This is a genomic window from Pantoea sp. SO10, from assembly GCF_005281435.1.
In the GTDB taxonomy this organism is placed as follows: Bacteria; Pseudomonadota; Gammaproteobacteria; order Enterobacterales; family Enterobacteriaceae; genus Pantoea; species Pantoea leporis.
This window is the reverse complement of sequence record NZ_CP040095.1, coordinates 2,412,541-2,527,883: the sequence shown is the minus strand read 5'-3', so window position 1 is coordinate 2,527,883 and position 115,343 is coordinate 2,412,541. Positions and strand designations below refer to the sequence as shown.

Below are 115,343 nucleotides of genomic sequence, written 5' to 3'. Positions count from 1 at the left end.
ACCGCTGCGCCAGCTGACGCACTTCGGACGCCACCACGGCAAAGCCGCGTCCCTGTTCACCGGCGCGTGCTGCTTCAACCGCTGCGTTGAGCGCCAGCAGGTTGGTCTGGAAGGCGATCTCATCGATCACCCGGTTGATATCCGCGATGCGCTTGCTGGAAGATTCGATCTCCTCCATCGCGCTGACCGCATCACGCAGCACGCTGCTGCCGCGTTCGGCCTGATGACGCACGTCGGTGGCCAGTTCGTTGGCCTGTGCAGCGTTATCGGCATTATGTTTTACCGTGGCGGTCATCTGCTCCATGCTGGCGGCGGTTTGTTCCAGCGAGCTGGCCTGCGAATGGGTGCGCTCAGAGAGATCGTCATTGCCATCGGCCATCTGACGCGCCGCATCACTCAGCGCAGTGGCGCTTTCGCCCACGTCGCGCACGATCTCCGCCAGACGTACATCCATGCGCAGCAGCGACTGCATCAGTTCGCCCATCTCATCGCGTGAAACGCTGCCAATATCGTGGTTCAGTTCACCGGCCGCAATCGATTCGGCCAGCTCGCGCGCCTGAGCAATCGAGCGGTTGATCGAGCGGATCAGCAACCAGCCGAACACCAGCGCCACGCTCAGCCCGACCAGCAAAATGATAATCAGGCTGTTACGCGCCAGCTGGTAATCGCTATTGCTCTGCTGATAGGTGAGTTCCGCATGCTGGCGCATTAACGCATCAAGCTGATCGATGTCCTGTTGCAGCAGCTGACTGCCGCTGCGCAGGCGGGTTTCAATCACCACCAGCGCGCCGGACGGGTTGCCGCCCTTCAGCAGTTCACCGGCATCTTTCAGCGCGGTTTGCCAGCCATCGAGATGGGTGATGAATTGCTGGCTAAGCGGTTTGGTTTGCGCATCAAACGACAGCTGCTGCCAGGTTTGGCGGTCTTTAGCAATCTGCTCGCCGTACTGCGCGATGCGCGCCAGACGTTTCTCCACTTCGCTGCTGTCGGTCCAGTAGCGCAGGGCATCGAACAGGGTCGCGGACTGTTCCTGCACCATGCGGTACAGGCGGGATGAATATTGCAGCGGTAACAGCTCATTCTGGTAGGCGTTTTGCGCCCGTTGGTCGGCAGCGCGCAGGCCGATGATTCCCCAGATGGCGGCAACAATCAGTAAAATGCACAGCAGGCCAACAATCGATGTCAGACGCGCGCGAAGGGTCAATCGCATAACGGGATTCTCCGTAACGAAGGTGAGTGTGTAATCGGTCATTATTGTTTTTACAGGCACTTTTAACTCCAGAAGAGTTATCGGCGCAGAAGTGAGCAGCTTGAGGAAAATCATGTGGCGCGCAGCAGATACCTTGCGCAACCTGCGGGAAAAATTATAACGTAGCCGCCATTGATGCGAGTGTAGGGACCGAGAATGAAAAAGTGGATGATAGTGGCCGCGCTGGCGCTGAGTGGCTGTGCGCAGATCAGCAATTATGACCAGGCCGTGAAAACCCCGGCGCCGCTTGAGCTGCAGGGCAACTGGCAAACCGTGGGACCGCAAAGCAAGCTGATCAGTAAGCAAGCGATGGGCAGCCTGATTATTGGTGCCGAAGGCGACACGCTGGATTGCCGTCAGTGGCAGCGCGTGATTGCCAAACCGGGCAAATTAACGCGTCTGGGCGATGACTGGGTTAACGTGACGCGTCAGGTGCGCGTGATGCCGCTGGTGCTGGAGAACGGTGAGCTGCGTTACGATGGATTGAGACTGCGTAAAGTGGATCGCCCAACCGTCGAGTGCCAGCAGGCGCTGGAAGAAGTGGCGAAGCGTCCGAATGAGGCGGTGATTCAGAATATCGAGCCAGAGATTATGCGTCCGGTTTCGACGGCGACGCAGAAGTAGTTTTCCCTCACCCTAACCCTCTCCCAGTGGGAGAGGGAACCGATCGAGCCCATCAGGTATATTGCAGCATCTCCCTCTCCCTGTGGGAGAGGGCCGGGGTGAGGGCATCAGCGCGCAGAATCCGAATCAACCCTGCGGCAAATACACATTACCTTGCTTGCCATACGCGCTCATCACCGATTTCTGCATCGATGACTGGCCCACCAGCTGCGTCAATTCGTCCATACGCAACTGCAGCAGACGTTTCACTTCACTCTCATTATCGAGAATATGGCGTAACACCGGACGCAGCTGCTCTTGCAGCTGGCGCGACGGTGCGGCGGCTTCGGTTGTTTGCGCCAGTCTTTGCACCGCACTGACATAGTCCACTTCCTTGGTAATCAAATCATCCCATTCGCCGTCTGCTGCCAAACGCAGCATTCCGTGGCTGAGGTCGAGTAACTGTTGGTAAACGGTAATCAGTGGCGGTGCAATATTCATTAAACGGCGTCCTGAAGGTGTTGAGGTTGTACGACTTCTTTCCAGGCATCAGCGATATTGCGCAGAAGACCTTCAACTTCTTCGAGGGCTTCGACATCATTACGCAGATTAGCCTGAACCAGACGGCGAACCATGTAGGAGTAGAGTCCTAACAGGTTATCGGTCAGGTCATCGCCTGATTGCTCATCGAGGCCCTGCTTGAGTCCGCCCTCGATGATGTTAATGGCCTTGGAAATCGAGTTACCTTTTCCCTGGATATTGTTGTCCTGCATAAACAGGCGGGCGCGGACCAGTGCGCTGATCGCACCGTCAAACAGCAGCGTAACCAGCTGTTGTTGATTGGCGCTCATCACTGAGCTTTCCACCCCGATTTTTGCGTAGGCTTGTGTGCCTGTAGCGCTGTACATGGTCACTCCTTACTATTTAGAACTGCTGCTCGAAGTCATGCTATCGAACTGCTGTGTCAGGTAATCGCTGGTGCTGTTCAGCGAGCTCATGGTGACGTCGAGTTGCGTGAACTGCGTCTTATAACGCGCAATAAGGGCGTTGATACGCGTGTTCATGTTGTTGTACTGCTCAGTCAGGTTATTCAGCGTCTTGCTGACGCCATCTTTCGCTGACTGAATGCTGCCGGTAGATGACAGCCAGCTGGTCAGGTTAGTCGCCAGTTTGGTGGTGATACCGGTGGTTTTACCGTCACCCACAATCATCTCTTTCACGCCCGCCGGATCTTTGGTCAGCTCGGTTTTCAGCTTGTCGGAATCCAGCGACAACTCACCGGTGGTCGGGTCGGTGGTGATACCGATTTGCGCCAGCGTTTTGTAGGTTGAAGAGCTAGCCGTGTTGGTCAGCAAACTTTTAATCTGGGTTTGAATACCGCGCAGCGTGCTATCGCCAACTAGCGCACCGTTGCTGGAATCTTGTGTATCTGAGCCGACATCCACAGCGGTGTATTTAGTCAGGCTGGTGAACTGATCCAGCAGATTGTTGTAGGCATCCACAAAGTTGGAAATTGCGGTGGAGGCTTTAGAGGTATCTTGCGTGATGGTCAACGTCTGATTACCGCTGGTGACATCATTCAGATTCAGCGTAATCCCTTCCAGCGCATCGCTAATGGTGTTGGTGCTGCTGGTGATGGCGACGTTATTGACCGTTAACTCGGCATCTTGCGCGGCGACGCTGACGTCCAGCGGGTTGTCGGCATCGGTTTTAGTTGAATCAAAGCCGACAATGCCTTGCAGCGTGTCATCGCCAGTCACGGTAACGGAAGAAACCGCATTGGCCTCTCCGGTTTTCGACGCGGTCAGCGACAGACGATAAGCGCCATCACCGGTTTTGATAATACTGGCGCTGACACCGGCATTGGCACCGTTAATCGCGTCACGCATGCCGGTCAGCGAGGTTTGATCGCTGGTCAGCGTAATGTCTTTGCTGGTGCCGTCGGCCAGTTTAATCGACAGCGTGCGGCTGGCATCCGAGCTGCCCAGCGCAGTGGTGTTGCTGGTCTGTACGCCCGAAGTCAGCGTCTGTGCCTGCGCCAGCTGCGTCACGCTAATGCTGTATTTCCCGGCGATGGTGCTGCCAGATGTGGTGGCGCTGAATGCAGTGGTGCTGCTGGCTGCGCTGGTTGCGGTGAACAAATCCGCGCTGTTTAATGCCGTGTTGGCGGTTTGGAAGGTGGTTAACGCGCTGGACAAAGTGCCGTAAGCGCTCAGCTTCGCGGTATAGGCGCTCTGCTGATTAGAGATAGGTGTAAGAGAGGCTTTCTCAGCCGTACTCAAGTTATCCAGGATGGTACTTAAATCGAGGCCTGAACCGATACCGAGGGTAGAAATGGTGGTCATTTTGTTTCCTTTCTATGTCGACACGGAGAATCAATACCGCGGGTTATCGGCTCTTTATGGGCAAAGTTTAGAATTATTTACCGGCGGGTAATAAAGCGAATAGCGTATATAGAGAAGGGTATTTCGGACGCTAGAAAAATGATCAAGTTGGTCTAAAGAACTCTTCGGGTAGGGCGATAAAGATAAGCGTGACAGGTTGAAGGGAAAAATTTTCACCTGGTCCTAAAAAAAATCTAAAGGTTGTTTAAGGGCAGACGATAACAACATTGACGGCGCTGAAGCCGGCGGGTTGAAGCCCACACCTTAACCGAAAGACTTGATTAACAGGAATAATTATCATGGCCCAAGTCATTAATACCAACAGCCTCTCGCTGATCACTCAGAACAACATCAACAAGAACCAGTCTGCTCTGTCTACCTCTATCGAGCGTCTGTCTTCTGGTCTTCGTATTAACAGCGCTAAAGATGACGCAGCGGGCCAGGCAATTGCTAACCGCTTCCAGTCTAACATCACCGGCCTGACTCAGGCTGCGCGTAACGCCAACGACGGTATCTCTGCTGCGCAGACGACTGAAGGCGCGCTGTCAGAAATCAACAACAACTTACAACGTGTTCGTGAACTGACCGTACAGTCTCAGAACGGCACCAACAGCCAGTCTGACCTGGACTCAATTCAGGACGAAATCAAATCACGTCTGGACGAAATTGACCGCGTATCAGGTCAGACTCAGTTCAACGGCGTGAACGTACTGTCTAAAGACGGCTCCCTGAAAATTCAGGTTGGCGCGAACGATGGCCAGACCATCTCTATCGACCTGAAGAAGATTGACTCTTCTACTCTGGGTCTGAACGGCTTCAACGTAAATGGTTCAGGTACTATTGCTAACAAAGCGGCAACTATTAGCGACCTGTCTGCTGCTGGCGCAAACGTAACTGGTGCAGGCCCATATGCTGTAACCACCACCAACGCTGCTCTTACTGCTAGTGATGCACTTTCTCGCCTGAAAACTGGTGATACTGTTGTTACTACAGGTACAGATGCTGCAACTTATACCTACGATGCTACCAAAGGTAACTTCACCACAACTGCGACTGTGGATGATGCTGACGTTACTACCTTTGCAAATACTCTGAAACCAGCTGCTGGTTCAACAGCTTCAGGTGTTTATACTCGTAGCTCTGGTAGCGTTAACTTCGATGTTGATGCCAACGGTAAAGTAACTATCGGCGGCCAGGATGCATTCCTGACCACTGATGGTAACTTAACTACTAACAATGCTGGCGGTGCAGCTTCAGCTACATTGGCTAACATGTTCCAAAATGGTAGTGATGTTGCTGAGGCAGGTTCAATCAAGCTGAGCGGCACAACTTATAACTTCGCTGCTGGTGCTGACTCTGGCCTGACTTACACCAAAACTGTAAGCTCTGATGCAGTACTGAGTGCTGTTAACTCTGCTGCTACTGCAAATACCGCAGTGACTGGTGCAACCATTAACTACAACAGCGGTGTGCAGACTTTCGCATCAACCTTTGGTGGCGCAAACACCAACGGTGCCGGTAACGCGTTGAATACCTATGTTGATGGTGACAAAGAACTGACTACTACAGCTTCTTACACTATCAATTATAACGTTGATAAAGATACCGGTACCGTGACTGTCGCTTCAAATGGAGCTGGCGCTACAGGTAAATATGCTGCTGATGTAGGTTCACAAGCTTACGTTAACTCTGCTGGTAAACTGACTACTGAAACCACTAGCGCCGGCACTGCAACTACCGATCCACTGGCCGCTCTGGACTCAGCTATCAGCAGCATCGATAAGTTCCGTTCAAGCCTGGGTGCGATTCAGAACCGTCTGGATTCAGCGGTAACTAACCTGAACAACACCACCACTAACCTGTCTGAAGCACAGTCTCGTATTCAGGATGCTGACTACGCCACTGAAGTTTCAAACATGTCTAAAGCACAGATCATCCAGCAGGCGGGTAACTCAGTGTTGGCGAAAGCTAACCAGGTTCCACAGCAGGTTCTGTCTCTGCTGCAGGGCTAATCGCTCTAAGCTCCTTGCTTATCAAACCCCGCTTCGGCGGGGTTTTTTTTGGAGAGAATACAATGACTAAACTTCTGATCCCACATGTTGGTGAATTACTCACTTTTAAGGAGATTGATGATAAGTATCGTCAGGATATTAAGGACCAAACGGGCTTGCAGAATAGCGGGTTTCTCAGGCCCAACGGCAGACACAAATTACCTCGTGCCATTTTCGCGGAAGCTTCGCTGAACGGTGACATTGATGAACTGTTATTTGTTGGTGATGGTAAAGGTAACTATAGAACGAACTTTGTAAATCTTCTCACTAACAAAAAGAGTATTTGGGTTTTTCGCCGAACAAATTCACGGCAAAATAAATGGCGGGTTGCTGGCGAAGCCAGAGTGGAAGCATTATTAAAACCCGATGATGGTGAATTAAAGAAACTCTTAAAGAAAATAGGCCATAAGTTGATCGAACAAGATCAAGGCTGGCAGCTTATAAATGCGCAGGGCGAACCGCAGTTTAGTGCCGCCCGAGATTTCACTTATGCAGTGAAACTTATCTATAACCAACAGGTTGAAATGCCTGAAGAGGGGGATAGTGAGGATATTGGCAGACGGATTGAGCGTGAAGTTTTGGTAAGAATGGATCAGCAAAAGCTTCGGAACACATTACTCAACTATTATCCAGGCTGTGTGGTCACTGGGTTACCCCATAATAAACAAGCAGCCTCCTGGCTTGAAGCTGCGCACATCGTAGATGATAAAAATAACGACAAACATTTCCGTCACAATGGTCTGGACAATGGCTTGCTGCTGCGCAGTGATCTGCACCGCTTATTTGATGCAAAAATTCTCACCATTAATCCTGACAATGGTACGGTTGAACTGTTAACCCATGATGCCGCATTACTGAAAACATATAAAAAAATTAACGGTAGAATCTGTAAAAATTGGGATGAAATTAAATGTTTCGCCAAAATACCGTTTTTGAAGCGACACTATCTCGCTTGTCATGATAAATTTAAGAATTTGAGTTAAAGTTCATCCTTCTTTACTTGATAACTGTATATAAATAATATGCAGCTATAGTTGTTTTAAATAACTGTCACAGGACGTGATGTATGCGCATTCTTATTTTCGTAGTTCTGCTGTTGTCCGGTTGTGCCGCACCTAAACATCCACGTAATCATGTTAACGTTCCGCCGCCGCCAGTGGTGACCGATCTCCACAGCTATATCGTCGGAATCAACTATGCCATCACGACGCAGTTATTTGATGCCGATACCTACGCAGGCAAAACCTGTGATGTGCGACTTGATTTAGACGAGAAAGGACAACTGACGGGCTTGCATGTTCTAACCGGCGATCCCAGCTTATGCACGGCTGCCTCGGATGCCGTCAGAAATGCCAAATTACCGGCACCGCCGTCGCAAGAGATAAACAAGATGCTCATGCATCCGGTATTACATTTCGCGCCAGAGAAATAATCGGTCGTCATTTATGGTGATGCTGCCTACCGTGCGTCCGTTTGCACAAAGCCAAGTGCCGCGACAATTCCCAGCAGCATCCCAACGAGAAAGAGCTCACAGCACGCGGGTTGCTGAGCCCGTCGACCAAGCGGTTCTCTGCTTTTGGGCGCAACGCTCAAGTACGCAAAGAAGGGGGCAACGAATTGCGTGACCCAAACCCGCCACCGCCACCCATTCCCCTTGAAGCTTCCCCCGCTTATCGCTAAGGTAAGCGCGTTTTTTCACCGCCAGGAAACCTCATGACCACCATCGCGCTCATCGACGACCATGTGATCGTCCGTTCGGGTTTTGCCCAATTGTTGGGGCTGGAACCGGATTTCCAGGTTGTTGCCGAATGCGGTTCCGGGCGGTAAGCGCTCAACCAGTTACCAGGTCGTGGCGTGCAGGTGTGCATCTGCGATATCTCAATGCCGGATATTTCCGGGCTCGCGTTATTGAGCCAACTGCCGAAAGGTATGGCGACCATCATGTTGTCAGTGCACGACAGTCCGGCGCTGGTGGAGCAGGCGTTGAATGCGGGCGCGCGTGGATTCCTCTCTAAACGTTGCAGCCCCGATGAACTGATCGCCGCGGTGCATACCGTGGCCAAAGGCGGCTGCTATCTGACGCCCGATATTGCTATGAAGCTCGCCTCCGGACGTCAGGACCCGCTCACCAAACGCGAACGGCAGGTGGCGGAAAAACTGGCGCAAGGTTTAGCGGTAAAAGAGATCGCGGCCGAACTGGGCCTGTCGCCAAAAACCGTTCACGTTCATCGCGCCAATTTGCTGGAAAAGCTCAACGTCAGTAACGACGTTGAACTGGCGCGCCGCATGTTTGATGGCTGGTAATGCAGCCACTCTTTTCGCGGCTGATTGCCGTCATCGCCAGTTTTTGTATCTTCTCTGCCGCGTGGTTTTGCCTGTGGAGCATCAGCCTGCATCTGGCGGATCGTCCTGAGCTGGCGGTGTTGCTGTTTCCCTTTGGCCTGCGCCTTGGACTGATGTTGCAGTGCCCGCGCGCCTACTGGCCGGTGCTGCTCGGTGCCGAGTGGTTGCTGCTTTATTGGCTGTCGCGCGAAGTGGCGCTGGCGCATCTGCCGCTGCTGATGCTGGGCAGCGTGCTGACGCTGCTGCCGGTGGCGCTGATCTCCCGTTATCGTCATCAACGCGACTGGCACACCTTGCTATGGCAGGGCGGTGCGATGGTGTGCGCGGCGCTGCTGCAGGCGTTGCCGTGGATCGCAGAACCCGTCGCGCTGAATGCGGTGCTGCTCACACTCACCGGCGCGCTGACCGTGGCACCAACCTGTTTGGTGATCTGGCATTATCTCACCAGCACGCGCTGGCAGCCGCTCGGCCCGTCGCTGGTCGGTCAGCCGGTCAACTGGCGCGTACGCCATCTGTTTGGTTATGTGCTGCTGTTTATGGTCAGTTTGTGGTTGCAGCTGGGTCTGCCCGCAGAGCTGTCGCGCTTCACACCGTTTTGTCTGGCGTTGCCGATTATTGCGCTGGCGTGGCATTACGGCTGGCAGGGCGCGCTGATCGCCACACTGATGAACGCCATCGCGCTGATCGCCAGCCAGACCTGGCACGATCACGCGGTCGATCTGCTGCTCTCCCTGCTGGCGCAAAGCCTGACCGGGCTGCTGCTGGGCGCGGGTATTCAGCGTTTACGTGAACTCAATCAGTCGCTGCAAACCGAATTGGTGCGCAATCGCCGTCTGACGGAGCGCCTGCTGGAGACCGAAGAGAGCGTCAGACGCGAAGTGGCGCGCGAGCTGCACGATGATATCGGCCAGACCATCACCGCGATTCGCACCCAGGCCGGGATCATGCAGCGCATCAGCCCGGAAAGTGGCGTGAAGCAGAGCGGCATGTTGATTGAGCAGCTGTCGCTGGGCATTTACGATTCGGTGCGCCGTTTGCTGGGACGCTTGCGTCCGCGCCAGTTGGACGATCTTTCGCTCGAGCAGGCAATCCGTTCGCTGATGCGGGAAATGGAGCTGGAAGGGCACGGCATCATCAGCCACCTCGACTGGCAGATTGATGAAGCGCGACTGAGTGAAGCGCAGCGCGTCACGCTGTTTCGCGTTTGTCAGGAAGGACTCAACAACGTGGTGAAACACGCCAGCGCCCGTGCGGTGACGCTGCAAGGCACATTGCAGGACGAGCGGTTGCAGCTGGTGATTGAAGACGACGGCTGCGGCTTACCGCTGGGTTCCCCGCAGCACGGTTTTGGCCTTGCCGGCATGCGCGAACGCGTGACGGCACTCGGCGGCTCGCTGGGGATCTCCTGTACCCACGGCACGCGCGTTAACGTCACGTTACCGTTGCGCAAGGGGTAAGCAAAAGATGATGTTCAGATTTCTCAAAGCGCCCGCCAGCGCCCAGCCGATCAGCGATAAAGCAGCCATTGATGCGCGCTATCGCTACTGGCGGCGCCATATCATGATCACCATCTGGCTCGGCTATGCGCTGTTCTATTTCACCCGTAAAAGCTTCAACGCCGCGTCGCCGGAAATTCTGGCGGCGGGCGTGATGACGCGAACCGACATCGGCCTGCTGGCGACGCTGTTTTACATCACTTACGGCCTGTCGAAGTTTTTCTCTGGCATCGTCAGCGACCGCTCTAACGCGCGCTACTTCATGGGCATCGGGCTGATAGCGACAGGCGTGGTGAATATTCTGTTTGGCTTCTCCACATCGCTGTGGGCTTTCGCCGTGTTGTGGGTGTTAAATGCCTTTTTCCAGGGATGGGGATCGCCGGTCTGTGCGCGTCTGCTAACCAGCTGGTTTTCTCGCACCGAACGCGGCGGCTGGTGGGCGCTGTGGAACACAGCACAGAACGTTGGCGGTGCGCTGATCCCGATGATCGTCGGTGCCGCCGCGCTGCACTATGGCTGGCGCGCCGGCATGATGATCGCGGGCGGACTGGCGATTGTCGCCGGTATTTTTCTCTGCTGGCGCCTGCGCGATCGCCCGCAAACCGTGGGTTTACCGCCGGTCGGTGACTGGCGCCACGATGCGCTGGAGATCGCCCAGCAGCAAGAGGGCGCAGGGCTGAGTCACAAACAGATCCTTGCCAAATATGTGCTGCTCAACCCTTACATCTGGCTGCTGTCGTTGTGTTACGTGCTGGTTTACGTGGTGCGTGCCGCGATTAACGACTGGGGCAATCTCTATATGTCCGAGACGCTGGGCGTGAATCTGGTGACGGCCAACTCGGCGGTGACCATGTTTGAACTCGGTGGCTTCGGTGGCGCGTTAGTGGCGGGATGGGGATCGGATAAATTGTTCAACGGCAATCGTGGCCCGATGAACCTGATCTTTGCCGCCGGCATTTTACTGTCAGTGGGATCGCTGTGGCTGATGCCGTTTGCCAGCTACGTGATGCAGGCTGCGTGTTTCTTTACCATCGGCTTTTTTGTCTTCGGGCCGCAGATGTTGATTGGCATGGCGGCGGCGGAGTGTTCGCATAAAGACGCGGCGGGCGCGGCGACCGGCTTTGTTGGCCTGTTTGCCTATCTGGGCGCATCGCTCTCCGGCTGGCCGCTGGCGCGGGTGATCGATGTCTGGCACTGGAACGGTTTCTTTGCGGTCATCGCCTGCGCGGCGGGCATATCGGCCTTGCTGCTGCTGCCGTTCCTGCATGCTCAAACGCCGCGCCAGCGCGAGGAAGTGTGATGCATCCCCGCTTTATATCCTTACATCGACAAAACTAAGAAATTTTCCCGGTTGCGCCGGGCGGTTGTCTCAGGCCGAAACCGCTGCTGATTTTTACAATGCCTGCCATCACGCAGGTCATTAATCAGGAGCACTCCATGCTGGCTTTCTTAAATCAGGTGCGCAAGCCGACCCTGAATCTGTCGCTCGAAGAGCGGCGCAAGATGTGGTTCAAACCCTTTATGCAGTCCTATCTGGTGGTCTTTATCGGCTACCTGACCATGTACCTGATCCGCAAAAACTTCAACATTGCGCAGAACGACATGATCACCACCTACGGACTCAGCATGACCCAGTTGGGGATGATTGGCCTCGGCTTCTCCATCACCTACGGCGTCGGTAAAACGCTGGTCTCCTATTACGCCGATGGGAAAAATACCAAGCAGTTCCTGCCGTTTATGCTGATCCTCTCGGCCATCTGCATGCTGGGCTTCAGCGCCAGCATGGGCGCGGGCTCGGTGAGTTTGTTCCTGATGATCGCGTTTTATGCGCTGAGCGGCTTCTTCCAAAGTACCGGCGGATCCTGTAGCTACTCCACCATCACCAAATGGACGCCGCGCCGGAAACGCGGCAGCTATCTGGGGATGTGGAATATTTCGCACAACCTGGGCGGCGCAGGTGCAGCGGGTGTGGCGCTGTTTGGTGCCAATTATCTGTTCGATGGGCATGTGGTCGGCATGTTTGTGTTCCCGTCACTGATCGCGCTGGTGGTCGGTTTTATCGGTCTGCGCTACGGCAGCGATTCACCCGAATCTTACGGTCTGGGTAAAGCTGAGGAACTGTTTGGCGAAGAGATCAGCGAAGAGGATAAAGAGACCGAAGATCAGGCGATGACCAAATGGCAGATCTTTGTCGAGTACGTGCTGAAAAACAAAGTGATTTGGCTGCTGTGCTTCGCCAACATCTTCCTGTACGTGGTGCGCATTGGTATCGATCAGTGGTCGACGGTGTATGCCTTCCAGGAATTAAAACTGTCAAAAGAGGTGGCGATTCAGGGCTTCACGCTGTTTGAAGTCGGTGCGTTAGTCGGCACGCTGCTGTGGGGCTGGTTGTCGGATCTGGCGAATGGTCGTCGTGCGCTGGTGGCATGCGTGGCGCTGGCGTTGATTATCGCCACGCTTGGTATCTATCAACATGCCAGCAATCAGTATGTTTATCTGGCGTCGCTGTTTGCTCTGGGCTTCCTGGTGTTTGGTCCGCAACTGTTAATTGGCGTTGCCGCTGTCGGCTTTGTGCCGAAAAAAGCTATTGGCGCTGCCGATGGCATCAAAGGCACCTTTGCTTACCTGATTGGTGACAGCTTCGCCAAGTTAGGCTTGGGAATGATCGCCGATGGCACGCCCATCTTTGGCTTAACCGGTTGGGCCGGGACCTTTGCGGCGCTGGATGCCGCCGCGATTGGCTGTATAGCCTTAATGGCGATGGTGGCGGTATTTGAAGAGCGTAAGATTCGCCGTGAAAAGCGTCTGCAACGGTTGAAAGCAGCATGATGTCTAGCCCCGGTTTTCACCGGGGCTTATTCGGGCGATAAATCCTGCTGACCTAAAACAAATTCATACGCAGGGGAATGGACGATTTTAGCTGCTGCACTACTTCCTCAGAAAAGTAACCACCTTGTTACAGTCCTCGCGCAGATTGCCGATAACTCCCCTCAGAATCATTCCAATTTTTGAACCACATTTTCCGTTTCTGGGGTGTCTATGCGCTTCAATTATGACTTGTTACCGGGTGAGCTACTGACCTTTGAAGAGATTGCCCTGCGCTACACGCAGCAGCATCCCGACGAGAAAGAGCTTACCGCACGCGGGTTGCTGAGCCCGTCGACCAGCTTTCGCAATTTGGTGATCCGCGCGCTGTTCGCGCAGGAGGAGATCAACAGCCCGATCGAGGATCTGCTGTTTGTCTCGGACGACAACGAGCGCAAAAATTATCTGCGTCGCTTTGAGCATTACCTGAAAAACCAGCAGGCGTTTCTCTACTTCCGGCGCAACGACGAAGCGCGCAAAGAAGGGCGCTGGAAAGTGGTCGGCGAAACCCAGGTGTTTGCCATGCTCGATCCCAATTCGGCAGCGGCGCAGAATCTGCTCAACAGCCGGGGCTTTAAGCTGGTGCTGATGCGGCAGACCGAAGAGGATGAATATTGGCAGCTGTTCGATGCGCAGGCGCATCCGTGCTTCCCGCTGTCGCGCAAAATCCAGTTTCTGGTGGTGTTGAGCACGCCGCAATACAAAGTGCCGAGCGGCGTGATGCCCGGCACCGAAGTCGGACGCCGCGTGAAAGCCAAAGTGCTGCAGCGCTCCAGCCAGGCGGAGTTTACCTCGGCGGTAAAAGCGCGCTACGGCGCCTGCATTATCACCGGCACGCAGCTGACCGAACGTCACAGCTGGCCGTGGGTGGAAGCCTGTTACATCGACACGCAAGAGAACGAAGAGGGCTTTCTGGCGGATAACAGCGCCGATAACGGCTTATTCCTGCGTAGCGACCTGCAGCGGCTGTTTATCAACAAAATGATAAGCATCAACGCGGAAACCGGTCAGGTGCTGTTTAATCCTGCGCTGGAAACTGAAGCGTTGATTACCCCTTTTTATCAGGCACTTGAGGGCAAAGTTTGCGCATTATGGGACGCGGTGCCGCCTGGCACGCGGGAAAGACTGCGTAATTTACGCTAACGCCCGCGCGGATGGCGGTGCGATCCACCGCCATCCATAACAAATTTGAAATAACCTCGCTTTTGCCCGCCTATTCTGCCAATCAAAACCCCTACAGAATTGGATAATCATGCCGATAACTTTACTAACGCAGGGTAGTCAACGTGAACGATCTCTATACCGCCGATGGCGTGATGGATAAACATTCGCTCTGGCAGCGCTACGTTCCTCTGGTGCGGCATGAAGCGCTGCGCCTGCAGGTACGTTTGCCAGCCAGCGTTGAGCTTGACGATCTGCTGCAGGCCGGTGGCATTGGCTTATTAAATGCCGTGGAGCGCTACGATGCGCTACAGGGCACCGCCTTTACCACCTACGCCGTGCAGCGTATCCGGGGAGCAATGCTGGATGAGCTGCGCAGTCGCGACTGGGCACCACGCAGCGTACGCAGAAATGCGCGCGAAGTGGCAGGTGCCATGCATCAGGTAGAACAAGCGTTGGGGCGCTCGGCTACTGAGCAGGAAGTGGCTGAGCGACTGAATGTTTCGCTGGAGGAGTATCGGCAGATTCTGCTCGATACCAACAACAGCCAACTCTTCTCCTACGACGAGTATCGGGAAGAACACGGCGACAGTGCGGAGCTGGTGACGGAGGGGCATGAGGAAGCCAACCCGCTTCATCAGTTGTTGGAAGGAAACCTACGTGACCGCGTGATTGAAGCGATTGAGGCCTTGCCTGAACGTGAAAAACTCGTGCTCACACTGTACTACCAGGAAGAACTGAACCTGAAGGAGATTGGCGCGGTGCTGGAAGTGGGGGAATCCCGCGTCAGTCAACTGCACAGTCAGGCGATCAAACGCCTGCGTGCCCGATTATCGGGGGCGCGCTAACAGTCTCAGTTCCTGGCGATCGAAAAAAACAATAAAACCGGGGACTCAGCAATGGGAGCCAAAGTTAAAGCCAGACCGTTAAGTCGCTATCTTAAAGACTATAAGCACAGCCAAAGCAATTGTTCACACTGTGGCAAAGTTTTAGATCGTATGGCGTTAGTCTTTCGCGGCCAGATCATCAATAAAGAGGCCATCGCACGCATGGACCAAATGATTGACGATCAGGTGTGGATGAAACTCCAGCCAGAATTGACCGCCTTGTGTCGTTTCTGCAGCGATATATTTTGTAATACCCATCCGAATTACTTCGACATTATGGCGTTTAAGCAATACCTGTTTGAGCAGACCGAGATGAGCCACAGTACCATACGTGAGTATGTGGTTCGTTTGCGTCGGCTTGATGACATGCTGAAGGCGAAAAATTTCCCGGCCGATCGTTTACGGGGCAATAGCTGGCATGAATGTCTGGAGAACGATCTGCCTGATGCGGGCAATAACAATTACCGCATCGCACTGCGTAAATATGACCAGTTTTTAGGCTGGCAGCAGGGCTGAGGGAGATCCCACCCTTGTTGTTGTCGAGCATGACAGCAACAAGGGCAGCACGCGGTGAATTCCGGGTGCGACTTTTCTCATCTTCTGCAACACTGTATGGATAACTGCACATTGCCCGAATGGAGGCTGCATTGTCCTTACATCTTCTGCACCAGTTCCCCCGTCTTGAATTACTCGGTGCACCTACGCCGCTTGAGCATTTGCCCCGGCTTTCTGACTATCTTGGTCGCGATATCTTTATTAAGCGCGATGACTTCACGCCGGTGGCCCTCGGCGGTAACAAACTGCGTAAACTCGAATTCCTGGCTGCGGATGCGCTGCGCGAGGGCGCGGATGTGCTGCTGACGGCGGGCGCCATTCAATCTAACCATGTGCGTCAAACCGCCGCCGTGGCGGCGAAGCTCGGCCTGAAGTGCGTGGCGCTGCTGGAAAACCCGATTGGCACCACGTCAGAAAACTACCTCAGCAACGGCAATCGCCTCATGCTCGATTTGATGGATGTGGAAATCGTCATGGTTGATGCGCTGCACAATCCCACTGAACAGCTGGCCGCTCAGGCCGAACACCTCGAAGCGCAGGGATTCCGCCCGTATATTGTACCGGTCGGCGGTTCCAACGCGCTCGGTGCGCTCGGCTACGTTGAGTGTGCGCAGGAGATTGCGCATCAAAGCGAAGGCGTGGTGGATTTTGCCGCGGTGGTGGTCGCTTCCGGCAGCGCCGGCACGCACGCGGGCCTGGCGGTGGGTCTGGAACAGCTGTTGCCCGAAACCGAATTGGTCGGCGTGACCGTGTCGCGCAAAGTTGAGGCGCAGTTGCCGGTGGTGGAGCGCATTCGCAGCGCGCTGGCTGAGCAGCTCGAAGTGCAGGCCAAAGCGCCGATCACCTTGTGGGATGATTACTTCGCGCCGCGTTACGGCGAGCCAAACGATGAGGGCATGGCGGCGGTGAAACTGCTGGCGCGACTGGAAGGCATCATGCTCGATCCGGTCTACACCGGCAAAGCGATGGCGGGATTAATCGATGGCATTGCGCAAAATCGCTTCCGTCGTGAAGGTCCGCTGCTGTTCGTTCATACCGGGGGATCGCCGGCGTTATTTGCTTATCACCCTTCGGTCTGAGACAGAACGTAAAAACGGTTTATAATCCAGCGGTTATTCAAACGGTCGCCGTCGAGGGCGGCCTGACAAAACACACAACAACACATCACAATAAATGGGGTAAACATGACTTTCTCTCCAATTCGTCGCCAAATGGTGATGGGCATGATGGCGGTCGCGCTGGTCGCGGGCGTTAACGTTAAATCCTTCGCCGCAGAAGATTTGCTGGCAAAAGTAAAGAGTAAAGGCGAGCTGCGCGTCGGTCTGGAAGGCACTTATCCGCCGTTCAGCTTCCAGGACGAAAAAGGCCAGTTGACCGGCTTCGAAGTGGAGTTCGCGCAGGCGCTGGCTCAACACCTTGGCGTGAAAGCCGATCTGCGTCCGACCAAATGGGACGGCATGCTGGCGTCGCTGGATTCCAAACGCATCGATGTGGTGATCAATCAGGTCACCATCTCGCCAGAGCGTAAGAAAAAGTATGACTTCTCCACGCCGTACACCATTTCTGGCGTGCAGGCGCTGACGCTGAAGAAAAACGCAGCAACCGTCACCAAGCCAGACGATCTGGCCGGCAAGAAAGTCGGCGTCGGTCTCGGCTCTAACTACGAACAGTGGCTGAAGGATAATGTGCCGAAAGCCGATGTGCGTACCTATGATGATGACCCAACCAAGTATCAGGATCTGCGTTCAGGCCGTTTAGACGCCATTCTGGTTGACCGTTTAGCGGCGCTGGATCTGGTGAAGAAAACCGGCGACACCATGGCGGTAGCAGGCCCGGCCTTCTCCCGTCTGGAATCGGGCGTGGCGCTGCGTAAAGGCAACGACGATCTGCTGAAAGCGATCGACTCCGCCATCGCGGACATGCAGAAAGATGGCTCGCTGAGCAAACTGTCTGAAAAATGGTTCGGCGCGGACGTCACTAAATAATGCAGGAAAGCTTACAACTGGTGCTGGATTCAGCACCATTTTTACTGAAAGGCGCGCTGTTCACGCTGCAGCTGAGTATCGGCGGGATGTTCTTCGGCCTGATACTCGGCTTCGTGCTGGCGCTGATGCGCCTGTCACACTTCTGGCCGATCAACTGGCTGGCACGCATCTACGTGTCGATTTTCCGTGGCACGCCGCTCATCGCCCAACTGTTTATGATCTATTACGGTCTGCCGCAGTTTGGTATCGAGCTGGATCCGATTCCGTCGGCGATGATTGGTCTGTCGCTGAATACCGCCGCTTACGCCTCTGAATCGCTACGTGGTGCGATTGCCGCGATTGAGCGCGGGCAGTGGGAAGCCGCTGCCAGCATCGGCATGACGCCGTGGCAAACGCTGCGTCGCGTGATCCTGCCGCAGGCCGCGCGCACCGCGCTGCCGCCGCTGGGCAACAGCTTTATCAGCCTTGTGAAAGATACCTCGCTGGCCGCCACCATTCAGGTGCCGGAACTGTTCCGTCAGGCGCAGCTGATCACCTCACGGACGCTGGAAGTGTTCACCATGTATCTGGCGGCCTCGCTGATTTACTGGGTGATGGCGACCGTGCTGTCGGCGTTGCAAAATCGCCTCGAAGCGCATGTGAATCGACAGGATCGGGAGGGCAAATGAGTGCAATTGAAGTCCGTCAGCTGGTGAAGCAGTTTCACGGCCAGACGGTGCTGCACGGCATCGATCTCGACGTGGCACCAGGCGAAGTGGTGGCCATTATCGGGCCAAGCGGCTCTGGTAAAACCACGCTGCTGCGCAGTATCAATTTGCTGGAAGTGCCGGAAAGCGGACGTATCAAAGTTGGCGATATTGCCATTGATGCGGCGCTCGGCCTTAACAAGCAGAAGCAGCTGGTGCGCCAGTTGCGTCAGCAGGTTGGCTTTGTGTTCCAAAACTTCAATCTGTTCCCGCACCGCTCGGTGCTGGAGAACATCATTGAAGGGCCGGTGATCGTCAAGGGCGAGCCGAAGGCGGAAGCCATCGCGCGTGCGCGCAGTTTGCTGGAGAAAGTGGGATTGCACGGCAAGGAAGAGAGTTTTCCGCGTCGTCTCTCCGGCGGACAGCAACAGCGTGTGGCGATCGCCCGCGCGCTGGCGATGCGTCCGGAAGTGATTCTGTTTGATGAGCCGACCTCGGCGCTTGATCCTGAGCTGGTGGGCGAGGTGCTCAACACCATTCGCGCGCTGGCGCAGGAGAAACGCACCATGGTGATCGTCACCCATGAGATGAGCTTTGCGCGCGACGTCGCGGATCGCGCCATCTTTATGGATCAGGGACGCATCGTGGAGCAGGGCGCAGCAAAAGCGCTGTTCAGCAATCCGCAGCAGGCGCGTACCCGACAATTTCTCGACAAGTTTCTTAACCAATAATCTCCAGCGTCGCCTGATAAGGGCGACGCTTTTCTTATCTCTCCCGGTATTTTTCTTCTCAGTATTTTCCTAAAGTCAATTCGCCTGACTTTAATAACTTTCTGAATTTTAACGTTTAAATTTCACCAGTATCCTACGCGACTTAGGGTGATTTCTTATTAGGAAAGTCCCGATTGAGACATCTTTGTAAATATAAATAATTCTTTACAAATTCATGGCGCAATTAGGACATAGCAATGACAACTGCCAGGAAAGAGGTCCTGTGGATCAACACGCTCAAAGGGGGCTGCATTTTGATGGTGGTATTACACCATTCCATCATCACCACGTTCGCGCCTTCGCTGCATCATCTCACTGCTGGGCTACTGCCAGCGCACTGGTGGGTGGCGTTTAACACCTATCTGTCGCCGCTGCGCATGCCGGCCTTCTTTTTTGTCTCCGGTTTGCTGGCTGCCAGTTCAATCACCAAAAAGAGCTGGAAAGAGGTGTTCACCAAGAAGTTCAGCAACATCGTCTATCTCTACCTGCTGTGGGGCGTCATTCAGTGGCTGAGCATTCACTACATCTCCACGCACCTCGGGGAGCGGCTCTCCAGCACTAAAAACGCCGCCTATGCGGACACGCCGTTTGAGTTCGTTAAGCTGCTGATGACCTCGATGACGAGCCTGTGGTATCTCTACGCGCTGGCCGGATTCTTCCTGTTCACCAAGCTGTTCCACAAACAGAAGATGGCCTTGATGGCGCTGGCGATTGTCGCGACGTACGCCGCGCAGTTTAGCCTGATTCCCGGCTGGGGACCCGCCAGCGTGGCGCAGAACTATCTCTATTTCCTGCTCGGCGTGTTCTTCAGCCAGGCGTTGATCGAGTTGAGCGAACTGAAGCGTCAGCACTGGTTGATGTTGGGCGGCATTGCGCTGATTGGCCTGCTGCACCATGTCGGCGGCATCTATAAGAATCCGTTCTACAGCTTGCTGACCATTGTGTTTGGCATTGTGCTGTGCCGCTTGCTCAATGAACATTTCAATATGGCGTGGCTTAACTGGATTGGCCGTAACACGCTGCAAATCTACGTGCTGCACCGCATCTTTATTGAGCTGCTGGGGCTGAGTGCGATTGTGCTGGCGGTGCATTATGGCTGGTTTGACCATACCGTGTTTAGCTGGGCATGGGCGCTGCTGATGCCGATTACTGGCGTTGCGTTGTGTACCAGTATTTCGCTGCTGGTGTGGACGCTGCTCAATCGTGGTCCGGGCCGCATGCTGTTTCTCTATCCGCGCCTGCTGCGCAAACCTGCGCTCGAAAGCAAAAGCGCACCGCTGCAATAATTTTGTTGGTCAGGCGCCGCTACATTCCGTAGCGGCGCAATTCATTGCGCGATAAATCGCGCCGCTACGGAATGTGCGGTAATAAATCGCTTAGCACAACGCTAATATTCCTGCTTATCCATTTGGCACATTAAATAAATCCACATTTAGAATTTGAATTTAATCTGGCATAAGAAAGGGTGGATTGTTCTTAATTTCCCTGCGCGACAACGATCACACTTATTTTACTTAATCCTCTTTTAGTGACTCAAATTAAGACAAATTTCCTTAGCCTGCTCAGGGTTCTATTTTTGTCTGGATGTGTAAAGTATTGTTATATCAGGACCACAAAAAAACATTTAGGACTTTCGCTACATCATGCCCGCCCCGCCTGTTGAATAATCGTTTAATAATCATAAATGCTACAACGCTTATTTCCTCATCCTTCTTCTTTAAGACCTACACAGCATCAGCAGCGGGAGTCATCATATGAATAACGCCAGGAAAGAAGATATCGCATGGATAAATACCCTCAAGGGAGCCTGCATATTACTGGTGGTGTTGTATCACACCGTATTACCTGGATTCGAAGGCACGGTGAAATTATTGACGGCAGGTAGGATCCCGGCAGAAATATGGGTGCAGTTTAATACCGTATTATCGCCGCTGCGTATGCCGGCGTTTTTCTTTGTTTCGGGCTTATTAGCCACTAACGGTATTTTAAATCGGCCGTGGAAACAGGTGTTTACCAGTCGCATCACCAACCTGTTTTATCTCTATATTTTGTGGGGCTTTATTCAGTGGTGGTCGATTGTTGGCATCTCAACCGAGATCACCGGGCAGCGTATTTCACAGAACCTCAACGCGGCGTATGCCGGTTCGCTGCTGGAGTTCTTAAAGCTGACATTCCTCGCCATGAGCACTTCGTGGTATCTCTACGGCCTGGCGCTCTATTTCCTGTGCGCCAAGATCTTTAAACAGCAGAAAGTGGCGTTGCTGGTGGTGGCGATTGCGCTCAACTATCTGGCGGTGGAGAAAATTATTCCGTACTGGGGACCCCAAAGCGTGGCGCAGTATTTCCTGTTCTTCCTGCTGGGGGCATTCTGGAGCCCGATGATGCTGCGTCTCAGTGAATGGCGTCGTGACAACATTGTGCCGTGGGCGATATTGGCGGCGGTCTCGGGCCTGCATATCATCTTTGGTCTGGATAAGAGCCTGTTCCTGTGCATCCTTGCGGTGCTGGGTAGCGTGGCGGCGTGTCGCTGGCTGAACGCGCGTTTCAAGATGAGTTATTTGAATTGGGTTGGGCGCAACACGCTGCAAATTTACGTGATTCACCGCATCTTCATTGAGTTCTTCGGTATGTCTGCGATTCTGTTCGCCCAGCGCCATCACCTGTTTGAGCAAGCATGGTTCTCCATTCTGTGGGCCTGTTTCTATCCGCTGGCGATTGTTGGCATCTGTTCGCTGTGTTCGGTGGCGGTGTGGCAGGTGACGAATCGTGGATTGGGGCAGTCGCTGTTTGTGTTTCCAACGCTGATCGGGTTGAAGCGGAATAAGTCTGCGGCCTGAAAATTCACGCGATGAATCGCGCCGCTACCAAATCATGCACTGACTGTAGCGGCGCACTTTATTGCGCGTCTTAACCGATGGTCATCAAACTCGCATTACCGCCCGCAGCGGCGGTATTGACGCTGAGTGAACGCTCAATGAGCAAACGCTCCAGCAGCAGATTGGTTTCGCCGCGCGCGAAGCCCTGCACCGAGACAATCGCGCCATCGCGTGCCGCGACCTGCTCACACAGGCTGCGCAGCTGATCGGCATCACCGTGATAAATCACCGCATCAAACTCCGCCGCCAGCGCATCCTTCACCAGCTTGACGTGCGCTTGCACTGCAGCAGGCAAAGACGTACGCAGCGCACGATGCAGCTCATCATCCTGCCAGATGGCCTGACTGCCGACGCTGGTTACCGCCGCCAGTTGCGTCAGCGCGTCTTCTGCGTTATCGGCGATGCACAGCACATGTTCGCGCGGCAGCAGGGTGAAGGTATTGCGCTCGCCGGTTGGGCCCGGCAGCAGACGCACCGTACCGGCCTGCGCCAGCTCGTCGTAACGCTGACACAGCGCCAGCAGCTCTGGCTTATCCTGCGCCCACTGCTGCAATGCCTGATGCGCACGCATCAATTCGGCACGCACTGTGCTATCAACCGGGCGCTCGGCATCCTGACGATCAAAGGTGATACGCAGCGCGCCATCTGGACGGTTGGCCAGCAGGCGATAGAGATAGAGCGGACCGCCGGCTTTTGGACCGGTACCCGACAAGCCTTCGCCGCCGAACGGCTGCACGCCGACGACCGCGCCAACCATATTGCGGTTCACATACAGGTTGCCGACTTTAGCGCTCGCCGTAACCTGCGCGATGGTTTCATCGATGCGCGTATGCACGCCGAGCGTCAGGCCGTAACCCGACGCGTTAATCTGCTCCACCAGCTGCGGCAAGTTATTGCGCGAGAAACGCACCACGTGCAGCACCGGTCCAAACACCTCTTTATCCAGATCGCTTACCTGATCCAGCTCGATCAGCGTCGGCTTGATAAAGGTGCCGCTGTTCCACTCTTTGCTGTCCTGCGGATTCTCCTGCGCCGCCTGATAGACGGTGAAGCCCTTATTGCGCAGCGCCTGAATGTGACGTTCGATGTTGGCTTTCGCTTCGGCATCGATTACCGGACCAATGTCGGTCGAGAGACGTTCCGGGTTGCCCATGCGGCACTCGGCCATCGCACCGCGCAGCATTTTCAGCGTGTGATCGGCCACATCGTCCTGCACGCACAGCAGACGCAGCGCCGAGCAGCGTTGACCGGCGCTATCAAAGGCCGAAGCCACGATATCCACCACCACCTGTTCGGTTAGCGCTGAGGAATCCACGATCATCGCGTTCATGCCGCCGGTTTCGGCAATCAGCGGCGTCGGACGACCCTGAGGATCGAGACGACCGGCCAGATTACGCTGCAGCAATGTCGCCACCGCGGTTGAACCGGTGAACATCACACCGCGCACGCGCTCGTCGCCGGTCAGTTGCGCACCCACGGTTTCGCCCTGGCCCGGCAGCAGTTGCAGCACGCCAGCCGGTACGCCGGCATCCAGCAGGATGTGCACCGCCTGCGCGGCAATCAGCGGCGTTTGCTCCGCCGGTTTTGCCAGCACGCTGTTACCCGCCGCCAGCGCTGCGGCAACTTGTCCGGTAAAGATCGCCAGCGGGAAGTTCCACGGGCTAATGCACACCACCGGACCAAGCGGACGATGGGTTTCGTTATCGAAATCGTCGCGCACCATGCCCGCGTAGTAGTAGAGGAAATCAACCGCTTCACGCACTTCGGCGATGGCGTTGTTGTAGGTTTTACCGGCTTCACGCACCAGCAGGCCAATCAGCTGCTGCATCTGGCCTTCCATTGCTTCGGCGGCACGCTCCAGAATCGCGGCACGCTCCTGCGGTGGCGTCGCGAACCAGATTGGACCGGCATTGACTGCCGCATCCAGTGCAGCCGAGACTTCGGCTTCGGTAGCTTCACGCACGCTGCCCACCACATCTGTTGGTGCAGAAGGGTTAAGCACCGGGCGGCTGACGCCTTCGCCCAATTCACCTTCTACCAGCGGTTGGGCGATCCACGGCTGGCTGGCGCTGTTGAGCAGGGCACTGGAGAGCGACGCCAGACGATGTTCGTTGGCCATATCCAGACCGGCAGAGTTAGCGCGCCTGGCGCCATACAGATCGCGCGGCAGCGGGATTTTCGGATGCGGTAAACCAATCGCGCCTTCCGCGACGCCCATCTTCTCCACGGCGTCAACCGGATCGGCGACCAGCTCATCCAGCGGCAAGGTGTTATCAGCGATGCGGTTAACGAAGGAGGTATTGGCACCGTTCTCCAGCAGACGACGCACCAGATACGCCAGCAGCGTTTCATGGGTACCAACCGGCGCATAAATACGACACGGTCGGTTCAGTTTGCCATCGGCCACTTTACCGACAACCTGCTCATACAGCGGTTCACCCATGCCGTGCAGGCACTGGAATTCGTACTGGCCTGGATAATAGTTATTGCCCGCCAACTGGTAGATCGCCGCCAGCGTGTGCGCGTTGTGGGTAGCAAACTGCGGATAGATCAGGTTCGGCACCGCGAGCAGTTTGCGCGCGCATGCCAGATAAGAGATGTCGGTGTATACCTTGCGGGTATAGACCGGATAGCCTTCCAGACCTTCAATCTGCGCGCGTTTGATTTCGCTGTCCCAATACGCGCCTTTCACCAGGCGGATCATCAGACGGCGACGGCTGCGCTGCGCCAAATCAATCAGCGAATCAATCACGAACGGACAGCGCTTCTGATACGCCTGAATCACAAAGCCGATGCCGTTCCAGCCTTCCAGCTCCGGTTCAAAACAGAGTTTTTCCAGCAGATCGAGCGACAGCTCAAGGCGATCGGCTTCTTCCGCATCGATGTTAATACCGATGTCATACGAGCGCGCCAGCAGCGTCAGGGATTTGAGGATCGGGTAGAGTTCGTCCATCACGCGCTCATACTGCGCGCGGCTGTAGCGCGGATGCAGCGCTGACAGTTTGATGGAGATGCCCGGACCTTCATAAATACCGCGACCGTTCGACGCCTTGCCGATGGCGTGAATCGCCTGCTGATAAGAAACCAAATAGGCTTTGGCATCGCTGGCGGTCAGCGCCGCTTCGCCCAGCATGTCGTATGAGTAACGGAACCCTTTCTCTTCCAGTTTGCGCGCATTGGCCAGCGCTTCGGCGATGGTTTCACCCGTAACAAACTGCTCGCCCATCAGGCGCATCGCCATGTCCACGCCTTTACGAATCAGCGGTTCGCCGCTTTTACCGATGATGCGATTGAGCGAGCGCGACAGATTAGCCTCGTTATGGGTAGAGACCAGACGGCCGGTAAACAGCAAGCCCCAGGTGGCGGCGTTAACAAACATCGACGGGCTGCGGCCAAGATGCGATTGCCAGTTGCCATTGCTGATTTTGTCGCGGATTAACGCATCACGCGTCGGCTTATCCGGAATACGCAGCAGCGCTTCCGCCAAACACATCAGCGCCACGCCTTCCTGCGAGGAGAGCGAGAACTCCTGCAGCAAGCTTTGCACCATGCCGGCGCGGCCGGTTGCACCTTTCTGGTGCCGCAATTTATCGGCAAGGCTGTAAGCCAGCTGATGGGTTTTCTCGGCCAGCGGGGCAGGGAGACGCGCTTGTTCCAGCAGCATTGGCACCGCATCCGTTTCCGGACGACGCCATGCGGCGGTGATCGCTGAGCGGCTGACTGACTGCGGTAAAATATGTTCGGCGAAGTCGAGGAAAGGCTGCAGCGCCTCGTCGGGCACGCTTTCATCACCGGCGGCATCAATCAGCAACTGCGGGATTTCAGGCACGGATTCACCGGCTTCCAGCTGCTCCAGATAGTTAAAAATGGCCTGCTTGATCAGCCAGTGTGATGTGCGGTCAAGCTTCTGCGCCGCCAGTTTAATGCGATCGCGGGTGGCTTCATCCAGCTTCACCCCCATGGTAGTCGTTCCCATGATGTCCTCGTCCTCGAAAAGTAGTGATTCAACGCTTGCGTGGCAGCAATATCACCTATGTTGCAACTTTGTGCAACCAGGTTAAATGTGACCTCGGTTGCACGCTTTGAACCGCCGAAAGTGTTAAATCGATAAATGCGGCATGAAAATTGCTGCAAGAAACTCGCCAATGTTGCAACCGCCAGCAACAAGACGGTTCCTGAACCCGATAAGGTGCAACTCAAACTGTGAGCAGGCGCAACCTGCTGGCATGAAAAAAGCGAAGGAAGGTGAAACCTGTGTAACAGCTGTGTTAAATGCATTGTGCGCGCCGACCCTTTGCGGCAGGATACCGCGCCTTAAGAGAAATCGCTTTCTCTGGATGCGGTTAAACCAGGCTGCTGTCCCGTTCCGACAGCGCTGATCAAAAAGATTTCTCTTGATGGATCAAATAATAAGTGGAGAGACTCATGAGTGTAAGTACACCGATGTTGGTGACCTTTGTAGTGTATATCCTTGGGATGGTGCTAATTGGTTTCATCGCCTGGCGATCAACCAAAAGCTTCGACGACTATATTCTCGGCGGGCGCAGTTTAGGGAGCGTCGTGACCGCGCTCTCTGCGGGTGCTTCCGATATGAGCGGCTGGTTATTGATGGGCCTGCCGGGCGCCATTTTCCTGTCCGGGATCTCCGAAAGTTGGATCGCCATCGGCCTGATCATCGGTGCCTGGCTGAACTGGCGCATTGTGGCGGGCCGTCTGCGTGTGCAGACCGAGCATCACGATAATGCGTTAACCCTGCCAGACTTCTTCTCCAGCCGTTTCGAAGATAACAGCAAACTGCTGCGCGTTATCTCGGCGGTGGTGATTCTGATCTTCTTCACTATCTATTGTGCGTCTGGCGTGGTTGCCGGCGCGCGTCTGTTTGAAAGTACCTTTGGTATGGATTACCAGACCGCGCTGTGGGCAGGTGCCGCTGCCACCATTCTCTACACGCTGGTGGGCGGTTTCCTTGCGGTGAGCTGGACCGATACCGTACAGGCCAGCCTGATGATATTTGCGCTGATTCTCACGCCAGTTATCGTGATTGTTGCCGTCGGCGGCCTCGATGATTCACTGGCGGTGATCAGGACGAAGAGCCTTGAAAACCTCGATATGCTGAAAGGGCTGAACTTTGTCGCGGTGATTTCGCTGCTCGGTTGGGGACTTGGCTACTTTGGGCAGCCGCATATTCTGGCGCGCTTTATGGCGGCCGATTCGCATCACACCATCCGCAGCGCGCGTCGTATCGGTATGATTTGGATGATCCTGTGCCTGGGTGGCGCGGTGGCGGTGGGCTTCTTTGGTATCGCCTACTTCGAGAACCATCCCGATCAGGCGGCGGGCGTAAGCCAGAACGGCGAGCGTATCTTTATCGAACTGGCGCGTATTCTGTTCAATCCGTGGATTGCCGGTATCTTGCTCTCAGCGATTCTCGCCGCGGTGATGTCGACCTTAAGCTGCCAGCTGCTGGTGTGCTCCAGCGCCCTGACCGAGGATCTCTATAAAGGCTTCCTGCGTAAAAACGCCAGCCAGAAAGAGCTGGTGTGGGTAGGGCGCTTGATGGTGCTGGTGATTGCCTTGATTGCTATCGCGTTGGCTGCCAACCCGGAAAACCGCGTGTTAGGTCTGGTGAGCTATGCGTGGGCTGGCTTCGGTGCCGCCTTTGGTCCGGTGGTGCTGTTCGGCGTGTGCTGGAAACGCATGACGCGTAACGGCGCGTTGGCCGGTATGGTGATTGGCGCGCTGACCGTATTGCTGTGGAAAGATTATGGCTACGCCGAGCTGTATGAAATCATCCCAGGCTTCGCGTTCGCCAGTATCGCGATTGTGGTATTTAGCTTGCTGGGTCGCGGCCCATCAGAAGCGGCACAGCAGCGCTTTGCTGCCGCCGAAGCCCAATACCACAGCAAGTAACCTCTATCGCCATTGATGGCGACGTGTTTGATGAACCCCCAGGTGCGCGGAAATGCGCACCCTCTAAAACCCGCTCCCCCATCCGCAAAACAAAATTAATTTCCTGCAGTGACTTGTATTTCTCTCTTCAGTAATGATAATCACTATCGTTCGCACTTTACGTTTTTTTACCTAAGGTTTACCCTTCTTAAAATTCAAGAGGTTGGTGATGTTCGTTCCCTTTCTCATTATGCTGCGCGAAGGTCTGGAAGCAGCGCTCATCGTCAGCCTGATTGCCAGCTATCTCAAACGCACTCAGCGTACCCAATGGTTTCCCGCCATGTGGGCCGGCGTATTTATCGCTGCCGCGCTCTGCTTAGCGTTGGGCATCTTTATTAATGAAACTACCGGTGAGTTTCCTCAGAAACAGCAGGAGCTGTTCGAAGGCATTGTCGCGGTGATTGCCGTGGTGATCCTGACGTCGATGGTGTTCTGGATGCGCAAAGTTTCGCGCAATATCAAAGCCACGCTGGAAAAATCGGTCGATCAGGCGTTGCAGAAGCAGGGCAGCAGCGGCTTCCCGCTGGTGCTGATGGTGTTTCTGGCGGTGGCGCGTGAAGGGCTGGAGTCGGTGTTCTTCCTGCTGGCCGCGTTCACGCAAGATGTGGGTTATGCGCCGCCGCTCGGCGCGGTGCTCGGCCTTGCAACCGCCGTGGCGCTGGGATTTTTGCTCTATTACGGCGGCATTCGCCTGAACCTGGCGCACTTTTTCCGCTGGACCAGTTTGTTCATTCTGTTTGTCGCAGCGGGGTTGTCCGCCGGCGCCATTCGCGCCTTCCATGAGGCCGGTTTGTGGAATCACTTCCAGGATGTAGCGTTTGATATGAGCAACACGCTCTCAACGCACTCGGTGTTCGGCACGCTTTTGGAAGGGATTTTAGGTTACCAGGAAACGCCAAGCGTAAGCGAAGTGGCGGTGTGGCTTGCCTATCTTATGCCGGCGCTGCTGCTGTTTGTCTTCCCGGCCCGGCCTTCAGTCAACGCGGCACGTACCACACGCTGAAATTTAATCAGGTGCGATTGCGCGCCTGTTCTTCCATGTAACAGGGATATCACTATGACGATTCGCTTCCGCCGCAAGGCGCTGTTGGTTGCTATGCTGGCGCTTTCCGGTGCGGCTACTGCTGCCGTCCCGCAAGTCACGGTCACCGTGACGGACAAACAATGTGAGCCGATGTCGCTCAACGTGCAGGCCGGTAAAACCCAGTTCATCATCAAAAACAACAGCCAGAAAGCGCTGGAGTGGGAGATCCTGAAAGGGGTGATGGTGGTGGAAGAGCGTGAAAACATCGCGCCTGGCTTCAGCCAGAAACTCACCGCCAATCTGGAAGCGGGCGAATATGACATGACCTGCGGCCTGCTCAGCAACCCGAAAGGCAAGCTGGTGGTGAGCGGCGATGCGAAGAAAGCGGCAAACGGTAAACCGGATGTGCTGGAGCTGGTTGGCCCGATCGCCGACTACAAAGTCTACGTGATGAATGAAGTGAAAGAGCTGGTAGCGGGCACCAAAGCGTTTACCGATGCGGTGAAAGCCGGCGACATTCAGAAAGCTAAAGCGCTATTCGCACCTACGCGCGTGCATTACGAGCGTATTGAACCTATTGCTGAGCTGTTCTCCGATCTGGATGGTAGCATTGATGCGCGTGAAGATGACTTCGAGAAGAAAAATGAAGATCCGAAATTCACCGGTTTCCACCGCCTGGAAAAAATCTTGTTCGCCGATAACACCACCAAAGGTGCCGAAGAGTTCGCCAGCAAGCTAAATCAGGATGTGCTCGATCTGCAAACCCGCATCAGCGAACTGGCGTTCCCACCGGCGAAGGTGGTTGGCGGCGCAGCCGGTCTGATTGAAGAAGTGGCCTCCAGCAAGATCTCTGGTGAAGAGGATCGTTACAGCCGTACCGATCTCTCCGACTTCCAGGCCAACATCGATGGCGCGCAGAAAATCGTTGATCTGCTGCGTCCGCTGCTGCAGAGAAACAACCCGCAGCTGCTGGCGAAAGTGGATGCTAACTTCAGGAAAGTCGACGGCATTCTCAGCAAATATCGCACCAAAGATGGCTTTGAATCGTACGAAAAACTGACTACCGCTGACCGTAACGCGCTGAAAGGCCCGATTACCACGCTGGCGGAAGATCTCTCACTGTTGCGTGGAACCTTGGGTCTCGACTGATCATGAGTGATAAAAATGACGCGGCGCAGCCGTCGCGTCGTCGATTATTGCAGGGATTAGGCATGTTGGGTGGCGCAGCCGCCCTCGGCGGCGGTTGTCCGTTTCATACCGCAGCCGCCGATAGCTTCTCTCCCGGCACGGTTGCACCCAACTTGCGCCAACAGGCGCAACCTTTTTACGGCGTCCATCAGGCCGGTATCGTCACGCCGCAGCAGGCATCCATGATGCTGGTGGCGTTTGATGTGCTGGCGAGCGACAAAGCCGAGCTTGAACGTCTGTTCCGCTTGCTAACCGATCGCTTCGCTTTTCTCACGCAAGGTGGACCGGCGCCGGCGGTCACCAATCCGCAGCTGCCGCCGATGGATTCGGGGATTCTCGGTGCCGATATCGCGCCCGACAATCTCACCATGACGTTATCGGTCGGCACCTCGCTGTTTGATGAGCGCTTCGGCTTAAGCAAACACAAGCCTGCGCAGCTGCAAACCATGACGCGTTTTCCCAACGATTCGCTGGATGCGGAGCAGTGCCATGGCGACCTGCTGCTCCAGATTTGCGCTAACACCCAGGATACGGTGATCCACGCGCTGCGCGACATCATTAAACGCACACCCGATCTGCTGGCGGTGCGCTGGCGTCGCGACGGTTTTATTGCCGACCACGCGGCGCGCAGCAACGGCAAAGAAACGCCGATCAACCTGCTGGGCTTCAAAGATGGTACCGCCAATCCCGATACGCATAATCCGGCATTGATGGATCAACTCTTGTGGGTCACGCACGAACAGCAGGAACCGGCGTGGACGCACGGCGGCAGCTATCAGGCGGTGCGTATCATCCGTTTTCACGTAGAAATGTGGGACCGTACGCCGCTCGGCGAGCAGCAAACCATCTTTGGTCGTGAGAAGTTATCAGGCGCGCCGCTGGGTATGAAAAACGAGCATGACGTACCGGATTACAGCCAAGATCCCGATGGGGATTTGATTGCGCTGGATGCGCATATTCGTCTCGCTAATCCGCGCACGCCGCAAACCGACAGCAGCTTGATGCTGCGGCGCGGTTACAGCTATTCCAGCGGTATAACCGGCTCAGGTCAGCTGGATATGGGTTTATTGTTTGTTTGCTACCAGCATGATTTAACCAAAGGCTTTATTACCGTGCAGCAGCGTCTCAATGGCGAAGCGCTGGAAGAATATATTCGCCCGATTGGCGGCGGATATTTTTTCGCGCTGCCGGGCGTGGCGGATAAAAACCATTATCTCGGGCAACCTTTATTGCAGGCCTGATTAATAAATGTGCAGCGCCTGCGGTGTTTACCGCTCCGCAGGCGCATTTGTTAAGTCTTCCTTAAACTTTCCGCTGGAAGTAACCGCTTCCGAATGTTCTTAAAAAGTTCTGTTACCCGTTAATAAATCATCTATATGATAAATCTGACAAATTTAATTTAAGGTAAAAGACCTTAGGCTTCGCTTATCTTTTTTTCTTTACCGGGACGTAAAAATAATGTTGCAAACCACCGCAAATATGATGCACTTTATTCATAAGCGTTGTCAGTTGTGTGGCTAAGCCACTGGAGTTCGCGCATGATTCGTCTCTCTTTGGGACAGTTAAATAGTTTCACCACACGCAGTCCACTGCGGGGGATTTCTTCCCTCCAACGTAACCTCGCTACTTTTCAAACATCGTTCTTGTTCAATCTCATTCTCTTTACCGGTGCGCACCTGCGTTTCGGCGCTGATGCACACCATTCTCACTGGCTCGACACGGCTTACAAGGAAGCCAACTAAACCTCTAAAGCGTTCAAGTCATCGCCGCGGGTGATCCGCCGCGATAAATGAAACCAACTGTAAGGTGCCACTATGGGAAGACAGAAAGCAGTGATCAAAGCACGTCGTGAAGCAAGACGCGTTATTCGTAGCGACTCTCGCAGTCACCGTCAGCGTGAAGAAGAATCGGTCACTTCGCTGGTGCAAATGGGTGGGTTGGATTCGATTGGTATGGCACGTGATGCACGTGACCGCGGGCCGATTGAAGCCAGAAATGAAGCTCAGGCACACTATCTCCATGCCATAGAAACGAAACAGCTCATTTTCGCCACCGGTGAAGCCGGCTGCGGAAAAACCTGGATTAGCGCAGCCAAAGCGGCTGAGGCCCTGATCAATAAGGATATCGAAAGGATTATCGTAACGCGCCCGGTTCTGCAGGCGGATGAAGATCTCGGTTTCCTCCCCGGAGATATTTCCGAGAAATTCGCGCCTTATTTCCGACCGGTCTATGACGTTCTGGTTAAACGTCTCGGCGCTTCCTTTATGCAATACTGCCTGCGGCCCGAAATTGCCAAGGTAGAGATCGCGCCCTTCGCCTACATGCGTGGACGTACCTTTGAAAATGCGGTGGTGATCCTTGATGAGGCACAAAACGTCACCGCCGCACAGATGAAGATGTTCCTGACTCGCTTGGGGGAAAACGTGACGGTTATCGTCAACGGCGATATTACCCAGTGCGACCTGCCATCCCACGCCAGGTCTGGCCTTGCCGATGCGTTAGCGCGCTTCGAAGAGGATGAAATGATCGGCGTGGTGCGTTTCGGCAAAGAGGATTGCGTCCGTTCAGCGCTGTGCCAACGCACGCTGCACGCTTACAGTTAACCGTTTGATTGAGAATGTAGCTTAAGTAAAACCCGGCGCGCGCCGGGTTTTTTTTTGTGTCCCCCCTCGGCTCGACACCATCCCCCTGCGGTAACAATTAGCGCCATTGTATTATTGATACCTGTAAAAGTATTTTTGGTGATAAATGGCACTCCCGGTCAAAAATAATTTCAAGAACAATCCTGGTCACTTTATCAGGGTTCATCAGGGGCTTAACTCAAATCATAAGAAATTTCCTATATAAATCAGACCGCAAAGATCATCTCGCTTTATTGCCTTCCTAAAATTCCAGCTATATATTCGCGCGGTAACACACAGGGAAAGTGTGCCTACGCGTGCTTTCCGCGCCATTTTTACAAGGAGTAAACATGAGCAACTCTTACCAGAATGAAATCCCTAAAGCCCGTATCAACCTCAAGCTAGACCTGCACACCGGTGGAGCGGCGAAGAAAACCGAGCTCCCTCTCAAGCTGCTGGTGACCGGCGATTTCAGTAACGGCGCGGAAGACCGCCCGCTGTCTGAACGCGAAAAAATCAACGTGAACAAAAACAACTTCAACAGCGTGCTGGCCGATATCGCGCCAGCGGTGTCATTTGCCGTGCCGAACACCCTGGCCGGTGACGGCAGCGAAGAGAACGTTCAGCTTAACTTCCGCGACATGAAGGACTTCGAGCCGGAGCAGGTTGCCCGCCAAATCCCTCAGCTGCGCGCCATGCTGGCGATGCGCAATCTGCTGCGCGACCTCAAATCCAACCTGCTGGATAACGTCACCTTCCGCAAAGAGCTGGAAGCCATCCTGAAAGACCCGGCACTCAGCGATGAACTGCGCAGCGAGCTGTCTGCGTTAGCCACCGATCAAGCCTGATCATCCCCGTAACGGACTATAGAGAGAGAATGCTGATGTCAGTTCAGAATGAAACCCATGCCAATGGTGCAACCACCGTGCTGGATCGCCCCGCTGCGGGCGGCATCTACGCGTCGCTGTTTGAAAAAATCAACCTCAATCCGGTGTCAGAGCTGAGTGATCTCAACGTCTGGCAGGACAATCAGGCGATGTCTGATGCCACTGCCGACGAGCGCGTGACAGCCGCGATGCAGGTATTCCTGACGCGCCTGAAAATCAGTGGTGCGAAAGTAGAGAAGCTGGATAAAAACCTGCTGGATCACCATATCGCCGAGCTGGACCGCCAGATTAGCCGCCAGCTCGATGCGGTGATGCACCATGATGAATTCCAGAAAGTGGAGTCGGCGTGGCGCGGCCTGAAGTCGCTGGTGGATAAAACCGACTTCCGCCAGAACGTGAAAATCGAAGTGCTGGACGTGTCGAAAGACGATCTGCGTCAGGATTTCGAAGATGCGCCAGAAATCATCCAGAGCGGCCTCTATCTGCAAACTTACGTCGCCGAATACGACACGCCGGGCGGCGAGCCGATTGGCGCGGTCATTTCTGCCTACGAATTCGATGCCTCGGCGCAGGACGTGGCGCTGCTGCGCAACCTGTCGAAAGTTGCGGCGTCAGCACACATGCCGTTTATCGGTTCGGTCGGCCCGCAGTTTTTCCTTAAAGAGTCGATGGAAGAAGTGGCGGCGATCAAAGACATCGGTAACTACTTTGACCGCGCCGAATACATCAAGTGGAAGTCGTTCCGCGACACCGACGACTCACGCTACATCGGCCTGACCATGCCGCGCGTACTCGGTCGTCTGCCGTACGGCCCGGACACCGTGCCGGTGCGCAGCTTCAACTACATCGAAGAAGTGAAAGGCCCGGATCACGACAAATACCTGTGGACCAATGCCTCGTTCGCCTTCGCCGCCAACATGGTGCAGAGCTTCATCAGCAACGGCTGGTGTGTGCAAATCCGTGGCCCGCAGGCCGGCGGTGCGGTGCAGGATCTGCCGATCCACCTGTACGATTTGGGCACCGGCAACCAGGTGAAAATCCCGTCTGAAGTGATGATCCCGGAAACCCGCGAATTCGAGTTCGCCAACCTCGGCTTTATCCCGCTGTCGTACTACAAGAACCGCGATTACGCCTGCTTCTTCTCGGCCAACTCAACGCAGAAACCGGCGCTGTATGACACCGCTGATGCGACGGCTAACAGCCGTATCAACGCACGTCTGCCGTACATCTTCCTGCTGTCGCGCATCGCGCACTACCTGAAGCTTATTCAGCGCGAAAACATCGGTACCACCAAAGACCGCCGCCTGCTGGAGCTGGAGCTCAACACCTGGGTGCGCACGCTGGTGACCGAGATGACCGATCCGGGCGACGAGCTGCAATCCTCGCACCCGCTGCGCGATGCGAAAGTGCTGGTGGAAGATATCGAGGACAACCCGGGCTTCTTCCGCGTTAAGCTGTTCGCCATCCCGCACTTCCAGGTGGAAGGCATGGACGTGAACCTGTCGCTGGTGTCGCAGATGCCGAAAGCTAAAGCGTAAGGCGGAACTCAGGGATGAAAACAGAACAACCACTCTGGGGCCGGGGCACGATGATCTCGCCCCAGCACTTTCAGCAGCAGTCCGCCTGGCAGGCGTGGCAAAGTGAATGCATCGCGCGCATGGGGCTTAATCAGCCGTGGGGCGTGTTGCAGGCGGAGTTTGAGCCGGAAGCGTTAAAGCGCGGACGTTTGCAACCGCGTCATCTCCATCTGCGCTTCAGTGACGGCACGCTGGTGGATACAAACAACGCCGATCCGCTGCCACCGACGCTGACGCTTGAGGCGGAGCAGAAGGAAGTGACGGTTGTTCTGGCGCTGCCGCAGCTGTACGCCAACGGCGGCAACTGCCTGCAGGAGAGCGACGTGGCGGAGCGTCCGGTACGATTCCGTCAGCGCTGGCGCGATATCCGCAACCTGTTCGGGGACGACACCCGGCAGGTTGCGGTATTGCAGCCTGAACTGACGCTACGTTATGCACATCAGGACAACAGCGACTGGCTGACCTGTCCGGTGGCGCGTCTGCAGCAGGATGCGCAGGGCGGTTGGGTGCTGGACAGCCAGTTTCTGCCGCCACTCCTGACCCTGCAATCCAGCCCGTGGCTGATGACGGCACTTGAACAACTGGTGACGCAGCTGCGTGCACGGCTGGTGCGTCTGATGGCGATGCGCCGCGAAAGCAACCAGCGCATGGCCGATTTTGCCGTTGCCGACGTATCGCTGTTCTGGCTGCTCAACGCGCTAAACAGCGCCGAGCCACTGCTGGCCGATTTTCAGCGTCATCCGCAAAGCCCGCCGGAACGGCTTTATCCCGAACTAGCGCGCTTGGCGGGTAGTCTACTGACGTTCTCGCTGGAGCATCAGGTGAGCGCCATTCCGGCTTACCGCCATGAAAATTTGAATGAGGTGTTCCCACAGCTGTTCAGCCTGCTCGGCACGCTGCTGGAAGCCAGCCTGCCGTCGCGCATGGTGGCAATCGACATGACGCACGACAGCCGTCTGCGTCAGTGGCAGGCGCGCCTCAACGATCCACGCCTGCGCGAGGAAGCCGATTTCTACCTGTCGGTGCGCTCGCCGCTGCCGGTGGCGCAGCTGCAGGAGCAGTTCCCGCGCCAGTGCAAAGTCGGCAGTCCGGATGACGTGACTGCGCTGGTGAACAGCTCGCAGCTCGGCATTCCGCTCAAGCCACTTAGCCACGTTCCTGCGGCGGTCCCGTTGCGACTGGAGAACCAGTATTTCTCGCTGGATCTGTCCCATCCGGCGGCACGCGCGATGCTCGAGAGCGGCAGCTGCGTGTTTTACGTCCCCGGCACGCTGGGTGACCCGGAACTGGAACTGTTTGCGGTGCTGAGATCATGAGTGCTGAAGCAAAAACTATCGATATTGATGCGCTGCTGCAGAACACCTGGCTGCAGGTGATCAGCCTGCGCCACGGCCCGCAGTTTGCCGAAGGCGAAGGGCTGGCGCTGTGGCAGCGCTGCGTGAATGACGCCGAACGCGTGCAGCTTACGCTGCGCAAGGCGGGCGTCAGCCGCGAAAGCTGTCACGACGTGCTGCTGGCGCAGTGCGCGCTGCTGGATGAGGCGGTGAAAGGGCGCGGCGTGCAGGATGATGCCTGCGTGCAGTGGTATCACATGCCGCTGCAGGGCCATTTTTTACAGACCATGGATGCGGGCGAAACCCTGTGCGACCGCATGCAGCAGGTGCTGGCGCAGCCGGAAGCCGATGAAATGGTGCTGACCTGTTTTCACCGCGTGATGATGCTGGGCTTTCTCGGCGGATATACCTCCATTGATGCACCCGCGCGCCAGCAACTGGTGAGCGCGCTGACTAAGCGCGTACCACCTTTCACGCGTGCGGCGGATGCGCCGTTGTTATCGCTGGCAAGCGGTGGGTTGCGCACGGGCTGGTTAAGCAGCTGGCCTGCACGTATTGGCCTGACCGCGCTTCTGCTGGCCGCGCTGTGGTGGGGACTGAATTACTGGCTCGATCACCTCATCACGACGCTGCTGCCCGGAGTCAAAGGATGACGACGTTGCTTCCACGCTTGCTGGTGCTCTGGATCTGGCTGCTTGTGGCGGTGCTGTGCACGCAGTTTCTGACCTTTACACGCAGCAGCGATTCAATCGTGCTGCTGGCGATACTGCTGCTGGCTGGCACGGTAACGTTTAGAGTGCTGCGCCACCGCAAGCATGTGACGAGTCAGGAATGGACTGATTTGCCCGATGTAGCTTATCGGCAGCCGGTGGTGCTTTGCTGCAATGCAAGTGGTCTGTCGGACGTGGAACCGGTACGCGTGTTGCCGCACGGCTGCTTTATTCACGTTGCCGATAGCAGCGAACTCCAGCACAACGTGCGTGAGTTGTTGCTGCAACGTCCCGACTGGGGCCGCCAGATTTCAATCTGCCTCAATATCAGTCCACAGCAACAGCAGGACAGCGCAGCGCTGGAAAATGCGCTGTTTGCTCTGCGCTGGCAAATTGCGTTACTGCGCCGTGAAACCCGTCAGTCGCTGCCGTTGCTGCTTAACATCAGCGTTGCCGGTGAGATGACGCAGTGCGCTGCACCGCTTTGGCAGGTTCAGCTGGCGGGCAATCCTGCGCAAATCTGGCTGGATGACAACTCGCCGCGTGGCACCAGCGAATGGCTGCAGTCGGGTGGCAGCGTGGCGATGCAGCAGCAGGTCCTGCTCAACTCGCTGGATGCATGGGCGCGTCAACATGTGCTGCGCGTGCTGACGGAGGCGCACAGTGATGTCGCCGCCGTGATACCCGCCGCCTATGTATTGCAGCTGCAACCCGCTACGCCGGGCGCCAGCAATGACTCTCTGTGGTGCGCCTGGCTGAGGCAGCACACCACTATCCGCAGTGCCGGTACCGCAGCGAACATAGCCGTCATCCTGCCTGACTTTATCCTTCCGCTGCTTCCAGAAGGCCGTGGCCTGACGCCGCGCATCCGCGCATTGCGCACGGCGATCACGGCCTTCGCCGTTGCCGCAGTCATCGCACTCTGTGCGGTGGCCTGGAACAACCAGTCGCTAATCCATCGCATCGTATTCGACCTCGAACACTACAACCGCATTGCTATGACCGACTACGCGCCGAAGCTCGCTGCTGTGCAGGTGCTGCGCGAGGACGCGAGTCAGCTCGACAACTATGCGCGTCAGGGCGCGCCGCTGCGCCTGAGTCTGGGGCTCTATCAGGGCGGGCATCTGCATCTGCCGGTGCTGCACGCCATTAGTACCTGGATACCGGAACCTAAGCCAAAACCTGCGCCAAAGCCGAAACCACAACCCACGCTGGTACGGCTGGACGCGATGTCGCTGTTCGATTCCGGCAAATCCGATCTGAAAACAGGCTCGACCAAAGTGATGGTAAACGCGCTGGTCACCATCAAAGCGCGCGCGGGCTGGCTGATTGTGGTCGCGGGTTATACCGACGATACCGGCAATCCGGCGCTGAACCAGCGGCTGTCGCTGAAGCGCGCCGAAGCCGTGCGCGACTGGATGCGCGACACCGGCGACGTTGACGAAAGCTGCTTCGCGGTGCAGGGCTTCGGTCAGAGTCGCCCGATTGAAAGCAACGACACGCCGGAAGGCCGCGCGGTCAACCGGCGGGTAGAAATCAGTCTGGTGCCGCAGGCCGACGCCTGCCAGGCAGCGGACGCAATCCCTCCGTCATCACAGGATGGTGACGGCAATCATGAAGAAAAGGAGTAACAACATGGCAATTCCGGTTTATCTGTGGCTGAAGGACGACGGCGGTGCGGACATCAAGGGCTCGGTGGACGTGCAGGACCGTGAAGGCAGCATCGAAGTGGTGGCACAGCAACACAACCTGTACATCCCGACCGACAACAACACCGGCAAGCTGACCGGCACGCGCATTCACACGCCGTTCCTGTTCACCAAGGAAATCGACTCGTCCAGCCCGTACCTCTACAAAGCGGTTACCACCGGCCAGACGCTGAAGTCTGCCGAGTTCAAGTGGTATCGCATCAGCGACGCCGGCCAGGAAGTGGAGTACTTCAACACCAAGCTGGAAAACGTGAAGGTGGTGAAGGTCAATCCGGTGATGCACGACGTTAAGGACCCGTCGAAAGAGAAACACAACCATCTGGAGCAGATTGAGCTGCGCTACGAAAAAATCACCTGGACCTACAAAGACGGCAACATTATTCATTCCGATTCGTGGAACGAACGCGCCACCGCCTGATTACGCGTCATATTTCGCGCCGCAGGTGCGTTGGCTGCGCTCGCGCATCCCGGTCACTTACTTATGTAAGCTCCCGGGGCTGCACTCGCTTGCCGCCTTCCTGCGACATGAACTATTTAGCGTAATCCCTCCGCCGGGCTGTTTTTTTGCAGCCCGGTGGATGCTGGCAACAGGGATTGCAGGGCGCACATTCTGTAGCTGCGCAATTCATTGCGCGGTGTTGACCTTCAAAAATAACTGACGCTATGCGACCAGGCCAGATGCCTGGTGATTCCATCCGAAGCGGGTGAAATCACAAGTCATTTCCCATTTTTCCTGCTGCCTTATGCGCTTTGGTTCACGGCGACGGGCGGTAGCGTGCCCCCAATCAGGAGAATTTTGCTATGGACAGTCAGTCAGCCGCTTTACTGCGTCGCCTCAACCCGTTCTGCGCGCAGGCGCTGGAAGCCGCTGCGTCGCTATGCCAGACCCGCGCCCACGCTGAAATCCAGCCGGAGCACTGGTTGCTCAAGTTGCTCGAGCAGGGCGAGGGCGACATCACGGTGATTGCCCGCCGCTATGAATGGGACATGGATGTCATCTGGCAGGATTTGCTGGCGTTTCTCGACCGCCAGCCACGCGCGGTGCGAGGGCGTCCGCAGCTTTCTTCTTCGCTGGAAGCGCTGCTGAAGCAGGCGTGGCTAATGGCCTCCGCATCTGATAATTCCCCGCAAATTCGCAGCATGCATCTGCTGATGGCGCTGTCCGAGCAGCCAAAACTTGCACAGTGCGAAGGTCTGTGGCCGCTGCTGAGCCTGCGCATGAGCCAGCTTGAGCGTTTACAGCCGATGCTGGAAGCGCAGTCCGACGAGCGTGCCGAAGCGGAGCAGCCGGAGATGCCGGTCAGCACCCTCGAACAATCCGCCACCGCAGGCGAAAGCAAAACACCATCAACCGAAGCGCTTGCCCGCTTCACCCGCGACGTTACCGCTGACGCACGCAGCGGCAAAATCGATCCGGTATTTGGCCGTGACAATGAAATCCGCCAGATGGTCGATATCCTGTCGCGCCGCCGCAAGAACAACCCGATTCTGGTCGGCGAGCCGGGCGTCGGCAAAACCGCGCTGGTGGAAGGGCTGGCGCTGCGCATTGCCGAAGGCAACGTGCCGGACAGTTTGAAGCCCGTGAGCGTGCACACGCTGGACCTCGGCATGCTGCAGGCGGGCGCGGGCGTGAAGGGTGAATTCGAGCAGCGCCTGAAAAACATCATCACCGAGGTACAGAATGCGCCGAATCCGGTGCTGCTGTTTATCGACGAAGCGCACACCATCATCGGCGCGGGCAATTCAGCGGGCGGCGCGGACGCGGCCAACCTGCTGAAACCGGCGCTGGCGCGCGGCGAACTGCGCACCATCGCGGCCACCACGTGGAGCGAGTACAAACAGTATTTTGAGAAGGACGCCGCGCTGGAGCGCCGCTTCCAGATGGTGAAAGTGGACGAGCCGGACGACGACACCGCGTGCCTGATGCTGCGCGGCCTCAAGTCGCGCTACGCCGACCATCACGGCGTACATATCACCGACGCGGCGGTGCGCGCCGCCGTCACGCTGTCGCGCCGCTACCTCACCGGACGCCAGCTGCCGAACAAGGCGGTTGACCTGCTCGACACCGCCGCCGCGCGCGTGCGCATGGGCCAGGACACGGTGCCGGAAGCCATCACCCGCCTGCGTGCGAAGCTCGATGCGCTGAACATCGAGCAGCGCGCCATCCTCGACGACGAAGCGCTGGGCGGCGCGGTGTCACAGGAACGGCTGGCAGAAATCGCCGGTCTGATTGCGGTAACCGATGAAGAGCTGGAGGCGCTGGAACAGCGCTACGGCATTGTGCAGTCGCTGATGCAAGAGCTGCTGGAAGGGCGCAAAGACGCCAGCCAGCGCGGCGCCATCGCACAGCTCCAGACCGACCTCGACGCGCTGCAGCCCGGCGAACCGCTGCTCACCGCCGATGTTGACGCGCGCATCGTGGCGGGCGTGATTGCCGACTGGACCGGCGTGCCACTCTCCTCATTAATGAAGGACGAGCAGGCCGAACTGCTGGCGCTGGAAAACCAGCTCGCCACGCGCGTGGTGGGACAGGACGCGGCGCTCAATGCCATCGCCCGGCGCCTGCGCGCCTCGAAAACCGGGCTCACCTCCGAAAACGGTCCGCAGGGCGTGTTCCTGCTGGTCGGCACCAGCGGCACCGGCAAAACCGAAACCGCGCTGGCGCTGGCTGATTTGCTGTACGGCGGTGAGAAATCATTAATCACCATCAACCTCAGCGAATATCAGGAAGCGCACACCGTTTCCCAGCTGAAAGGCTCGCCGCCGGGCTACGTCGGTTACGGCCAGGGCGGCATCCTCACCCAAGCGGTGCGCAAGCGTCCGTATAGCGTGGTGCTGCTCGACGAGGTGGAAAAAGCGCACCGTGACGTGATTAACCTGTTCTATCAGGTATTTGACCGTGGATTTATGCGCGATGGCGAAGGGCGCGAAATCGACTTCCGCAACACCGTGATTCTGATGACCTCGAACCTCGGCAGCGATCAGTTGATGCAGCTGCTGGAAGAAATGCCCGAAGCAGCCGAATCCGACCTTCAGGAGTGCCTGCGCCCGATCCTGCGCGATCACTTCCAGCCCGCGCTGATGGCGCGCTTCCAGACGGTGATTTACCGCCCGCTGGCGCGCGAGGCGATGCGAATCATCGTGGAGATGAAGCTGAAGCAGGTCAGCAAACGGCTGCAACGCCATTACGGCATCCGCACCACCATCGGCGACGGCCTGTACGACATGCTTACAGACGCCTGCCTGCTGCCGGACACCGGCGCGCGCAACGTCGACAGCCTGCTGAATCAGCAAATCCTGCCGGTGCTGAGCCAGATGATTCTGCAGCACCGCGCCAGCGGTACTTTGAGCAACAGCCTGACGCTGGACACTAATGATGAAGGCGAAGTGAGCTTTATCTTCTGAACATGTGACGTTCTTTTTAATAACAAGGAGTGTGTATGAAAACCCAGAATATCCCCGTTTCACCTGCGTTTATTGCGATTTCCTGGATTGCCATGCTCGGCGGCACGCTGGTTTACTTGGCGGGTCTGTGGCGCGCGGAGATGCATCTTAATGAAAAAGGCTATTACTTCGCGGTGCTGATCCTTGGACTGTTCACGGCGGTTTCGCTGCAAAAAACCGTACGCGACCGTCTGGAAGGCATCCCGACCACGCAGCTTTACCACATGGTTTGCCTGCTGGCCTTCACTATTGCCGTGGTGTTGCTGGTTGCTGGGCTGTGGAATGCAACGCTAATGCCAAGCGAAAAAGGTTTTTACGGCGTGTCATTTTTCATGGCGTTATTCGGTGCTGTAGCGGTACAGAAAAACACCCGTGACGGTATGCACAGCGTGACTGAAAACGCTACTGAGGAAAGCCAGGAACCTCAGGCCTGACATTTACCTAATATTCCCGCAGCCGCTTTAGGCGCGAGAGAAAGTTAATGTCAGAACAGCGAATTAAAAGGATTTAATCATGACAGATACGACCATTACCCTGTTCAGCCACAGCCATCACCGGCTGAAGGTCACGGACAGCGCCTCACCGCTTGACGTGTTGAGCTTCGAAGGCACAGAGGCGCTGAGCGCGCCGTTCAGCTGGAAAATTATCTTCACCAGCGTGGATAAAAATATCAACCGCAAAGCGATGCTGATGAAAACCGCGTCGCTGACGTTGCAGGCCTCGCCGCAGAGCCTCAGCGACTTGCTGAAAAAAAATGAACCGCTGCGCGTAGTGCAGGGCGTGGTCACCGGCTTTGATACGCTCGGCGTGTCGGCTGACGAAGCGCGCTACGCCATCACGCTGCAGCCGCGCCTGGCGCTGCTGGCGCGTACGCGGCAGAACGCCATCTGGCAGGATGCGTCGGTGCCGCAGATTGTCGAATCCATCCTGCGCGACCGTCACGGCATGCGCGGTCAGGACTTCGTGTTCAGCCTCAGCCGAGACTATCCGAAGCGCGAGCAGGTGATGCAGTTTGACGAAGACGACCTGCGCTTCGTCTCGCGCCTGCTGGCGGAGGTGGGCATCTGGTTCCGCTTCACTACCGACACGCGCCTTAACATCGACGTGGTGGAATTTTACGACGGCCCGCAGGGCTACCAGACCGGCCTGACGCTGCCCGCCGTGCCGCCGTCCGGCCTGCACGATAACGGCGTGGAGTCGGTGTGGGCGATGGAAAGCCGCTTCCGCGTGGTGGAGAAAACCGTCAGCACCCGCGACTACAACTACCGCGACGCCACTGCCGACATGAACGCGCAGGCCGACGTCACCGGCGGCGACGACACCACCTACGGCGAAGCCTATCACTGGGCGGATAACTACCTGCAGGCGGGCGAGGCGTACAGTGCGACTCCCGCCACCGAAAGCGGCGCGTTCTACGCCCGATTGCGCCACGAGCGCTACCTCAACGGGCAGACGCGGCTCAGCGCCAAATCCAGCTGTGCCTCGCTGATGCCCGGCGTGGTGGTGCGCGCCAGCGGCGGCGACAACGTTGCTGAAGTATTTCGCAGCGGCGTGGTTATCACCTCGCTGCTGTGCCGCGCGGCGCGCGACAGCAGCATGGAAACCCTGTTTCAGGGCATCCCGGCAGAAGGCCGCTATAGCTACCGCCCGGAACCGGCACCGCGTCCGGTGATGGCGGGCACCTTGCCGGCGCGCGTCACCAGCACCACCACCAACGACACTTATGGGCATATTGACCGTGATGGACGTTATCGCGTCAGCATGCTGTTTGACCGCGCGGGCTGGGAAAGCGGGCATGAAAGCCTGTGGGTGCGCCAGTCGCGCCCGTTCGCCGGCGACACCTACGGCCTGCACCTGCCGCTGCTGGCGGGCACCGAGGTGGCGATTGGCTTCGAGCACGGCAACCCGGACCGCCCGTACATCGCGGGCGTGCTGCATGATTCATCCCATGCGGACCACGTCACCATCCGCAACTACAGGCGCAACGTGCTGCGCACGCCGTCGAACAACAAGCTGCGCCTCGACGACACGCGTGGCCAGGAGCACATCAAGCTCAGCACCGAATACGGCGGTAAAAGTCAGCTCAACCTCGGTCATCTGGTGGATGGTGAAAGGCAGGCTCGCGGTGATGGCTTCGAGCTGCGCACCGACAGCTGGGGCGCCATTCGCGCGAACAAAGGGCTGTTTATCAGCGCGGACGGGCAGGCAGGTGCGCGGGGTAAGCAGAAGGAGATGCAGCCGGTGCTGTCGCGCCTGTCCGCCGCGCTGACGGAAATGCAGTCGCTGGCGGCCAGCGCGCAGCAGGCACAGGCGCTGGCGGCGGACGTGGCGCGTCAGCAGGGGCTGCTGCAGAAAAAGATAGAAGGCATGCAGCAGGAAGTGCTGCTGGGCAGCGCGCCGCAGGGCGTGGCGCTGGTGAGCGGCGGGGATATGCAGCTGTCGGCGCAGGATAACCTGACGCTGACCGCCGGAAAGCAGATGGACCTGGGCGCGCAGAAAGACCTGACCGTGGCGGCAGGCAAACAAATCAGCCTCTACAGCCGAGAGGGCGCGAAGCTGTTTACTTCCCGGGGCGATATCGACGTGCAGGCGCAGGGCGGAAACGTGACGACCTGGTCAACGCAGGACACGCATATTTCGAGCGGCAGGAAGCTGGTCGTGACGGCGCAGGATGAGCTGACGCTGATTTGTGGCGGCGGTTATATAAAGCTGAAAGGCGGCAACGTGGAGATTGGCGGACCGGGTAAGCTGCTGGTTAAGAACGCGGGTATCAGTAAGGCGGGTGCAGCAAATATGCAGAGCGTGATGAAGTCGTTTGAGCCGGGAAGTTTTGATGAGAAATTCATTATCAGGAATGCGCTAACGAAAGAACCAATTGTAAACCGGGCATATTCAGTATCAATGCCTGATGGTTCAGTGATTAAAGGTATTACGGATATGTACGGGGCGACTTCGTTACATTCATCAGAGGTTGTTGATGACATGATTATAAGTTTATCAAAAAAGTGATTTTAAATAATAGTAAAAGGATGTAATTGCCCTGTGTACTCTGTGTCAGTAATGTTTTTAATCTGATAGTGTCGATGTTATTTAAAGATATGTGAGATGGAATGTCACGATAGCTAACTAAAGGATGGATTAATTATGGCGTTAAGTAAAAAAAATAAAATGTGGCTGTGGGGTATTTGCATTGGTTCAGTAGTGCTTTTTTCTGTTTACAAAGTCTTGCAGTTATTGACGGGATTGACGATTGGGGGAAGTTTTGGTGTGGGTCTGGGTGGCATGAGCGGTGAGCAGAAAGTGGAAGTTCCCCGGATGGTAAAAACTGACGCACCGCCTCAGGTTATTTATCGCATTGATCAACACCGTTTTCTGACTCTGGAGAACTATATTTCATGCGATAAAGGTGGTCAGGCTTATTACAATGATACGAATAAAGGAATAAAAACCTATCTGGGTGAAGAGCCGGGTAATGAAGAATGGCGCTACAACCGTGGTAATGATCTTCTGGCTTATCAGGGTGAGATCACTAATGCTGCAACCAGTGGGGAATTAGCTTTCGGCGTGGCCGATTCCAGAAGTCGCTGTGGCAGCGGAAATTCATCAGGCGCATGTCCTGTCAGTTTTATTTATTCCAGTGATTATGGTAAAACTTTTGAAATTATTACTCAGCGATCGCCTATGACTAGTAATGGAAATTACTCACACTTATATTCTTTTACGATGTTGAATCATGAATACTATCTTAAAGATAGTGATGAGTATGAAGAAAAAGCCGTTGTTCGCGTGCGTATAGAAAATGGAAACTTTATAAGTTCCCGGGTTGAACGAGAGCGGGAGTATATCAGAAGGTATAAGGAAGAGTTAACAAAGCGAGGGTTCTATTGGGGTGAGGATAAAGGAATCGATTATTACCCATCTGAATATAGACGTACGGATGAGTATAAAAAAAATAAAACCTATAGGGAGCTAGTTAACGATGATGTTGTTTTTGGCGATGCTTCTTTAGCTGCACAAGCAGCAATGAGAAAAAATATAATTAGTATGCCAGAATTAAAAGGTGAGTTCGGTAATAACAAATACCATTGCGACAGCATGATAACTGCAAAAAAAGTAGTGTATTTTAACTCAAGTGATAATCAAGGTTAAGATAATGAAAAACAACAATGACCCTTTAAGATCGCTTGAGACTGTCCTTGATGATAATGGGCAACCCTCATGGCGCTCATTTCCTTCACATAAAAATATTCAGGTTCGTGGTGCCTGTGATTTACCACCGCACCTGCCTGGTTTGGTTATTTTTGTCCATGGGGTTAATTCGACTGGAGAATGGTATCAGCTAGCTGAGCGCCACTTATGTAAAGGGCTGAACCAACGGCTTGGTCTTGATGGGACTGATTATAAACTGAGTGAAAACATTTATGACACTGATGGCGTTATCAAAACAGATTCCAGAGGCAGAGAAAGTGTTAAACAAAATTGGCCATTAAAAAAACGTGAAACAGGTCCTAAAATAATGGGTAACTCTCCCATCATCCGATTCTATTGGGGGTATGCTTCTCCTGTGGGAGAAGAGGATAAGTATGTTATCCCTTTGGCGAACATTGAAGGTTATGATTATTACCAGATGAAGCGTGAGGGGAAGACGGCAGACGAAATAAAAAGTAAAGGTCCATATATCTGGGGAGGTGGTCCTTTCCAAAATGGTACCAATAACCTGCACTCATTATGGAGTGATAAAGGCTTCAATGAAGACTTTGCTGGAATTTACGGTGCAAAAGTTCAATATGTGAATGCAGATATAGACCGTCTCCTTTCCAATGCGCCATCCAAAAAATATTATGCACATGCGGCTAAGCGTTTGGCCGATTTATTGAATATGATCCGGAAAAAATATCCAAAAGATACTGTAAGTATTATTTCTCACAGTCAGGGAACGATGATTTCACTCGCTGCTGCAGCTTTGGCTGATAAAGGTCCGGATGCGCTTTTTATTCTTAATTCACCCTACGCAATGGACAATAATATTATGAGTATTGTCTCTTCACCTGCTGATGAACGTATCACGCCTAAAGGTAGGGAAAGCACACTTTCGGCTATTGTCGAAAAAGTTGCGCTACAAGCAACCCATCTTTCATCGCAGGGATATGAAGGGCTGTGCGTTGGGCAGACAAGCGAAAAAAAGAACTGGCGGCCAGATAGCACAATTGCAGTTTCAACACATGATGGAGGCATGATACCCGAGAGAGATAATCATGGTCGTACCTGGATCTATTTTTGCCCGCATGACCGTGTCATGGGATCTGCACCTCTACGTTCTGTTGGATGGCAGGGGCTACCGAATGATAAAAATAATAGTCCGCATCCGCTTCTAATTCGGCACAAAGGAAAACTATTCCAACGCATGTTAGCGCGTAATACGGGGTGTGGGGAGTCTCCAGATCAAAAAGCTCCCTTCGGCCGTCTTTCGGATGGAAAATCATTTTGGGATGATAAAGGCGATAAATATGCCAGCAGTAGCATTGCATATCCTGATCCGCCTATCGACCAGACAGTTTTTATCAATGGAGAAAAGGTTCCTGAACCGATCAAGGCAAATGAACTTGACGACTTTGATGATACCCGCGTGGGACTGGAACATACATCAGAACAAAAAGATGGTTGGGGCGAAATCAATCCTAAAACAGGAGCAAAAAATGACAATACTTATGACAATTTTATTGGCCTCTACCCAGACCAGGATGTGATCATCAATGTTGAATATGTGACCAGTGGCTTTGTCCGCACCCAAATCAAAGAAACCCGAAAGGAGACCTTTGAAGAAAAAGATGCACGATTGCGTACTTATGTTTCTCAGCCAACCGATCATAGCACGCTGCCAAGTAGCGATATTTTTATGCGCCGTATAGTGGCTTATGACCTGCCAGTTGGTTATTGCGATGCCAGTTGGGATAAAGCCTTTATGTCTGATCTACGCCGTTTTGCCGACTGGACCCAGGGAGGCGACAGTTACATTAATACAGGCATCCCCGATGATGTAATTGAGCCCGCTGAAATTAGCCGTGAAAGCATACCTCAGCCACGAAATGGTTATCGGGATGCTTTTCAGGCAGCCCAAATAGTAGATGGCAAAAGTTAATCTTGCTGGACCCAAGTTGATTCTATCCATTTTAATAATTATTTTGGCTTCAATTGGAAATCTGGCGCTAAGTATAAATAAAAAAAGTGAAATGATTTTTTTTGTTCTAAAGAACGAAAGCTTTTTTACGTGGCGAATTAAAAGGATTTAATCATGACAGATACGGGCATTACCCTGTTCAGCCACAGCCATCACCTGCTGAAGGTCACGGACAATACATCCCCGCTGGACGTACTGAGCTTCGAAGGCGAGGAGTCGCTGAGCGCGCCATTCAGCTGGAAAATTATCTTTACCAGCACTGACAAGCACATCAGCCGCGAAGCGATGCTGATGAAAACCGCGTCGCTGACGCTGCAGGCCTCGCCGCAGAGCCTCAGCGACGCGCTGAAAAAAAATGAACCGCTGCGCGTGGTGCAGGGCGTGGTGACCGGCTTCGACATGCTCGGCGTGTCGGCTGACGAAGCGCGCTACGCCATCACGCTGCAGCCGCGCCTGGCGTTGCTTTCGCGCACCCGGCAGAACGCCATCTGGCAGGACATGTCGGTGCCGCAGATTGTCGAATCCATCCTGCGCGACCGTCACGGCATGCGCGGTCAGGACTTCGTGTTCAGCCTCAGCCGAGACTATCCGAAGCGCGAGCAGGTGATGCAGTTTGACGAAGACGACCTGCGCTTCGTCTCGCGCCTGCTGGCGGAGGTCGGCATCTGGTTCCGCTTCACCACCGACACGCGCCTCAACATCGACGTGGTGGAATTCTACGACGGCCCGCAGGGCTATGAAACCGGCCTGACGCTGCCCGCCGTGCCGCCGTCCGGCCTGCACGACAGCGGCGTGGAGTCGGTGTGGGCGATGGAAAGCCGCTTCCGCGTGGTGGAGAAAACCGTCAGCACCCGCGACTACAACTACCGCGACGCCACCGCCGACATGAACGCGCAGGCCGACGTCACCGGCGGCGACGACACCACCTGTGGCGAAGCCTATCACTGGGCGGATAACTACCTGCAGGCGGGCGAGGCGTACAGCGCGAATCCCGCGACGGAAAGCGGCGCGTTCTACGCCCGGCTGCGCCACGAGCGCTATCTCAACGGCCAGACGCGGCTCAGCGCCAAATCCAGCAGCGCGACGCTGATGCCCGGCGTGGTGGTGCGCGCCAGCGGCAGCAACGCGGCGGAGGTGTTCCGCAGCGGCGTGGTCATCACCTCGCTGGTCTGCCGCGCGGCGCGCGACAGCAGCATGGAAACCCTGTTTCAGGGCATCCCGGCAGAAGGCCGCTATAGCTACCGCCCTGAACCGGCGCCGCGCCCGGTGATGGCGGGCACCTTGCCGGCGCGCATCACCAGCACCACCACCAACGACACTTACGGCCACATCGACCGCGACGGACGCTATCGCGTCAATATGCTGTTTGACCGCGCGGGCTGGGAAAGCGGGCATGAGAGCCTGTGGGTGCGCCAGTCGCGCCCGTTCGCCGGCGACACCTACGGCCTGCACCTGCCACTGCTTGCCGGAACCGAGGTGGCGATTGGCTTTGAGCACGGCAACCCGGACCGTCCGTACATTGCGGGCGTGCTGCACGACTCATCCCGCGCCGACCACGTCACCATCCGCAACTACAGGCGCAACGTGCTGCGCACGCCGTCGAACAACAAACTGCGCCTCGACGACACGCGCGGTCAGGAGCACATCAAGCTCAGCACCGAGTACGGCGGCAAAAGCCAGCTGAATCTCGGACATCTGGTCGACGGTGAACGCCAGCCGCGCGGCGAAGGCTTCGAGCTGCGCACCGACAGCTGGGGCGCCATTCGCGCGAGCAAAGGGCTGTTTATCAGCGCGGACGGCCAGTCCGGTGCGCGGGGTAAGCAGAGGGACATGCAGCCGGTGTTGTCACGCCTGTCCGCCGCGCTGAAGGAAATGCAGTCGCTGGCGGCCAGCGCGCAGCAGGCACAGGCGCTGGCGGCGGACGTGGCGCGTCAGCAGGCGCTGCTGCAGAAAAAGATAGAAGACATGCAGCAGGAAGTGCTGCTGGGCAGCGCGCCGCAGGGCGTGGCGCTGGTGAGCGGCGGGGATATGCAGCTGTCGGCGCAGGATAACCTGACGCTGACCGCCGGAAAGCAGATGGACCTGGGCGCGCAGAAGGACCTTACCGTGGCGGCAGGCAAACAAATCAGCCTGTACAGCCGCGAGGGCGCGAAGCTGTTCACTTCCCGGGGCGATATCGACGTGCAGGCGCAGGGCGGAAACGTGACGACCTGGTCAACGCAGGACACGCATATTTCGAGCGGCAGGAAGCTGGTCGTGACGGCGCAGGATGAGCTGACGCTGATTTGTGGCGGCGGTTATATAAAGCTGAAAGGCGGCAACGTGGAGATTGGCGGACCGGGCAGGCTGCTGGTTAAAAACGCAGGTATCAGTAAGGCTGGAGCAGCAAATATGCAGAGCGTGATGAAGTCATTTTCACCAGAAACTTTTGATGAAAAGTTTGTCGTCACAAATGCGTTAACAGGTCATCCGATAGCCAACCTGCCTTACCGCATCACCATGCCGGGAGGTAAGGTGATTGAGGGTGTTACTTCTGCTTCTGGCGAGACAGAACTAGCTCAATCTGAAATTGTTGACGATATGATCCTGACATTTAATCCGGCATTAAAATAACATCGGGGTATTACAATGGTTAATACTGAAAGTAAAACTATGAGCAGAAGAAAGAAAATAACATTAGCTATATTAATTTCTCTAGCAGTTGTTATGGTTGTTGTCTGGAATTTTGTATTACCTATGATAGCAGCTACTGTAGGTGGAAGTTTTGGTTATGGCTTTCCAAGTGGTTCTGGCGGTCGGGCTATCAGGAGTGTTGAGATCGATGTTGATCCGCAAGTTGTCTATCGCATAGATGATCATCGTTTTTTCACCTTTGAAAATTATGTGAGTTGTAGCAGTGGTGGATTTGTATATTACAATGACACAAATAAAAGAATTAAGAAGCTCGCTGGAATAGAGGGCAGTGATAAAAAACTTCAGAATGAGGTTTCTATCAGTGAGCGTAATGATGTTTTATCTTTTATTGGTAAATTTATCTACTCTGCTGGAGATAATATCATTGCATATCCTACTAGGAATATTAACTATAAGCATGGTAATTCTACTCACTTTATATCTTTTCAGGATGTAAATGACTCATCAAAGGATTCCTTTATGAAAGTTGCTGGTCCAAATATTTCCATCATAGTCATGAGTGATTCTGTACTTACTAAAACAAGTATTTTGAGTGAGTTTTACTACAGTCATAAGGCGCCATTAAATTCAGGTGATTATAATTTTATCAATGATGACGACTTAGTATTGAATAGTGCGTCAATAGATGATCGTTTTCATTGTAATGAAAGTATCAAACCTAGAAAAATAAAGTATATTTCTAACTGACAGGATGTTCACTAATATGAAGAATGGAAAAGAACCAACGCGAGATGTTGCTTGTTTTTTTAGTGATAACGGGAGTCCTCAATTTCGAAGCAGTCTTTCACCAAAAAGTGTTCAAGTCAGGGCTGAATGTAAGCATCCTCCTCGTTAACGGGTCATCCGATATTCAACCTGCCGTATTGCACCACCATGCCGGGTGGTAAGACTATTGAGAGCGTAGTTTCTGCATCTGCCGAGACAAAACTAGCTCAATCTGAAATTGTTTACGATAAGATCCTGACATTTAATCCGGTATCAAAATAATATTGGGGTATTACAATGGATAATACTGAAAGTAAAACTATGAGCAGAAGAAAGAAAATAATATTAGCTATATTAATTTCTCTTGCAGTGGTGATGATTGTTGTTTGGAATTTTGTATTACCTATGATAGCAGCTACTGTAGGTGGAAGTTTTGGTTATGGCTTTCCAAGTGGTTCGGGCGGTCGGGCTATCAGGAGTGTTGAGATCGATGTTGACCCGCAAGTGGTTTATCGCATAGACAATCATCGCTTCTTTACTTTAGAGAATTATGTCAGTTGTCACAGTGGTGGGCTTGTGTATTACAATGATACAAACAAAAAGATAAAGATATTCGCTGGGCTGGAAGGCGACGATAAAAATCCTCAAGATGAATTCTCAATAAGTAGACAGAATGATGTTTTATCTTTTAATGGTGAGTTTATCTATGCTGCAGGTGATGATTTAATTTCATACCCCCATCGCTTTGTTAACTATAAATATGGGAATTCGGAGCATTATATAGTTAGCAAAAGTTTAAGGGAGGGGGCTAAGTCGCACAAAAGTGAAAATATACTTCCAAGTGATACAGTGATTGTTACCAATGATGCAGTTTATATACAGGATAGAATTCACAAGGAATTATTAAAGCGAATAATATCCATCGGAAGTAAAGATAAGGTTGGCAAATGGATTGATAACCCAGATTTCAAAATTGAGGCGCAATCAATTGATGAACGATTCCACTGTGATGACAATATCAAACCTCGAAGCATTAGGTATTTAAAGGCTAGTAGTGGAGTTATGAAATGAATAAAGTGAACGATCCTACTCGCGAGTCTAATTGTTTTCTTGGCGATAACGGGAATCCTTATTTTAAAAGCAGTCCGTCTCCAAAAAGTATTAAAGTAAGGGCAGAGTGTAAACATCCTATACATCACCCTGGGATCATTTTATTCGTGCATGGTGTTAATTCCACTGGAGAGTGGTATTCAACAGCAGAAAGAAATATATGTGAAGGGCTTAATGAACGCTTGGGTTTAAAATCAACATCTTTTGAACTGATTCCTAATAAATATAACTGTGACAATATATTTGATTTAGAAGGTTATAAATTGGATCGAGTGTTGCTTAATGCGGGTGAGGCTAATTCCCCGGTGGTTCGTTTTTATTGGGGTTATAGAGCAGTTGATGGTGAAGAAGGAACATATGAAATACCGTTAGTTAATAAAAATAATGAAGACTACCATCTTCTTAAAGAAAAAGGATTGAAATTAGAAGAATTGAGAGGGAAAGGCCCTTGGTTCTGGGGAGGAGGGCCATTCCAAAACGGAACAAATAATTTGGTATCACTTTGGAGTGATGTCGGATTTAATGAGAGGATGCGTTATTTAGGTCTGGAAGTGCAGGATTTTGCACCAGACTTTGACCGTTTGCTCAAGACTGCACCACCAAGGAAATATTATGCACATGCAGCAAAGCGCTTGGCTGATTTGATGGATTCTATCCGTGATGAATTTCCAAGAGACACTGTTAGTGTAATATCTCATAGTCAGGGAACCATGATTGCTCTTGCAGCAACGTCTCTTGCCAAGAAAGCACCTGATAGTCTTTTCATTTTGAATTCACCTTATGCAATGGAACCGAAACTTACAGATAAATTTTCTACACAAGATAAAGAGATCATTACAGACACCGCACGCGAGCAGACTCTTGAGGCAATTATAAATAAAATAGCTGAACGCTCTAATTTCTTGCAATCAGATAAATATAATGAATTGTTTGTTGGTAAATCTTCTGACAATCAACCATGGACACCAGATATATCTCATACATCTATATCGGGACGGCAGATCTCAGAGAGAGATAATCATGGTAGACTATATATCTATTGCAATCCGCATGATAGAGTCATGGGGTCATCTCCACTATTAAGCCTTGGATGGCAAGGTTTGCCAAATAATGGGTTGGAGCAACAGCCACATAAATTAATTACTGCCCACAAAGGACATTTATTTCAACGAATGATGGCACGTTCTACTTCTTGTGGAGCCGCGCCGAATTCTAAGACCCCCTTTTGGCCTTTGCCTGACGGAAAACCTTTTTGGGATGATGGCGGAAATTATCCAACATATTTTACGCCAAAATATCAGACCATTAATATTAATTCAGAAGAAGTTCCCGATCCTATTCTGTCTGATGAAATGATCGGTTTTGACATGAAACGCCCAGGTGATGGTAGTGAATGGGATGAAAAGCCCATGTCCCATAAGGGAAAGGGTTGGGGACAATTTTCTGAAAAAAATGACGAAGATAATAAGTCATTTGTTGTTCCAAATGATGATACGTTTAATAACTTTGTTGTGCTGTACCCTAAAAAACAAGTACCAACCGGTGCTTATCAACCATCAGGTAAAGCATTCCCTCAGTTTGAGCCAGTGATGCGTCTTGAAACTGATGAGGAGAGACGTATTCGCGTAGGTGCTTATATTTCTCAGCCAACCGATCACAGTACATTACCTAACAGCCCTGAATTTATGCGACGGGTTGTTACCTATGATTTGCCTATTGGTTTTTGTGATGCTACTTGGGATAAGAATTTTATGGCAAAGTTGCGTGATATGGCAGACTGGACTAAGGGATATGACACTTATTTTGAAACAGGCCAGCTAAACATCCCCCCACTTCCAGCTGAAATATTCACAGAAACCATTTCAGATGTAGAACTCGAAAAGAGAAAGGCTGAATGGTATGAAATTAATACAAAACTTAATTCACGCACATCAATTAAATCAGGATGATGCCACTTCATATTTAAAATGTATGGGATGGCATGTCCTATATTATTAACTGGTTATCCTCCTGCCATTCAGTAAATAAAATATAGGTCATAATAATGGGCAAGCTTGCAGTCATTCTGGGAGATTCTACGTCTCACGGTGGCAAAGTCACATCTGCATCATCTACTTTCGATATTCAGGGAAAAAATGCCGCCCTGCTGCATGATACGGTGTCCTGCCCATTACATGGCACTAACCGTATTATCGAATGCGATATTGCATCTTATGAAGAAAATGGTCGTGGGATCGTTATACATGGCTGCAAAACGGAATGTGGCTCGGTGGTTATCGCCAGCCTGCCGGATATGGAGATCGGCTAATGGGATGGTCAGTACCGGAAGTGCCTGAGCGGACACCCGCCAGCGCATGTTCTCCGTGGATCTGTTTTTTTATTATTTTCTTTTGCGTATTAATCAGTGTTGCCTGGCTTTTGTTTTCTGGTTCAGCGGAAGAACTGTCTTCCCTTTCATCCGGAGCCTGGCTGCCGCTGGCCGCAGCGATGCTGGTGAGTGTGATGGCAATCCTGACGGTGTATTTATTAGGCTGGGAAGTTCAGGCTCTGAAAGCTTTTTACTGGAACAGCTGGCGACTGAATGTGCATGCCGCCTGGCAGCAGCATGCCCATCAGCATCTGTGCGTGGTTAATCAGATAAATTTAACGGTGAGCACGGATTGCGTCCCTCAGTTAACAGGGCTGGTCGCAAAAAAAGACGTTATTGATAAACCCACCACATTGCTGGCCGGTGAAGCGCTCATCCCCGGCATTTCACGCTTTGAGCAGCTTAGCCAGGCACTGCTCAAGCAGGTAGCACTATCGTTAGCAAACTGGTATCCCGGTGGTGCGCTCACCGTTGTCATCCAGACCTCGGCCGCCTCTCTGGAGCAGGAAAAGCAGCGTGTTGCGTCACTGTGGAAACAGCATGCACTGCCGTGGACGCCCACCTTTCATGTGTTGCCCGCTGAGTATCCTTTTGAGTTCTGGAATAACCAGTTGCTGGCATCGCACAACCCGGTACTGATTCTGGCAATCCATTATCGTCAGGTAAATGAAACCCTGGCTGAATTTGCCAGCGCGTTATTACTCGCGCCCCCGTCACTGCTTTCTGCTGTTCAGCAAAGAGAAACCGTAAAAGTCTTTCGGGCGATGCCGCTGCAAACCAGCGAACTCTCAGCCGAGCTAAAAGAGCTTAAAGAGATGAACCAGCAACCATCTTCATCTGTTGGGCTGGTGTGGTTCAGCGGACTCACCGCCCCTCAGCGTCAGCAACTGACGTCTGCCGTATTTGAACTGCCGTTGTCTCTTCGCAGTTCCGCGCCGATGGCGGGACTCATTGATTTTGATGAAGGCTGCGATCGTTACGACCACCTTGCCGGCTGGCTAATGTCCGTTGCGGCAATCGAAGCCGTCAATTACGACATGGGTAGCCAGTGGCTGGTGTGGGCCGATGATAAACAGGCTTGGGCGATGGTGGCAGGCAGGCAAATGCCGCTGATGAACACTTCCCCCGAACGGGCGCAGGCCGCGCCTTTCCCTGCCGGTGGAATGATGCTGGCGGTGCTGCTTAATACTCTTCTTATCTGGTCTTTAGGTTTTGCCTTCCCGGTCTGGTTATTTTCGTGGTGGGGAACGATCACTTTACTGGCCGTACTTGGCGTGACCTTACCGGGTCTGGCATTCGCGTTACGAAAGGTGGTGGCCAGCGCGCTGCTGCCGGGATTTTTCCGTGCTGCCGGTGAGCATGAAAGGAATAAAATATAATGAAAAACTTCTTTCGTCTGCTGGGGTACGGGCTGGTTGCCGTGTCCGTTTTACTGCTTTTTTTATTCCTGCTATCCCAGCTAAAAGCCTTACCCGTTGAAGCAACCACCCGTCAGTTTTGGTTACCGTTGACGGGATTTGTTTTTCTCGCGTGCCTGATATGTACGGTGATTTTCTTCTTATTCAGTCCGTTGAATGCGGGCGTCCCGGTCAGGCCATCGGGTGACAAAAAAGAAGATATGCCTGCCTCTGCCACTACTTCCACATGCCTGGCGAGCGATATGAGCAACTATCTTCGCTCACGCTACAACCTCTTCTGGCGCAGCAAAGTTCGTCTGCTTCTGGTGGTCGGCGACGACGCCGCGATCAGCCCGCTTGTACCGGGACTCGGCAAAAATGTGTGGATGGAGGGTAACCGGACGGTTCTTATTTACGGTGGTAGCCTCGATGCTCAGTTAGATGCTGAAAAATACGCCGCGCTGCGCAAGCTGCGCCGCAGCCGTCCGCTGGACGGCATTGTGCTGGTTCAGGATTCAAATTCCACCCTGACACCACAAAAAAGTGATGCAGCGATGCGCTCGCTGGAGAAGATTGCCACCGCGCTGCGCTGGCGTGCGCCGGTGTGGATCTGGCAGCTCGGTCACAGTGACTGGCCGCAGCCAGAACGTGAAAGCAACGTGGTAGGGGCTGTTTTTCCAGCAAAAGCGCTACCGGGGAATATTTTTCAACAGCTCGAAAGCCTGGTCGCTCCGTTACGTGAACGCGGTCTGGCGCAGGTTGAGCACAGCCTCAGCCACGACTGGCTACTGCGTCTGTCGCAGCAGCTTGCCAGCGGTGAAAGTCAGGCCTGGCAGCAGCGCTTAGCGCCGTGGCTGGACCCGGCGCGCCGCAGTTTACTGCGTGGTCTGATGTTCAGCCTGCCGGAAGCAAAGCCTGCACTGGACAGCGTGCATCCTCATGCATTAACCGACAGCGCGCTCTGGCAGAGTATCGCGTCAGACCACGCCAGAGGTCGTCGCACCGGGCTGCCGTGGGATCAGGTGCTGGCCTGGTCGCTGATGAGCCTGATGCTGCTCGCTGGCGCGGGCATGCTGGCGTCTTCGCTGTTCAACCGTCATCAGATTGTCAGCGCGGCGGATAAAGCCGTGGTATTGGTGAATTCAACGAAGGTTGATGATGCGCAGCTCATTGCGCTGCACGGCCTGCGTAACGATCTCGGTCAGCAGCAGCACTGGCTGGAGCACGGCGCGCCCTGGTATCAGCGCTTCGGCATTAACCACACGCAGCAGCTGCATGATGCGTTGCTGCCGTGGTACGGCGTTGCTGCACAGCGGCTGATCCACGAACCGGCGCGTATCGCGCTGGAAGAGAAGCTGACCTATCTGGCCAGCCTTCCCGCCGCCAGCCCACTGCGCGCCACGCTGGCGCAGCCGGGGTATAAGCAGTTAAAGGCCTGGCTGATGATGGCGCGCCCGGAGCGTGCTGAACCGGCGTTTTATGCGCAGACCATGGCGACCGTTCAGCCGGAATATCCGGGCATTTCAACGTCGTTGTGGCAGACGCTGGCCCCGGATTTGTGGGCATTCTATGCCGCGTCGTTGCCGTCGCAGCCGGGCTGGCGCATCAAACCCAATGCGTCGCTGCTGAGTCAGGTACGTCAGGTGCTGCTGCTGCAGACCGGCCAGCGCAACGCCGAGATGACGCTGTATCAGAACGTGCTGCGCGACGTGCGCCGCAACTACACCGACCTGACGCTGGAAGATATGACGCCGGGCACCGATATGCGCCGGCTGTTCAGCAGTGACGACAGAGTTCCGGGCGTGTTTACTCGCCAGGCGTGGGAAGGCGGCGTGCGCCAGGAGATTGAGAAGGCGGCCAACACCCGGCGCGATGAAATCGACTGGGTGCTCAGCGACAGCCGCAGCGCCGTGCCGCAGGAGATTTCCCCGGAGGCGCTGAAGGCGCGGTTAACTGAGCGCTATTTCAGTGACTTCGCCGCCAGCTGGCTGAATTTCCTCAACGGCATCCGGCTCAATCCGGCGCAGAACATTGCTGACGTTACGGACCAGCTGACGCTGATGAGCGACGTGCGTCAGTCACCGCTGATTGCACTGATGAACACGCTGGCGTGGCAGGGCCAGACCGGCCAGCAGCGCGAGGCGCTCTCCGACACGCTGATTAACTCGGCCAAAGACCTGATCGGCCAGAAAGACAAGCCGGTTATCAGCCAGAAAGCCACCGGCCCTGAAAGGCCGCTGGATGTCACCTTCGGCCCGCTGCTGGCGCTGACCGGCAAAAACAGCGGCTCGCAGCTGATGGCCGCCGACAGCAGCCTGACGCTGCAAACCTACTTAACCCGCATCACCCGTGTGCGCTTACGTCTGCAGCAGGTCGCCGCCGCGCCCGATCCGCAGGAGATGCTGCAAACGCTGGCGCAGACGGTGTTTCAGGGCAAAAGTGTCGATCTGACCGATACCCAGCAGTACGGCAGCCTGATGGCGGCGAGCCTCGGCGAAGAGTGGAGCGGCTTTGGCCAGACGATGTTCGTGCAGCCGCTGACGCAGGCGTGGGAAACCATCCTGCAACCGTCTGCGGTGAGCCTGAACGCGCAGTGGCAGCGCTCCATCGTGGAAAACTGGCGCACCGCGTTTGACGGACGCTATCCATTCGCGGCGGGACAAAGTGACGCGTCACTGCCGATGCTGGCGGAGTTTATCCGCCGCGATGCCGGGCGCATCGACAGCTTCCTCAGCAGCCGCCTCGGTGGCGTACTACAGAAAGAGGGCAGCAGCTGGGTGCCGGATGCAGCACACAGTCAGGGACTGACGTTTAATCCCGCTTTCCTCAAGGCGGTGAATCAGCTGCGCGAGCTGTCCGACATTCTGTTTACTGACGGCACGCAGGGCATCAGTTTTGAACTACAGGGCCGCGCTGCGCCAGACGTGGTGGAAACCCAGCTGATGCTTGATGGTCAGCCGCTGCGCTACTTCAACCAGATGGCGACGTGGCAGGCGATGCGCTGGCCGGGCGACAGCCTGAAGCCGGGGACGTTGTTGACCTGGACCGGTGTGAAAAGCAGTGCGCAGATTTACGGTGATTATCCCGGCACCTGGGGCTTTATCCGCTGGCTGGAGCAGGCAAAACGTGAACGTCTCGATCGCAGCCGCTGGCTGCTGAGCTTTACCACGCCGGATAAGCGCACGCTGACGTGGGTGCTGCGCACGCAGATGCGCGACGGACCATTGGCGCTGCTGCGCCTGCGCGGCTTTACGCTGCCGACGGAAATATTTAGCGTCGATGCTGCCAGTGCCTCCGAGGCGATGGCACCGCGCGATGCCGTTACGGATGACGTCACTACCGACATGGAGGGAGCAGAATAATGAGCGCAATGACCGAGCTGGTGCACGCCTGCGGCGTGGATGAGTCCACGCTGAGAACCGATGCACAACAACGCTGCAGCAACTGGACGCGCTGGCTGGAACCGATCAGTGAAGCGTTGCCCGCCGGAGACGATCCGGCTTACGACGATCAGTTTATGCAGATCCGTGAAGAAGTGAACAAGCTTTCCGGCTGTGATACCGACACCATCGCCCGCCTGTCGGAATCGCTGCTGACAACCGTGAGCAAGGATATCCGGGTTATCACCTTTTACGCGTGGGCGCGCCTGCATCAGGACGGCGAGCAGGGGCTGGCGGAAGGACTGGAACTGCTGGCCGCCGCGCTGCAGAAGTTTGGTGGAAAGCTTCATCCACAACGCAGCCGCAGTCGGCAGGGCGCGCTGGCCTGGCTAGGCAGCGCCAGAATGCTCGACAGCCTGACGTTATGGCCGGAAGCCGATATCGCGCGGGTTTGCCGCATTAGCGGTGCATTGCTGCTGATTGGAGATGCACTCAATGAAGATGAACGCAACGGGCTTCAGCCGCTGTTGCGCGCGCTGGAGCTGCGTTTAGCTCAGAACGGGGGTGCCAGCGCGATGGTGCCACTCAACAGCCCGACACATACGGACGTGGATGATTCGTCGCTTGCTGAACTCGCGCCGGTCAACTCCGGCGAAACGCTGAAGGCGCAGGCAAAAGTGCTGGCAAACTACCTGCGCGAGCAGCCCGGCGGCTGGCTTTCCGCCCACCATCTGATGAAAAGCGTACGCTGGGATACCATCCTCAATCTCCCTGCGCTCGGACCCGGCGGCAATACGCGTCTGCCGCCGCCAAAACCCGATCACCGTGCGCACCTTAAGCGCCTGTATCTGCAGCAAAGCTGGACGGAACTGCTGGAACTGACGGACTCGCTGTTTGCGCAGGCCATCAATCACGTGTGGTTCGATCTGCAGTGGTACGCCTGTGAAGCGCTGAATCGTCAGGACAAGGGCGCGGCGCTGGCGAACATTGTGCAGCAGGATTTGCATGGACTTTTATCAAGGCTGCCGGGACTGGAAACGCTCTCGTATTCAGACGGCACACCGTTTGCCGATGAGGTGACGCGCAACTGGATCGCGCAAAAAGTGATGAGCGACGTGGGCTTTGCGGAGAGCGACACGCTGGTTGCCGGACCTGACAACGATATTCTGTCCCTGGAAAACGAGGCGGTGGAAAAAGCGGAAGCGGAAAGCGTGGAAGCCGCACTGGCGTGGCTGCAGATGCGTCCGGGCACCAATAGTTCGCGAGATCAGTGGTTAATACGTCTGCTAATGGCGCGAGTGTGCGAGCAGTTCGGTAAAAGTGAAATGGCGCTGCATCTGCTGGATGAACTCAATCAGCATGCCAGCGCACTGACGCTTGCGCAGTGGGAACCAACCTTATTATTCGAAGTGCGCGCCCGGCGGCTGAAGCTGCTGCGTGCCCGAGCGGCGCGCAGTGAGAGTGAACGCACGCGCATTCAGCCGGAAATGGACACGCTGTTATCCGGTCTCATCACGCTTGACCCGGTCAGGGCCGCCATCCTCTGCAGCTGACTTCTGCTTTTTAACTTCCTGCGGCCTGACTGATTCGGGCGGCACCTCACTGAGGTGAATACCATGGACGATTTAACTCTGCGTTATTACGACGCTGAAATGCGCTACCTGCAGGAAGCCGGCGAAGAGTTCGCCCGCGCGCATCCTGAGCAGGCGGCGATGCTCAATCTGGACAAAGCCGGCGCGCGCGATCCCTACGTAGAACGACTGTTCGAAGGCTTTGCCTTTATGGTCGGTCGCCTGCGTGAAAAGCTCGACGACGACCTGCCGGAACTGACCGAAGGTCTGGTCAGCCTGTTGTGGCCACACTATCTGCGCACCATTCCGTCGATGTCGGTGGTGGAGTTCACGCCCGACTGGCGCGAGATGAAGGAGCCGATGCGGCTGGCACGCGGCTTTGAAGTAATCTCACGTCCGGTGGGTGAAAAAGGCACGCGCTGTCGCTACACCACCACGCGTGACGTGCAGGTTCTGCCGCTGGCGCTGGAATCAGCAAAATTAACCACCGATGCCGCCGGACGCTCAGTTGTTCGCCTGCGTTTCAACGGCGGCGCGCTGGCTGACTGGAGCCGTATCGACGTCAGCCGCATTCCGCTCTACCTCAATGCCGATGCGCCGCTGGCCTGCGCGCTGCATGAAGCATTGACGCTTAACGTCGCCAGCATCGCGCTGCGTTTGCCGGGTGAAACCGACAGCCGCCGCTTTGACGGGCACTTCAGCGCGCAGGGCTTCAGCGAGGAAGATCGGCTGTGGCCGGGCGACGAGGGCAGCTTCAGCGGCTATCAGCTGCTGCTGGAGTACTTCACCTTCCGTGAGAAGTTTATGGCGGTGAATCTGCGCGGGCTGGAGCAAATTGCACTGCCCGCGTCGCTGCCGTGGTTTGAACTCGACGTGGTGCTGGCCGAGCGCTGGGAGCATGATTTTCAGTTTAGTGAAAAACATCTGCGCCTCAACGCGGTGCCGGTGATAAACCTGTTTGCGATGGAATCTGATCCGCTGATGATCAACGGCCTGCAGACCGAATATATGCTGCGCCCGATGCGCGTGCAGGACGGCCATACCGAAATCTACTCGGTGGATTCGGTGATTTCCTCGAAAGGTCTGCCGTACGTGCCGTTCAGCAGCTTCCGCCACAAAGGCGGCATGCTGCGTCACGAAGCGCCGGAACATTACTTCCACACGCGCGTGCGGCGCGGGCCGTCCGGGCTGCATGAAACCTGGATGATCCTCGGTGGCGAAGCCTTTGATAATCACAGCCTGCCGGAGCATGAAAGCCTGTCGGTGAGCGTCACCGGCACCAACGGCCAGCTGCCTCGCCGCGCGCTGCAGAGCACGCTGCTGGATACCGCCGTCAGCAGCACCGACGTGGCGATGCAGGTGCGCAACCTGTGCGCGCCAACGCTGCCGTGCTATCCGCCCAATCGCGACCGCTTTCACTGGCGCGTGCTGAGCCATCTTGGTTCGAGTTTTCTGTGGATGATGGATAACGCCGAGGTGCTGCGCGGCACGCTGGCGCTGTACGACTGGACGCACAGCGAAATGAACCGCCGTCGTCTGGACGCCATCCTGCACGTCTGCCACAAAGAGACCGAACGCTTTGAGCAGGGCTATCTGCTGCGCGGTGTGCAGATTGAAATCACCCTCGACAGCAGCGGCTTTGCCGGCAGCGGTGATATCTGCCTGTTTGGCGAAATGCTCAGCCGCTTTTTCGCGTTGTATACCGATATCCACCTGTTTAATCGTCTGATTTTAATCCTGCAGCCAACCGGAGAGCGCCTCGAATGGGAAGAGAAGCACAATCGCCGCATCTCCGGCTGACGCCACGGCTGGAGCAGGAGCTGACGCGGCTGAACTTTTACCGTTTCTGTCAGTTGATAGAGCATCAACACAAAGATAAGCCACCACTCGGTAGCACCAGCAAGCCGGAAAACGACGCGGTGCGGCTATTACCGCATCCCGGCATGGGGTTTCCGGCTGGCGAATTGAAGGCGTTTGAGTACAACGAAGCCAATGCCGCTGCGCCGCCGGTGGTGCGCACCACTTTCCTCGGATTGTATGGCGTGGATTCGCCGCTGCCCGGCAGCTATATCGATGACATCACCCAGCGCGATGAAGGGCATGAAACGCTGCAGGGTTTTCTCGATATTTTTAACCACCGCATCCTGACGCAGTTTTATCGCATCTGGCGCAAATACTCGTATCCGGCAACTTTTGAGGCGGGCGGTGGCGACAGCACGTCGCAGTCGCTGCTCGGGCTGGTGGGATTGGGCATTCCCGGCACCGGCAAGCATATCGCCACGCCGGTTTCACGCTTTCTGGCGCTACTCGGCGTCATGCGTCAGCCGGGCAGAACGGAAGAGGGCATTCGTGCGCTGGTGCGTTTGCTTGCGCCGAACACCTCGGTGACCGTGCAGCCGTACTGTCTGCGTCCGGTGCCGGTGAGTCATCCGCTGGAGTGCGAGTTCGTGCTGGATGGCAACGCGCCGCTCGGCGATGAAGCGATGGATGCCAACAGCCAGCTGCTGATCGAACTGCAAACCGCCTGCGCGGATGAGGCCACGCGCTGGCTGCCGGACGGCCAGCTGTATCAGGATTTTCTGGTGATGCTGCGGGTGTATCTCGGCTGGCGCTATTGCGCGCGCATCCGGCTGTGTCTGGATACGCAACTGCTGGTCCCGCCGGAACTGGGTGATGCGCCGTTCTGGCTCGGCATGACCGGCGTGCTGGGCGCGGACGAAGTGTGCAGCGACATCCCCCAAACTTTTACTACTGAACTGGGCTGCTATGCAGGCATGCGCCCGGTCAAACCCTGCGAGGAGCAGCGACGTGTCAGTTACCACTTTGATTAAAATTTTGATGTGCAGCGCACTGTTGCTGCTTGGCGGCTGCGGTTTGCAGCAGAAAGTCACCGATGGATCCGTCGCGGCGTTTGACGCGATTTTCTACAAGCAGATCAAAACCCTGCATCTGGATTTCAGCGCGCGTGAAAGCCTCAACAGCGACAGCCGCGAGCATAATCCGCTGTCGCAGCCGGTGATGGTGCGCGTGTTCCAGCTCAGCGAGCGCAAAGCTTTTGACGGCGCGGTGTATCAGCAACTGACCGGCGATGCGGCGGACGTGCTCAAAGCCGAACTCCTCGCCGACCGCGATGTGGTGCTGACGCCGGGCGGCGACGTGTCGCTGAATATGCCGATGGAAAAAGAAGCTAAATTTGTCGCGGTAGTCGCGCTGTTCCAGCAGCCGGATATGGCGAAAAACAGCTGGCGGCTGGTGCTGGAGCGCAACGATTTAGACCCGGATAAAGCGCGCGTGATTGAATTAAACAGCAACAGCCTGCGCCTGATCAGCGAGGCAAAACCATGAGTGGCGGCAACCATCAACCTTCTCTGTATGAGCTGCTGAAAGGCAGCTTCGCGGGTGGGCTGGAGCTGGACCGTGTGAAGGAACAGGATCAGGTGATCCTCTCCGTGCTCGATAACATGCAGCGCATCCTCAATACTCGCGCCGGATCGCTGTCGCATATCCCAGATTACGGCCTGCCCGATATGACGCGTATCCTGCAGGGCATGCCCGGCACCGCGCATCAGCTGCTGTATACACTCTCTGAGGTGCTGCTGAAATACGAGCCACGCCTGAAGCGCATTGATGTGGTGTTACTGGAACAAAGCATGCCCGGCGAATTGCGCTATGCCATTGATGCCGAACTCAAAGAGGGCGGGCTGGTGCGCTTCGGCACCGAATTTATGCCGGAAGGGCGCGTGATGATCCGCCATATGAAACAGCAGCAATATCTGGATGCCAGGGCATCTGTTTAATTTTTCGCCTGATTAAGGCTTTTCGGAACACAGCAATGACTTCATCTCATCCTCGCTTCGTCAAAACCGGCGGCGATCCGCGTGCGTTCGCTGAATATGCCGCGCTGCGCCAGGAAATGCAGAAACTCACGCATCCGGCGCGTCCGGATGTTGATTGGCCGCATGTCTCCGTGCTCTGTTTAACGCTGTTCGAAAAAAACGGTGTCGAGCTGCAAAGCGCGGTCTGGTACACGCTATCGCGCGCGAACACGGCAGGAACGGCAGGTATGACGGAAGGCCTGGCGGTGCTGGTAGCATTGATTACCCGCGATTGGCCGACGTTATGGCCGCAACCGGCACATTCACGTATCGAACTGCTGGCGGGACTGAGTCGTAGGTTGCAGCAATTCCTGCGTACTCAAACGATAACCGAAGCAGACTTGACGGCGCTGAGCCAGGCGGCGCGCTTGCTCAGCGAGGTTGGCGATCATCTGCAACGTCTTGAACTGCGTCAGCTTAGTCAGATTGATCCGTTGCTAGACCGCATTCGCAGTGCGGTGGTGATGCTGGAACACTGCGATGTTTCAACATCTGATGCTGTGGCCAAGCTGCCTGAAGTCGTTCCGATTGAGAAGCCCGCGCTGGCGTTAGCAAGTGCAGAAGTCAGCGGCTGGGTGTATGTTCCGTCTCCGGATGCGCCGGCACCTGATTTGCGGCGTCTGCGCCGTCGGGCATTTATCAGTGGCGTGGGCGCGACGCTGCTGAGCGTGTCACTTATCGCCGCTATAAGCTATTTGGTTGTGCAAAAAACTGAGCAGGAATCTCCGTTGCAGCAGGCATTACTGGCTTCAATATCACCACTTCCTGCGCCTCTCTCACCGGAGATGATGGCTGAACTTCAGGCGAATCCCCCCGAATGGCTAAACGAAGCGGCATGGCTGGAGCAAACGCAGCAGCAATTGAACCGGCTACAAAACGTATCGCCGGACTGGAATCTGCAGCTCGGTAATACGCTGGTAATGCAGGCCAGCCTGTTGTGGCCTGATTCGGATGCGGTTAAAACGATGAGCGCACGCTGGAACAAGCAGCTTAACGCGGCAGCAATGCCAGCAGATAAAATGCAGGGATGGCAACAGGGCATGGAGCAGCTCAACACGTTGTCGCAGCGCCTGAATGGACTTGACGAGAAGCGCGGCAAATATTTGACGGTGAGCGAACTGAAAACTGCGGTCTACAATATGACGCAGGCGTTCAACGAAACGGTGCCACTGGAAGAGGAACTGCGCGTATTGCTGCAATCGGACGATGACGCTACTCAGAATCAGTTAACACAAGCGGAAATGCACCTGAAGCAGCTTATCGCCAGCTATCAAGAGATAGTCACATCCTCAAAAAAGTAGGATTCAGTAAAATCCGCGAGCTAACAGAAAACAGGCAAAAAAAAAGCCTGAACTTTTGTTCAGGCTCTTCTTTAGAATGTGGCGGTGAGAGGGGGATTCGAACCCCCGATACGTTGCCGTATACACACTTTCCAGGCGTGCTCCTTCAGCCACTCGGACACCTCACCACATTTTTTTGTCAACCGCGCTGGGTCAACGGGGCGCTACTATAGGGAGATCGCTGAAAAGGGTCAAGCGCTATTTTCTCCTTTTGTTCTATTCGCTTAAGCTCTGAGCGTATTGCCGTTAGCCTGCTCATCATGGCGATTCTGTCATCAAATCATTCCCTCTCTGTCACAAAAATGTCACCGCACTGTCGCAGACTTGTCCGCGGAAACATTTGGTTATATCTATGGAAAAGGATGCTTATAAATGAAACAGATACTTCTCTTTACGGTTACGCTGCTGGCTTCTCTGATCGCGACATCAGCAGTGGCAGACGATGCACACTATTCCCGCGCTGCTACCGGCGATGTCACCGAGCACGGCGGCGCGCGTCGTCTCACCGGCGACCAGACCGAAGCGCTAAGAGCGTCATTAAGTAATAGCACCGCAAAAAACGTGATTCTGCTGATTGGTGACGGCATGGGAGATTCGGAAATCACCGCCGCGCGTAATCAGGCGCGGGGCGCAGGCGGTTTCTTCCCCGGCCTTGATGCGTTGCCGCTCACCGGTCAATACACGCACTATTCACTGGATAAGAAAACCCACAAGCCGAATTACGTGACGGATTCCGCCGCGTCGGCCACCGCGTGGGCCACCGGCACCAAATCCTATAACGGTGCGATTGGCGTCGACGTGAACGGCAAAGATCAGGTAACGATTCTTGAGCTGGCGAAAGCCGCCGGTAAAGCCACTGGCAACGTCTCCTCTGCCGAGCTGCAGGATGCCACGCCAGCAGCGTTGATCGCGCACGTCACTTCGCGCAAATGCTACGGCCCGGAGAAAACCAGCGAATTGTGCCCGACTAACGCGCTGGAGCAGGGCGGTAAAGGATCGATTACCGAGCAGATGCTAAAAACCCGTGCGGACGTCACGCTGGGCGGCGGCGCGAAATCCTTTAGTGAAACCGCCAAAGCTGGCGAGTATCAGGGTAAAACCCTGCGCGAACAGGCACAGGCGCTGGGTTATCAGTGGGTTGATAATCTCGATGGCATGAACGCCATTCAGCAGGCCGACCAGAGTAAACCGGTGCTTGGCCTGTTTGCCGACGGCAATATGCCGGTGCGCTGGCAGGGACCGAAAGCCAGCTATCACGGCAATATTGATAAGCCGGTGGTGACCTGTGAAGTGAATAAACAGCGTCCGGCTTCGGTACCGACGCTGGCGCAGATGACCAAAAAAGCCATCGATCTGCTAAGCACTAATGAGAAAGGCTTCTTCCTGCAGGTGGAAGGCGCGTCAATTGATAAGCAGGATCATGCGGCCAATCCATGCGGTCAGATTGGTGAAACCGTCGATCTGGATGAAGCGGTGCAGCAGGCGCTGGCCTTTGCGCGCGAACATGGCGACACGCTGGTGGTGGTGACCGCCGATCACGCGCACAGCAGTCAGATCGTGGAAAATGGCACCAAAGCGCCCGGTCTGACGCAGGCGGTGAATACCAAAGATGGTGCGGTGATGACCATCAGCTACGGCAATTCAGAAGAGGATTCGCAGGAACACACCGGCACGCAGGTGCGCATTGCGGCGTACGGCCCGCATGCGGCTAACGTGGTGGGCTTGACCGATCAGACCGATCTGTTCTTTACCCTGAAGGATGCGATGGGGCTTAGGTAACATCTTGATGATTCAATAATCGCACATTCCGTAGCGGCGCGATTTATCGCGCAATAAATTGCGCCGCTACAATGTGTGCTTTCGGTGGTATAGACTGCTCGAAAGACGAACCTAAAGTCACAACCCGCGTTTTGCCATCAACCGCGCTAAATCCACCAGACGATTGGAGAAGCCCCATTCGTTATCGTACCAGGCAAGGATCTTCACCAGATTGCCGCCAATCACCAGCGTCGAAAGCCCATCAATAATCGATGAACGGGCATCGCCCTGATAATCGCTTGATACCAGCGGCTCGTCGCTGTATCCAAGAATCCCCTTCAGCGGACCTTCTGCCGCCGCGGCTTTAAACGCGTCATTCACCTCTTCTGCGGTCACATCGTGTTTCAGCGTCACGGTCAAATCCACAATCGACACCACCGGCACCGGCACGCGCAGGGAATAGCCGGTCAATCGACCCTCCAGCTCCGGAATCACACGACCTAACGCCTTCGCCGCCCCGCTTGAGTAAGGCACAATCGACAACGCCGCCGCCCGCGCACCGCGCAGATCTTTCTCCGGCTGATCGTGCAGCACCTGGCTGTTGGTATAAGCATGCGTGGTGTTCATCAAACCGTGCTCGATACCAAACGCCTGGTGCAGCACCGCCGCCGCTGGCGCTAAGCCGTTGGTGGTGCAGCTGCCGTTACTCACCACAAAGTGCTGCTGCGGATCGTAACGTTGATCGTTCACGCCCAGCACAATTGTCAGGTCATCGTTTTTGCCCGGCGCGGAGATAATCACGCGTTTCGCGCCACCGCTGGTGATGTGCACTGCGGCTTTGTCGCGTTCGGTGAAGAAGCCGGTGGCTTCAATCACGATATCCACGCCGACATCGCGCCAGCGAATATTCGCCGGATCGCGCTCGCTAAACACGCGCACCGCTTTGCCATCAATGCGTAATTCGCCTTCACCGGCTTCCACTTCCGCCGGTAGCCTGCCGAGCAGGGAGTCGTGTTTCAACAGATGCGCGAGGGTTTTACTGTCGGTGAGGTCGTTAATGGCGACGATTTCAATATCATCGCTGCCCAGCGCTGCACGAAAAACGTTACGTCCGATACGGCCAAAGCCGTTAATGCCGATCTTAGTCATGATTGACTCCTTTTCCGAAGATGCTGGAGTCACTCTAAGCCGATGGTGTGATGGCGTAAACGCCAAAAAAGGATCACTTTACGCCAATTTCCGACAGTGGAAGCGCTGGCGATATTCGCCCGGCGTGAGATGGAGCTGACGCTCAAAGCTGCGGCGTAAATTGATGCTGCTGCCAAAACCGGTCTGTTGCGCGATGCGATCCAGCGTGTCGTTGCTTTGTTCCAGCTGTTCACGCGCGGCGGCGAGACGAGCTTCGGCCACATAGCGCGCGGGCGGCGCGCCGGTTTCACGGGTGAACACGCGGGTAAAGTTGCGCGGGCTCATGGCGACGCGCTCCGCCAGTTTCTCGACTGAGAGATCTTCGGCGAGGTTGGCGCGGATCCAGCGCTGCAATTCACCGATCGGGCCAATGCCGCTCGGCGTTTGCAGATGAAAACGGCTGAACTGCATCTGTCCGCCGGGACGGCGCAGATACATCACCATGTCCTGCGCAATATCACGCGCCACGCTAAAGCCGAAATCCTCTTCCACCAGCGCTAATGTCAGGTCAAAGCCCGAGCTGACGCCGCCGGAGGTCCAGATCGGTCCGTCCTGAATAAACAGCGGACCGCCTTCCACCTGAATCTCGGGATAGCGCGATTGCAAGGTATCGAGCAAGCGCCAGTGCGTGGTGGCGCGGCGACCTGCCAGCAAGCCGGATTCCGCCAGCAGCATCGCACCGCCACATACCGACACCACGCGCCGCGCCTGCGGAGCCGCCAGCTTGATGAAATCGACCACCATATTGCCTTCTTCCGCGCTGTCGCCGCGCCCGGTGATCATGATGGTGTCCCACGCAGTGCGCGGATCGAGATCGGCCAGTTTGAGGTCGGCTAATAGATTGAGGCCGGATTGGCCATGGATCACCTGATGCGATTGGGTGGTGGCGAGGCTGACGCGATAGCGCTGCTGATCGACGCCAACCGGCAGATGCTGATTGGCGCGCATCAGGATATCGGCGATACCCGCCGCTTCAAACAGCATGCCGCCGTCGGGCACAATAATCAGAAAGGTTTTCATGGCGTGAAATAGACATTTTGACGGAATAAGCCAGAGTGTCTCATGGCGGCAATATTATGCACAATCCGTAGCGGCGCACTTTATTGCGCAATAAATTGCGCCGCTACGTGAGGGTGCAATCGTCCATCGATTAAACGGATGATTTATCCGCTATGCCAATGCGCCACTGCTCGGGTGGCAACGTGCCGTTCACCGCGAAATCACCGACGATGCGATCCTTGTAGATGCGTGGATTGTGCGAAGAAAGGGTGCGCACATTGCGCCAGAAGCGGTCCAGCGCCAGCGGTTTCAGCGTGGCTGACGCGCCCAGCGCATCAAACAGCGTCGAGCTGGCGTTGAGCAATAGATCGCTCACCACATTCAGCGACTGCGACACTTCCAACTCGGCGATCGCCACCGCAGGGTTCTCTACCTCCTGATCGCCACTAAAGTGGGCGTCATACGCTCGCTGCACCGCGCTGGCGGCGTGCAGCACAATCGCGCCGCTGCTGTAGGCTGCGCCGCGCAGGCGTCCAACCACTTGCAAAATCTGCGCATCCTGCGCGGCACGCGGCGCATTGCCGTTGCTGTAAGTGCGGGTGCGCGACGCCACCTGCTGCGCCACTTCACCGCTTTGCGCGCGGCCAATGCCGGCCAGCGTCGCCAGATGAATCAACTGATAAAACGCCGGTGAATACCTGAAATGAATCTCTTCGTTGATGTCATCGGCGGCGATCGCCACGTTGGCAAAAATCGCCGTGCCGCTGGCGGTCAGGGTTTGGCCGAAACCGTTCCAGTCGTCGAGTACCGTCACGCCCTCGGCGGTGCGGGATACCGTCACCGATACGCCTTTGCCGTTTTCATCGGTGATGCCGATATCAATCCAGTCGGAATAGAGCGAGCCGGTGGTGTAAAACTTGCGGCCATTGAGCCGCCAGGATTCGCCGCTGCGTGCAATGCGCGTGGAGAATTCAGACTGGCGCGCATCGCCGGTTTCGCTCCACGCCGGCCCAACGATTTCACCGCGTCCAAGGCGCGTTAGCCACTTATCCCGAAACGGGCTGCTGCCGCTGTTCAGCACGTTCTCCACAAAGCCGAGATGACCGCGAATCGATTGCACCAGATTGGAATCCGCCTCGCCGAGCTCAATCAGCAGCGCGAACAGCTCAGGCAGCGTCGCGCCGAGTCCGCCATGGCTCTCCGGCACGCGCAGTGCGGTAAAGCCGCTCTGTTTCAGCCACGCAATTTGCTCCAGCGGCAGTTGACGCTGCAGCTCTCGCTCAATCGCGCCCGCGCGTATGTTCCTGAACACAGGACGGAAACGCTCCGCCAGTTGTTCATAACGGGATGACGGGCCAGCTCCCCAACCTGATTCGATGTGCGACATGACGCTTCTCTCCAGCATAGAAATTTTCATTACTATGTCATCGCCATCGGGCGCGATTTAATGCTTTTTCTGCGTAAGCTATTTCGCCAAATAACTAAACTCAGCTTATTTCACTATATGGAACAGATGATTCATTTCTGCATATTGACTGCCACTATTGTTATTTGCCGCGCTTTATATCTGTGTTCTATTCAAACGCGACTCCGAAAATTACCCATTAATTTCCAGAAAATATAATTTCAAGCGGAATAGATCCACGCGAAATCTGTTATTAGCGTTTGACCGGGAAATAGTGAGAAATGAAATATCAGGTTCTTCAGCGCTTATTCATACCGATATGGGCGACGATAAGTGGTGCGTTGCCCTTTAGCGTCAGCGCGCAGACCGTGCCGCCCCATTATAGCGACGGCACGCTGGTTTATCTGCATGAGCAGGAGCCGCCATGCTTGTGGGGCGGCTGGGTGCAGCAAGCTTATTTATCGCGTCAGGTTTTTGATTATCTGGTGAGTTATGACAACGGACAGATTCGTCCGTGGCTGGCTGCCAGCTGGAGTGAATCCGCCGATCGTAAAACCATTACTTTTCATCTACGCCACGACGTTAAATTTACCGATGGCGATCTGTTTAATGCCGATGCGGTTATTGCGAATTATCCGGCGTGGCAAAAAGGCATAGGCTGGCACGGTTTTAATTATATGACCGGATTTACCAAGGTCGATGATTATACCGTGGCGCTACATTTATCTGAGCCGAATCCTGAAATCTATAACGTGCTGGCAAATGGTCATTACGGATTTCAATCACCCGATTCACTGGCGCATAACAGCAGCGAGCAGAAGTGCTTACGACCGGTCGGCACCGGACCGTGGAAAGTGGCGCGCTGGGTGCGCGGCGATGGCATCAGTTTTGTGCGCAATGACGACTATCGCTGGGCACCGCCAAACGCGCACCACAACGGCCCGGCGTATATCAAGCATCTGGAGTGGAAGTTCGTGCCGGATGCCACCACGCGCTGGGGTGCGCTGGTGAGTGGCGGCGCGGACGTCATTTATCAGCCGCCGTCCGCGCAGTGGCAGGCGCTGCAGCATCACTATCAAACGCTCTCCTACGTCGCCACCGGACGGCCGCAGGCGTTCTCCTTTAATGTGCAGCGCGGTCCGTTTACCGATCAGCGGGTGCGCCAGGCGTTTGCTTACGCGCTGGACCGCAAGCAGATCGTCAAAACCGTGTTCAAAGGTGCGGTACCGTATGAGGGCAACGGCTCGCTGAGTAAAAGCACGCCGCTCTATCTCAATGTCGACGATCGCTATTCACTCAATATCGCCAAAGCTAATCAGCTGCTGGACGCCGCCGGCTGGACCGGGCGCGATGCCGCCGGCTATCGCACCAAAGACGGCAAAACGCTGGATGCGCGCTTGCCGTTTATTCAGGCGATTATCGACCAGGAGGGCGCGCTGATGCTGCAGGCGGTGCAGGATCAGGTCAAACGCGTTGGCATCAAGCTGGATCTGATCCCGCTGACGCAAACCGAAGGCTTTGCCGGCGCACGTTCGCGTCCGGCGGATAAAGAAATCAGCTTTGGTTACTGGGTTTGGCCTTCGCCCAACATCCTCGACATCGTCTACAACCATGCGCTCAACGGCGCGTTCAACGGCAACAACACCAGCTTTTTCAATAATCCCGAAGTGGAAGCGCAAATCCTTGATGCGCAGCGTGAGCCGAATGCGCAACGGCGCCAACAAAAGTTCGACCTGCTGCAAAAGTGGTTTGACGATCAGGCGATTGCCATCGGCGGCTACAACTTCACCTACAACGTTGCCATTGCCAACAACATTCGCGGGCTTTGGCAGGATCAGGGCCACGGATTGCTGAACTTTAACGATGCTTACTTCGTGCAGGAGCAGCCATGAGTGAATTAACGTCATCGTCGCCGCAAAACAGCAGCGCCGATGTGGCCAGCGTTGCCGCACCACGCAGCCGCACGGCGTCGCTGCTGCGGCGGATTTCACTGCGAATCGCCTCCGCGCTGTTCGTGCTGTGGGGCACCATCACCGTGACGTTTTTGGTGCTGTCGGTGCTGCCGGGCGATCGCGCTACCATCCTGCTGAATATCACTTCCGGGCAGGTGATTGAACGCACGCCAGCGGAGCTGGCACCGATCAACGCGCAGTACGGTTTCGATAAGCCGATTGTCGAGCAGTATCTGCACTATTTCTGGCGGTTGCTGCACGCCGATTTTGGTTTCTCCTTTGAGTTGCAGCGGCCGGTGGTGCACATCATTGCCGAGCAGCTGCTGCCGACCTTTACTCTGGCGATTGCCGCGCTGCTGCTGGCGTGGATGATCGCCATTCCGTGGACGCTGCTCACCGCCGGACGTAACCGTCGGCTGGCGGCATTCGGTTCGGCGGTGGAAACCATCATGGCCGGATTGCCGCAGTACTGGATTGGCATTCTGCTGCTGATCGTCTTCGCCATCGGCCTGCGCTGGTTCCCGGTGGTCGGCGGCACCAGCCTGCTCGGCACCGTGCTGCCCGCCGTCACGCTGGCGATTCCGCTGGCGGGCTTTATGGGTCACGCCATTCGCGGCGAATTTGAACGCAGCATGCAGCAGCCGTTTGTGCTGTCGGCGCGGGCGCGCGGCATGAGTCTGGCGGGCGTGCGGCTGCGCCATGTATTACGCCACGCCCTGATTCCGGCCATCACGCTGAGCGGCTGGGCAATTGGCAATTTGCTCTCTGGCGCGGTGCTGGTGGAAGCGGTGTTTGCCCGACCGGGCCTCGGCAACGTGCTGGTCAATGCGGTGAGCAACAAGGATTTTGCGCTGGTCTCCGGCATCGTGATTCTCATCAGTTTCCTCTACATCGTCATTAACCTGGTGGTTGACCTGATTTACCTGATCGTCGATCCCCGCCTGCGAGGTCGCCCATGACAACTCATCTCACGGATTGCGCCGGGCCGCGAACCGCGCGCGTCAGCTGGCAGCTGCCGCTTTCGGTGCTGCTTTCCGCCATTGTCGCGCTGTTTTTTATTGTCGCGGCCATCGCGCCTGGCGTGCTGGCGACGCACGATCCCTTCAGCACCGATCTCTATCGCGCGCTGCAAGCCCCTTCTTGGGCCAACTGGCTCGGCACCGATGACATCGGCCGCGATCTCTATAGCCGCATTATCTGGGGCACGCGTCAGTCGTTGTTGATTGGCATCGGCGCGATGGTGATCGCGTTAGTTGGCGCGGTGGTGCTCGGCTTTAGTGCCGCGCTGGGACCGCGCTGGCTGGCGGAGCCGGTTAATCGTCTGCTGGAAATCCTGCTGGCGTTTCCCACCTTGCTGCTGGCGCTGCTGTTTGTCGCGCTTTTGGGTCCCTCCGCCAGCAGTTTGCTGATCTCGGTCGGCATTGGCACCGCGCCCGGCTATGCGCGATTGGTGCGTGCCCAGGCATTGCAGGTCAAACAATCCGGTTATGTCGAAGCGGCGCGTGCGCTCGGACATCCGTGGCCGCGGCTGTTTACCCAGCACATCGCGCCCAACGTGTTCCGGCCGCTGTTCTCGCTGGTGGCGTTAGGCATCGGGCAATCTGTGGTGTGGGCATCCGGTCTGTCGTTTCTTGGATTAGGCGTGGTGCCGCCGTCGCCGGAGTGGGGCGCGCTGCTTGAAGCCGGAAAAATTAACGTCACCGTCGCCTGGTGGCTGGAAGTCTTGCCGGGCATTGCCATTGTGCTGGTGGCGCTGTCGTTTACGCAGATTGGCCGCTACATCCAGCAGCGAGCGGAAGGAGAGACGCGCTAATGAGCAACAATGTGATTGATGTGCGCGGCCTGAATATCTGGGCCAGCAGCGAAAGCGGGCAACCGCGCCATATTGTGAAGAACGTCAGCTTCGCGCTGCAACGCGGGCAATGTCTGGCGCTGGTGGGTGAATCGGGGTCGGGGAAAAGCGTCACCGCCCGTTCGCTGGTGGGATTAGCCGGTGACGGATTACACGTACAGGCTGACACGCTGAGCCTGCACGGTGAGACGCTGCAGCAGCGGAGCGACAGTTGGTGGCGCAAGGTGCGCGGCAGCAAAGTGGGTTTCATTTTGCAGGACGCGCTGGTGTCGCTGGATCCGCTGCGCCCGGTGGGCAAAGAGATCGCCGAAGCGCTGGCGCTGCATGGCTGGGGCAACGCCGCCAGCCGCCAGCAGAAAGTGCAGGCCTTGCTGGAAGAGGTCGGCGTGCCGCAGGCGGCTTATCGCGCCAGCCAGCGGCCGGGAGAGCTGTCGGGCGGCTTGCGCCAGCGCGCATTGATCGCCTCGGCGATTGCGCTGCATCCGGATGTGCTGATCGCCGATGAGCCCACCACCGCGCTGGATGTCACGGTACAAGCGCAGGTGCTGGAAGTGCTGCGCCAGATGCTGGATCGCGGCACCAGCGTGATTTTGATTAGTCACGATCTGGCGGTGGTGGCAAAAATCGCCGATCAAATTCTGGTTATGCAGGGCGGATCGATTGTGGAGGCGGGCTCGGCGCAGCAGGTGCTGCAACAGCCGCAGCATGCGTATACCCAAGGTTTGATAAACGCGATTCCCAGCGAACACACCAAAGGACAACGCCTTTCCGGCAGCGCACCCAGCGTGCCAATCCCAACTGTAACGCCCTCGGATGAAGTGCTGCTGGAAGCGCGGCATATCGTGAAGCGTTTTCGCGGGCACCGCGCCGTCGATGACGTTTCCTTTACCCTGAAGCGCGGCGAGACGCTGGGAATTGTCGGCGAGTCGGGTTCGGGCAAAACCACCTTGTCGCGCATCGCGCTGGCGCTGGAATCCCCGGACAGCGGCGAGGTGCTGTTTGCCGGTCAGCCGTGGAGCCATGCGTCCGCCGCCGATCAGCGCGCCATTCGTCGCCAGATTGCCGTGGTGTACCAGGATCCGCTCTCTTCGTTCGATCCGCGCTGGCGCGTGGCCGACATCCTGCTGGATGCGATTGCGCTCGATCGGCAGGCGCCGACGCAAACGCCACGCGAGCGGGCGATTTGCCTGCTGCAAGCGGTTGGGCTCGGCGCGGAGCATCTCAACCAATGGCCAGCGCGCATGTCGGGCGGCCAGCGTCAGCGTGTGGCGATTGCCCGCGCGATTGCGACCCATCCCAAAGTGATTGTGCTCGACGAGGCGGTCTCGGCGCTGGACGTCACCATTCAGGCGCAGATTCTCGATCTGCTCAGCGATCTGCAGGCGCAGCTCGGCGTCAGCTATCTGTTTATCTCGCACGATCTTGGCGTTATCCATCACATGAGCGATCGCGTGCTGGTGATGCAGAACGGCCAGGCGGTCGAGCAAGGCGCCGCCGATGAGGTGTTCTACCGCCCGCGCCATCCCTATACCCAGACGTTACTTGCCTCGCTGCCACGCCTGGCCGCGCTGGAAACTGCCTAACTTTGCTACTGGAGCGAACATGTCACGCGAACTGATTTATAACGGATTTTTACATCTCACACCGAATCATCACAGCCACGGTTACTGGCGCACGCCGGAAGGTCAGGTGCAGTACAACTACAACCAGCTTGATGCCTATGTGCAGACGGTGAAAACCCTGGAAAAAGGGCTGTTTGATACCTTGTTCATCGCCGATGTAGTGGGCGTGTATGACATCGAATATGGCGACGGCAAAACCACCATGCGCGCCGGCACCCAGTTCCCCGAGCCGGATCCGATCACCATTCTTTCGGCGCTGGGTTTAGCGACTGAAAATCTCGGTCTGGTGGTGACCAGCAACGTGATTCAGACTCATCCGTTCTCGTTTGCGCGCCAAATCTCCTCGCTGGATGAATTTACCCGCGGTCGCATCGGCTGGAATATCGTGACTTCGTATCTCTCCAACGGCTTCCGCAACTACGGTTATCAGGACATTGTGCCGCACGATGAGCGCTACGAATGGGCGCAGGAGTATCTCGATGTGGCATATAAGCTGTGGGAGCTGTCGTGGGAAGAGGGCGCAGTGCTGCACGATCCCGCTACTAATCGCTTTTTTGATGCCGACAAGATCCACAAAATCAACCACGTCGGTAAGCGCTATCGGGTGGAAGGGCCGCACATTGTTGAGCCGTCACCGCAACGCAGCCCGGTGTTCTTCCAGGCCGGCAATTCCGACGCCGGACGCCGCTTTGCCGCGCGTAACGCCGAAGTGACGTTCCTGCCATCGCAAACGCCAGACACCGCGCGCAAAGATATCGCCATCCTCAATCAGGATGTGGTCGATTACGGTCGCCAACCGCAAGATTTGAAGAAGCTGGTGATGCTTTCCACCGTGATTGGATCGACCGAGGAAGAGGCGAAGCGTAAGCAGCAATATCTGTTCGAAAACATTGATATCAATGCATTGCAGGGCTTCTACAGCGGCGGTTCGGGCATCGACCTGGCGAATATCGATCCCGATACGCCGCTGACCGAACTGAGCCGCCGCGAGGAGTTCAGCCAGCACATGCGCTCGAAATTCCGTATCGCGGTCGATGCCGATTATGGGCAAGGCCGCGTGCTGACCTGGCGCGAATACCTGATTCAACATGCGCTGCTACCAGGCCGTTTCGCCGGTACGCCAGAACAGATCGCCGACCGGGTGCAGCAGTTTGCTGATGCTGGCGTTGATGGTTTTAACGTGGTGCCGGTCACCACGCTCGGCTGGTGGGATGAGTGGGTTGAACACGTGGTGCCGGTGCTGCAAAAACGCGGCCTGGCGCAAACGGCGTACAAGCCAGGCACGCTGCGCGAGAAGATTTTCCGCAAGGAGAGCAAGCTGCCGGCGACGCATCCGCAACGGACGTTGACGCTGAGTTAATGCGGTTGCGCAATAAATTGCGTCGCTACGGAATCAGTGCTCGTATTCGTCGCGGCGCGATTTAGCGCGCAATAAATATTAATGAATCCTCATAGACCCAATACTCTTCAGGCCATTATCTTCACAATTCCTTCCGCTAACACCGCGATCATGGAGTGGCTGACAGGCCGCAAACTCGACGTTTAACGCATAGCCTGCAATGTCGAAGCATTTTCGATTGCATCGACATTTTTTTGTATTTGACGTTTTTTTCTCAGTGGGTATGCTCAGCCACGTCAGGATCCCCCGGCCAGGGTTGGTTGAGACGATTACAGAGAGCCCATGAAAAACAGTAATGACAAACAGTTATGCGACATCGCGATTGGTGATGCGGTGATGGAATTATTTAACCAGGATGCGCCGGTTTCGCGTACCACGCTGCTCGCGCAATTAGAGAAGATGATACATGCGGGTGTGACGGCGGAAGAGGTACGGATCGCCAGACTGGCTTTAGAGCTGGTGACGAACAGCAGCACAGCAGACAAGGTTGAGCAATCGGAAGAGAACGTGATGAGCTTTAGGGCGAAAAACGTTTCGGCGGATGACTCAACGCAGCACTGATCGCTGTATGCCGGACAAAGGTTGTCCGGCATAACGGCGCGGCGTTACCAGCGGTACTTATTCGAATCTTCCCACTCTTTAACTTCTTTCTCCGCACGGTCTTTTTCATAACCGTAGCGTTCCTGGATTTTGCCGACCAGCTGATCGCGTTTTCCTTCAACCACGGTCATGTCATCATCGGTCAGGTCGCCCCATTTTTCCTTCACTTTCCCTTTGAACTGCTTCCAGTTGCCGCTAATACGATCTTCGTTCATGTTGATCTCCCTATTTCGTGGTGACTGTGTGCTGCCGTTCGCTGGCCTGATGCCAGCGGGTGAATTAATCCTGGCACAGGATTTGCGCTTTGCTTGCCTGAGCTGTGAGCTGACTCATAAATTTGCGATTGTGTGAGCCAGCGTGGAGAAAAAAAGCCGTTAATAGCAAAAAGTAATTCTCTAACTCTTTGCTCTATAAGGCATTATGTTTGCCCGGCTATACAGGCAAGGGTGGGTTGCGATATAGTAACCGTCGATAAGACATTTCTGTCAACTTTTGGAAACCCGCATTCCCTGATGCCATCCGTATGAGTAAAACGCAACCCACCGACATGAAAAGCAGAGAACGTGGCCGCCCAAGAGAGTTCGATATCGAACAGGCTCTGGACAAAGCCATGATTGTTTTTCGTCAGAAGGGGTTTCATGCGGCTTCACTTAACGATCTGGGCGAAGCGATGGGGTTGACAGCGGGCAGCATCTACAAGGCTTTTAAAGATAAGCGCAGCTTGTTTCTGCTGGTGTTTGAACGCTATCTTTCGGTGCGCAATGCCGATCTGCGCCAGCGTCTGGCACAGTTCACCAGCGGCCGTGAGAAGCTCGGCGAGCTGCTGCAGTTTTACCTTGATTCCGCGCGGGCGGTGGAAGGTCGCACCGGCTGTTTAGTGGTGGGCAGCGCGGTAGAGCTGCAGGTGCTGGATGACGATCTTTCGCAACTGGTGAGTGAAGCGGTCATTCGTAATAAAAACTTCCTCGCCTCGCTGCTCAAACTGGGCCAGGAAGATGGCTCAGTGACGCCCAATCTGGATGTGGACACCGCCGCGGGATTGATCCTCTGCATCGCCTTTGGCATGCGCGTTGTGGGCAAGATCACCGATGTAAAAGATGAACCAGAAACCATCAAGTTAGTTATGAAGCTGCTGGACTAAAATTTGTCTAATTAGGAGTCGGATACTTCCTAAATAAGCGAAGCGTAAAGACGGAGGGCAAGTGAAAGACGAAGATTCAGATATTACGGAAGAGATTCGCGCATTGGTGGGCAGGGTAGTGACACGTATCCTGCGTCCTGATGAAGCGCTTACCGTTCAGGAACTCATAGGCGCGTTGTATCGCCTAAGTTTGCGCTCCACCGACAGCAAAACCAAAGTCGCCTGCGAGAAAGCCATTCGTATCCTGGCGAAAAAACTGCACTAAGAGGGTCGCGCGTGCCGCGCCTTGTTGTTCTCCTCTGCTGAAGTCTGGCAATCCCTCGCCAAACACCTCTCTGATTAAAGCGGGCGATGCGCGGTCTCTTTCGCCTTCCACAGCGCAAACAGCGTGATCAGCAACGCCAGGCTGACATACAGCGATACCCACAGCGTGCTGCCCATCTCTTTATACAAGGTCGTGATGATCAGGGGCGCAAAGCCACCGCCAATGATTCCTGCCAGCGTGTAAGCCAGTGACGATCCGGCGTAGCGCACGTGGCTGGGGAACTGTTCGGTGACAAACGCCGCCTGCGGCCCGTACATCACCGCATGAATCAGCAAGCCGCCAATGACCGCCAGCACAATCAGCACCGGCTGCGAGCTATCCAGCAGCACAAAGAACACAAACGACCAAACGATTGCCAGCAGCGCACCGGCAATGTAAACCGGACGACGGCCGAGCTTGTCGGAGAGCGCACCAAACATCGGCACCGTAATCGCATTGCCAATTGCGCCGAGCATAGTGGCCATTAACGCCAGCGGACGCGGCAGTTGCAGCACGGTGGTGACGTAGGTGAGGGTAAACACCACCACCAATGCGTACAAAACGTCGGAGCCGATACGTGAACCGCCAGCGATCAGTAGCTCACGCGGATAGCGAACAAACACCTCTTTCAGCGGCGTATGCGTGGTTTTCTCCGCCTGCTGCATCGCGACAAAGGTTGGCGTCTCTTCTACGCCGCGACGCAGCCATAAGCCAAACATCACCAGCAGCAGACTCAGCAGGAATGGAATGCGCCATCCCCACTCCTGAAACTGCTCGCCGCTCAACGCAACCGTTACCAGCGTGATAAATCCGGTACCAATCAAGGTACCGCACGAGGGACCTACCTGCGCAAACGAGGCGTTACGGCCACGCTTGTCGGCATCGCCATGCTCCATCGACAGCAACACTGCACCGGCCCATTCGCCGCCTAATGCAATACCCTGAATAAAGCGCAAGGCCACCAACAGCACCGGACTCCAGATGCCCCACACCGCATAGCCAGGCAGCAGGCCCATCAGCGCGGTGGTGACGCCCATAATCACCAGGGTGGTGATCAATACTGCTTTACGCCCGGCGACATCGCCGAGATGACCAAAGATAAAGCCGCCCACCGGACGGGAAATGTAGCCGACCGCATAGGTGGAAAACGCCAAAATAGTCCCGACCAGCGGATCGAAGCTGGGGAAAAACACGTGGTTAAACACCAGCGCCGCCATGATGTTGTAGACCGTGAAGTCATACCACTCCAGCGCGGTACCGATGGAGCTGGCCGCCGCGAGGCGACCGGTTTTGCTGTGGCTGGCGCGCGCGCCTGACGCGTGCGGCAAGGTTGAATCGGTATTAGCCATGAGCCATCTCCTGTTGGGTTAACTGCCAGCTGAGGGAGTAGAGCTGTACGTCCGCGTTGAGTGCCTGCGCGGCATCGGCGGCGAGGGTTTTACACACCTGGGCGTCGCGGCAGGTCAGCAGCAGCATCGGATGCATTGGTCGCGTTGCGCTGGTTTCCCGTGGCAGCGGCGAGCTCAGCGTGGTGTCAGGCGTCAGCAAACGTGAGGCGATATAGCCGGGCGTTTGCTGCACGCTGCTTTGCCAGTTGCCCAGCGATGCAACATCTGTACCCGCTTTTAAGGTCAGCACCGCCAGATGGCTACCGGTGCCTTGTCCATGCTGATGCGAGATGGCGCAGACGCGGCGCATCGGATTGACCATTTTGTTGAGGTTCTTCACCGACCATTCGGTCTGGCGCGTGAAGGCGGTGTGATAATCGGCGCTGGTAAAGGCTTCCAGCGATGCGGTTTCATACAGGCCGAGGTATTTGCGTTCGGCATCCACCGCCTGATAACGCGTACCGCTAAGAAAGCCGCTGATGGCTACGCGTTCTTCAACGTGTTCGTGGTCGTACCATTGGTTGAAATCCGCTTCATCTGCAGCATCGATATGGGTGGCGACAAACAGCATGCCGTGGGGTTGAGTCATGATCAGCTACTCCGTTTCAGGGTGGTTTCAATCGCGGCAGCCCAGCTGAGTAACGCAGCATCGTTGCCATGGGTGGAAGAGAGCATCAGGCCAACCGGCGCAGCGCCGGGCTGATGACAAGGCAGAGAAATCGAACAGCCATCCAGCATGTTGATCACGCTGGTATTGCGCAGCATCAGCAGATTGACCTGCATATAACGCGCGGGATCGTCGAGCTCAGTCAGCGTCGGCGCGATCAACGGCACCGTCGGCATCAGGATGCCGTCGAAGGGCGCAACCGCCTGCTCGACGCGCTGTTTCCAGTCGGCGCGCAGTTGGTAAAGTTCGGCGGCATCCTCTTCGTTCAGTAAGCTGCCGCGATTAATGCGCGTCAGCACCTGCGGATCGTAGGCTTCTGGCTGGGATTGGGCGTAATGCTGATGCCATTGCCAGGCTTCCCACGCGGTAATGCCGCCACGCGCGTTAATGGAGTCCAGTTCTGCCAGCTCTGGCAGCGGCAGCTCGGTGATTTTCACGCCCTGCGCGCGCAGCACATCAAGTGCATGCCGCCAGGCGGCGCTGACGTGTTCGTCAAGGCCAGCCAGCACGCGCGTCTGCGGGATGACGAAATGCGCTTCTGACAGATTCCGCTCATCGATTGTGAGGGGCCGATCGGCGATCACGCTATCAAGCAGCCAGCAGCTGCGCACGTCGTGAGCGATCACACCGATGCTGTCGAGCGATGCCGCCAGCGGCAGCGTTCCGCGTTGATCGATGCGGCTGGCGCTCGGTTTAAAACCGGTTAAGCCGCACAGCGCCGCCGGAATGCGCACCGAACCGCCGGTATCGGTGCCAACCGCCGCCAGACACATGCCGTCGCTCACCGCCACCGCTGCACCGGAAGAGGAACCGCCCGGAATGCGCTGCTGCGCGCGCTGCCACGGATTGGCGGGTGTGCCGTAATGCGGATTGACGCCAAGGCCGGTGAAGGCGAACTCGCTCATATTGGTTTTGCCAACGATGGCGGCACCGGCCTGCTGCAGCCGATCCACCATGCTAGCGTTCGCCGCGGCTGGGCTGGCACTAATGAGCAAGCGGGAGCCGGCGGTGGTGATTTCTCCGGCGACATCAAACAGATCTTTGATGCTGATGGGCAGACCATCAATCGCGCTGCGTGGCTGTTGCTGCTGCCAGCGTACGCTGGCTTGCTCGGCCTGCTGGCGCGCAGCAGCGGTATACACCTTGGTGAAGACGCGTTTGCCTTCTCCGCTTTCCGCTGCAATTGCACTCAGTGCATTTTGGGTCGGGGTTTCAGGGCTGATTTGCCCGGCGAGCAGCTGTTGGCTCGCTTGCCATAACGTTGTCATAGAGAACCTCAGGCGATAACCGGCAGCGAGCCAGTGATGTAGGTGTGTTCCAGCGTGCGGTTTAGCACCGGATCGTGCAGCGCCATACGGAATTCACTGGCAGGACGAATCCCGCCGATGGCGCTGAGCGTGCCGCACGACATGGCGAAACCTTCCTCAACCTGGCCCGCGGCAAAATAGCGGCTCAGCAGATCGATCGGCGTCAGCAGCGAGGAGAGGGCGCCTTGCTGATAAGTCACCCAATCACCGTTGACGTTGATCCAGGCGCGCAGCTCCAGCTGATCCCAGTGCGCTTTGACGTCCGCCATGCGCCACGCGTGACCGGCCACCGGTTTGATGCACGCCTGTTTCGATAGCGCCACGCTGAACGTTTCCAGATGACGATCGGTATGATCGGAAATCAGCGAAACCCAATATTCGCCGCGATGGAAAAACACGAAGGGTTCAGCTTCACCGGATGTCTGATCGCCGACCACCTCCAGCTGCGTTTCCTGAGTTAATTGATTGGTTGCGACACGATAAAACAGCGGCACTGCACCAGGAGCGGGCACGCCCAGCGCTTCCAGCTCCCTGATATGGTGCAGCACCGCTTCCTGATCGCGTCCTACCCAGCCCGCGATAACAAGTTGATTAATCTCAACATCCAGTACTGCCGCATCGGCGTAATCTGTTGTAAACCGTAATTGCATGGGATCGATCTCCAGGTGAGAAATGCGTGTGAAATTTCACTGTGATTTCAATCTAGCCATTTTCATGCCAGGTTTTTGTGTAATATGTCTCAGTTACCTAATAAGGATTTGCGTGATGAGTAATGTGATGGCTGAAAATGTGAGCTCGCCGACGACCCCGAAGAGCATTTCGCTTAACGAGCGCGCCTATCTGGCGTTCAAGCACCGGCTGATCACGCTGCGCTACAAACCGGGCGACTATCTCAATATCGCGCAGGTGATGGATGATCTTGAGATGGGCAGAACGCCGGTGAATCAGGCGGTGCATCGGCTGGAGACGGAAGGGCTGTTGCAGATTATCCCGCGCAAGGGCGTGATGGTGTCGCCGCTGTCAATTGATGATGCGCTGGAATTAATTGAGGTGCGTCTGGTGAATGAGGCGCTGTGCTTGCGGCTGGCTTCGCAGCGGGTCAATGCGGCGCAGATCGTCTATCTGCGGGAGATGAATCAGCGCATTGCCAATGCCAGCGCCTCACGCGATCGCGAACAGATGATGCTGCTGGACCGCGAATTTCATCAGGTACTGGCGGACATCGCCGCCAACGGTCGGCTGGCCGATATTCTCAGCATTATTCACGCGCAGGCGCAGCGCTTCTGGGCCACCACGCTTTCCAGCGCTGCGCACATGAACGAAGTCATCGCCGAACACGAAGCGATCATTGCGGCGCTGGAGCAGGGAAATGCCGAGCTAGCGGAAGAGGCGGCACGGGTGCATATCTATTCGTTTAAACAGGCGCTGCTGAATAATTAATATTCGGCTTCTTCACCCGGCAGCGGAATAGAGAGTTCCATGCCCTCAACCCCGGCGTAGAAAATAATCAGCTCGGCACGCTGATCCGTGGTGAAACCACGATGGGCAATATCGATGGATTCATTAAAGGCTTCGCCAGCGTTAAACGTTTTAGTCTCGCCGCTGGCTTTGTCTTCGATAGTCAGCGATCCCGATAAAATATACGCGGTATTCGGCATCGGATGCGTATGCCACGGCAGCTCGGAATGTGCAGGAAGGGTCATCTTCATCACCGTGATCTCGGGCTTACCGGCTGGATAGTGTTCAATATGCTGGCCATTCCAGGCTTGCCCGCTTTGCAGTAGCGTTTCTGCACTGTTTTCATGTTCGTTATCGGCGCTCATCTCATTCCTCTGAATCGTCATTAACAATCTCTCCCGCACAGGATAGTGCAAATCAGCAAGGCTGCGCGTGCAATCACTGTCAGCCTAAGCCGCTCGGTGATGCTCGGGTCACTTGTAAAAGAATTGTGATCGGTCACCAGGAACTGCTTAAAGTAATCGATTACTTTGTTTCTCTCAGTGGAATGTAATCGATTTCTTTTTGGCGCGAGGTCAGCATGGTTTCGACAACTACAGGTTCTGAGATCGCGGGGAGGCAGCAGCGTCTGCTGATTCCCCGCTTGTCATTGATGATGTTCATGCAGTTTTTCATTTGGGGAAGCTGGTCCGTTACGCTCGGGCTGGTGATGACGCAGCACAACATGTCATTGCTGATTGGTGATGCTTTCTCAGCAGGGCCGATCGCCTCAATTCTGTCGCCATTTGTGCTGGGCATGTTGGTTGACCGCTTCTTTCCTTCACAGAAAGTCATGGCGGTGATGAATTTGGCGGGCGCGGTGATTTTATGGTTTGTCCCGGGCGCGCTGGTGGCCGAAAACGGCGCGCTGCTGATTGGCTTGCTGTTTGGCTATACGCTGTGTTTTATGCCGACGCTGGCGCTCTCTAACAACATTGCCTTTCACAGCCTGGCCAGCAGTGACAAAAGTTTTCCGGTGGTGCGGGTGTTCGGCACCATTGGCTGGATTGTGGCGGGCATCTTTATTGGTGTTACCGGCATCGCCTCCAGTACCGCGATTTTCACCCTGGCCGCAATCTGCTCGGTGGCGTTGGCAATTTACAGTCTGACGCTGCCGCATACGCCTGCACCGGCGAAAGGCATGCCGCTAAAAGTACGCGATCTGTTCTGCGCGGATGCCTTTGCGCTGCTGAAAATCCGTCACTTCTTCGTGTTTGCTCTCTGCGCCACCTTGATCTCCATCCCGCTCGGCACCTATTACGCCTACACGGCGTCCTGGCTGGCGGATGCGGGCGTGAGTAACGTCAGTACCGCGATGTCATTTGGTCAGATGTCGGAAATCGTCTTCATGCTGGTGATCCCGCTGCTGTTCCGCCGCCTTGGCGTCAAATACATGTTGCTGGTCGGCATGGTGGCGTGGTTTGTGCGCTACGCGCTGTTTGCCTTGGGCATGAACGATGAAAGCCGCGCACTGATCTACATGGGCATTCTGCTGCACGGTGTCTGTTATGACTTCTTCTTTGTGGTGGGCTTTATCTACACCGACCGCATCGCCGGCGAGAAAGTGAAAGGGCAGGCGCAGAGCATGGTGGTGATGTTCACCTACGGTATTGGCATGCTGCTGGGTTCGCAGATCTCGGGCGCGCTGTATAACCGCCTGATTGCCGGACAGGGCACGGCGCAAAACTGGGCAACATTCTGGTGGATCCCCGCAATTGCCGCAGCGGCGATCGCCGTTCTTTTCCTCTTCACCTTTAAATACCGGGATGAAGCGGTTTGATTGACGGGAGGTGTAAGTGAAAACGTTCAAAGGACCGGGAATTTTTCTCGCGCAGTTTATTGGGCAGCAGCCACCGTTTAATTCGCTGGCAGGGCTGGCGCAATGGGCCTCTGCGCTCGGTTACAAGGCGCTACAGATGCCCTGTAATCACCCGCTAATTTTTGATCTGCCGTGCGCCGCAACCAGTCAAACCTATTGCGATGAAGTGACGGGTTTGCTGGCTAACTACGGCTTGCAGATCAGTGAATTATCGACGCACCTGGAAGGCCAGCTGATTGCCGTCCATCCGGCGCACGATCGCGCCTTCAACGGCTTTGCCCCCGCCGCCTTGCACGGCGACAAAGAAAAGCGCACCGCGTGGGCGATTCAGACGGTGAAGCTGGCAGCGGCCGCGTCAGCCAACCTGGGATTGCAGGCCCACGCGACGTTCTCCGGTTCGCTGGCTTGGCCATATCTCTATCCGTGGCCGCCACACAATCCTCAGCTATTGAGTGAAGCTTTCTCAGAACTGGCGCGGCGCTGGCTGCCGGTGCTGGACGAGTTTGATCGCTACGGCATTGATGTCTGCTACGAGATCCATCCCGGTGAGGATTTGCATGATGGCGTGACGTTTGAACGCTTCCTGGCGTTGGTGAACAATCATGCGCGCTGCAACATCTTGTTCGATCCCAGCCACTTGCACTTGCAGCATATCGATTATCTGCAGTTCATCGATATCTACCATCGGCGCATTAAGGCCTTTCACGTTAAAGATGCCGAATATCTGCCGAACGGACGTAGCGGCGTGTATGGCGGTTATCAGCGCTGGATAGATCGTGCTGGTCGCTTCCGCTCACCCGGTGACGGACAGATCGATTTTCCGGCCATTTTCAGCAAGCTGGCGCAGTACAATTATGCCGGGTGGGCGGTGCTGGAGTGGGAGTGTTGCCTGAAAGAGGCGGAAACCGGCGCGCGCGAGGGCGCCGACTTCATTCGTCGCCACATCATTCCGGTGGCCGAACGGGCATTCGATGACTTTGCCGCACAACCGCAGCAGGCAGCCAGCATCCGCGCGCAGTTGGGGCTGAGTGCGGCAGAGTCGCATGATTAAGGCGGGCGCGAAATTATGCTAGCCTCCGTAGTATCTGACTGAGCAAGAGTTGCAAGCATGTCCATCCAAAAAATCGCCCGCTTAGCGGGCGTTTCTGTGGCAACAGTTTCACGGGTACTGAATAACAGCGATACGGTAAAAGCGCTGAATCGTGAGAAAGTCCTGCACGCTATTAAAGCGAGTAATTACCAGCCAAATTTATTAGCGCGTCAGTTGCGTACTGCGCGTAGCTCAATGATTCTCGTGATGGTGTCGGATATCTCCAATCCCTTTTGCGCCGAGTTGGTGAAAGGCATTGAGGAGCAGGCGGAGAAAAACAGTTATCGCATTCTGTTGTGCAATTCTGGCTCAGACATCGAGCGCTCCCGCTCCAGTTTGCAATTGCTGGCCGGGAAAATGGTGGATGGCATTATCACTATGGATGCGTTCAGTAAGTTGCCAGAACTGGCGCAGCTGATTGGCGAAACGCCGTGGGTGCAATGCGCGGAATACGCCGATGCCGGTGATGTCTCCTGCGTGGGCATTGATGATGTGCAGGCATCAAAGCACGTCGTGGCGTTTCTGGCGGGCAGGGGACGACAGCGTATTGCCTTAATCAACCACGATCTCAGCTATAAATATGCGCAGCTGCGGCAGGCGGGTTATCAGCAGCAACTTATCCATGAAGCACGCAGCTGGCAGGCCATCACGTACGCCACCGAGCTGAGTTTTAATGCCGGTAAACAGGCGATGGAAGCCTTGCTGAGAGCGCCCGAGCGTCCAGATGCCGTGTTCGCCGTGTCGGATACCTTAGCGGCGGGCGCGCTGTCAGCCATTCATGCCGCCGGGCTACGCGTGCCGCAGGATATAGCGGTGACGGGATTTGATGGATCCGACCTCGCCGAAATGGTCACGCCGCCGCTGAGCACGCTGGCGCAGCCGTCGCGCGCTATGGGGCGCAAGGCGTTTACCTTGCTGCTGAATAAGATCGATCAACCTGATTCGCCGGCTCAACGCATTATGATGGACTGGCACTTTGTGGCGCGCGCCAGTACTTAATCGGCGTTTACGAAGGTTGCGAAGTTGATGGTCTGATGATGTAAAGGTGCCGCTCAGAGCTTCAGGTCCGTATTTTTCAACCAAACAGGCGCTGGCGGTTTTGCGTCAGCGCGTGCGCCACATCAGGCAGCATCGGGAAAGAACTCTGACCACCATATTTCTGGATTGAGCAGGAACTGATTTCAGCCGCGAAAGGAATTGCTTCTTCCAAATCGATGTTGTTCACCAGGCAATAGGCGATGCCGCCAATAAAGGAATCACCTGCGCCGGTGGTATCCACCACATCCGGGCAGAACACGGCGGGATAATGTCTGGCAGCTGCATCACCGGATAACACCGCGCCTTTCTCGCCCAGCGTGATAATCACCCGACCATTTACCTTCTGCTGTAGCGCTGCTGCACAGATCATCGCTTCCTTAACCGAAGTGACGGCGGTTTTGCTCATAAAGCTGGCCTCGGTCTCATTCACCACCAGTAAATCGACCTGACTCAGCGCCTGCGGAGAGATTTCGCGCGCTGGCGCGTTGTTGAGCAAAATCTGGCAATCGTGGCGGCGTGCCACGCTGATGGCTCGTTCAACCACACGATCGGGAATTTCCGACTGCAGGATTAACAGAGGCCGATCGCTAAATAACCCATCGTGAATATCGGGTTCGCTAATCAGGTAGTTTGCGCCCTTAATAATGGTGCTGCAGTAATCACCGGATTCCAGAATCTGCACGATGCCAATGCCGGAGGTTTTTCCGCGCTGGCTAATGTTATCTACCGATACCCCATTTTCATTCAGTGATTTTATGAGTTCGCTGCCATAAATATCAGTGCCCACACAGCCCACCATATTGACGTTCAGCCCCAGCTTGGCGCACTGAACCGCCTGGTTTGCTCCTTTACCGCCCGGCATCAACATTAATTCGTTGCCGGTAAACGTCTCCCCAATTTCCGGCAGGCGATCCTGCTGGACAAGAATGTCGTAGTTAAGACTGCCAATAACAACAATATTATGTTTCATCATTTCGGCCCTTAATTGGCGGTGCGCTTGGACGCAACCGCATTTCTGGTGTTGTGTAAACTGGTCTGACTTTTTTCGCTGGTCTTGCTGGCGATAAGGGTAAAGATGGCATCCAGAATATTCAGATGCACAATGCGCGTGGTGGCGTTCTCTCCGGTAATCGGATTGTTTTTAACCGACGAGATAATCGAGTGCCGGGCAATTAAACTCAGTGGGCTGTTGGGATAATTGGTCAGGCAGATGGTTTCTGCGCCGTTCTCATTCGCTGCTTTTACCATTTGAATAATGTCCGTGGTTTGGCCGGAGTGAGAAATTGCCAGCAGGATATCGCCGGGTTGCATCAATGAGGCGGTCATCAGCTGCTTGTGGCTGTCACTGAACACCGACGAGAAGATGCCGATCTTCAGCAGCTTATGATTGAAGTCATCACAGATAGAACCTGAGCCACCGCACCCGGCAATAACTATGCGTGCGCTTTCTGGCTTATTAATAAACAGATACGCCACTGCTTTTATCACGGCACTGTTAATGACGCTCAGAGAATCCTGCAGTGCCAGCACCGAATTTAAAAAGGTGCTTTCAATCACCTGCTCGACATATTTTTCTGAATCCGGGATTACCGGAATATCGATGATATCTTCCTGCGTGCTGACTTGCCGGGCAATATTGATTTTCAGATCGTGAAAACCGGTAAAGCCGAGTTTCTTCGATACTTTAGTAATGCTCGATACGCTAACATTCAGATAATTCGCAATATCAGTGATGCACATTTTAGATAATGACTGTGGATTGTCGTCAATAAAACGTGCAATTGAACGTTCCTTTTTTCCCAGCTCAGGCGCAAGGGTGCGAGCCAGCAGGAATATTTCATTGCCTTTAAGTCGGTTATGCATGTTGAGCGCTCAATAAAAACGTTGTCGCTAAGCTAGCATGGCAGTTAGGGGAAAAGTGTTAACTGGATCACACACTGTAAAACGTTTTACTGATGCATTTTACTGTTAGTAAAATAAAAGTATCCTTATTGCGACTGTTATTTCATTAACGGTAAAATGGCCATTTAACCTATTGTATTACAATGATTTTTCTCGCAGTAATATTTTTACTATTATAAATCTATCGTTTATTTTATTAGCGGTAGTATTTAGCTGATCGCATTTACCTGATGAATATTCTCATTTATAAGAAAATGGAAATCCCATTAAAGGTAATGTAAAAAATGAAATTCTCATCACGTATAAATTCATTTCGCTCCAGAGCCGATCTGTTTGCGGCGAAGAACAATATGGATACTTACGATCTTATTACGCGTATGGGTAGCGTTGCGGGCTTGACGCATATTGAGCTGAATTATCCGGAGCACTTTATTGGTCAGGATAAAGCGCTGATTAAACAGACCATCGCTGATAACAATTTGCAGGTGGGCGGCATCGCTCTGCGTTATAACAAAGAGTTCATCGAGGGTGAATTCACCAATCCTGATGTCGCACTGCGTAAAAAAGCGATCGAAATTACCCTCAAAGCCGCAGAGATGTGCAAATACCTCGGCGGCAATACCGTCACGCTGTGGTTTGGCTATGATGGTTACGATTATCCGTTCCAGCAGGATTATTTCCGCGCCTATGAGTGGCTGGTCAGCGCACTGCAGACCGTGACTCAGGCACACGCGGATATGCAATTCAGTTTTGAATATAAGCCGTATGAACCGCGCACCTTCTCCTTTATTGGTGATGTCTCTTCAACGCTGATGCTGATTGATGATGTAGGCTCCGACAATCTCGGTATTACCCTCGATTTCTGTCACATGATCATGAAGAAAGAGAATCCCGCTTTCTCACTGTTCCAGTCGGCACGCAAAAACCGTCTGGTGGGCTTCCACCTGAATGATGGTTATGGCCATTTTGATGATGGATTGATGCTGGGTTCCGTGCACCTGATGCAGACGCTGGAATACATCTATTACGCAAAACGCGTCAACTTCAGCGGCCTGATCTATTTCGATACCTTCCCAAGCCGTGAAGATCCGGTTGCCGAATGCGCGCAAAACATTCGCATGTATAAAGCGCTCTCCAGCTTTATTGATCGCCTGAGCATTGATGAAATCGATCAGCTGATCAAAAGCCAGGATGCGCTGAAAGTGCAGGGCATGCTGATGAAAATCATCGCTGAATAAAAACAAAATCAAAACTTACCTCTATTAACTACCACCAGTCAGTGTCTGACACGGGGGAAACTATGTTCGACAAAATAGGTTTGCCTAAAAACTTGCTTTGGGGCTATATCGGCCTCGCGATATTCATGATCGGCGATGGTGTAGAACAAGCGTGGATTGCCATCTGGCTGGTGGATAAAGGGCTGTCTGTCGCGCAAGCCTCTTATCTGATCACCGCATACGGTGTCACCGTGACGCTGGCGGCCTGGGTGACCGGCGTACTGGTGCAAACCCTTGGCCCGCGCAAAGTGATGCTGTATGGGTTGATCACCTTTGTTATCGGCAGTATCGGGTTTATCGGTGTTGGCCTCAAGACCATGCACATGGCCTGGATGCTGCCGTTTTATGCCATTCGCGGCATCGGTTATCCGCTGTTTGCCTACTCGTTTCTCATCTGGATTAACTACAGCACGCCGGTGGAGCGCCGTTCTACCGCGGTGGGTTGGTTCTGGTTTACCTTCTCGCTGGGTTTGAGCGTCATCGGTCCGTTCTTCTCCTCGCTGGCATTGCCGGTGATGGGCGAAATTCATGTGCTGTGGGTCGGCATGGTATTTGTGGTCGTCGGCTCCGTGTTAGGCATTTGGGTGAACCGCGACGTGGTTCCGGCATCTGAAATTCATCCCTTCAGCGCGGCGGAGTTAATTAAAGGCATCACCATTTTGCAGCGTCCGGTGATTGCGATGGGATTGGTGGTGAAATCGGTCAACGGCATCGCCCAATATGGTCTGGCGACCTTCCTGCCGCTCTATCTGATCAGTTTCGGCTACAGCAAAACCGAATGGCTGCATATGTGGTCGGCGGTGTTCCTGGTGGCGATTTTCGCCAACCTGTTCTTTGGCTTTTTCGGCGATAAGTTTGGCTGGCGAACCACCATCATGTGGGTTGGTGGCTTTGGCTATGCCGCGGTGCTGATTTTGGTCTGGGCCGTGCCGCAGCTGCTGGGCCACAACTTCTATGCGATGGCATTGGTGCTGTGCCTGTGCGGTATTACCATGGCCGGTTATGTGCCGCTGTCGGCGCTGTTCCCACTGCTGGCCCCGGACAGTAAAGGCGCGGCCATGTCGGTGCTGAATCTGGGCGCAGGTTTGGGCGCATTTATCGCACCTGCCATCACCGCGCTGTTCTACTCATCGCTGGGCGCGGGCGGGGTGCTGGGGATTTATGCCGGGCTTTATGTTTTGAGCGGGGTATTGACGCCATTCCTGAAAACGCCTGAAGAGTTGGATGCGCGGGTGGCGATGACGGACAAAGCGGCCTGAAAGACGTGAGATTTTGGTTATAAAAAAAAGCCCAGTTAATTAACTGGGCTTTTTATTGCGGTTAAGAGATTAGACGTTGAACAAGAAGTTCATCACATCGCCATCTTTTACAATGTACTCTTTACCTTCTGAGCGCATTTTACCGGCTTCTTTCGCGCCTTGTTCGCCTTTAAACGCGACGAAATCTTCAAATGCGATGGTCTGAGCGCGGATAAAGCCTTTCTCGAAGTCAGTGTGGATTTTACCCGCCGCCTGTGGCGCGGTGGCTCCAACAGGAATGGTCCATGCACGCACTTCTTTCACGCCTGCGGTGAAGTAGGTTTGCAGGTTGAGCAGCGCATAACCGGCGCGGATCACGCGGTTCAGGCCCGGCTCTTCCAGGCCCAGTTCAGCCATAAACTCGTCGCGCTCGTCATCTTCCAGCTCAGCGATATCAGACTCAACGGCAGCACACACTGGCACCACCACCGAACCTTCGGCTTCGGCAATTGCACGCACCTGATCGAGGTACGGATTGTTTTCGAAACCGTCTTCGTTGACGTTAGCGATGTACATGGTTGGCTTCAGCGTCAGGAAGCTGAGGTAGCGGATGGCCGCTTTCTCGTCAGCATCCAGATTCAGTGCGCGCAGCATGCCCGCTTCTGACAGATGCGGCAGGCACTTCTCCAGCGCAGCCAGCTCGGCTTTGGCATCTTTGTCGCCGCCTTTGGCTTTCTTCTGGCAACGCTGAATCGCACGTTCGCAGGTGTCGAGATCCGACAGCGCCAGCTCGGTGTTGATCACGTCAATATCTTCCGCCGGGTTAACTTTACCCGCTACGTGGATGATGTTGTCGTTTTCGAAGCAGCGCACCACGTGACCGATGGCTTCGGTTTCACGGATGTTGGTCAGGAACTGGTTGCCCAGGCCTTCACCTTTGGACGCGCCTTTCACCAGACCGGCGATATCGACGAATTCCATGGTGGTGGGCACGACGCGCTGTGGCTTAACAATCTCGCTCAGCTGATCGAGGCGCAGATCGGGCATTGGCACCACACCGGTGTTTGGCTCGATGGTGCAGAACGGAAAGTTGGCTGCTTCGATACCCGCTTTAGTTAGCGCGTTGAACAGGGTGGATTTACCGACGTTCGGCAGGCCCACAATACCGCATTTAAATCCCATGGTCTGATTACCTTTCTCACTGAGTGCGCAGCGCTATTCGATAGCGCCGACAGATTCAAAAAATTTCGCGCATTATACACAGAATTGCCTTCTGCGGCGCGGGAATTGGCCTTAGCCCGCCTTGAACGCGTGCAGGCGGTTCATCGCCTTAATCTTGTCTTCTTTCAGCCACAGTTCGGTGCAGCGCACCGCTTCGTCTACGGCATCATCAATCAGCTTTTGTTCGCTGGCTGGCGGCTTACCCAGCACGAAACCAGTCACTTTATTGCGGTCGCCAGGATGACCAATACCCACGCGTAAACGGTGAAAATTATTGTTGTTGCCCAGCTTGCTGATAATGTCTTTCAGGCCGTTATGGCCGCCGTGGCCGCCACCTTGCTTGAATTTCGCCACGCCCGGCGGTAAATCCAGCTCATCGTGCGCTACCAAAATCTCTTCTGGCGCAATGCGATAAAAGGTCGCCATCGCCGCCACCGCTTTGCCGCTGAGATTCATAAAAGTGGTGGGCACCAGCAGGCGCACATCTTCACCCGCCAGCGACAGGCGCGCGGTGTAGCCATAAAACTTTGGCTCGTCTTTTAACGACTGATTGTTGCGGCTCGCCAGTAAATCGACATACCAGGCGCCAGCGTTATGGCGGGTTGCGGCGTATTCAGCGCCGGGATTGGCCAGCCCCACAACCAGTTTAATGCTGCTCACGATGTTTATCCTGTCTTGCTGCGGAAAGGGCGATAGTTTACTGCCTGGCGGCACGGATGACAAAGGCCACGCGCCACAGATAATGTCTCTACGTGACTAATCATTTTCTATCGAAATCAAGGCGCTGGCGGTAAAGATTTGTCAAAGGTTGTGAAGGATATGTGATCCTGTACGCAACTTAAGCGGCAGGTATTGCCTAAGCTTATGGCTAGTTAACCATACGTGCTGTTTTGCTTTTAAAAGGATGGAGGTGGATCATGAAACGTCAAAATTGCCGCTTTGTAGGTAACGGTTTGATGTGTTTGGGTTTACTGACGATGGTGTTAGGCGTCGGCTATTCCATTATCAACCAGCTTCCTTCACTCAACCTGCCGCAATTCCTTGCGCACAGTGCGATGTTCAGCATCTTCGTTGGCGCTTTACTGTGGCTGGTGGGCGCGCGTGTCAGCGGACGTGAGCGCGTGGAAGATCGTTATTACTGGTTACGTCATTACGGCGATAAGCGTTGCCGTCGCAATCACTCATCACATTAAGTGAGTACGGTTTGCTGCAGCGGCTGTAAGTGCGCGAGATAACGTTCGATGCGGTTACGGCCGCTGGCTTTTGCGCGGTACAACGCTTCATCGGCCAGCGCCAGCAACAGCGGGAAGGGTTCGCCGGGCTGCTGCGCGGTGGCATAACCGATGCTGACGGTATAACGCACGTCGTTGGGTTGTGACTGCTGTGTCGCCAAACGGATACGTTCACATACCCGCTGCGCCTGCTCGGCATCGCCGGGAATGATCGCAGCAAACTCCTCGCCACCCAAACGGGCAAAATGGCCACTCTCTGGCATCAACGCCTGCACCACCTGACAAAAATCGATTAATACTTGATCGCCTTGTTGATGGCCGAAACGGTCATTGATGCTTTTAAAATGGTCCAGATCGAACAGCACCGCGCTATAGACAAAGTGTTGTGACTGTCGCGCGCTGCGCAATAACATTTTATCGGCCTGCTCGAATAGCGCGCGGCGGTTCCACACGCTGGTGAGCGGATCGTGCATTGATGCCAGTTTATGGGCGATTTGCGTGCGTTCGTTGACCATCGCCAGAATGGTGAAACTCAGGCCAATAACAAACAGGATCGATTCAAGAATCACATACACCGAGAAGCTGGAACCGCCAATCGCACCGCGCACCGGCGTCGCCACCGCATCGTCCAGAAAGATACGCGCCACGTGAAACAGCAAATGGATCCATAGCAGGATTTGCGCCGGCCAGAAGGTGACGGTCAACGACGCGCGCACGCGCCACAGCAAGCGGATTAGCGCGCCGGTATAGATGATGCATAGCAGGCAAACCACCAGCACGCGCTTCGGCTGACTGTGATAAAACGCGGGGAACAGGCACAAAATCGCCCACAACAAACCGCCGCCTAACCAGCTGAGGCCAATCGCTTTTCCGCAGAAGATGCGGAAGGCATTGAGCAGATTGCCATAAGCCAGCAACAGCATGACGTTGCCGACCGCGACCGGTAAAAAATGGAATCCCGCACTGCGTAAGCTGCTAAGGAACACCGCCGCCAGGGTTAAAACCAGCGCCAGCGTGGTGCAGCCCAATACGCGATCGTACTGCGCACCGATCCAGGCAAAAATCAAAATGATACTTAAAAACCCCAGCACAAAGAGCTCGCAAACAAACAGCGTGTAGAGGTCGAGAGTCATAGTGGTCGGAGCTCTAAAAAAAGTGGGGAAGAAAATACCATTAATTATTGGAGCGCTAAAGGGCGGCAATGCGAGTTGATGGAAAAGAGTGGATGGCAGCGAGAATAGCGAGATTTAACGAAATTTATCGCGCAAATATCAATGGGGAAAGTGGCTTAATCGGTGAGTCAGATTGAGGGCAGGGTGCAAAGAAAAACCGGGCACGAGGCCCGGTTTCACGCGATGAATTAATGCTCAAACATCGCGGAGATTGATTCTTCGTTGCTGATACGACGAATCGCTTCGGCCAACATGCCAGACAGCGTCAAAGTACGCACATTTGGCAGAGATTTCATCTCTTCAGACAGCGGAATGGTATCGCAGACAATCACCTGGTCAATCACCGACTTACGCAGGTTTTCCACCGCATTGCCGGAGAAGATTGGGTGAGTAGCGTAAGCGAAAACACGTTTCGCGCCGCGCTCTTTCAACGCTTCAGCCGCTTTGCACAGCGTACCGCCGGTGTCGATCATATCGTCGACCAGTACACAGTCACGACCCGCAACGTCACCAATAATATGCATCACCTGCGAAACGTTCGCGCGAGGGCGGCGTTTGTCGATGATAGCCATATCGGTATCGTTGAGCAGTTTGGCGATGGCGCGGGCACGCACTACGCCACCGATGTCTGGGGAAACTACAATGGGATTTTCCAGGCCAATTTGCAGCATATCTTCCAGCAGGATTGGGCTGCCGAAGACGTTATCCACCGGGACATCAAAGAAGCCCTGAATCTGTTCAGCATGCAGGTCAACGGTGAGAACACGGTCAACGCCCACGCTAGAAAGGAAATCGGCAACCACTTTGGCAGTGATCGGTACACGAGCAGAACGCACACGGCGGTCCTGACGCGCATAGCCAAAGTAAGGAATGACAGCAGTAATACGACCAGCAGAAGCCCGACGCAAGGCGTCGACCATCACAACCAGCTCCATCAGATTATCGTTGGTGGGGGCACAGGTGGACTGGATGATGAAAATATCACCACCGCGTACATTTTCGTTAATCTGTACACTTACTTCACCATCACTGAAACGGCCAACAGCGGCGTCTCCGAGGCTAGTGTAAAGGCGGTTGGCAATACGTTGTGCTAGTTCCGGGGTGGCGTTACCAGCAAATAGCTTCATATCAGGCACGAGAAGAACCTCAGGCTTGGCGTCCAGAGAATGAACGGCTCTAGAGTAACCGGCGAATACCAAAGAGCATGTTCATACGGGTGTGTTAATGCGCAACATGCAGTGTCTGGAACGGGTGACACTGTCACGTAGACGCTTTTAGCCCAGAAAGTGTGCGCTGCAACGGCGAGAGGTTAAGCCCGCGCGCCACAAATCCGCAAATCCATTTCGGGGCAAGCTCCAGCACCTGACGTGCGTCGGATTCGGTGTCAAATTCAGCAAACACACAAGCTCCGGTCCCAGTCAGGCGCGACGGCGCGTATTCTAGCAGCCAGGAAAGCAGCTCATCAACCTTACGAAAACGTTTTCTTGCCACAGCCTCACAATCATTGTGAAAAGGACGCTGTAACAGTTCATCTAATGTGCGGATTGGTGAATCGCGCGTCAGTTCGGGATCGCGGAACAGATCAGGCGTCGCGATGCTCACGCCTGGATGCGCCACCAGATACCATTTTTCTGCCGGTTCAGCCGGCTGCAATAGTTCGCCCACGCCTTCTGCAAAGGCCGCGTGACCTCCAATAAACACTGGCACATCCGCGCCCAGTTTGATGCCAATCGTCGACAGCTCGGTAACGCTTAATCCGGTTTGCCACAGATGATTCAGCGCCACTAACACCGTTGCCGCATCTGAAGAGCCGCCGCCAAGCCCGCCGCCCATCGGCAAAACCTTCTCCAGCGCGATGCTGGCACCGGCCTGCGCGGGCAAGGTGCCACGCGCAGCGGCAACGGTTTTTAACGCCTGCGCAGCACGCACAATCAGGTTCTCGTCATCCGGCACGCCAGTCAGCGGCGTCAGCAGCGTTATCTTGCCGCTGCTGTCCGGTGTGATTTCCAGCGTGTCACCGTAATCGAGGAACTGAAACAGCGTTTGCAGATTGTGGTAGCCGTCAGCACGACGGCCAGTGATATACAGGAACAGATTCAGTTTTGCTGGCGCGGGCCACGTGGTGATCATTGAGTGGTCCAGCTATCCATGCGTAATTTAATGCGCTGACCGCCTTCAGACAGCTCCAGATTCGCCGGCAGCGGCGGATTCACTTTGCTGTCGTAGTCAGAAATGTTCACTTTCCACTGCTGACCGTTGCGGCTGTAGTTCAGGCTTTGCAGCTGGTAATGGTTATTCAGCTGATAATCGCTAGCATCGCCCGGCAAGCCCATCATCCACTGACGCAGATTGGCGAGCGGGATATCCATGCCGGTAAGCTGTGAAATCATCTTCTCGGCATCGTTACTCACGTAGCGCTTGCCTTTGTTATCCACGATCTGCACCACGGAACCTTGCGCATCCAACTGCAATTCGGTGCTGCCGAGCGGATTGGTCAGCAGCAGGCGATAGCGATCCGCAGCGGTTTGCTGCCAGTTAAAGCGTGCATACACTTTTTGCTTATCCGACAGGTAAGCGAACGCACCGCGCGTCTGATACTGGCTGATTTTCGCCACGGCTTGCTGATGCTGCTGCCATTGCGGTGATGTGGTGCTTGGGCCCGGACCTTGTGGTTTGTTAATGGTACATGCAGCCAGTAACACGCTGGCAAGGGGTAAAAGGCGCAGTAACTTGCGCGGGGGCAAATGCATCACGTGGTCATCTCCTCAGACACGTTTTTACTTCGTAACAGGTAACGCTAACCATCCGCATGTAAGCCGTCAATGCTGTTATGGCAATAATTGCGCACGATCAGTTTAATCTTATTACTGTCATAGGCTTTGTATGGCTTTTCTTGACCTGTGGCATCTTGTAGAATGCGCTGCACAAAACCCTGACAACACTTGGGATATCCCAACCCGAATCACATGACGCTGCTTGCACTCGGAATCAACCACAAAACTGCACCTGTTGCGCTACGCGAACGCGTTGCGTTTACACCAGACACGCTGGAACTGGCGCTGAATAGCCTGCTGTCCCAGCCGATGGTGCAGAGCGGTGTGGTCCTTTCGACCTGCAACCGTACGGAACTCTACCTCAGTGTAGAGCAGCAAGCCGACCTGCAGGAGAAGCTGGTGCGTTGGCTGTGTGACTATCACGATCTGCGTGAAGAGGATGTGCGCAACAGCCTCTACTGGCATCAGGATAACGCGGCGGTCAGCCATCTGATGCGCGTGGCCAGCGGGCTGGATTCACTGGTGTTGGGTGAACCACAGATTTTAGGTCAGGTTAAAAAAGCTTTTGTTGATTCGTCACGCGACCACGCGCTGAGCAGTGAACTGGAGCGCATGTTCCAGAAAACCTTCTCGGTGGCCAAGCGTGTGCGCACCGAAACCGAGATTGGCGCCAGCGCCGTATCGGTCGCCTTCGCTGCCTGTTCACTGGCGCGTCAAATTTTTGAATCGCTCAGCACCGTTAACGTGCTGCTGGTCGGCGCCGGTGAAACCATCGAGTTAGTGGCGCGTCATCTGCGCGAACACTCCGTCAAGAAGCTGATGATCGCCAACCGCACCCGCGAACGCGCACAGCTGCTGGCCGATGAAGTGGGGGCAGAAGTGATTGGCCTCGGCGATATCGAAACCCGTCTGGCCGATGCCGACATCATTATCTCTTCCACCGCCAGCCCGCTGCCGATTATCGGTAAAGGGATGGTGGAGCGCGCGCTGAAAGCGCGTCGCAATCAGCCGATGCTGCTGGTGGATATCGCCGTACCGCGCGATGTCGAGCCGGAAGTGGGCAAGCTGGCGAACGCCTATCTCTACAGCGTTGATGATCTGCAAGCGATCATCGAGCAGAACATGGCGCAGCGCAAAGCCGCCGCCGTGCAGGCTGAAAGCATTGTGGTGCAGGAGAGCGGCGAATTTATGGCCTGGCTGCGCGCGCAAAGCGCGGTTGAGACCATCCGTGAATACCGTTCGCAGGCCGATCAGGTGCGCGCCGAGTTACAGGAACGCGCGCTGGCCGCGCTGCAGCAGGGCGCTGACGCCGAAAAAGTGCTGCAGGAACTGGCACACAAGCTGACCAACCGTTTAATTCATGCACCAACCAAATCACTGCAGCAGGCCGCGCGCGACGGCGACAGCGAACGCCTGCAGATCTTACGTGACAGCCTCGGTTTAGAGTAATCTGGTCAGTCACGACCTATCACTGGGATACCCGCTATTACATGAAGAGCTCTATTGTTGCCAAGCTGGAAGCGCTCCAGGAACGCCACGAGGAAGTGGAAGCGTTGCTGGGCGATGCCGGCGTGATTGCCGATCAGGATCGTTTCCGTGCGTTATCACGCGAATATGCCCAGCTTAGCGACGTCACCCGTTGTTTCCGCGAATGGCAGCAGGTGCAGGAAGACGTTGAAACTGCCGAAATGTTGCTGGAAGACCCGGAAATGCGCGAGATGGCGCAGGAAGAATTAAAGCTGTCACGTGAGAAGCGTGAAGCGCTGGAACAACAGCTGCAAGTGCTGCTGCTGCCGAAAGATCCCGACGATGAACGTTCGTGCTTTGTCGAAGTGCGCGCCGGTACCGGCGGCGATGAAGCGGCGATTTTTGCCGGCGATCTGTTCCGTATGTACAGCCGTTACGCCGAAGCGCGTCGCTGGCAGGTTGAGATCATCAGCGCCAACGAAGGTGAGCACGGCGGCTATAAAGAAGTGATCGCCCGCATCATCGGCGATGGCGCGTATGGCCGCTTTAAGTTTGAATCGGGCGGCCATCGCGTACAGCGCGTGCCAGAAACCGAATCGCAGGGCCGTATTCACACCTCGGCTTGTACCGTTGCGGTCATGCCGGAACTGCCCGAAGCGGAAATGCCGGAAATCAACGCCGGCGATTTGAAAATCGACACCTTCCGTTCTTCCGGTGCCGGTGGTCAGCACGTTAACACCACCGATTCCGCGATTCGTATCACCCACTTGCCAACTGGCATTGTGGTGGAGTGTCAGGACGAACGTTCACAGCACAAAAACAAAGCCAAAGCGTTGGCGGTGTTGGGTGCGCGTATTCACGCGGCGGAAACGTCAAAGCGTAATGCCGCTGAAGCTTCGACGCGTCGTAACCTGCTCGGCAGCGGCGACCGTTCGGATCGTAACCGCACCTACAACTTCCCGCAGGGTCGCGTCACCGATCACCGCATCAACCTCACGGTTTACCGTCTCGATGAGGTGATGGAAGGCAAGCTGGATGCGCTGATTGAGCCGATTGTGCAGGAGTATCAAGCCGATCAGCTGGCCGCGCTGGCTGGACAGGATTAATGATCATCCGTCGCTGGCTACAGCAGGCTGTGGTAGCGCTCTGTGGCGGCGACAGCCCGAAGCGCGATGCGGAAATATTGCTGGGTTTTGTGACGGGCAAAGCGCGCAGTTGGCTGATTGCTTTTGACGATGCGGAACTGGACGCGCAGCAGCTGGAACAGCTGAATGCGCTGCTGGCGCGCCGCGTCAACGGCGAGCCGATTGCGCATCTGGTCGGCGAGCGTGAATTCTGGTCGCTGCCGTTGCGCGTCAGCGATGCCACGCTGATCCCGCGTCCGGACACCGAAGTGCTGGTGGAGCAAGCGCTGGCACATCTGCCGGCCGCCGCGACGTCTTTGTTGGATTTAGGCACCGGCACCGGCGCGATTGCGCTGGCGCTGGCCAGCGAACGGCCAGTCTGCCAGGTTATCGGCTGCGATCGCATCGCGGCGGCGGTGGAACTGGCGCAGGACAATGCGCAGCGTCTGCACATTGATAACGCCCGCTTCATCCTCAGCAACTGGTTTAACGATCTTCCCGCCCAACGTTTTGATCTGATTGTCAGCAATCCGCCCTATATTGATGCCGCCGATGAACATCTGCAGCAGGGCGACGTGCGCTTTGAACCGCGCAGCGCGTTGGTGGCGGACGATCAGGGTTTGGCCGATTTACGTTTTATCATTCACACCGCACCGCACTGGCTGCACGCTGGCGGCTGGCTGCTGCTGGAACATGGCTGGCAGCAAGGTGCAGCCGTGCGCGCCATCATGACGCAGCACGGTTATCAGGCGGTGAGCACCGTTGACGATTACGGCGGTAATCCGCGCGTCACACTAGGACAATTTTTTTAATAAGGAATAACGATGGCGAGCTGGTATCCCCTGATTAAACATTTTCACTTGCTGACCGTCGCGCTGACGATTTGTCTGTTTTTGCTGCGCTTCTACTGGCAAACCACCGGCTCAGCGATGCTGCAACGCCGCTGGGTGCGCATTGCGCCGCACGTTAACGACACCTTTTTGCTGTTAAGCGGTGCGCTGCTGGTGATGATTACGCATTTTTATCCGTTCACACCGCAAGGAAGCTGGCTGACGGAGAAGCTGTTAGCGGTTATTATCTACATCGCCTTAGGTTCCGTGGCATTGAGCCGTCGCCCACGTAAAATGGGGACACGTTGGATCGCCTTCCTGATTGCAATCGTAGCGTTGCTGTTTGTGATTAAGCTGGCGATGACCAAAATGCCGTTATTGGGGATTGTATGACCTCGCCAGAGCAACTCGATTACAGTAAAACACCGCTGAGTGAAGCGGTGATTGGCGCCACATGCGCCATACGCAATGATTTTTCCGCGCCTTCTGTGCAACAACAGTTGGCGGCGCTGGTAGATGAAGCCCGTGAGTTTGTCAGCAGCGAACAGGACGCCGATTTGCAGTTGGGTAAGCTGCTGGAGCTGTTCTATCGTCAGTGGGGATTTGGCGGCGCCAGCGGCGTCTACAATCTCTCCGACGCGCTGTGGATCGACAAAGTCCTGAAGAGCCGTCAGGGCACGGCGGTGTCGCTGGGCGTGATCCTGCTGCACATCGCCGATGAGCTGGAATTGCCGCTGATGCCGGTGATTTTCCCGACACAGCTGATTCTGCGTGCCGACTGGTTAGATGGCGAAATGTGGCTGATCAACCCGTTCAACGGCGAAACGCTGGATACGCATACGCTGGAAGTGTGGCTGAAAGGCAACATCAGCCCAACCGCCAAGCTGTATAACGACGATCTCGACGAAGCCAAGACCATCAACGTGATGCGCAAGATGCTCGACACCTTGAAATCCGCGCTGATGGAAGAGAAGCAGATGGAGCTGGCGCTGAACGTCAGCAAAGTGCTGCTGCAGATCGATCCTGACGATCCTTACGAGATTCGCGACCGTGGTTTGATTTACGCGCAATTAGAGTGTGAACACATCGCGCTGAATGATTTGACCTATTTCGTTGAACAGTGTCCTGAAGATCCGGTCAGCGAGATGATTAAAGTGCAGATTCACGCAATTGAACAGAAACAGGTAACGCTGCACTAAGCGTTACCCGATAAAAGGAAAGGAAAGGGCATGACACAGAAAGTAGTGAATATCGGCGATATCAAGGTCGCAAACGATCTGCCATTCGTTCTCTTCGGCGGCATGAACGTGCTGGAATCGCGCGATCTTGCCATGCGCATCTGCGAACACTACGTTGAGGTCACCGACAAACTCGGGATCCCTTACGTATTCAAAGCCTCTTTTGATAAAGCGAACCGCTCTTCAATCAAATCCTATCGTGGTCCTGGCCTGGAAGAGGGCATGAAGATTTTCCAGGAGTTGAAGCAGGCTTTCGGCGTGAAAATCATCACCGATGTGCATGAAGCATCGCAGGCGCAGCCGGTGGCTGATGTGGTTGATGTGATTCAGCTGCCGGCCTTCCTCGCGCGTCAGACCGATTTGGTGGAAGCGATGGCGAAAACCGGCGCGGTAATCAACGTCAAGAAGCCCCAGTTTGTTAGCCCAGGCCAGATGGGTAACATCTACGACAAATTCGTCGAAGGCGGCAACGATCAGGTTATCCTGTGCGATCGCGGCAGCAACTTCGGCTATGACAACCTGGTTGTCGATATGCTCGGCTTCAACGTGATGAAGAACGTCACCCAAAATAGCCCAGTGATCTTCGACGTTACCCACGCGCTGCAAACGCGCGATCCGTTCGGCGCTGCGTCAGGCGGTCGTCGTGCGCAGGTCGCCGAGCTGGCGCGTGCCGGCATGGCGGTTGGCATTGCTGGCCTGTTCATCGAAGCGCACCCAGAGCCAAACAGCGCCAAATGCGACGGTCCATCCGCGCTGCCGCTGGATAAGCTGGAACCCTTCCTGGTGCAGATGAAAGCAATCGACGATCTGGTGAAGAGCTTCCCAGAGCTGGATACCAGCAACTGATTGTTTTTAAATATGAAAAAGGCGCCGATGGCGCCTTTTTTATTGGCTGGTCGCCATTAATGGCGATCCTACAACATGCACGATTTCCGTAAGGTTGGCATTTATGCCGACCGCTAGTCTCACAGCATAATCGTCAACAAATACCCGGCAAACAGCGCCAGATGCGCGGCACCGTTCAACACGTTGGTGCGGCCCGTTGAGAACGAGATGTGGCACAGGATCAGCACGGCGCTCATGATCACCATCTGCGGTGGCTCAAGGCCGAACACCAATTGCTGGTCGGTCAGGGTAGCGATGATGGTCACTGCAGGCACCGTCAGTGAAATGGTCGCCAGCACCGAACCGAAGAACAGATTCATTGCGCGCTGCACCTGATTCATCAGTACCGCTTTGATTGCACCTAAACCTTCCGGCGACAGGATCAACAGCGCTACCAGGAAGCCGGTGAACTGCGCCGGGGCGTTCAGTTCTGTCAGCAGACTTTCCAGCGGATTGGCGTTCATCTTGGTCACGGTAATCACCGCAATCAGATGCACGATCAGCCATGCGGTGTGCCACAACGAGCTGTGCGCAGAGGGCTTACCGTGGTGCGGATCGTCGCCATCATCTTCATGCTCATAAACGAACAGGCTTTGGTGAGTTTTGGTTTGAATCAGCAGGAACACGCCGTACATGGCCGCAGAAATCGCCGCGATGATCAGCGCCTGCGTAGTCGTGAAGTTACCGCCAGGTAACGCATTGGGGAACACCAGCACCAGAATCGCCAGCGGGAAAATGGCGATCATGTACTGTTTTACGCCCGCCAGATTAACGTACTGCGTGGCAAACTTGCGTCCGCCCAGCAGCAGGGCAAAGCCGACTAAACCGGCGGTCACAATCATGATGATCGAGTAGAGCGTGTCGCGCATTAGCGCGGGCGCGGCATCGCCGGTGGCCATCAGCGCGGAGATCAGACTCACTTCAAGTATGACGACGGAAAGACTGAGAATCAGCGAGCCATAAGGTTCGCCTAAACGGTGTGCCAGCACGTCGGCGTGACGCACCACGCTGAAGGCGCTAAACAGAATGGCAACTAATGCCAACAGGTTGATGCCGATAACCGGCAGAAGCGCTGTCTGGTTGCCGAAGAAGCTCAGCACCGCCAGCGCAGCAACGGGGAAAATCAGTGAGTACTCGGTATGGCGGGTTTTCTCATGTCCAGGCATTTACCATCCTCTCCGGAAAAAGTACAAAGCAGGCAATCATTGCCTGATAAATATAATGAGTTTTCTGACGTAACGCAGTGTAACTTTTCATCAGCTGTGCTGCTGTGACTTTACGCGATTTTACCAAAAGCGTTTATTATGCATAACACGGCAAAAGAGTGTGTTATCGCTGGATTAACGCCTGTATTCATTATGTTGCATGAGTCACTCACCCAATTAAAGATGAGATTGGTCTGGTTAATCGTCGTATAGGGTGAAGTTTATAGAGGTTTAAACCTGTTTTACGCCATCTGCCAGTGAAAGTACCAGTTTGCGTTTTGACCCAGATGATCCAGACTTAAACCCTGGGTATGAAACAGGAGGAAATATGCCTTATTCATCAAACAAAGAGCTGCCAGACAGCGTGCGTCATGTCCTGCCGGCTCACGCGCAAACCATCTATCAAAAGGCCTTTAACAGCGCCTGGGACCAATACAAAGATCCCGACGACCGGCGTGGCGATGAGTCGCGCGAAGAGGTGGCACACAAAGTCGCCTGGGCAGCAGTCAAGCATGAGTACTCAAAAGGTGACGATGACAAGTGGCACCCTAAAAACTAGTTTGTCTTGCGGGCCGGTGCGGCCCGCCTCGCACTTTTCCCTTCGCCATTCAAGTTCCTCACCAGGCAGCCGATGCTATTTACACAGAATTTCCCTTTTGTGATCGGGGTCAATCTTGAATGTTTTGTTAAAAATGAATTAATGTCTTCTCTTAAGACGATGCAATGAGCGTCGCCTGTAGACATCAGTTTTGAGGAACCACACCGGCAAGATGTCAGCGTAGTAGAGGAGACCACAGTGTTAACGCGGGAATTTTTGTTAAAAGCAGATTGTAAAACATCGTTTGGCGATATTGATGAAGCGTTGTTCTGGAGCTGTGAAAAGCGTGCGGCATCGCTGTCCGCGACGCTGGCCTGTCGTCCTGACCAAAGCCCGGTGTGGATTTTTGGCTACGGCTCGCTGATGTGGAATCCCATTTTTGAAGCGGCCGAAGTGGCGCCGGGTCGTTTAGAGGGCTGGCACCGTGCGTTTTGCCTGCGTCTGATTGCCGGTCGCGGCACCGTAACCGCGCCTGGCCGCATGCTGGCGCTGAAAGAGGGCGGTTCCACCAGCGGACTGGCGTTCCGCTTACCGGAATCGCGTTTGCATGACGAGCTGGAGCTGCTGTGGAAGCGTGAAATGATCACCGGCTGCTATCTGCCAACCTGGTGTGAACTGGAGCTGGAGGACGGACGCAACGTCACCGCGCTGGTGTTCATCATGGATCCGCGTCATCCGCTGTATGAAACCGACTCCTGCCGCAGCACCATCGCGCCGTTGATTGCCCAGGCCAGCGGTCCGCTCGGCACCAACGCACAATATCTCTACGCGCTGGAGCAGGAGCTAGGCAAACGTGGCATGCAGGAAGCGGCGTTGACGCGCCTGGCAGCAGATGTCAGAGCGCTGCAGAGTCATTCGGCAGCGCGCTGATACGGATTACTGCGCCGGATTAATCAGCCAGGTTCCCGGCTTATCGATGGTCAGCGATTGGCTATGCACCTGGTTGCCGTTACGCACCTCAATGCGATAGTTCCCCGCCGCCAGATTCAGTGAAGCGAATCCGCTGGAGGAGGGCTTCACATCGCGGGCTTCGCCATTCAGCATCACATTCTCACCCGCCTGCAAACGCAGATAAACCGTCGCTACCGTCGGTGCGCTGCTCGCTACACTGTTGCCTGCTGCGGCAGCAGGCGCAGCGGGAGCGGTGCTGGCGGCAACCGGCGGTGCTTCGCTGTGATGATTCGCTTTCCAAACCACCACCACAACCGCCAGCACCGCAATCGCAGCGGCCACCACTAAACCTGGCGACAAACGACGCACGTTGCGCGGCGTCAAAGGTTCAACGCTGGCAGCGGCATGATTGACGGCCAACACTTGCGGTTCCGGCGTTGCAACACTCGGCTCCACCGGCACAACCGGCTCAGCCACGAGCGGAATAGTGGTGGAGAGCGCTTCGACATCGCTGACCGGCAGATCGATCAAGCTGGCAAAGGCATCAATGCTTTGCGGACGATCTGCTGGCTTCATGGCTAACGCGCAGTCAATGGCGTGCAGCAGCGGCAATGAATAGCCTTCCGGCTTGCGCTCCACCAGCGGCTGATAGTTATCCTCAATGCAGCGCACCACGCTCACCGGCGGTGCATGGCCGGTGATCAGGTTGTGCAGCACTGCGCCTAGCGCATAGATATCGGTCCACGGACCTTGCTCTATTTCGCCTTCTTCGCTGTACTGCTCAATCGGCGCAAAACCGGGCTTCAGCATGATCTCGGTTTCATCCGAGAGATTGCCGATCTCTTTGCGCGCCGAGCCAAAATCAAGCAGCACCGGCAGCTGGTTTTCCTGAATCTGGATGTTATCCAGCGAGATATCGCGATGCAGATAACCGGCGGCGTGGATGGTATCAATGGCGCCAAACAGCGGCGGTAGCAGACGACGGATCCAGTTCTCGTCAATGCTGTCCGGACTGGTGATCTGCCACTCTTTCAGCGTCATGCCGCTGTAATAGAGCGTGCCCATGTAGGCGGTGCCGTTCTCTTCCCAGAAGCGCAGCACGTGCAGCAAGCCGGGATGATTGAAGCGTGCCAGCAGGCGCGCCTCCTGAATAAAGCTATTACGACCGGCGGTAAACAGCTTATGGAAACGCTCTCCGCGCAGTTCCAGCGACATATCCGCCGCACGCACCGCCAACGAGACGGGCATGTACTCTTTGATCGCGATGGTGCGTTCCAGCTGATGATCCCAGGCACGATAAACAATGCCGAAGCCGCCGCCGCCAATCACTTCCTTGATTTCAAATTCATTAAACCGGTAGCCCGCAGGGAGGGCGTTAGGTGTATGGTTTTCGTTTGCCGACATAGTGAACTCTCTGAACACGTCCTGTAGCGCCCCGTCATCACGATGACGGCAGGCAACGACCGCTAATTAATTAATGTTACGCCAGGCACCAATCGCCGGATCGGCGAGATCCGCATGCAGGGTGTCAATCAGTAACACAGTCACTTTTTGCTGTGGCATAAATTGCGGCGACCAAACGCCGCGTAACGTCTCAACCCGCTTTTTCAGCACATCGCTGCCCTGATCGGCGGTTTTGTCCATCTTGACCAGAAGTGTGCCGCTAAAACGCCACACATGCTGTTGTGCATCAAACGGCAGCACTAACCAGCTATCATCGGCATCCGGACGCGTAACAATCATGCGCTGGTTATTCACCGAGACCACTTCCAGCGGCGGACCGCTCATTTTCAAATCTGCAATCGGGTAGCCCTGATAGAAGTTCAGCGCCAGATTATGGATTTTGCCAGCGCTCATCAGCGTCATTTCGCTCGGGCCTTCCAGCCAGCCTTCGGTGGAGCAGTGCTGATTCGGGTTATCCGGGATAAACAGCGATTCGCCTTTGTCATCCCACCAGGTACGGAAATGGCAGCCGCCCGGCAAGGCAAAGTGCTGCAGCGGCGTGCTATCCGCCGGGCGTGACAAATCGAGCGGCGCGGCGTTGCTGGTGGTGGCGCTGGCGGTGGCATCGTTCAGCACGATCGGGCGCCAGTTCTGTAATTTGGCCGCGCTGCCGTTAGCCAGCACGCTGCCCTCTTTATTGGTCATCTGCCACGGCAGTTCATCCAGCAAGCCGCACTGATTCGCCAGCAGCGTACCGACGCGCGGCAGGAAGCTGGTCAGGATGCTGGAGTCAGTGCTTTTGCCCGAAACGATGCGCAGCGGCAGCGTCTCTTTGCACCAGTCGTTGGGCGCTTTGCTAGCCACGTCATCAATGTAGACTTCTAATGACAGGCTCGGGGAATACACCACGCGATAATCTTCTGCCTGCGCATTTACGGCCAGCAACAGGGTTGCGAAGCCCGTCAACCACACTTTCATAAGCATCCTTGGATCAATAACGTGACGGCAGAAAACGTGCCGCATCAGCCTGGGAATAAAGCAGCGTCGCTTCCTGCGGTTCGCCAATCCAGACGGCCAGAGCGCTGAGATTGTCGCTTTTAACACTGCGGTTAACGGCTTGTTCCATCAAAGTCAGCCACTCTTCGCAGGCATTCACCATGCGCAGGGCCAGTTCCATTTCGTGGGTGGTGAGATTGAGCCAGAATCCATCGCTGCAAACCAGAAACGCATCGCCATCGGCCAGCGTAATCACCTCGCTAAAAGTGGCCGGACGGGCAGGCTCAACACCGAGCGCATTATAGAGTAAATTACTGTTAATGCCGGTATTTTCATAGCCCGCCTCGCGTAACTGCTGGGCCAGACTGTGGTCACGCGTCACCTGATTTAGCACCCCATGACGGAAGTGATAAACCCGGCTGTCGCCAGCGTGCGCCCACCATGCGCGCTGTTTTTCGCGGTCGATAAACAGCGCGGCGAGCGTGGTGCTCATACGTGAAAAATTCGGATTGTTTCCCTGTGCCTCAATCAGCACCTGCTGGCAGTGTTCAATGGCGGCGCGCGTGCTTTCAGGGGTGAACGTCGCACTGTGCTGCAGCTGCGTTAGCAGCGTATCGCGCACCAGTTGCGCGGCGATATCACCGCCAGGCAAACCGGCGACGCCGTCACACACCAGAAAACAGGCTTTGTGATCGTCCAGCTCGGCGCCGGTACGATCCTGATTTTCGTCGCGCATGCCTTGCTGGCAGCGGCTGGCAAACATCATCTTCATGCGTCTTCGGTCCGCGTTTGAGAATCTTTGTATTGATTCACTTCCATATCATAGGCATGCAGGAAGGCTTCGCCGAACAGCGTATGGAAGTCATCCTCAATTTCGCCAGCGGTACGTTGATAGTGGCGTGAGAAGTAATCCCACAGCGCCGCTTTGCGTCCGGTGCTGAACGCCATTTTGGGCAGCACGCCATCTTTGCGTGCTTCTTCTTCTAAGCGCTGCGGGTTAAACGATTGCAGCATGGCGGCAATAATGGCGCGGATACCGGCAATCATGCCGAGCTGATGCGCCTGCAAATCCACCAGCGCATCGCGCACCGCCGGTTCCGGCGGCATAAAGCCCGGCATCTGGCTTTGATACATCTGCATCAATACGGTTTTACCGGACGGCAGAATTTTGAACGGGTTATTCGCCTCATTGAGAATCATCGTCATGTCGGCTTTCACGCCGCGCTTGAGGATCGAGCGAGAGGAGAGCAGGGCGACGGTGCCTTGCGAAAACAGGCTCAGCATGCGACCGGTTACGCGCATCTGCTCTTCGGTGATGGTGGTTTGATGGCCGTTGTTCAGCCCCATCCCTTCCAGCAGCGCGGCAATCAGTTTGTCCTGAGAGACGCCCGGCAACGTGGCGGGCAGCGTCGGCGCATCGCTTTGCGGATCAATCGCCAGACGCGGATCGTTGCGGCGCTCCTGACGCGCAACCGGCTCGGGAATCACCTCGGACTCCTGCATCATACCGAGCGGGTCGTCGCTGCTGTCGGCAAAGAACGCCAGCGGATCGTCCTGACGGGCTTTCAGGTTGTTAGGATCGCGCACTTCGAGCCCATACTCACCGATTTGCAGCGTGTCGCCATCCTGCAACGCCACTTGCGAGCCGCGTTGCAACGCGACGCCGTTCAATACCACCGACGTGACGCTGCCCTGATTGGTCAGGCGGCACTCGCCCTCCGGCGAAAGATGCACCAGCGCCTGCAGACGCGATATGGCGCGCGATTCGTCAGGCAGCACCAGATCGTTATCCTGACTGCGGCCGATGGTGCCGCCGGGCGGTTTAAAGGCTACCGTCTTGGCGGGCACATCCGTATTGCACTGCACAATGGTAAATTGCATGAGTCATCCCGTTAACAAGGCAAACGCCACGGCCTATTCAAACATCGGTGGATAGAGGCCGTTGCGGCCCGGCTGTGCACCAGACGCCGGGTTAAACAATAATGAAAAAAGTTGCGCAGTCAGCGGGCCACTGTGTTTATGGGTGGCATGGCTAAAACCGTCACTGCGATTACTCCACCAGTAGCTCATGTGCTGCTGCGGATCGAATCTGTCAGCCACTTCACGCCAGCTCAGCGTGCAGGGTAAATCATCAAAACCAATCACATCCATGATGTCGCTGCGCTGCGTATCCGGCACCAGCAGCGGTGACAGGCGCTGCATCTGCTGCTCCAGCGCATCGGGATTGAGCCGATCGCGCACCGCGTGCAGCAGCAGCGCGCCCAGTTCCTGAAACCAGTCGCCGGACATCGCCAGCTGCGCGCTGTGCCAGTGGCTCAGCGGGAAGCTGCGCAGCGCCAGGAGCGGCCAGCTGCGGCCCACGCGATCGCATGACGGCAGCAGGCAGCCCATCTGCACCTGCTGACGCAGCGGCGAAAGCGGTAACACAAAATTCCACACCGGCGCACGTAAAAACTGTGCGGTGCTGGCATCGGCTTGCTGATGCCAGTGCAGTAATCCTTGCTGAAACCAGTGGCTCCACGGCGTCACGGTATTTTCGCTCAGACGCTGGCGCAAAAAATCGCCGGTGGCCGGTAACTTGCCGTACCAGCCCGGCGCAGTGTGTGTCGGCATGATTACCTCACCATTACTCACTGTGTCTGGTCAATCGCTGCAAAACAACGTGCGGCGCAATCGCCAGCGTGTTGCTGCTGTCACCGGCATTTTTCAGATTCTCCGCAAGCTTGCGCATCATCAACGCATTGTCACGTGCATACGGCGAAGACTGAATTTGCTGATCCAGCAGCTGGCTCAGATGCCAGTCGAGCTGCTGCAAATCGCGCGCGCTGACATCATCCGGCAGCGTGCGCTGCAGGTTTTGCATCAGCCAGCCACGCAGGAACTCGCCGTCATAATTGCGCGGCTGATAGAGCATCTGATAGGCCCGCAACGCATTGCGACTGTACTCGTTATCGGTGCCAGGATCGTCACGCAGCAAATTGGTGATCTGCTGCGCCACGCGCGGCAGCAGTAAAGACTTAAGCGCATTTTGATAAAGCGCCCACGCCGCATCGCTGACCTGGTTGCCGCGATACAGCCCAACGCGCATGGTAAGCGGTGGATTGTCGAGGGAAAAACGCTCGGAGAGCGGCAGTTTCACCAGGCTATTTAAGAAGGGTAGCAGATCAAAAATATTATCGGCGGGCTGATGGATCACCTGCTGACTCTGGGTGGTGATCGGCGCGAGGCGTTCGGCAACCTGGTCCAGATAACGCTGATTCTGAATATAGCTGGTGAGCCACAAACAGGAGAGCAGCAGCAGTGCGCCGGTCAGCACGCCATAACCGATCCAGTGGAACAGGCGGTTGCGGTATTCCCAATGGCGATTGCTGCCCGCCAGGCCGCTTTCGCGGAACACTAAATCGCTCAGTAAATCGCGGATAAAGAAACTTTGTCCTTTGTTGCCGGGGATCGGACTGCTGCGATCGACGCTATTCCACGCCGCGAGGCTGCTTTCGCCGGTATGCGGCAGCTGCAGCTTGCGGTTCAGTTCGCCCATGATGCGGTCAAACGGTAAACCTTCCTGCGTGCCGCTGGTGAAGAACAGGCCGCGCGCCGACCAGGCGATCGGCTCCTGATGGCTGGAAAACACCACATCGAGATACTCATTCAGCAGCGCACGCAACGAACTGAACTCTTGCGGGAACAGGAAGCTGTCGGCGCGCTGGGTGAGATCGCGCTCGCCAGCCATGACGTCGGCCAACTGCTGCTGTAAACGCTGCTCTAAGTGCTGATATTGCTGGCTGAAGCTGCGGTGCCAGTCGTCTTTATGCGGTTTGCCCGGTTCCCACGGGAAAGTGAAGCCCCAAATCG

99 protein-coding genes, 1 tRNA gene and 1 pseudogene (2 of these 101 only partly in view) are annotated in these 115,343 nt (G+C 55.5%); 71 read left to right on the top strand and 30 right to left on the bottom strand.

Annotation, left to right across the window (positions count from 1 at the left end; translation table 11 throughout):
- On the bottom strand, positions 1 to 1,210 hold the 5' portion of the coding sequence (locus tag FCN45_RS11740) for a methyl-accepting chemotaxis protein (protein ID WP_137386036.1). The gene continues 335 nt to the left of window position 1, outside the view; the window shows 1,210 of its 1,545 coding nt (coding positions 1-1,210); it begins with the start codon at positions 1,208 to 1,210; its stop codon lies off the left edge, out of view.
- 195 nt (positions 1,211 to 1,405) lie between these two features.
- On the opposite strand from FCN45_RS11740, the gene yedD reads away from it, so the two are divergent.
- Positions 1,406 to 1,873 (top strand): lipoprotein YedD, encoded by a 468-nt coding sequence (gene yedD / locus FCN45_RS11735; protein ID WP_137386035.1) that lies wholly within the window; start codon positions 1,406 to 1,408, stop codon positions 1,871 to 1,873.
- Between the two features lie 126 nt (positions 1,874 to 1,999).
- On the opposite strand, the gene fliT is transcribed toward yedD, so the two are convergent.
- The 3 genes from fliT to fliD are packed head-to-tail and all read right to left on the bottom strand — an operon-like array spanning position 2,000 to position 4,197.
- Positions 2,000 to 2,353 (bottom strand): flagella biosynthesis regulatory protein FliT, encoded by a 354-nt coding sequence (fliT, locus tag FCN45_RS11730; RefSeq protein ID WP_137386034.1) that lies wholly within the window; start codon positions 2,351 to 2,353, stop codon positions 2,000 to 2,002.
- On the bottom strand, positions 2,353 to 2,760 hold the full coding sequence (gene fliS / locus FCN45_RS11725) for a flagellar export chaperone FliS (protein WP_137386033.1): 408 nt from the start codon (positions 2,758 to 2,760) through the stop codon (positions 2,353 to 2,355). Before fliS ends, fliT begins: the two co-directional genes overlap by 1 nt.
- Positions 2,761 to 2,772: 12 nt before the next feature.
- Positions 2,773 to 4,197, bottom strand: a complete 1,425-nt coding sequence (fliD, locus tag FCN45_RS11720; RefSeq protein WP_137386032.1) for a flagellar filament capping protein FliD — start codon at positions 4,195 to 4,197, stop codon at positions 2,773 to 2,775.
- 338 nt (positions 4,198 to 4,535) lie between these two features.
- Here fliD and FCN45_RS11715 point away from each other — a divergent pair, with 338 nt between their 5' ends.
- The 16 genes and pseudogenes from FCN45_RS11715 to FCN45_RS11640 all read left to right on the top strand — a co-directional run bounded on the left by FCN45_RS11715 (position 4,536) and on the right by FCN45_RS11640 (position 21,872).
- Positions 4,536 to 6,248 carry a FliC/FljB family flagellin gene (locus tag FCN45_RS11715; protein WP_137386031.1) on the top strand — a complete coding sequence of 571 codons (1,713 nt, stop codon included), beginning with the start codon at positions 4,536 to 4,538 and terminating at the stop codon, positions 6,246 to 6,248.
- Between the two features lie 62 nt (positions 6,249 to 6,310).
- Positions 6,311 to 7,270, top strand: coding sequence for an HNH endonuclease signature motif containing protein (locus FCN45_RS11710; RefSeq protein ID WP_137386030.1), 960 nt, complete (start codon positions 6,311 to 6,313; stop codon positions 7,268 to 7,270).
- Between the two features lie 83 nt (positions 7,271 to 7,353).
- Positions 7,354 to 7,719 (top strand): cell envelope integrity TolA C-terminal domain-containing protein, encoded by a 366-nt coding sequence (locus FCN45_RS11705; protein ID WP_137386029.1) that lies wholly within the window; start codon positions 7,354 to 7,356, stop codon positions 7,717 to 7,719.
- 281 nt (positions 7,720 to 8,000) lie between these two features.
- A pseudogene (gene uhpA / locus FCN45_RS11700) lies at positions 8,001 to 8,591 on the top strand (transcriptional regulator UhpA).
- Entirely contained in the window at positions 8,591 to 10,087 is a 1,497-nt protein-coding gene (uhpB, locus tag FCN45_RS11695) for a signal transduction histidine-protein kinase/phosphatase UhpB (RefSeq protein ID WP_137386028.1), read from the top strand. The pseudogene uhpA and the gene uhpB overlap by 1 nt, the downstream one beginning before the upstream one ends.
- 10 nt (positions 10,088 to 10,097) lie before the next feature.
- Positions 10,098 to 11,426, top strand: coding sequence for an MFS transporter (locus FCN45_RS11690; RefSeq protein ID WP_137386887.1), 1,329 nt, complete (start codon positions 10,098 to 10,100; stop codon positions 11,424 to 11,426).
- Positions 11,427 to 11,563: 137 nt separating this feature from the next.
- On the top strand, positions 11,564 to 12,955 hold the full coding sequence (gene uhpT / locus FCN45_RS11685) for a hexose-6-phosphate:phosphate antiporter (protein WP_110866402.1): 1,392 nt from the start codon (positions 11,564 to 11,566) through the stop codon (positions 12,953 to 12,955).
- A gap of 210 nt (positions 12,956 to 13,165) precedes the next feature.
- Positions 13,166 to 14,134, top strand: a complete 969-nt coding sequence (locus FCN45_RS11680; protein WP_101764045.1) for an HNH endonuclease signature motif containing protein — start codon at positions 13,166 to 13,168, stop codon at positions 14,132 to 14,134.
- Between the two features lie 143 nt (positions 14,135 to 14,277).
- Positions 14,278 to 15,000, top strand: coding sequence for an RNA polymerase sigma factor FliA (locus FCN45_RS11675; protein ID WP_007891379.1), 723 nt, complete (start codon positions 14,278 to 14,280; stop codon positions 14,998 to 15,000).
- Positions 15,001 to 15,051: 51 nt separating this feature from the next.
- A complete protein-coding gene (gene fliZ / locus FCN45_RS11670) occupies positions 15,052 to 15,555 on the top strand; it encodes a flagella biosynthesis regulatory protein FliZ (protein WP_007891377.1) in 504 nt (167 codons plus the stop codon).
- 131 nt (positions 15,556 to 15,686) lie between these two features.
- Positions 15,687 to 16,673, top strand: coding sequence for a D-cysteine desulfhydrase (locus FCN45_RS11665; protein ID WP_137386027.1), 987 nt, complete (start codon positions 15,687 to 15,689; stop codon positions 16,671 to 16,673).
- A gap of 105 nt (positions 16,674 to 16,778) precedes the next feature.
- Positions 16,779 to 17,579, top strand: coding sequence for a cystine ABC transporter substrate-binding protein (gene tcyJ, locus FCN45_RS11660; protein WP_101764047.1), 801 nt, complete (start codon positions 16,779 to 16,781; stop codon positions 17,577 to 17,579).
- The gene (gene tcyL / locus FCN45_RS11655; protein WP_064739084.1) at positions 17,579 to 18,247 is read left to right on the top strand and encodes a cystine ABC transporter permease; all 669 of its coding nucleotides are present in this window, start codon (positions 17,579 to 17,581) and stop codon (positions 18,245 to 18,247) included. The genes tcyJ and tcyL overlap by 1 nt, the downstream gene beginning before the upstream one ends.
- Positions 18,244 to 18,996: an L-cystine ABC transporter ATP-binding protein TcyN gene (gene tcyN / locus FCN45_RS11650; RefSeq protein ID WP_064739083.1), complete on the top strand. Its 753-nt coding sequence runs from the start codon at positions 18,244 to 18,246 to the stop codon at positions 18,994 to 18,996. The genes tcyL and tcyN overlap by 4 nt, the downstream gene beginning before the upstream one ends.
- A 236-nt stretch (positions 18,997 to 19,232) precedes the next feature.
- Positions 19,233 to 20,321 (top strand): acyltransferase family protein, encoded by a 1,089-nt coding sequence (locus tag FCN45_RS11645; protein ID WP_137386026.1) that lies wholly within the window; start codon positions 19,233 to 19,235, stop codon positions 20,319 to 20,321.
- 468 nt (positions 20,322 to 20,789) lie between these two features.
- Complete coding sequence (locus tag FCN45_RS11640) at positions 20,790 to 21,872, top strand: acyltransferase family protein (protein ID WP_137386025.1); 1,083 nt, start codon at positions 20,790 to 20,792, stop codon at positions 21,870 to 21,872.
- Between the two features lie 70 nt (positions 21,873 to 21,942).
- Here the strand turns inward: FCN45_RS11640 and putA are convergent, their stop codons facing one another.
- Complete coding sequence (putA, locus tag FCN45_RS11635) at positions 21,943 to 25,887, bottom strand: trifunctional transcriptional regulator/proline dehydrogenase/L-glutamate gamma-semialdehyde dehydrogenase (RefSeq protein WP_137386024.1); 3,945 nt, start codon at positions 25,885 to 25,887, stop codon at positions 21,943 to 21,945.
- 449 nt (positions 25,888 to 26,336) lie between these two features.
- Between putA and putP the strand changes: the two genes are divergently transcribed.
- The 30 genes from putP to FCN45_RS11485 all read left to right on the top strand — a co-directional run bounded on the left by putP (position 26,337) and on the right by FCN45_RS11485 (position 66,933).
- The gene (gene putP, locus FCN45_RS11630) at positions 26,337 to 27,821 is read left to right on the top strand and encodes a sodium/proline symporter PutP (RefSeq protein ID WP_137386023.1); all 1,485 of its coding nucleotides are present in this window, start codon (positions 26,337 to 26,339) and stop codon (positions 27,819 to 27,821) included.
- A gap of 208 nt (positions 27,822 to 28,029) precedes the next feature.
- On the top strand, positions 28,030 to 28,863 hold the full coding sequence (gene efeU, locus FCN45_RS11625; protein ID WP_137386022.1) for an iron uptake transporter permease EfeU: 834 nt from the start codon (positions 28,030 to 28,032) through the stop codon (positions 28,861 to 28,863).
- A 54-nt stretch (positions 28,864 to 28,917) separates the two neighbouring features.
- Positions 28,918 to 30,033, top strand: coding sequence for an iron uptake system protein EfeO (gene efeO / locus FCN45_RS11620; RefSeq protein ID WP_137386021.1), 1,116 nt, complete (start codon positions 28,918 to 28,920; stop codon positions 30,031 to 30,033).
- A gap of 2 nt (positions 30,034 to 30,035) precedes the next feature.
- Complete coding sequence (efeB, locus tag FCN45_RS11615; RefSeq protein ID WP_137386020.1) at positions 30,036 to 31,313, top strand: iron uptake transporter deferrochelatase/peroxidase subunit; 1,278 nt, start codon at positions 30,036 to 30,038, stop codon at positions 31,311 to 31,313.
- Between the two features lie 297 nt (positions 31,314 to 31,610).
- The gene (locus FCN45_RS11610) at positions 31,611 to 31,814 is read left to right on the top strand and encodes a hypothetical protein (RefSeq protein ID WP_137386019.1); all 204 of its coding nucleotides are present in this window, start codon (positions 31,611 to 31,613) and stop codon (positions 31,812 to 31,814) included.
- A gap of 72 nt (positions 31,815 to 31,886) precedes the next feature.
- On the top strand, positions 31,887 to 32,675 hold the full coding sequence (gene phoH / locus FCN45_RS11605; RefSeq protein ID WP_101764056.1) for a phosphate starvation-inducible protein PhoH: 789 nt from the start codon (positions 31,887 to 31,889) through the stop codon (positions 32,673 to 32,675).
- Between the two features lie 368 nt (positions 32,676 to 33,043).
- A complete protein-coding gene (gene tssB, locus FCN45_RS11600; RefSeq protein ID WP_101764057.1) occupies positions 33,044 to 33,541 on the top strand; it encodes a type VI secretion system contractile sheath small subunit in 498 nt (165 codons plus the stop codon).
- 29 nt (positions 33,542 to 33,570) lie between these two features.
- The gene (tssC, locus tag FCN45_RS11595; protein WP_137386018.1) at positions 33,571 to 35,118 is read left to right on the top strand and encodes a type VI secretion system contractile sheath large subunit; all 1,548 of its coding nucleotides are present in this window, start codon (positions 33,571 to 33,573) and stop codon (positions 35,116 to 35,118) included.
- 14 nt (positions 35,119 to 35,132) lie between these two features.
- A complete protein-coding gene (gene tssK / locus FCN45_RS11590) occupies positions 35,133 to 36,473 on the top strand; it encodes a type VI secretion system baseplate subunit TssK (RefSeq protein WP_137386017.1) in 1,341 nt (446 codons plus the stop codon).
- Positions 36,470 to 37,144: a type VI secretion system protein TssL, short form gene (gene tssL / locus FCN45_RS11585; protein ID WP_137386016.1), complete on the top strand. Its 675-nt coding sequence runs from the start codon at positions 36,470 to 36,472 to the stop codon at positions 37,142 to 37,144. The genes tssK and tssL overlap by 4 nt, the downstream gene beginning before the upstream one ends.
- Positions 37,141 to 38,832, top strand: a complete 1,692-nt coding sequence (locus FCN45_RS11580) for an OmpA family protein (RefSeq protein WP_137386015.1) — start codon at positions 37,141 to 37,143, stop codon at positions 38,830 to 38,832. The genes tssL and FCN45_RS11580 overlap by 4 nt, the downstream gene beginning before the upstream one ends.
- Before the next feature lie 4 nt (positions 38,833 to 38,836).
- Positions 38,837 to 39,328: a type VI secretion system effector Hcp gene (gene hcp, locus FCN45_RS11575; RefSeq protein WP_064741351.1), complete on the top strand. Its 492-nt coding sequence runs from the start codon at positions 38,837 to 38,839 to the stop codon at positions 39,326 to 39,328.
- A gap of 383 nt (positions 39,329 to 39,711) precedes the next feature.
- Positions 39,712 to 42,315, top strand: coding sequence for a type VI secretion system ATPase TssH (gene tssH / locus FCN45_RS11570; RefSeq protein ID WP_137386014.1), 2,604 nt, complete (start codon positions 39,712 to 39,714; stop codon positions 42,313 to 42,315).
- 35 nt (positions 42,316 to 42,350) lie between these two features.
- Complete coding sequence (yiaA, locus tag FCN45_RS11565; protein WP_101764063.1) at positions 42,351 to 42,788, top strand: inner membrane protein YiaA; 438 nt, start codon at positions 42,351 to 42,353, stop codon at positions 42,786 to 42,788.
- Between the two features lie 79 nt (positions 42,789 to 42,867).
- Complete coding sequence (locus FCN45_RS11560) at positions 42,868 to 45,363, top strand: type VI secretion system Vgr family protein (RefSeq protein WP_137386013.1); 2,496 nt, start codon at positions 42,868 to 42,870, stop codon at positions 45,361 to 45,363.
- A 135-nt stretch (positions 45,364 to 45,498) separates the two neighbouring features.
- Positions 45,499 to 46,503 carry a hypothetical protein gene (locus FCN45_RS11555; protein WP_137386012.1) on the top strand — a complete coding sequence of 335 codons (1,005 nt, stop codon included), beginning with the start codon at positions 45,499 to 45,501 and terminating at the stop codon, positions 46,501 to 46,503.
- A 4-nt stretch (positions 46,504 to 46,507) separates the two neighbouring features.
- Positions 46,508 to 48,493 (top strand): DUF3274 domain-containing protein, encoded by a 1,986-nt coding sequence (locus FCN45_RS11550; protein ID WP_246862524.1) that lies wholly within the window; start codon positions 46,508 to 46,510, stop codon positions 48,491 to 48,493.
- A 153-nt stretch (positions 48,494 to 48,646) separates the two neighbouring features.
- A complete protein-coding gene (locus tag FCN45_RS11545) occupies positions 48,647 to 51,145 on the top strand; it encodes a type VI secretion system Vgr family protein (protein WP_137386011.1) in 2,499 nt (832 codons plus the stop codon).
- A gap of 15 nt (positions 51,146 to 51,160) precedes the next feature.
- Positions 51,161 to 51,913 carry a hypothetical protein gene (locus FCN45_RS11540; protein ID WP_137386010.1) on the top strand — a complete coding sequence of 251 codons (753 nt, stop codon included), beginning with the start codon at positions 51,161 to 51,163 and terminating at the stop codon, positions 51,911 to 51,913.
- 315 nt (positions 51,914 to 52,228) lie between these two features.
- Positions 52,229 to 53,002, top strand: a complete 774-nt coding sequence (locus tag FCN45_RS11535) for a hypothetical protein (RefSeq protein WP_137386009.1) — start codon at positions 52,229 to 52,231, stop codon at positions 53,000 to 53,002.
- Positions 52,999 to 54,990, top strand: a complete 1,992-nt coding sequence (locus FCN45_RS11530; protein ID WP_137386008.1) for a DUF3274 domain-containing protein — start codon at positions 52,999 to 53,001, stop codon at positions 54,988 to 54,990. Before FCN45_RS11535 ends, FCN45_RS11530 begins: the two co-directional genes overlap by 4 nt.
- Positions 54,991 to 55,085: 95 nt before the next feature.
- Positions 55,086 to 55,349 (top strand): PAAR domain-containing protein, encoded by a 264-nt coding sequence (locus FCN45_RS11525; RefSeq protein WP_137386007.1) that lies wholly within the window; start codon positions 55,086 to 55,088, stop codon positions 55,347 to 55,349.
- Complete coding sequence (locus FCN45_RS11520) at positions 55,349 to 56,788, top strand: hypothetical protein (protein WP_137386006.1); 1,440 nt, start codon at positions 55,349 to 55,351, stop codon at positions 56,786 to 56,788. The genes FCN45_RS11525 and FCN45_RS11520 overlap by 1 nt, the downstream gene beginning before the upstream one ends.
- Positions 56,788 to 60,168, top strand: a complete 3,381-nt coding sequence (locus FCN45_RS11515; protein ID WP_137386005.1) for an ImcF-related family protein — start codon at positions 56,788 to 56,790, stop codon at positions 60,166 to 60,168. Before FCN45_RS11520 ends, FCN45_RS11515 begins: the two co-directional genes overlap by 1 nt.
- A complete protein-coding gene (tssA, locus tag FCN45_RS11510; protein WP_137386004.1) occupies positions 60,168 to 61,739 on the top strand; it encodes a type VI secretion system protein TssA in 1,572 nt (523 codons plus the stop codon). The genes FCN45_RS11515 and tssA overlap by 1 nt, the downstream gene beginning before the upstream one ends.
- A gap of 63 nt (positions 61,740 to 61,802) precedes the next feature.
- The gene (tssF, locus tag FCN45_RS11505; RefSeq protein WP_137386003.1) at positions 61,803 to 63,557 is read left to right on the top strand and encodes a type VI secretion system baseplate subunit TssF; all 1,755 of its coding nucleotides are present in this window, start codon (positions 61,803 to 61,805) and stop codon (positions 63,555 to 63,557) included.
- Positions 63,521 to 64,588 (top strand): type VI secretion system baseplate subunit TssG, encoded by a 1,068-nt coding sequence (gene tssG / locus FCN45_RS11500; protein WP_137386002.1) that lies wholly within the window; start codon positions 63,521 to 63,523, stop codon positions 64,586 to 64,588. Before tssF ends, tssG begins: the two co-directional genes overlap by 37 nt.
- The gene (gene tssJ / locus FCN45_RS11495) at positions 64,566 to 65,102 is read left to right on the top strand and encodes a type VI secretion system lipoprotein TssJ (RefSeq protein WP_137386001.1); all 537 of its coding nucleotides are present in this window, start codon (positions 64,566 to 64,568) and stop codon (positions 65,100 to 65,102) included. The genes tssG and tssJ overlap by 23 nt, the downstream gene beginning before the upstream one ends.
- Positions 65,099 to 65,554 (top strand): type VI secretion system baseplate subunit TssE, encoded by a 456-nt coding sequence (gene tssE, locus FCN45_RS11490; RefSeq protein ID WP_137386000.1) that lies wholly within the window; start codon positions 65,099 to 65,101, stop codon positions 65,552 to 65,554. Before tssJ ends, tssE begins: the two co-directional genes overlap by 4 nt.
- 35 nt (positions 65,555 to 65,589) lie before the next feature.
- Positions 65,590 to 66,933 carry a VasL domain-containing protein gene (locus FCN45_RS11485; protein ID WP_137385999.1) on the top strand — a complete coding sequence of 448 codons (1,344 nt, stop codon included), beginning with the start codon at positions 65,590 to 65,592 and terminating at the stop codon, positions 66,931 to 66,933.
- 79 nt (positions 66,934 to 67,012) lie between these two features.
- On the opposite strand, the gene FCN45_RS11480 is transcribed toward FCN45_RS11485, so the two are convergent.
- Positions 67,013 to 67,100 (bottom strand) — tRNA-Ser (locus FCN45_RS11480).
- A 244-nt stretch (positions 67,101 to 67,344) separates the two neighbouring features.
- Here FCN45_RS11480 and phoA point away from each other — a divergent pair.
- On the top strand, positions 67,345 to 68,751 hold the full coding sequence (gene phoA / locus FCN45_RS11475; protein WP_137385998.1) for an alkaline phosphatase: 1,407 nt from the start codon (positions 67,345 to 67,347) through the stop codon (positions 68,749 to 68,751).
- Positions 68,752 to 68,868: 117 nt separating this feature from the next.
- Here phoA and gap read toward each other — a convergent pair whose 3' ends face one another.
- From gap to FCN45_RS11460, 3 genes are all read right to left on the bottom strand, one after another.
- Positions 68,869 to 69,879: a type I glyceraldehyde-3-phosphate dehydrogenase gene (gene gap, locus FCN45_RS11470; protein ID WP_137385997.1), complete on the bottom strand. Its 1,011-nt coding sequence runs from the start codon at positions 69,877 to 69,879 to the stop codon at positions 68,869 to 68,871.
- Between the two features lie 78 nt (positions 69,880 to 69,957).
- Positions 69,958 to 70,938: a GlxA family transcriptional regulator gene (locus tag FCN45_RS11465; RefSeq protein WP_137385996.1), complete on the bottom strand. Its 981-nt coding sequence runs from the start codon at positions 70,936 to 70,938 to the stop codon at positions 69,958 to 69,960.
- A gap of 130 nt (positions 70,939 to 71,068) precedes the next feature.
- Positions 71,069 to 72,304: an acyl-CoA dehydrogenase family protein gene (locus FCN45_RS11460; protein WP_137385995.1), complete on the bottom strand. Its 1,236-nt coding sequence runs from the start codon at positions 72,302 to 72,304 to the stop codon at positions 71,069 to 71,071.
- Positions 72,305 to 72,603: 299 nt separating this feature from the next.
- Between FCN45_RS11460 and FCN45_RS11455 the strand changes: the two genes are divergently transcribed.
- The 6 genes from FCN45_RS11455 to FCN45_RS11430 all read left to right on the top strand — a co-directional run bounded on the left by FCN45_RS11455 (position 72,604) and on the right by FCN45_RS11430 (position 79,708).
- Positions 72,604 to 74,214, top strand: a complete 1,611-nt coding sequence (locus FCN45_RS11455; RefSeq protein WP_137385994.1) for an ABC transporter substrate-binding protein — start codon at positions 72,604 to 72,606, stop codon at positions 74,212 to 74,214.
- Positions 74,211 to 75,233: an ABC transporter permease gene (locus FCN45_RS11450; RefSeq protein WP_137385993.1), complete on the top strand. Its 1,023-nt coding sequence runs from the start codon at positions 74,211 to 74,213 to the stop codon at positions 75,231 to 75,233. Before FCN45_RS11455 ends, FCN45_RS11450 begins: the two co-directional genes overlap by 4 nt.
- Positions 75,230 to 76,087, top strand: a complete 858-nt coding sequence (locus FCN45_RS11445; protein WP_137385992.1) for an ABC transporter permease — start codon at positions 75,230 to 75,232, stop codon at positions 76,085 to 76,087. Before FCN45_RS11450 ends, FCN45_RS11445 begins: the two co-directional genes overlap by 4 nt.
- Positions 76,087 to 77,709, top strand: a complete 1,623-nt coding sequence (locus FCN45_RS11440; RefSeq protein WP_137385991.1) for an ABC transporter ATP-binding protein — start codon at positions 76,087 to 76,089, stop codon at positions 77,707 to 77,709. Before FCN45_RS11445 ends, FCN45_RS11440 begins: the two co-directional genes overlap by 1 nt.
- 19 nt (positions 77,710 to 77,728) lie before the next feature.
- Positions 77,729 to 79,108, top strand: a complete 1,380-nt coding sequence (locus FCN45_RS11435; protein ID WP_137385990.1) for an NtaA/DmoA family FMN-dependent monooxygenase — start codon at positions 77,729 to 77,731, stop codon at positions 79,106 to 79,108.
- Positions 79,109 to 79,429: 321 nt separating this feature from the next.
- The gene (locus FCN45_RS11430; RefSeq protein ID WP_101764090.1) at positions 79,430 to 79,708 is read left to right on the top strand and encodes a hypothetical protein; all 279 of its coding nucleotides are present in this window, start codon (positions 79,430 to 79,432) and stop codon (positions 79,706 to 79,708) included.
- 44 nt (positions 79,709 to 79,752) lie between these two features.
- Here FCN45_RS11430 and FCN45_RS11425 read toward each other — a convergent pair whose 3' ends face one another.
- Complete coding sequence (locus tag FCN45_RS11425) at positions 79,753 to 79,962, bottom strand: CsbD family protein (protein WP_007892931.1); 210 nt, start codon at positions 79,960 to 79,962, stop codon at positions 79,753 to 79,755.
- Positions 79,963 to 80,270: 308 nt separating this feature from the next.
- Here FCN45_RS11425 and FCN45_RS11420 point away from each other — a divergent pair, with 308 nt between their 5' ends.
- Both FCN45_RS11420 and FCN45_RS11415 read left to right on the top strand, forming a co-directional pair.
- Positions 80,271 to 80,888, top strand: a complete 618-nt coding sequence (locus FCN45_RS11420) for a TetR/AcrR family transcriptional regulator (RefSeq protein ID WP_137385989.1) — start codon at positions 80,271 to 80,273, stop codon at positions 80,886 to 80,888.
- Between the two features lie 61 nt (positions 80,889 to 80,949).
- Complete coding sequence (locus tag FCN45_RS11415; RefSeq protein ID WP_101764092.1) at positions 80,950 to 81,153, top strand: hypothetical protein; 204 nt, start codon at positions 80,950 to 80,952, stop codon at positions 81,151 to 81,153.
- A gap of 74 nt (positions 81,154 to 81,227) precedes the next feature.
- Here FCN45_RS11415 and FCN45_RS11410 read toward each other — a convergent pair whose 3' ends face one another.
- The 4 genes from FCN45_RS11410 to FCN45_RS11395 are packed head-to-tail and all read right to left on the bottom strand — an operon-like array spanning position 81,228 to position 85,204.
- A complete protein-coding gene (locus FCN45_RS11410) occupies positions 81,228 to 82,541 on the bottom strand; it encodes an MFS transporter (RefSeq protein ID WP_137385988.1) in 1,314 nt (437 codons plus the stop codon).
- The gene (locus FCN45_RS11405) at positions 82,534 to 83,169 is read right to left on the bottom strand and encodes a DUF4286 family protein (protein WP_137385987.1); all 636 of its coding nucleotides are present in this window, start codon (positions 83,167 to 83,169) and stop codon (positions 82,534 to 82,536) included. The genes FCN45_RS11410 and FCN45_RS11405 overlap by 8 nt, the downstream gene beginning before the upstream one ends.
- Before the next feature lie 2 nt (positions 83,170 to 83,171).
- Complete coding sequence (locus FCN45_RS11400; protein WP_137385986.1) at positions 83,172 to 84,515, bottom strand: amidase; 1,344 nt, start codon at positions 84,513 to 84,515, stop codon at positions 83,172 to 83,174.
- An 8-nt stretch (positions 84,516 to 84,523) separates the two neighbouring features.
- The gene (locus tag FCN45_RS11395; protein WP_137385985.1) at positions 84,524 to 85,204 is read right to left on the bottom strand and encodes a DUF2848 domain-containing protein; all 681 of its coding nucleotides are present in this window, start codon (positions 85,202 to 85,204) and stop codon (positions 84,524 to 84,526) included.
- Positions 85,205 to 85,319: 115 nt separating this feature from the next.
- Here FCN45_RS11395 and FCN45_RS11390 point away from each other — a divergent pair, with 115 nt between their 5' ends.
- Positions 85,320 to 85,994: a GntR family transcriptional regulator gene (locus tag FCN45_RS11390; RefSeq protein ID WP_137385984.1), complete on the top strand. Its 675-nt coding sequence runs from the start codon at positions 85,320 to 85,322 to the stop codon at positions 85,992 to 85,994.
- Here FCN45_RS11390 and FCN45_RS11385 read toward each other — a convergent pair.
- Positions 85,991 to 86,377 (bottom strand): cupin domain-containing protein, encoded by a 387-nt coding sequence (locus tag FCN45_RS11385; RefSeq protein WP_168197478.1) that lies wholly within the window; start codon positions 86,375 to 86,377, stop codon positions 85,991 to 85,993. The two genes, FCN45_RS11390 and FCN45_RS11385, sit on opposite strands and share 4 nt — an antisense overlap.
- Positions 86,378 to 86,592: 215 nt before the next feature.
- Here FCN45_RS11385 and FCN45_RS11380 point away from each other — a divergent pair, with 215 nt between their 5' ends.
- Genes FCN45_RS11380 through FCN45_RS11370 form a run of 3 tightly spaced genes read left to right on the top strand, consistent with a single transcriptional unit; the run spans position 86,593 to position 89,959 of the window.
- Positions 86,593 to 87,831: an MFS transporter gene (locus FCN45_RS11380; RefSeq protein WP_137385982.1), complete on the top strand. Its 1,239-nt coding sequence runs from the start codon at positions 86,593 to 86,595 to the stop codon at positions 87,829 to 87,831.
- A gap of 16 nt (positions 87,832 to 87,847) precedes the next feature.
- Positions 87,848 to 88,921 (top strand): sugar phosphate isomerase/epimerase, encoded by a 1,074-nt coding sequence (locus tag FCN45_RS11375; protein ID WP_137385981.1) that lies wholly within the window; start codon positions 87,848 to 87,850, stop codon positions 88,919 to 88,921.
- 57 nt (positions 88,922 to 88,978) lie between these two features.
- Positions 88,979 to 89,959: a LacI family DNA-binding transcriptional regulator gene (locus FCN45_RS11370; RefSeq protein ID WP_137385980.1), complete on the top strand. Its 981-nt coding sequence runs from the start codon at positions 88,979 to 88,981 to the stop codon at positions 89,957 to 89,959.
- A 76-nt stretch (positions 89,960 to 90,035) separates the two neighbouring features.
- On the opposite strand, the gene FCN45_RS11365 is transcribed toward FCN45_RS11370, so the two are convergent.
- Positions 90,036 to 90,968 carry a ribokinase gene (locus tag FCN45_RS11365; protein ID WP_137386886.1) on the bottom strand — a complete coding sequence of 311 codons (933 nt, stop codon included), beginning with the start codon at positions 90,966 to 90,968 and terminating at the stop codon, positions 90,036 to 90,038.
- Between the two features lie 11 nt (positions 90,969 to 90,979).
- Positions 90,980 to 91,861 (bottom strand): SIS domain-containing protein, encoded by an 882-nt coding sequence (locus tag FCN45_RS11360; RefSeq protein WP_137385979.1) that lies wholly within the window; start codon positions 91,859 to 91,861, stop codon positions 90,980 to 90,982.
- A gap of 323 nt (positions 91,862 to 92,184) precedes the next feature.
- Between FCN45_RS11360 and FCN45_RS11355 the strand changes: the two genes are divergently transcribed.
- Both FCN45_RS11355 and FCN45_RS11350 read left to right on the top strand, forming a co-directional pair.
- Entirely contained in the window at positions 92,185 to 93,138 is a 954-nt protein-coding gene (locus tag FCN45_RS11355; protein WP_137385978.1) for a sugar phosphate isomerase/epimerase, read from the top strand.
- 62 nt (positions 93,139 to 93,200) lie between these two features.
- Positions 93,201 to 94,436: an MFS transporter gene (locus tag FCN45_RS11350; protein WP_137385977.1), complete on the top strand. Its 1,236-nt coding sequence runs from the start codon at positions 93,201 to 93,203 to the stop codon at positions 94,434 to 94,436.
- 69 nt (positions 94,437 to 94,505) lie between these two features.
- On the opposite strand, the gene ychF is transcribed toward FCN45_RS11350, so the two are convergent.
- Together ychF and pth are read right to left on the bottom strand one after the other, a co-directional pair.
- A complete protein-coding gene (ychF, locus tag FCN45_RS11345) occupies positions 94,506 to 95,597 on the bottom strand; it encodes a redox-regulated ATPase YchF (RefSeq protein ID WP_008107633.1) in 1,092 nt (363 codons plus the stop codon).
- 111 nt (positions 95,598 to 95,708) lie between these two features.
- Positions 95,709 to 96,296: an aminoacyl-tRNA hydrolase gene (gene pth / locus FCN45_RS11340; protein WP_137385976.1), complete on the bottom strand. Its 588-nt coding sequence runs from the start codon at positions 96,294 to 96,296 to the stop codon at positions 95,709 to 95,711.
- A 257-nt stretch (positions 96,297 to 96,553) separates the two neighbouring features.
- Between pth and ychH the strand changes: the two genes are divergently transcribed.
- A complete protein-coding gene (gene ychH, locus FCN45_RS11335) occupies positions 96,554 to 96,829 on the top strand; it encodes a stress-induced protein YchH (protein ID WP_137385975.1) in 276 nt (91 codons plus the stop codon).
- On the opposite strand, the gene FCN45_RS11330 is transcribed toward ychH, so the two are convergent.
- From FCN45_RS11330 to lolB, 4 genes are all read right to left on the bottom strand, one after another.
- Complete coding sequence (locus FCN45_RS11330) at positions 96,826 to 98,001, bottom strand: GGDEF domain-containing protein (RefSeq protein WP_137385974.1); 1,176 nt, start codon at positions 97,999 to 98,001, stop codon at positions 96,826 to 96,828. The genes ychH and FCN45_RS11330 overlap by 4 nt on opposite strands.
- A gap of 227 nt (positions 98,002 to 98,228) precedes the next feature.
- On the bottom strand, positions 98,229 to 99,176 hold the full coding sequence (gene prs / locus FCN45_RS11325) for a ribose-phosphate diphosphokinase (protein WP_006118899.1): 948 nt from the start codon (positions 99,174 to 99,176) through the stop codon (positions 98,229 to 98,231).
- Between the two features lie 124 nt (positions 99,177 to 99,300).
- Positions 99,301 to 100,170 carry a 4-(cytidine 5'-diphospho)-2-C-methyl-D-erythritol kinase gene (gene ispE, locus FCN45_RS11320; protein WP_137385973.1) on the bottom strand — a complete coding sequence of 290 codons (870 nt, stop codon included), beginning with the start codon at positions 100,168 to 100,170 and terminating at the stop codon, positions 99,301 to 99,303.
- Positions 100,167 to 100,790: a lipoprotein insertase outer membrane protein LolB gene (lolB, locus tag FCN45_RS11315; RefSeq protein ID WP_137386885.1), complete on the bottom strand. Its 624-nt coding sequence runs from the start codon at positions 100,788 to 100,790 to the stop codon at positions 100,167 to 100,169. The genes ispE and lolB overlap by 4 nt, the downstream gene beginning before the upstream one ends.
- A gap of 216 nt (positions 100,791 to 101,006) precedes the next feature.
- Here lolB and hemA point away from each other — a divergent pair, with 216 nt between their 5' ends.
- Genes hemA through kdsA form a run of 6 tightly spaced genes read left to right on the top strand, consistent with a single transcriptional unit; the run spans position 101,007 to position 106,319 of the window.
- Positions 101,007 to 102,263, top strand: a complete 1,257-nt coding sequence (gene hemA, locus FCN45_RS11310; protein ID WP_061718543.1) for a glutamyl-tRNA reductase — start codon at positions 101,007 to 101,009, stop codon at positions 102,261 to 102,263.
- 41 nt (positions 102,264 to 102,304) lie between these two features.
- Positions 102,305 to 103,387, top strand: coding sequence for a peptide chain release factor 1 (gene prfA, locus FCN45_RS11305; RefSeq protein WP_137385972.1), 1,083 nt, complete (start codon positions 102,305 to 102,307; stop codon positions 103,385 to 103,387).
- On the top strand, positions 103,387 to 104,217 hold the full coding sequence (gene prmC / locus FCN45_RS11300; protein WP_137385971.1) for a peptide chain release factor N(5)-glutamine methyltransferase: 831 nt from the start codon (positions 103,387 to 103,389) through the stop codon (positions 104,215 to 104,217). Before prfA ends, prmC begins: the two co-directional genes overlap by 1 nt.
- 12 nt (positions 104,218 to 104,229) lie before the next feature.
- Complete coding sequence (locus FCN45_RS11295; protein ID WP_101764112.1) at positions 104,230 to 104,628, top strand: SirB2 family protein; 399 nt, start codon at positions 104,230 to 104,232, stop codon at positions 104,626 to 104,628.
- Complete coding sequence (sirB1, locus tag FCN45_RS11290; protein ID WP_101764113.1) at positions 104,625 to 105,434, top strand: invasion regulator SirB1; 810 nt, start codon at positions 104,625 to 104,627, stop codon at positions 105,432 to 105,434. Before FCN45_RS11295 ends, sirB1 begins: the two co-directional genes overlap by 4 nt.
- Before the next feature lie 30 nt (positions 105,435 to 105,464).
- Positions 105,465 to 106,319 carry a 3-deoxy-8-phosphooctulonate synthase gene (kdsA, locus tag FCN45_RS11285; protein WP_101764114.1) on the top strand — a complete coding sequence of 285 codons (855 nt, stop codon included), beginning with the start codon at positions 105,465 to 105,467 and terminating at the stop codon, positions 106,317 to 106,319.
- Between the two features lie 119 nt (positions 106,320 to 106,438).
- Here the strand turns inward: kdsA and chaA are convergent, their stop codons facing one another.
- Positions 106,439 to 107,524, bottom strand: a complete 1,086-nt coding sequence (gene chaA, locus FCN45_RS11280; RefSeq protein ID WP_110866345.1) for a sodium-potassium/proton antiporter ChaA — start codon at positions 107,522 to 107,524, stop codon at positions 106,439 to 106,441.
- Between the two features lie 367 nt (positions 107,525 to 107,891).
- On the opposite strand from chaA, the gene chaB reads away from it, so the two are divergent.
- Positions 107,892 to 108,122 carry a putative cation transport regulator ChaB gene (chaB, locus tag FCN45_RS11275; protein ID WP_101764116.1) on the top strand — a complete coding sequence of 77 codons (231 nt, stop codon included), beginning with the start codon at positions 107,892 to 107,894 and terminating at the stop codon, positions 108,120 to 108,122.
- Between the two features lie 237 nt (positions 108,123 to 108,359).
- Positions 108,360 to 109,031 carry a gamma-glutamylcyclotransferase gene (locus FCN45_RS11270; RefSeq protein ID WP_168197458.1) on the top strand — a complete coding sequence of 224 codons (672 nt, stop codon included), beginning with the start codon at positions 108,360 to 108,362 and terminating at the stop codon, positions 109,029 to 109,031.
- Positions 109,032 to 109,037: 6 nt separating this feature from the next.
- Here FCN45_RS11270 and FCN45_RS11265 read toward each other — a convergent pair whose 3' ends face one another.
- The 6 genes from FCN45_RS11265 to tssM all read right to left on the bottom strand — a co-directional run.
- On the bottom strand, positions 109,038 to 110,456 hold the full coding sequence (locus tag FCN45_RS11265; RefSeq protein ID WP_137385970.1) for a serine/threonine-protein kinase: 1,419 nt from the start codon (positions 110,454 to 110,456) through the stop codon (positions 109,038 to 109,040).
- Between the two features lie 66 nt (positions 110,457 to 110,522).
- On the bottom strand, positions 110,523 to 111,473 hold the full coding sequence (locus tag FCN45_RS11260; protein WP_137385969.1) for a hypothetical protein: 951 nt from the start codon (positions 111,471 to 111,473) through the stop codon (positions 110,523 to 110,525).
- Positions 111,474 to 111,486: 13 nt separating this feature from the next.
- On the bottom strand, positions 111,487 to 112,263 hold the full coding sequence (locus FCN45_RS11255) for a PP2C family serine/threonine-protein phosphatase (protein ID WP_137385968.1): 777 nt from the start codon (positions 112,261 to 112,263) through the stop codon (positions 111,487 to 111,489).
- Positions 112,260 to 113,372: a type VI secretion system-associated FHA domain protein TagH gene (gene tagH, locus FCN45_RS11250; protein WP_137385967.1), complete on the bottom strand. Its 1,113-nt coding sequence runs from the start codon at positions 113,370 to 113,372 to the stop codon at positions 112,260 to 112,262. Before tagH ends, FCN45_RS11255 begins: the two co-directional genes overlap by 4 nt.
- Positions 113,373 to 113,405: 33 nt before the next feature.
- Entirely contained in the window at positions 113,406 to 114,104 is a 699-nt protein-coding gene (tagF, locus tag FCN45_RS11245) for a type VI secretion system-associated protein TagF (RefSeq protein ID WP_110866339.1), read from the bottom strand.
- A gap of 13 nt (positions 114,105 to 114,117) precedes the next feature.
- On the bottom strand, positions 114,118 to 115,343 hold the 3' portion of the coding sequence (gene tssM / locus FCN45_RS11240) for a type VI secretion system membrane subunit TssM (protein ID WP_137386884.1). It continues 889 nt past the right edge of the window; only the last 1,226 of its 2,115 coding nucleotides appear in the window; the start codon falls outside the window, past its right edge — the gene reads right to left on this strand; the stop codon is at positions 114,118 to 114,120.

Excerpts from the sequence above, each read along its gene's own strand:
- yedD (WP_137386035.1), top strand. The coding sequence starts at position 1,406 with ATGAAAAAGTGGATGATAGTGGCCGCGCTGGCGCTGAGTGGCTGTGCG.
- fliT (WP_137386034.1), bottom strand. The coding sequence starts at position 2,353 with ATGAATATTGCACCGCCACTGATTACCGTTTACCAACAGTTACTCGAC.
- fliS (WP_137386033.1), bottom strand. The coding sequence starts at position 2,760 with ATGTACAGCGCTACAGGCACACAAGCCTACGCAAAAATCGGGGTGGAA.
- fliD (WP_137386032.1), bottom strand. The coding sequence starts at position 4,197 with ATGACCACCATTTCTACCCTCGGTATCGGTTCAGGCCTCGATTTAAGT.
- FCN45_RS11715 (WP_137386031.1), top strand. The coding sequence starts at position 4,536 with ATGGCCCAAGTCATTAATACCAACAGCCTCTCGCTGATCACTCAGAAC.
- FCN45_RS11710 (WP_137386030.1), top strand. The coding sequence starts at position 6,311 with ATGACTAAACTTCTGATCCCACATGTTGGTGAATTACTCACTTTTAAG.
- FCN45_RS11705 (WP_137386029.1), top strand. The coding sequence starts at position 7,354 with ATGCGCATTCTTATTTTCGTAGTTCTGCTGTTGTCCGGTTGTGCCGCA.
- uhpB (WP_137386028.1), top strand. The coding sequence starts at position 8,591 with ATGCAGCCACTCTTTTCGCGGCTGATTGCCGTCATCGCCAGTTTTTGT.
- FCN45_RS11690 (WP_137386887.1), top strand. The coding sequence starts at position 10,098 with ATGTTCAGATTTCTCAAAGCGCCCGCCAGCGCCCAGCCGATCAGCGAT.
- uhpT (WP_110866402.1), top strand. The coding sequence starts at position 11,564 with ATGCTGGCTTTCTTAAATCAGGTGCGCAAGCCGACCCTGAATCTGTCG.
- FCN45_RS11680 (WP_101764045.1), top strand. The coding sequence starts at position 13,166 with ATGCGCTTCAATTATGACTTGTTACCGGGTGAGCTACTGACCTTTGAA.
- fliZ (WP_007891377.1), top strand. The coding sequence starts at position 15,052 with ATGGGAGCCAAAGTTAAAGCCAGACCGTTAAGTCGCTATCTTAAAGAC.
- tcyJ (WP_101764047.1), top strand. The coding sequence starts at position 16,779 with ATGACTTTCTCTCCAATTCGTCGCCAAATGGTGATGGGCATGATGGCG.
- tcyL (WP_064739084.1), top strand. The coding sequence starts at position 17,579 with ATGCAGGAAAGCTTACAACTGGTGCTGGATTCAGCACCATTTTTACTG.
- tcyN (WP_064739083.1), top strand. The coding sequence starts at position 18,244 with ATGAGTGCAATTGAAGTCCGTCAGCTGGTGAAGCAGTTTCACGGCCAG.
- FCN45_RS11645 (WP_137386026.1), top strand. The coding sequence starts at position 19,233 with ATGACAACTGCCAGGAAAGAGGTCCTGTGGATCAACACGCTCAAAGGG.
- FCN45_RS11640 (WP_137386025.1), top strand. The coding sequence starts at position 20,790 with ATGAATAACGCCAGGAAAGAAGATATCGCATGGATAAATACCCTCAAG.
- putA (WP_137386024.1), bottom strand. The coding sequence starts at position 25,887 with ATGGGAACGACTACCATGGGGGTGAAGCTGGATGAAGCCACCCGCGAT.
- putP (WP_137386023.1), top strand. The coding sequence starts at position 26,337 with ATGAGTGTAAGTACACCGATGTTGGTGACCTTTGTAGTGTATATCCTT.
- efeU (WP_137386022.1), top strand. The coding sequence starts at position 28,030 with ATGTTCGTTCCCTTTCTCATTATGCTGCGCGAAGGTCTGGAAGCAGCG.
- efeO (WP_137386021.1), top strand. The coding sequence starts at position 28,918 with ATGACGATTCGCTTCCGCCGCAAGGCGCTGTTGGTTGCTATGCTGGCG.
- efeB (WP_137386020.1), top strand. The coding sequence starts at position 30,036 with ATGAGTGATAAAAATGACGCGGCGCAGCCGTCGCGTCGTCGATTATTG.
- FCN45_RS11610 (WP_137386019.1), top strand. The coding sequence starts at position 31,611 with ATGATTCGTCTCTCTTTGGGACAGTTAAATAGTTTCACCACACGCAGT.
- phoH (WP_101764056.1), top strand. The coding sequence starts at position 31,887 with ATGGGAAGACAGAAAGCAGTGATCAAAGCACGTCGTGAAGCAAGACGC.
- tssB (WP_101764057.1), top strand. The coding sequence starts at position 33,044 with ATGAGCAACTCTTACCAGAATGAAATCCCTAAAGCCCGTATCAACCTC.
- tssC (WP_137386018.1), top strand. The coding sequence starts at position 33,571 with ATGCTGATGTCAGTTCAGAATGAAACCCATGCCAATGGTGCAACCACC.
- tssK (WP_137386017.1), top strand. The coding sequence starts at position 35,133 with ATGAAAACAGAACAACCACTCTGGGGCCGGGGCACGATGATCTCGCCC.
- tssL (WP_137386016.1), top strand. The coding sequence starts at position 36,470 with ATGAGTGCTGAAGCAAAAACTATCGATATTGATGCGCTGCTGCAGAAC.
- FCN45_RS11580 (WP_137386015.1), top strand. The coding sequence starts at position 37,141 with ATGACGACGTTGCTTCCACGCTTGCTGGTGCTCTGGATCTGGCTGCTT.
- hcp (WP_064741351.1), top strand. The coding sequence starts at position 38,837 with ATGGCAATTCCGGTTTATCTGTGGCTGAAGGACGACGGCGGTGCGGAC.
- tssH (WP_137386014.1), top strand. The coding sequence starts at position 39,712 with ATGGACAGTCAGTCAGCCGCTTTACTGCGTCGCCTCAACCCGTTCTGC.
- yiaA (WP_101764063.1), top strand. The coding sequence starts at position 42,351 with ATGAAAACCCAGAATATCCCCGTTTCACCTGCGTTTATTGCGATTTCC.
- FCN45_RS11560 (WP_137386013.1), top strand. The coding sequence starts at position 42,868 with ATGACAGATACGACCATTACCCTGTTCAGCCACAGCCATCACCGGCTG.
- FCN45_RS11555 (WP_137386012.1), top strand. The coding sequence starts at position 45,499 with ATGGCGTTAAGTAAAAAAAATAAAATGTGGCTGTGGGGTATTTGCATT.
- FCN45_RS11550 (WP_246862524.1), top strand. The coding sequence starts at position 46,508 with ATGAAAAACAACAATGACCCTTTAAGATCGCTTGAGACTGTCCTTGAT.
- FCN45_RS11545 (WP_137386011.1), top strand. The coding sequence starts at position 48,647 with ATGACAGATACGGGCATTACCCTGTTCAGCCACAGCCATCACCTGCTG.
- FCN45_RS11540 (WP_137386010.1), top strand. The coding sequence starts at position 51,161 with ATGGTTAATACTGAAAGTAAAACTATGAGCAGAAGAAAGAAAATAACA.
- FCN45_RS11535 (WP_137386009.1), top strand. The coding sequence starts at position 52,229 with ATGGATAATACTGAAAGTAAAACTATGAGCAGAAGAAAGAAAATAATA.
- FCN45_RS11530 (WP_137386008.1), top strand. The coding sequence starts at position 52,999 with ATGAATAAAGTGAACGATCCTACTCGCGAGTCTAATTGTTTTCTTGGC.
- FCN45_RS11525 (WP_137386007.1), top strand. The coding sequence starts at position 55,086 with ATGGGCAAGCTTGCAGTCATTCTGGGAGATTCTACGTCTCACGGTGGC.
- FCN45_RS11520 (WP_137386006.1), top strand. The coding sequence starts at position 55,349 with ATGGGATGGTCAGTACCGGAAGTGCCTGAGCGGACACCCGCCAGCGCA.
- FCN45_RS11515 (WP_137386005.1), top strand. The coding sequence starts at position 56,788 with ATGAAAAACTTCTTTCGTCTGCTGGGGTACGGGCTGGTTGCCGTGTCC.
- tssA (WP_137386004.1), top strand. The coding sequence starts at position 60,168 with ATGAGCGCAATGACCGAGCTGGTGCACGCCTGCGGCGTGGATGAGTCC.
- tssF (WP_137386003.1), top strand. The coding sequence starts at position 61,803 with ATGGACGATTTAACTCTGCGTTATTACGACGCTGAAATGCGCTACCTG.
- tssG (WP_137386002.1), top strand. The coding sequence starts at position 63,521 with ATGGGAAGAGAAGCACAATCGCCGCATCTCCGGCTGACGCCACGGCTG.
- tssE (WP_137386000.1), top strand. The coding sequence starts at position 65,099 with ATGAGTGGCGGCAACCATCAACCTTCTCTGTATGAGCTGCTGAAAGGC.
- FCN45_RS11485 (WP_137385999.1), top strand. The coding sequence starts at position 65,590 with ATGACTTCATCTCATCCTCGCTTCGTCAAAACCGGCGGCGATCCGCGT.
- phoA (WP_137385998.1), top strand. The coding sequence starts at position 67,345 with ATGAAACAGATACTTCTCTTTACGGTTACGCTGCTGGCTTCTCTGATC.
- gap (WP_137385997.1), bottom strand. The coding sequence starts at position 69,879 with ATGACTAAGATCGGCATTAACGGCTTTGGCCGTATCGGACGTAACGTT.
- FCN45_RS11465 (WP_137385996.1), bottom strand. The coding sequence starts at position 70,938 with ATGAAAACCTTTCTGATTATTGTGCCCGACGGCGGCATGCTGTTTGAA.
- FCN45_RS11460 (WP_137385995.1), bottom strand. The coding sequence starts at position 72,304 with ATGTCGCACATCGAATCAGGTTGGGGAGCTGGCCCGTCATCCCGTTAT.
- FCN45_RS11455 (WP_137385994.1), top strand. The coding sequence starts at position 72,604 with ATGAAATATCAGGTTCTTCAGCGCTTATTCATACCGATATGGGCGACG.
- FCN45_RS11450 (WP_137385993.1), top strand. The coding sequence starts at position 74,211 with ATGAGTGAATTAACGTCATCGTCGCCGCAAAACAGCAGCGCCGATGTG.
- FCN45_RS11445 (WP_137385992.1), top strand. The coding sequence starts at position 75,230 with ATGACAACTCATCTCACGGATTGCGCCGGGCCGCGAACCGCGCGCGTC.
- FCN45_RS11440 (WP_137385991.1), top strand. The coding sequence starts at position 76,087 with ATGAGCAACAATGTGATTGATGTGCGCGGCCTGAATATCTGGGCCAGC.
- FCN45_RS11435 (WP_137385990.1), top strand. The coding sequence starts at position 77,729 with ATGTCACGCGAACTGATTTATAACGGATTTTTACATCTCACACCGAAT.
- FCN45_RS11430 (WP_101764090.1), top strand. The coding sequence starts at position 79,430 with ATGAAAAACAGTAATGACAAACAGTTATGCGACATCGCGATTGGTGAT.
- FCN45_RS11425 (WP_007892931.1), bottom strand. The coding sequence starts at position 79,962 with ATGAACGAAGATCGTATTAGCGGCAACTGGAAGCAGTTCAAAGGGAAA.
- FCN45_RS11420 (WP_137385989.1), top strand. The coding sequence starts at position 80,271 with ATGAGTAAAACGCAACCCACCGACATGAAAAGCAGAGAACGTGGCCGC.
- FCN45_RS11410 (WP_137385988.1), bottom strand. The coding sequence starts at position 82,541 with ATGGCTAATACCGATTCAACCTTGCCGCACGCGTCAGGCGCGCGCGCC.
- FCN45_RS11405 (WP_137385987.1), bottom strand. The coding sequence starts at position 83,169 with ATGACTCAACCCCACGGCATGCTGTTTGTCGCCACCCATATCGATGCT.
- FCN45_RS11400 (WP_137385986.1), bottom strand. The coding sequence starts at position 84,515 with ATGACAACGTTATGGCAAGCGAGCCAACAGCTGCTCGCCGGGCAAATC.
- FCN45_RS11395 (WP_137385985.1), bottom strand. The coding sequence starts at position 85,204 with ATGCAATTACGGTTTACAACAGATTACGCCGATGCGGCAGTACTGGAT.
- FCN45_RS11390 (WP_137385984.1), top strand. The coding sequence starts at position 85,320 with ATGAGTAATGTGATGGCTGAAAATGTGAGCTCGCCGACGACCCCGAAG.
- FCN45_RS11385 (WP_168197478.1), bottom strand. The coding sequence starts at position 86,377 with ATGAGCGCCGATAACGAACATGAAAACAGTGCAGAAACGCTACTGCAA.
- FCN45_RS11380 (WP_137385982.1), top strand. The coding sequence starts at position 86,593 with ATGGTTTCGACAACTACAGGTTCTGAGATCGCGGGGAGGCAGCAGCGT.
- FCN45_RS11370 (WP_137385980.1), top strand. The coding sequence starts at position 88,979 with ATGTCCATCCAAAAAATCGCCCGCTTAGCGGGCGTTTCTGTGGCAACA.
- FCN45_RS11365 (WP_137386886.1), bottom strand. The coding sequence starts at position 90,968 with ATGAAACATAATATTGTTGTTATTGGCAGTCTTAACTACGACATTCTT.
- FCN45_RS11360 (WP_137385979.1), bottom strand. The coding sequence starts at position 91,861 with ATGCATAACCGACTTAAAGGCAATGAAATATTCCTGCTGGCTCGCACC.
- FCN45_RS11355 (WP_137385978.1), top strand. The coding sequence starts at position 92,185 with ATGAAATTCTCATCACGTATAAATTCATTTCGCTCCAGAGCCGATCTG.
- FCN45_RS11350 (WP_137385977.1), top strand. The coding sequence starts at position 93,201 with ATGTTCGACAAAATAGGTTTGCCTAAAAACTTGCTTTGGGGCTATATC.
- ychF (WP_008107633.1), bottom strand. The coding sequence starts at position 95,597 with ATGGGATTTAAATGCGGTATTGTGGGCCTGCCGAACGTCGGTAAATCC.
- ychH (WP_137385975.1), top strand. The coding sequence starts at position 96,554 with ATGAAACGTCAAAATTGCCGCTTTGTAGGTAACGGTTTGATGTGTTTG.
- FCN45_RS11330 (WP_137385974.1), bottom strand. The coding sequence starts at position 98,001 with ATGACTCTCGACCTCTACACGCTGTTTGTTTGCGAGCTCTTTGTGCTG.
- ispE (WP_137385973.1), bottom strand. The coding sequence starts at position 100,170 with ATGATCACCACGTGGCCCGCGCCAGCAAAACTGAATCTGTTCCTGTAT.
- lolB (WP_137386885.1), bottom strand. The coding sequence starts at position 100,790 with ATGCATTTGCCCCCGCGCAAGTTACTGCGCCTTTTACCCCTTGCCAGC.
- hemA (WP_061718543.1), top strand. The coding sequence starts at position 101,007 with ATGACGCTGCTTGCACTCGGAATCAACCACAAAACTGCACCTGTTGCG.
- prfA (WP_137385972.1), top strand. The coding sequence starts at position 102,305 with ATGAAGAGCTCTATTGTTGCCAAGCTGGAAGCGCTCCAGGAACGCCAC.
- prmC (WP_137385971.1), top strand. The coding sequence starts at position 103,387 with ATGATCATCCGTCGCTGGCTACAGCAGGCTGTGGTAGCGCTCTGTGGC.
- FCN45_RS11295 (WP_101764112.1), top strand. The coding sequence starts at position 104,230 with ATGGCGAGCTGGTATCCCCTGATTAAACATTTTCACTTGCTGACCGTC.
- sirB1 (WP_101764113.1), top strand. The coding sequence starts at position 104,625 with ATGACCTCGCCAGAGCAACTCGATTACAGTAAAACACCGCTGAGTGAA.
- kdsA (WP_101764114.1), top strand. The coding sequence starts at position 105,465 with ATGACACAGAAAGTAGTGAATATCGGCGATATCAAGGTCGCAAACGAT.
- chaA (WP_110866345.1), bottom strand. The coding sequence starts at position 107,524 with ATGCCTGGACATGAGAAAACCCGCCATACCGAGTACTCACTGATTTTC.
- chaB (WP_101764116.1), top strand. The coding sequence starts at position 107,892 with ATGCCTTATTCATCAAACAAAGAGCTGCCAGACAGCGTGCGTCATGTC.
- FCN45_RS11265 (WP_137385970.1), bottom strand. The coding sequence starts at position 110,456 with ATGTCGGCAAACGAAAACCATACACCTAACGCCCTCCCTGCGGGCTAC.
- FCN45_RS11260 (WP_137385969.1), bottom strand. The coding sequence starts at position 111,473 with ATGAAAGTGTGGTTGACGGGCTTCGCAACCCTGTTGCTGGCCGTAAAT.
- FCN45_RS11255 (WP_137385968.1), bottom strand. The coding sequence starts at position 112,263 with ATGAAGATGATGTTTGCCAGCCGCTGCCAGCAAGGCATGCGCGACGAA.
- tagH (WP_137385967.1), bottom strand. The coding sequence starts at position 113,372 with ATGCAATTTACCATTGTGCAGTGCAATACGGATGTGCCCGCCAAGACG.
- tagF (WP_110866339.1), bottom strand. The coding sequence starts at position 114,104 with ATGCCGACACACACTGCGCCGGGCTGGTACGGCAAGTTACCGGCCACC.